Source organism: Pseudomonas sp. RIT-To-2 (genome assembly GCF_029623465.1).
GTDB lineage: Bacteria > Pseudomonadota > Gammaproteobacteria > Pseudomonadales > Pseudomonadaceae > Aquipseudomonas > Aquipseudomonas silvicola.
In genome coordinates this window covers 1-111,770 of sequence record NZ_JAPYKM010000006.1, presented here as the reverse complement: position 1 = coordinate 111,770, position 111,770 = coordinate 1, and the positions used below count along the sequence as shown (strand labels likewise).

104 protein-coding genes and 1 pseudogene (1 of these 105 running past the window's edge) are annotated in these 111,770 nt (G+C 63.9%); 39 read left to right on the top strand and 66 right to left on the bottom strand.

Translation table 11 applies throughout. From position 1 onward, the window contains the following. Positions 1-91, top strand: partial view of a PsiF family protein gene (locus QBK88_RS07780; protein WP_277961594.1) — the final stretch only. Its footprint begins 206 nt before the window's first position; only the last 91 of its 297 coding nucleotides appear in the window; its start codon lies off the left edge, out of view; it ends in the stop codon at positions 89-91. 196 nt (positions 92-287) lie between these two features. Continuing rightward, positions 288-1,298 carry an AI-2E family transporter gene (locus tag QBK88_RS07775; RefSeq protein WP_158155833.1) on the top strand — a complete coding sequence of 337 codons (1,011 nt, stop codon included), beginning with the start codon at positions 288-290 and terminating at the stop codon, positions 1,296-1,298. Positions 1,299-1,386: 88 nt separating this feature from the next. Here QBK88_RS07775 and QBK88_RS07770 read toward each other — a convergent pair whose 3' ends face one another. Further along, positions 1,387-2,652, bottom strand: coding sequence for an Hsp70 family protein (locus QBK88_RS07770; RefSeq protein ID WP_277961593.1), 1,266 nt, complete (start codon positions 2,650-2,652; stop codon positions 1,387-1,389). Positions 2,653-2,916: 264 nt separating this feature from the next. On the opposite strand from QBK88_RS07770, the gene cbpA reads away from it, so the two are divergent. Both cbpA and QBK88_RS07760 read left to right on the top strand, forming a co-directional pair. Next, positions 2,917-3,879: a curved DNA-binding protein gene (cbpA, locus tag QBK88_RS07765; protein WP_268145865.1), complete on the top strand. Its 963-nt coding sequence runs from the start codon at positions 2,917-2,919 to the stop codon at positions 3,877-3,879. A gap of 3 nt (positions 3,880-3,882) precedes the next feature. Continuing rightward, entirely contained in the window at positions 3,883-4,188 is a 306-nt protein-coding gene (locus tag QBK88_RS07760) for a chaperone modulator CbpM (RefSeq protein WP_277961592.1), read from the top strand. Positions 4,189-4,192: 4 nt separating this feature from the next. On the opposite strand, the gene QBK88_RS07755 is transcribed toward QBK88_RS07760, so the two are convergent. From QBK88_RS07755 to QBK88_RS07685, 15 genes are all read right to left on the bottom strand, one after another. Further along, positions 4,193-6,799 (bottom strand): membrane-targeted effector domain-containing toxin, encoded by a 2,607-nt coding sequence (locus QBK88_RS07755; protein WP_277961591.1) that lies wholly within the window; start codon positions 6,797-6,799, stop codon positions 4,193-4,195. A 140-nt stretch (positions 6,800-6,939) separates the two neighbouring features. Continuing rightward, complete coding sequence (gene ureC, locus QBK88_RS07750; protein WP_277961590.1) at positions 6,940-8,640, bottom strand: urease subunit alpha; 1,701 nt, start codon at positions 8,638-8,640, stop codon at positions 6,940-6,942. Positions 8,641-8,703: 63 nt separating this feature from the next. Next, a complete protein-coding gene (locus QBK88_RS07745) occupies positions 8,704-9,009 on the bottom strand; it encodes an urease subunit beta (RefSeq protein ID WP_268145859.1) in 306 nt (101 codons plus the stop codon). A 10-nt stretch (positions 9,010-9,019) separates the two neighbouring features. Further along, the gene (locus tag QBK88_RS07740; protein ID WP_158155850.1) at positions 9,020-9,541 is read right to left on the bottom strand and encodes a GNAT family N-acetyltransferase; all 522 of its coding nucleotides are present in this window, start codon (positions 9,539-9,541) and stop codon (positions 9,020-9,022) included. A gap of 6 nt (positions 9,542-9,547) precedes the next feature. Next, the gene (locus QBK88_RS07735) at positions 9,548-10,081 is read right to left on the bottom strand and encodes a GNAT family N-acetyltransferase (protein ID WP_277961589.1); all 534 of its coding nucleotides are present in this window, start codon (positions 10,079-10,081) and stop codon (positions 9,548-9,550) included. A gap of 8 nt (positions 10,082-10,089) precedes the next feature. Next, entirely contained in the window at positions 10,090-10,392 is a 303-nt protein-coding gene (ureA, locus tag QBK88_RS07730; RefSeq protein ID WP_096513642.1) for an urease subunit gamma, read from the bottom strand. Positions 10,393-10,450: 58 nt separating this feature from the next. Further along, on the bottom strand, positions 10,451-11,290 hold the full coding sequence (locus QBK88_RS07725; RefSeq protein WP_277961588.1) for an urease accessory protein UreD: 840 nt from the start codon (positions 11,288-11,290) through the stop codon (positions 10,451-10,453). A 30-nt stretch (positions 11,291-11,320) separates the two neighbouring features. Beyond that, a complete protein-coding gene (gene urtE, locus QBK88_RS07720; protein WP_268145856.1) occupies positions 11,321-12,019 on the bottom strand; it encodes an urea ABC transporter ATP-binding subunit UrtE in 699 nt (232 codons plus the stop codon). Between the two features lie 81 nt (positions 12,020-12,100). Continuing rightward, a complete protein-coding gene (gene urtD / locus QBK88_RS07715) occupies positions 12,101-12,961 on the bottom strand; it encodes an urea ABC transporter ATP-binding protein UrtD (protein WP_158155860.1) in 861 nt (286 codons plus the stop codon). Then, positions 12,958-14,037 carry an urea ABC transporter permease subunit UrtC gene (urtC, locus tag QBK88_RS07710; RefSeq protein WP_277961587.1) on the bottom strand — a complete coding sequence of 360 codons (1,080 nt, stop codon included), beginning with the start codon at positions 14,035-14,037 and terminating at the stop codon, positions 12,958-12,960. Before urtC ends, urtD begins: the two co-directional genes overlap by 4 nt. Continuing rightward, positions 14,037-15,578, bottom strand: a complete 1,542-nt coding sequence (urtB, locus tag QBK88_RS07705) for an urea ABC transporter permease subunit UrtB (protein WP_277961586.1) — start codon at positions 15,576-15,578, stop codon at positions 14,037-14,039. The genes urtC and urtB overlap by 1 nt, the downstream gene beginning before the upstream one ends. 169 nt (positions 15,579-15,747) lie before the next feature. After that, the gene (gene urtA / locus QBK88_RS07700) at positions 15,748-17,013 is read right to left on the bottom strand and encodes an urea ABC transporter substrate-binding protein (protein ID WP_158155866.1); all 1,266 of its coding nucleotides are present in this window, start codon (positions 17,011-17,013) and stop codon (positions 15,748-15,750) included. 346 nt (positions 17,014-17,359) lie between these two features. Beyond that, positions 17,360-19,417 carry a TonB-dependent copper receptor gene (locus QBK88_RS07695; protein WP_277961585.1) on the bottom strand — a complete coding sequence of 686 codons (2,058 nt, stop codon included), beginning with the start codon at positions 19,415-19,417 and terminating at the stop codon, positions 17,360-17,362. 89 nt (positions 19,418-19,506) lie between these two features. Then, positions 19,507-19,908 carry a DUF2946 domain-containing protein gene (locus QBK88_RS07690; RefSeq protein WP_277961584.1) on the bottom strand — a complete coding sequence of 134 codons (402 nt, stop codon included), beginning with the start codon at positions 19,906-19,908 and terminating at the stop codon, positions 19,507-19,509. A gap of 3 nt (positions 19,909-19,911) precedes the next feature. After that, positions 19,912-20,358 (bottom strand): copper chaperone PCu(A)C, encoded by a 447-nt coding sequence (locus QBK88_RS07685; RefSeq protein WP_277961583.1) that lies wholly within the window; start codon positions 20,356-20,358, stop codon positions 19,912-19,914. Positions 20,359-20,770: 412 nt separating this feature from the next. Here QBK88_RS07685 and QBK88_RS07680 point away from each other — a divergent pair, with 412 nt between their 5' ends. Further along, entirely contained in the window at positions 20,771-21,778 is a 1,008-nt protein-coding gene (locus QBK88_RS07680; protein WP_277961582.1) for a hypothetical protein, read from the top strand. 52 nt (positions 21,779-21,830) lie between these two features. Here the strand turns inward: QBK88_RS07680 and QBK88_RS07675 are convergent, their stop codons facing one another. Together QBK88_RS07675 and cbiE are read right to left on the bottom strand one after the other, a co-directional pair. Continuing rightward, on the bottom strand, positions 21,831-22,550 hold the full coding sequence (locus tag QBK88_RS07675; protein WP_277961581.1) for a cobalt-precorrin-6A reductase: 720 nt from the start codon (positions 22,548-22,550) through the stop codon (positions 21,831-21,833). Further along, complete coding sequence (gene cbiE / locus QBK88_RS07670) at positions 22,547-23,764, bottom strand: precorrin-6y C5,15-methyltransferase (decarboxylating) subunit CbiE (RefSeq protein ID WP_277961580.1); 1,218 nt, start codon at positions 23,762-23,764, stop codon at positions 22,547-22,549. Before cbiE ends, QBK88_RS07675 begins: the two co-directional genes overlap by 4 nt. A 118-nt stretch (positions 23,765-23,882) precedes the next feature. On the opposite strand from cbiE, the gene cobG reads away from it, so the two are divergent. The 7 genes from cobG (at position 23,883) to QBK88_RS07635 (ending at position 30,752) form a co-directional block, all read left to right on the top strand. Continuing rightward, on the top strand, positions 23,883-25,178 hold the full coding sequence (gene cobG / locus QBK88_RS07665; RefSeq protein WP_277961579.1) for a precorrin-3B synthase: 1,296 nt from the start codon (positions 23,883-23,885) through the stop codon (positions 25,176-25,178). Then, complete coding sequence (locus tag QBK88_RS07660; RefSeq protein WP_268145845.1) at positions 25,175-25,801, top strand: precorrin-8X methylmutase; 627 nt, start codon at positions 25,175-25,177, stop codon at positions 25,799-25,801. The genes cobG and QBK88_RS07660 overlap by 4 nt, the downstream gene beginning before the upstream one ends. Next, the gene (locus QBK88_RS07655) at positions 25,798-26,532 is read left to right on the top strand and encodes a precorrin-2 C(20)-methyltransferase (protein WP_445764906.1); all 735 of its coding nucleotides are present in this window, start codon (positions 25,798-25,800) and stop codon (positions 26,530-26,532) included. The genes QBK88_RS07660 and QBK88_RS07655 overlap by 4 nt, the downstream gene beginning before the upstream one ends. Further along, positions 26,529-28,232, top strand: coding sequence for a precorrin-3B C(17)-methyltransferase (gene cobJ, locus QBK88_RS07650; protein WP_277961578.1), 1,704 nt, complete (start codon positions 26,529-26,531; stop codon positions 28,230-28,232). The genes QBK88_RS07655 and cobJ overlap by 4 nt, the downstream gene beginning before the upstream one ends. A gap of 337 nt (positions 28,233-28,569) precedes the next feature. Continuing rightward, positions 28,570-29,361 (top strand): hypothetical protein, encoded by a 792-nt coding sequence (locus QBK88_RS07645; protein ID WP_277961577.1) that lies wholly within the window; start codon positions 28,570-28,572, stop codon positions 29,359-29,361. A gap of 61 nt (positions 29,362-29,422) precedes the next feature. Then, complete coding sequence (locus QBK88_RS07640) at positions 29,423-30,118, top strand: hypothetical protein (RefSeq protein WP_277961576.1); 696 nt, start codon at positions 29,423-29,425, stop codon at positions 30,116-30,118. Continuing rightward, complete coding sequence (locus tag QBK88_RS07635) at positions 30,105-30,752, top strand: hypothetical protein (protein ID WP_277961575.1); 648 nt, start codon at positions 30,105-30,107, stop codon at positions 30,750-30,752. The genes QBK88_RS07640 and QBK88_RS07635 overlap by 14 nt, the downstream gene beginning before the upstream one ends. Here the strand turns inward: QBK88_RS07635 and QBK88_RS07630 are convergent. The 12 genes from QBK88_RS07630 to QBK88_RS07575 form a co-directional block, all read right to left on the bottom strand. Then, positions 30,721-31,317, bottom strand: coding sequence for a MarC family protein (locus tag QBK88_RS07630; protein WP_277961574.1), 597 nt, complete (start codon positions 31,315-31,317; stop codon positions 30,721-30,723). The two genes, QBK88_RS07635 and QBK88_RS07630, sit on opposite strands and share 32 nt — an antisense overlap. 99 nt (positions 31,318-31,416) lie before the next feature. Then, positions 31,417-34,185, bottom strand: coding sequence for a hybrid sensor histidine kinase/response regulator (locus tag QBK88_RS07625; RefSeq protein WP_277961573.1), 2,769 nt, complete (start codon positions 34,183-34,185; stop codon positions 31,417-31,419). 122 nt (positions 34,186-34,307) lie between these two features. Further along, positions 34,308-35,594 (bottom strand): phosphoribosylamine--glycine ligase, encoded by a 1,287-nt coding sequence (gene purD, locus QBK88_RS07620; protein WP_277961572.1) that lies wholly within the window; start codon positions 35,592-35,594, stop codon positions 34,308-34,310. A 100-nt stretch (positions 35,595-35,694) separates the two neighbouring features. Next, positions 35,695-37,302, bottom strand: coding sequence for a bifunctional phosphoribosylaminoimidazolecarboxamide formyltransferase/IMP cyclohydrolase (purH, locus tag QBK88_RS07615; protein ID WP_277961571.1), 1,608 nt, complete (start codon positions 37,300-37,302; stop codon positions 35,695-35,697). 79 nt (positions 37,303-37,381) lie between these two features. Further along, positions 37,382-37,702, bottom strand: a complete 321-nt coding sequence (gene fis / locus QBK88_RS07610) for a DNA-binding transcriptional regulator Fis (protein ID WP_008368706.1) — start codon at positions 37,700-37,702, stop codon at positions 37,382-37,384. Continuing rightward, positions 37,699-38,712 (bottom strand): tRNA dihydrouridine synthase DusB, encoded by a 1,014-nt coding sequence (dusB, locus tag QBK88_RS07605; RefSeq protein ID WP_158154172.1) that lies wholly within the window; start codon positions 38,710-38,712, stop codon positions 37,699-37,701. The genes fis and dusB overlap by 4 nt, the downstream gene beginning before the upstream one ends. A 243-nt stretch (positions 38,713-38,955) precedes the next feature. After that, a complete protein-coding gene (locus tag QBK88_RS07600) occupies positions 38,956-40,188 on the bottom strand; it encodes a DUF3426 domain-containing protein (protein WP_277961570.1) in 1,233 nt (410 codons plus the stop codon). Positions 40,189-40,228: 40 nt separating this feature from the next. After that, positions 40,229-41,107: a 50S ribosomal protein L11 methyltransferase gene (gene prmA / locus QBK88_RS07595; protein ID WP_277961569.1), complete on the bottom strand. Its 879-nt coding sequence runs from the start codon at positions 41,105-41,107 to the stop codon at positions 40,229-40,231. 189 nt (positions 41,108-41,296) lie between these two features. Beyond that, positions 41,297-42,658, bottom strand: a complete 1,362-nt coding sequence (gene accC, locus QBK88_RS07590; RefSeq protein ID WP_277961568.1) for an acetyl-CoA carboxylase biotin carboxylase subunit — start codon at positions 42,656-42,658, stop codon at positions 41,297-41,299. A 17-nt stretch (positions 42,659-42,675) separates the two neighbouring features. Continuing rightward, entirely contained in the window at positions 42,676-43,131 is a 456-nt protein-coding gene (gene accB / locus QBK88_RS07585) for an acetyl-CoA carboxylase biotin carboxyl carrier protein (protein WP_277961567.1), read from the bottom strand. Positions 43,132-43,579: 448 nt separating this feature from the next. Then, the gene (locus QBK88_RS07580) at positions 43,580-45,373 is read right to left on the bottom strand and encodes a protein-disulfide reductase DsbD (protein WP_277961566.1); all 1,794 of its coding nucleotides are present in this window, start codon (positions 45,371-45,373) and stop codon (positions 43,580-43,582) included. A 139-nt stretch (positions 45,374-45,512) separates the two neighbouring features. Further along, positions 45,513-47,123 (bottom strand): diguanylate cyclase, encoded by a 1,611-nt coding sequence (locus tag QBK88_RS07575; protein ID WP_277961565.1) that lies wholly within the window; start codon positions 47,121-47,123, stop codon positions 45,513-45,515. A 274-nt stretch (positions 47,124-47,397) separates the two neighbouring features. Between QBK88_RS07575 and QBK88_RS07570 the strand changes: the two genes are divergently transcribed. From QBK88_RS07570 to QBK88_RS07550, 5 genes are all read left to right on the top strand, one after another. Beyond that, positions 47,398-48,480 carry a DUF2333 family protein gene (locus QBK88_RS07570; RefSeq protein WP_277961564.1) on the top strand — a complete coding sequence of 361 codons (1,083 nt, stop codon included), beginning with the start codon at positions 47,398-47,400 and terminating at the stop codon, positions 48,478-48,480. Between the two features lie 3 nt (positions 48,481-48,483). After that, positions 48,484-49,014, top strand: a complete 531-nt coding sequence (locus QBK88_RS07565; protein WP_277961563.1) for an NUDIX hydrolase — start codon at positions 48,484-48,486, stop codon at positions 49,012-49,014. Between the two features lie 312 nt (positions 49,015-49,326). Then, positions 49,327-49,698: a translation initiation factor Sui1 gene (locus QBK88_RS07560; RefSeq protein ID WP_277961562.1), complete on the top strand. Its 372-nt coding sequence runs from the start codon at positions 49,327-49,329 to the stop codon at positions 49,696-49,698. A 143-nt stretch (positions 49,699-49,841) separates the two neighbouring features. Next, positions 49,842-51,755: an arginine decarboxylase gene (gene speA / locus QBK88_RS07555; RefSeq protein WP_277961561.1), complete on the top strand. Its 1,914-nt coding sequence runs from the start codon at positions 49,842-49,844 to the stop codon at positions 51,753-51,755. Positions 51,756-51,760: 5 nt separating this feature from the next. Beyond that, on the top strand, positions 51,761-52,609 hold the full coding sequence (locus QBK88_RS07550) for an alpha/beta hydrolase (RefSeq protein WP_277961560.1): 849 nt from the start codon (positions 51,761-51,763) through the stop codon (positions 52,607-52,609). Here QBK88_RS07550 and QBK88_RS07545 read toward each other — a convergent pair. The 5 genes from QBK88_RS07545 to QBK88_RS07525 all read right to left on the bottom strand — a co-directional run bounded on the left by QBK88_RS07545 (position 52,599) and on the right by QBK88_RS07525 (position 55,669). Next, a complete protein-coding gene (locus tag QBK88_RS07545) occupies positions 52,599-53,108 on the bottom strand; it encodes a hypothetical protein (protein ID WP_277961559.1) in 510 nt (169 codons plus the stop codon). The two genes, QBK88_RS07550 and QBK88_RS07545, sit on opposite strands and share 11 nt — an antisense overlap. 95 nt (positions 53,109-53,203) lie before the next feature. Beyond that, positions 53,204-54,553, bottom strand: a complete 1,350-nt coding sequence (locus QBK88_RS07540; RefSeq protein ID WP_277961558.1) for an MATE family efflux transporter — start codon at positions 54,551-54,553, stop codon at positions 53,204-53,206. Positions 54,554-54,593: 40 nt separating this feature from the next. After that, complete coding sequence (locus QBK88_RS07535; protein WP_158154158.1) at positions 54,594-54,887, bottom strand: hypothetical protein; 294 nt, start codon at positions 54,885-54,887, stop codon at positions 54,594-54,596. A gap of 146 nt (positions 54,888-55,033) precedes the next feature. After that, positions 55,034-55,447, bottom strand: a complete 414-nt coding sequence (locus QBK88_RS07530) for a response regulator (protein WP_176569767.1) — start codon at positions 55,445-55,447, stop codon at positions 55,034-55,036. Positions 55,448-55,492: 45 nt separating this feature from the next. Next, on the bottom strand, positions 55,493-55,669 hold the full coding sequence (locus QBK88_RS07525; RefSeq protein WP_277961557.1) for a Flp family type IVb pilin: 177 nt from the start codon (positions 55,667-55,669) through the stop codon (positions 55,493-55,495). Positions 55,670-55,985: 316 nt separating this feature from the next. On the opposite strand from QBK88_RS07525, the gene cpaB reads away from it, so the two are divergent. Genes cpaB through QBK88_RS07485 form a run of 8 tightly spaced genes read left to right on the top strand, consistent with a single transcriptional unit; the run spans position 55,986 to position 63,399 of the window. Continuing rightward, positions 55,986-56,921, top strand: coding sequence for a Flp pilus assembly protein CpaB (gene cpaB / locus QBK88_RS07520; RefSeq protein ID WP_277961556.1), 936 nt, complete (start codon positions 55,986-55,988; stop codon positions 56,919-56,921). 21 nt (positions 56,922-56,942) lie between these two features. Next, positions 56,943-58,181, top strand: a complete 1,239-nt coding sequence (locus QBK88_RS07515; RefSeq protein WP_277961555.1) for a type II and III secretion system protein family protein — start codon at positions 56,943-56,945, stop codon at positions 58,179-58,181. After that, on the top strand, positions 58,178-59,368 hold the full coding sequence (locus tag QBK88_RS07510; RefSeq protein ID WP_277961554.1) for a pilus assembly protein: 1,191 nt from the start codon (positions 58,178-58,180) through the stop codon (positions 59,366-59,368). Before QBK88_RS07515 ends, QBK88_RS07510 begins: the two co-directional genes overlap by 4 nt. Continuing rightward, complete coding sequence (locus QBK88_RS07505) at positions 59,365-60,633, top strand: CpaF family protein (protein ID WP_268145820.1); 1,269 nt, start codon at positions 59,365-59,367, stop codon at positions 60,631-60,633. Before QBK88_RS07510 ends, QBK88_RS07505 begins: the two co-directional genes overlap by 4 nt. An 11-nt stretch (positions 60,634-60,644) precedes the next feature. Beyond that, positions 60,645-61,529: a type II secretion system F family protein gene (locus QBK88_RS07500; protein ID WP_277961553.1), complete on the top strand. Its 885-nt coding sequence runs from the start codon at positions 60,645-60,647 to the stop codon at positions 61,527-61,529. Position 61,530: 1 nt separating this feature from the next. Further along, the gene (locus tag QBK88_RS07495; RefSeq protein ID WP_277961552.1) at positions 61,531-62,415 is read left to right on the top strand and encodes a type II secretion system F family protein; all 885 of its coding nucleotides are present in this window, start codon (positions 61,531-61,533) and stop codon (positions 62,413-62,415) included. Positions 62,416-62,433: 18 nt separating this feature from the next. Next, entirely contained in the window at positions 62,434-63,126 is a 693-nt protein-coding gene (locus tag QBK88_RS07490) for a tetratricopeptide repeat protein (protein ID WP_277961551.1), read from the top strand. 12 nt (positions 63,127-63,138) lie between these two features. Beyond that, positions 63,139-63,399 (top strand): DUF3613 domain-containing protein, encoded by a 261-nt coding sequence (locus QBK88_RS07485; RefSeq protein WP_277961550.1) that lies wholly within the window; start codon positions 63,139-63,141, stop codon positions 63,397-63,399. Between the two features lie 3 nt (positions 63,400-63,402). Here QBK88_RS07485 and QBK88_RS07480 read toward each other — a convergent pair whose 3' ends face one another. After that, entirely contained in the window at positions 63,403-64,167 is a 765-nt protein-coding gene (locus QBK88_RS07480; protein WP_277961549.1) for a response regulator transcription factor, read from the bottom strand. A gap of 123 nt (positions 64,168-64,290) precedes the next feature. After that, positions 64,291-64,761, bottom strand: coding sequence for a prepilin peptidase (locus tag QBK88_RS07475; RefSeq protein ID WP_277961548.1), 471 nt, complete (start codon positions 64,759-64,761; stop codon positions 64,291-64,293). Positions 64,762-64,835: 74 nt separating this feature from the next. On the opposite strand from QBK88_RS07475, the gene QBK88_RS07470 reads away from it, so the two are divergent. Both QBK88_RS07470 and QBK88_RS07465 read left to right on the top strand, forming a co-directional pair. Further along, positions 64,836-65,288 carry a TadE/TadG family type IV pilus assembly protein gene (locus tag QBK88_RS07470; RefSeq protein WP_277961547.1) on the top strand — a complete coding sequence of 151 codons (453 nt, stop codon included), beginning with the start codon at positions 64,836-64,838 and terminating at the stop codon, positions 65,286-65,288. Next, entirely contained in the window at positions 65,285-67,963 is a 2,679-nt protein-coding gene (locus QBK88_RS07465) for an ATP-binding protein (protein ID WP_445764905.1), read from the top strand. The genes QBK88_RS07470 and QBK88_RS07465 overlap by 4 nt, the downstream gene beginning before the upstream one ends. Positions 67,964-68,064: 101 nt before the next feature. Here QBK88_RS07465 and QBK88_RS07460 read toward each other — a convergent pair whose 3' ends face one another. The 9 genes from QBK88_RS07460 to QBK88_RS07420 form a co-directional block, all read right to left on the bottom strand. Then, positions 68,065-69,960 (bottom strand): pilus assembly protein TadG-related protein, encoded by a 1,896-nt coding sequence (locus QBK88_RS07460; RefSeq protein WP_277961546.1) that lies wholly within the window; start codon positions 69,958-69,960, stop codon positions 68,065-68,067. 76 nt (positions 69,961-70,036) lie between these two features. After that, positions 70,037-70,600 (bottom strand): DUF4136 domain-containing protein, encoded by a 564-nt coding sequence (locus QBK88_RS07455; RefSeq protein ID WP_277961545.1) that lies wholly within the window; start codon positions 70,598-70,600, stop codon positions 70,037-70,039. Positions 70,601-70,710: 110 nt separating this feature from the next. Further along, on the bottom strand, positions 70,711-71,301 hold the full coding sequence (locus QBK88_RS07450; protein ID WP_277961544.1) for a DUF4136 domain-containing protein: 591 nt from the start codon (positions 71,299-71,301) through the stop codon (positions 70,711-70,713). A gap of 16 nt (positions 71,302-71,317) precedes the next feature. Further along, complete coding sequence (locus QBK88_RS07445) at positions 71,318-72,067, bottom strand: methyltransferase domain-containing protein (RefSeq protein ID WP_277961543.1); 750 nt, start codon at positions 72,065-72,067, stop codon at positions 71,318-71,320. Continuing rightward, positions 72,064-72,369, bottom strand: a complete 306-nt coding sequence (locus QBK88_RS07440) for a MazG-like family protein (RefSeq protein ID WP_277961542.1) — start codon at positions 72,367-72,369, stop codon at positions 72,064-72,066. The genes QBK88_RS07445 and QBK88_RS07440 overlap by 4 nt, the downstream gene beginning before the upstream one ends. Before the next feature lie 103 nt (positions 72,370-72,472). Continuing rightward, positions 72,473-73,078, bottom strand: coding sequence for a LysE family translocator (locus QBK88_RS07435; protein WP_277961541.1), 606 nt, complete (start codon positions 73,076-73,078; stop codon positions 72,473-72,475). 19 nt (positions 73,079-73,097) lie between these two features. Then, positions 73,098-73,937, bottom strand: coding sequence for an AraC family transcriptional regulator (locus tag QBK88_RS07430; RefSeq protein ID WP_277961540.1), 840 nt, complete (start codon positions 73,935-73,937; stop codon positions 73,098-73,100). Between the two features lie 51 nt (positions 73,938-73,988). Continuing rightward, a complete protein-coding gene (locus tag QBK88_RS07425) occupies positions 73,989-74,843 on the bottom strand; it encodes a MaoC/PaaZ C-terminal domain-containing protein (RefSeq protein ID WP_277961539.1) in 855 nt (284 codons plus the stop codon). A gap of 2 nt (positions 74,844-74,845) precedes the next feature. Continuing rightward, entirely contained in the window at positions 74,846-76,195 is a 1,350-nt protein-coding gene (locus QBK88_RS07420; protein WP_277961538.1) for a 3-oxoacyl-ACP reductase, read from the bottom strand. 121 nt (positions 76,196-76,316) lie between these two features. Here QBK88_RS07420 and QBK88_RS07415 point away from each other — a divergent pair, with 121 nt between their 5' ends. Next, positions 76,317-77,594 carry an acetyl-CoA C-acetyltransferase gene (locus QBK88_RS07415; protein ID WP_277961537.1) on the top strand — a complete coding sequence of 426 codons (1,278 nt, stop codon included), beginning with the start codon at positions 76,317-76,319 and terminating at the stop codon, positions 77,592-77,594. On the opposite strand, the gene QBK88_RS07410 is transcribed toward QBK88_RS07415, so the two are convergent. Continuing rightward, a complete protein-coding gene (locus QBK88_RS07410; protein ID WP_277961536.1) occupies positions 77,581-78,615 on the bottom strand; it encodes a bile acid:sodium symporter family protein in 1,035 nt (344 codons plus the stop codon). The genes QBK88_RS07415 and QBK88_RS07410 overlap by 14 nt on opposite strands. 88 nt (positions 78,616-78,703) lie before the next feature. On the opposite strand from QBK88_RS07410, the gene QBK88_RS07405 reads away from it, so the two are divergent. Beyond that, positions 78,704-79,492 carry an AraC family transcriptional regulator gene (locus QBK88_RS07405; RefSeq protein ID WP_277961535.1) on the top strand — a complete coding sequence of 263 codons (789 nt, stop codon included), beginning with the start codon at positions 78,704-78,706 and terminating at the stop codon, positions 79,490-79,492. Between the two features lie 170 nt (positions 79,493-79,662). Beyond that, positions 79,663-80,631, top strand: coding sequence for an autotransporter outer membrane beta-barrel domain-containing protein (locus tag QBK88_RS07400; protein WP_277961534.1), 969 nt, complete (start codon positions 79,663-79,665; stop codon positions 80,629-80,631). Between the two features lie 174 nt (positions 80,632-80,805). On the opposite strand, the gene QBK88_RS30850 is transcribed toward QBK88_RS07400, so the two are convergent. Further along, a complete protein-coding gene (locus QBK88_RS30850) occupies positions 80,806-81,534 on the bottom strand; it encodes a methyl-accepting chemotaxis protein (protein ID WP_445764908.1) in 729 nt (242 codons plus the stop codon). Positions 81,535-81,663: 129 nt separating this feature from the next. After that, positions 81,664-82,596: pseudogene (locus QBK88_RS30845) on the bottom strand (cache domain-containing protein); the annotation flags it as partial. Positions 82,597-83,049: 453 nt separating this feature from the next. Here QBK88_RS30845 and QBK88_RS07390 point away from each other — a divergent pair. Then, complete coding sequence (locus QBK88_RS07390) at positions 83,050-83,943, top strand: PA4780 family RIO1-like protein kinase (RefSeq protein ID WP_277961532.1); 894 nt, start codon at positions 83,050-83,052, stop codon at positions 83,941-83,943. A gap of 97 nt (positions 83,944-84,040) precedes the next feature. Here QBK88_RS07390 and cueR read toward each other — a convergent pair whose 3' ends face one another. The 3 genes from cueR to QBK88_RS07375 form a co-directional block, all read right to left on the bottom strand. Next, entirely contained in the window at positions 84,041-84,442 is a 402-nt protein-coding gene (gene cueR / locus QBK88_RS07385) for a Cu(I)-responsive transcriptional regulator (RefSeq protein WP_277961670.1), read from the bottom strand. 11 nt (positions 84,443-84,453) lie between these two features. Further along, positions 84,454-86,631 carry a heavy metal translocating P-type ATPase gene (locus QBK88_RS07380; RefSeq protein ID WP_277961531.1) on the bottom strand — a complete coding sequence of 726 codons (2,178 nt, stop codon included), beginning with the start codon at positions 86,629-86,631 and terminating at the stop codon, positions 84,454-84,456. Between the two features lie 65 nt (positions 86,632-86,696). Next, entirely contained in the window at positions 86,697-87,086 is a 390-nt protein-coding gene (locus QBK88_RS07375; protein ID WP_277961530.1) for a hypothetical protein, read from the bottom strand. Between the two features lie 150 nt (positions 87,087-87,236). Between QBK88_RS07375 and QBK88_RS07370 the strand changes: the two genes are divergently transcribed. Continuing rightward, positions 87,237-87,428: a cation transporter gene (locus tag QBK88_RS07370; protein ID WP_277961529.1), complete on the top strand. Its 192-nt coding sequence runs from the start codon at positions 87,237-87,239 to the stop codon at positions 87,426-87,428. An 83-nt stretch (positions 87,429-87,511) separates the two neighbouring features. Then, on the top strand, positions 87,512-88,696 hold the full coding sequence (locus QBK88_RS07365) for a multidrug effflux MFS transporter (RefSeq protein ID WP_277961528.1): 1,185 nt from the start codon (positions 87,512-87,514) through the stop codon (positions 88,694-88,696). Here the strand turns inward: QBK88_RS07365 and QBK88_RS07360 are convergent. Together QBK88_RS07360 and QBK88_RS07355 are read right to left on the bottom strand one after the other, a co-directional pair. Beyond that, positions 88,690-88,869 (bottom strand): hypothetical protein, encoded by a 180-nt coding sequence (locus QBK88_RS07360; protein WP_158157907.1) that lies wholly within the window; start codon positions 88,867-88,869, stop codon positions 88,690-88,692. The genes QBK88_RS07365 and QBK88_RS07360 overlap by 7 nt on opposite strands. A gap of 115 nt (positions 88,870-88,984) precedes the next feature. Beyond that, positions 88,985-89,998, bottom strand: a complete 1,014-nt coding sequence (locus QBK88_RS07355; protein WP_277961527.1) for a zinc-binding alcohol dehydrogenase family protein — start codon at positions 89,996-89,998, stop codon at positions 88,985-88,987. Positions 89,999-90,107: 109 nt separating this feature from the next. Here QBK88_RS07355 and QBK88_RS07350 point away from each other — a divergent pair, with 109 nt between their 5' ends. The 3 genes from QBK88_RS07350 to QBK88_RS07340 all read left to right on the top strand — a co-directional run bounded on the left by QBK88_RS07350 (position 90,108) and on the right by QBK88_RS07340 (position 93,725). Next, on the top strand, positions 90,108-91,022 hold the full coding sequence (locus QBK88_RS07350; protein ID WP_268145792.1) for a LysR family transcriptional regulator: 915 nt from the start codon (positions 90,108-90,110) through the stop codon (positions 91,020-91,022). Positions 91,023-91,504: 482 nt separating this feature from the next. After that, positions 91,505-92,221 carry an ArsR/SmtB family transcription factor gene (locus QBK88_RS07345; RefSeq protein ID WP_277961526.1) on the top strand — a complete coding sequence of 239 codons (717 nt, stop codon included), beginning with the start codon at positions 91,505-91,507 and terminating at the stop codon, positions 92,219-92,221. 133 nt (positions 92,222-92,354) lie between these two features. Then, a complete protein-coding gene (locus tag QBK88_RS07340; protein WP_277961525.1) occupies positions 92,355-93,725 on the top strand; it encodes an MFS transporter in 1,371 nt (456 codons plus the stop codon). 61 nt (positions 93,726-93,786) lie between these two features. Here QBK88_RS07340 and QBK88_RS07335 read toward each other — a convergent pair whose 3' ends face one another. The 3 genes from QBK88_RS07335 to QBK88_RS07325 form a co-directional block, all read right to left on the bottom strand. Next, positions 93,787-94,740: an adenosine deaminase gene (locus tag QBK88_RS07335; RefSeq protein WP_277961524.1), complete on the bottom strand. Its 954-nt coding sequence runs from the start codon at positions 94,738-94,740 to the stop codon at positions 93,787-93,789. A 78-nt stretch (positions 94,741-94,818) separates the two neighbouring features. Further along, a complete protein-coding gene (locus tag QBK88_RS07330; protein WP_277961669.1) occupies positions 94,819-95,727 on the bottom strand; it encodes a 2-oxoglutarate and iron-dependent oxygenase domain-containing protein in 909 nt (302 codons plus the stop codon). Between the two features lie 105 nt (positions 95,728-95,832). Next, complete coding sequence (locus QBK88_RS07325; RefSeq protein WP_277961523.1) at positions 95,833-96,915, bottom strand: BMP family ABC transporter substrate-binding protein; 1,083 nt, start codon at positions 96,913-96,915, stop codon at positions 95,833-95,835. Between the two features lie 272 nt (positions 96,916-97,187). Here QBK88_RS07325 and QBK88_RS07320 point away from each other — a divergent pair, with 272 nt between their 5' ends. After that, positions 97,188-98,276, top strand: coding sequence for a calcium:proton antiporter (locus QBK88_RS07320; protein ID WP_277961522.1), 1,089 nt, complete (start codon positions 97,188-97,190; stop codon positions 98,274-98,276). Positions 98,277-98,309: 33 nt separating this feature from the next. Here the strand turns inward: QBK88_RS07320 and QBK88_RS07315 are convergent, their stop codons facing one another. From QBK88_RS07315 to QBK88_RS07275, 9 genes are all read right to left on the bottom strand, one after another. Continuing rightward, entirely contained in the window at positions 98,310-99,668 is a 1,359-nt protein-coding gene (locus QBK88_RS07315; RefSeq protein ID WP_277961521.1) for an 8-oxoguanine deaminase, read from the bottom strand. A 91-nt stretch (positions 99,669-99,759) separates the two neighbouring features. Further along, positions 99,760-100,440: an SDR family oxidoreductase gene (locus QBK88_RS07310; protein ID WP_277961520.1), complete on the bottom strand. Its 681-nt coding sequence runs from the start codon at positions 100,438-100,440 to the stop codon at positions 99,760-99,762. An 82-nt stretch (positions 100,441-100,522) separates the two neighbouring features. Next, positions 100,523-101,449, bottom strand: coding sequence for an ABC transporter permease (locus QBK88_RS07305; RefSeq protein ID WP_277961519.1), 927 nt, complete (start codon positions 101,447-101,449; stop codon positions 100,523-100,525). Continuing rightward, complete coding sequence (locus tag QBK88_RS07300; RefSeq protein WP_277961518.1) at positions 101,449-102,552, bottom strand: ABC transporter permease; 1,104 nt, start codon at positions 102,550-102,552, stop codon at positions 101,449-101,451. The genes QBK88_RS07305 and QBK88_RS07300 overlap by 1 nt, the downstream gene beginning before the upstream one ends. Positions 102,553-102,563: 11 nt before the next feature. Continuing rightward, the gene (locus QBK88_RS07295; protein ID WP_277961517.1) at positions 102,564-104,111 is read right to left on the bottom strand and encodes an ABC transporter ATP-binding protein; all 1,548 of its coding nucleotides are present in this window, start codon (positions 104,109-104,111) and stop codon (positions 102,564-102,566) included. A gap of 486 nt (positions 104,112-104,597) precedes the next feature. Further along, on the bottom strand, positions 104,598-105,191 hold the full coding sequence (locus tag QBK88_RS07290) for an IMPACT family protein (protein ID WP_277961516.1): 594 nt from the start codon (positions 105,189-105,191) through the stop codon (positions 104,598-104,600). A 23-nt stretch (positions 105,192-105,214) separates the two neighbouring features. Then, complete coding sequence (locus tag QBK88_RS07285; protein ID WP_158158265.1) at positions 105,215-105,877, bottom strand: TetR/AcrR family transcriptional regulator; 663 nt, start codon at positions 105,875-105,877, stop codon at positions 105,215-105,217. A gap of 89 nt (positions 105,878-105,966) precedes the next feature. Then, positions 105,967-107,358 (bottom strand): nucleobase:cation symporter-2 family protein, encoded by a 1,392-nt coding sequence (locus tag QBK88_RS07280; RefSeq protein ID WP_277961515.1) that lies wholly within the window; start codon positions 107,356-107,358, stop codon positions 105,967-105,969. A gap of 177 nt (positions 107,359-107,535) precedes the next feature. Continuing rightward, on the bottom strand, positions 107,536-108,453 hold the full coding sequence (locus QBK88_RS07275; RefSeq protein WP_268145779.1) for a LysR family transcriptional regulator: 918 nt from the start codon (positions 108,451-108,453) through the stop codon (positions 107,536-107,538). A 110-nt stretch (positions 108,454-108,563) separates the two neighbouring features. On the opposite strand from QBK88_RS07275, the gene QBK88_RS07270 reads away from it, so the two are divergent. Further along, a complete protein-coding gene (locus QBK88_RS07270; RefSeq protein ID WP_277961514.1) occupies positions 108,564-109,910 on the top strand; it encodes an aspartate aminotransferase family protein in 1,347 nt (448 codons plus the stop codon). Between the two features lie 60 nt (positions 109,911-109,970). Continuing rightward, complete coding sequence (locus QBK88_RS07265; protein WP_277961513.1) at positions 109,971-111,464, top strand: CoA-acylating methylmalonate-semialdehyde dehydrogenase; 1,494 nt, start codon at positions 109,971-109,973, stop codon at positions 111,462-111,464. Positions 111,465-111,770 lie beyond the last annotated feature (306 nt).

The following is a 111,770-nucleotide window of genomic DNA, read 5'->3' as shown; positions in this document are numbered from 1 at the left end:
GAAGATGACCACCTGCAATGCCGACGCCAAGACCCAGAACCTGAGTGGCGACGCGCGCAAAACATTCATGAGTACCTGCCTGAAAAAATAACGGGCTGGCCCCTGAAATCCCTGTAGGAGCGGACGTGGCTCGCGAACCATATACCGTGGTTTTTCGGGTGGGGCGCAGCAGTGCCTTCGCGAGCGTTGCCCGCTCCTGCCGGCAGTCGCCCTTCGCCGGAACTGGCTCTGTGAGGTGAAGGCTGGCAGACTGCCCGTCCTTCCATGTGTTACATGTTCGAGGCTGTATGCCAACGTTTTCCCAGCGTCATGTGTTATGGGCCAGCCTGCTCATCGTATTCGGTGGGCTGTTGCTGGTGATGCCTCTGCGCCTGTTGCCCAGCCTGCTGGCCGGTCTGCTGGTGTACGAACTGGTCAACATGCTAACCCCGCAACTGCAACGGCTGGTGTCCGGCCCGCGGGCCCGCTGGGTGGCGGTAGCGCTGCTGGGGACCGTGGTGGTCAGCCTGCTGGCGGTGATCTTTGCCCTGGGCATCAGTTTCCTGATGCACGAGGCCGAGAATCCCGGCGCGTTCCTCGACAAGTTCATGGGCGTGCTGAACCGGGCGCGGGCGCAGTTGCCGCCGTCCATCGATGCCTACCTGCCGGCCAATGCGCTGGAATTTCGTACGGCGCTGGGCGACTGGGTGAGCAAGCATCTGGCCGACCTGCAATTGGTGGGCAAGGATGCGGTGCACACCTTCGTCACGCTGCTGATCGGCATGGTGCTGGGTGCCATCGTCGCCTTGAACCGCATTCCGCCGGGGGTTGATCACAAACCGCTGGCCGGCGAACTGCTGGTGCGCATGACGCTGTTGGTGCAGGCGTTCCGCAATATCGTTTTCGCCCAGATCAAGATCGCCGCGCTGAACACGGTGTTCACCTCGGTGTTCCTGCTGGTGATATTGCCGTTGTGCGGAATCAAGCTGCCACTGACCAAGACCATGGTGGCCCTGACCTTCATCCTTGGCCTTTTGCCGGTGATCGGCAACCTGATCTCCAACACGCTGATCACCATCATCGGCCTGTCGGTGTCGATCTGGGTAGCCGCCGCAGCACTGGGTTGGCTGATTCTTATCCACAAGCTGGAGTATTTCCTCAACGCGCGGATCGTGGGCGGGCAGATCAGGGCCAAGTCGTGGGAATTGCTGCTGGCGATGCTGGTGTTCGAGGCGGCGTTCGGCTTGCCCGGGGTAGTGGCAGGGCCCATCTACTACGCCTACCTGAAAAGCGAGCTGCGCCGCGCCGAACTGGTCTGACAGTAGCGGCGTACCTGGCCGCGTCGGCTTCACGCGGTGTATCCAGTACTGGGCCGCGCCTCGGGACGCGGCCAGGTCCGCTGCGGTTTCAGCCGTAGCGCTTGCGCGCTTCGATGGCCAGGCCGCTGCCGATGCTGCCGAAGATATTGCCTTCCACGTGCCGGGCATTGGGCAGCATCGCCGCCACGCTGTTGCGCAGTGCCGGAATGCCGCTCGAACCGCCGGTGAAGAACACGGTGTCCACCTGTTCCACCCCCACGCCGGCATCACCCAGCAACTGGGTGACGCTGCCGCGCACACGCTCCAGCAAGGTATCGATGGCACCTTCGAACAGGGCCCGGCTCATGTCCACGCTCAGGCCCGGCTCGATACGGTCCAGCGCCACCAGACGGTTGTCAGCATGGGTCAGCTGGATCTTGGTTTCTTCCACTTCCATGGCCAGCCAGTGGCCAGCGCGCTGGTCGATCAGCTTGAACAGGCGGTCGATACCGTCCGTGTCTTCGATGTCGTAGCGCATGCTGCCCAGGGCCAGCTGGGATTTCTGCGAATACACCGAGTTGATGGTATGCCAGGTGGCCAGGTTCATGTGGTGGCTGGTGGGCATGAACGCGCCGCTCTTCATGCGGCTGCCGTAGCCGAACAGCGGCATCACGCCTTGCAGGCTCAGTTGCTTGTCGAAGTCGGTACCGCCGATGTGCACGCCGCCAGTGGCCAGGATGTCGTCGTGGCGGTTGTCGATGTTGTGGCGCTCGGGCGCCAGGCGGATCAGCGAGAAGTCGGAGGTACCACCGCCGATGTCGACAATCAGTACCAGCTCTTCACGCTCAATGGTCGACTCGTAGTCGAAGGCCGCGGCGATGGGCTCGAACTGGAAGGACACTTCCTTGAAGCCGATCTTCTTCGCCACTTCTTCCAGGGTGTCCTGGGCTTCCTGATCGGCTGCCTTGTCGTCATCGACGAAATGCACCGGGCGGCCCAGCACGACTTCGTCGAAGGCACGGCCGGCGTTGGCTTCGGCGCGCTTTTTCAGCTCGCCGATGAACATGCCCAACAGGTCCTTGAACGGCAGGGCGGTGCCCAGCACGCTGGTGTCATGCTTGATCAGCTTGGAACCCAGCAGGCTTTTGAGCGAGCGCATCAGGCGGCCTTCGTAGCCTTCCAGGTACTCGTGCAGCGCCAGCCGGCCATACACCGGGCGGCGTTCCTCGATATTGAAGAACACCACCGACGGCAGGGTGATCTTGCCGTCTTCCAGCGCGATGAGGGTGTCGACGCCCGGTCGGTGCCAGCCGACGGTGGAGTTGGAGGTGCCGAAGTCGATGCCGCAGGCGCGGGCCGGGGTTTGGTTGGTCATGTCGTTGCCGGATTCTGTGCAAAAAACGGCCGCGCAGTGTATGCCAGTGGTAGCCAGAATCAAGGCCGCGCGGCGTTTAATTGCCACACGGTCACACCTTGAAACCTCGCCTCGCACCCCCAATCTTGTAACCAGCCCCCATGGCTGCACCCAAGGCCGTTCAGCAAAGCCTGCCAGCAGCCGATAAACTTCCAGCGCATCAGCGAGTCTCTACACTTGAGTGGACAGACCGCGCGATCCCGATAAACGGATGGTGATCCTTCGATGGACTTCAAAGACTACTACAAGATATTGGGCGTTGAGCCGACCGCGGACGAGAAGGCGATCAAGACTGCCTACCGTAAACTGGCGCGCAAATATCACCCCGACGTCAGCAAGGAAAAGGACGCCGAGGAAAAATTCAAGGAGGCCTCCGAGGCCTACGAAGCGTTGAGCAACGCGGACAAACGCGCCGAATACGATGAAATTCGCAAGTACGGCCAGCATGGCCGACCCTTCCAGGGCCCGCCCGGGTGGCAGGGTCGTGGCGGTGGCGGTTTCGAGGAAAGCGCTGGCGATTTCTCCGACTTTTTCAGCTCCATTTTCGGCGGTTCGGCCGGGCGTGGCGGTAATGGCAACCCCTTTGGCCGCGGCCAGCAGCGCAGCGCCGGGAGGCGAGGACAAGACGTGGAAATGGAACTGGCGATCTTCCTCGAGGAAACCCTGGCCAACGAGTCTAAGCAGATCAGCTTCCAGGTGCCACAGTACAACGGCGCCGGGCAGCAGACGGGCAATACCACCAAGACCCTCAACGTGAAGATCCCCGCCGGTGTCACCGACGGCGAGCGTATTCGCCTCAAGGGCCAGGGGGCCCCAGGCGTGGGGGGCGGCGCCAATGGCGACCTGTACCTGATCATTCGTCTGGCACCGCACCCGATGTTCGATGTCGAAGACCATGACCTGATCATCACTGTGCCGCTGGCACCGTGGGAAGCGGCGCTGGGCACCAAGGTCGCGGTGCCGACCCTCACCGGGCGCATCAACCTGACCATTCGCCCTGACAGCCAGAGCGGCCAGCGCCTGCGCGTCAAGGGCAATGGCTTGCTCGACAAGAAAGGCCAACGTGGCGACTTGTTCGCCCAACTCAAGGTGGTCATGCCGCCGCAATCCGACGAGGCCGCGCAGGCCCTGTGGAAAACCTTGTCGGAGAAGGCGGCGTTCGACCCCCGAGCCAACTGGAGTCGTTAACTCATGAGTTCGTCCCTGTATGTTCAGCTGGATATGAAGAGCTTCTGTCAGGAGGTGGGCATTTCGCCCGCCTACGTGATCGAGATCGTCGAGCACGGCATTGTCGAACCACAGGGGCGAACGGCGGACGAGTGGTTGTTCGATGACCGCGCGCCCGGTATAGCGCGCCGTGCGGCCAAGCTGCATCACGACTTGGAGTTGGAGTGGGAGGGCGTGGCGCTGGCCCTTGAGCTGCTGGAAGAAGTCCAGCAGCTGAGGGGTGAAAACGCCATGCTGCGCCAGCGCCTCGGGCGTTTCAGGCCCAGCTGAGCCGCTAGACTTCGCTGGTGCTGTGGGTGGCCGGGGCAGGCTGGGTGGCGATCTCGATCTTCAGGTCGGCCCGCACGGTGCCGGCATTGCCCGCCAAGCGCTGCCCAAGGTCGTCGCTAATGGCCAGCGGGGTGTCCAAAGGCACGTCCTTGACGCGCAGCCCCACCGTGTCGGTGAGCTCCGACAGCCCTGGTACGTCCATGAATGTGCCGACACGGGTGTGGTCCACCAACGCAATCCAGCCACTTCCCGGCCGTGCCGTCTGGTGCGCCTTGATGCGTTGCAGGGCGTAGAAATTACGCATCTTCTGGCCGATATCGGCCTCTTGCAGTGTCAGCCCATGTACCTGGTGGGCGGCCGCACAGTCCAGTGCCTTGACCTTGATGCCTTGCCGTCGCGCGCTGCGGATCAGCTCCAGGGGGGTGTATTTCGCCAGCACCGACTGCTCGGTCAGGTGGTGGAGGTACTTGTAGAGATCGGCGGGCATCAGGCCGGTTGCCAGGTAGTGATCCACCCAACCCTGATGCAACTCCTTGATCAGCAGGTCGGTGTAGAGCGTTTCCACCCCCAGTGACCTGAGGTTTGCCATGTATTTGATCAGCAATTTCTTGCTGCCGATGGCGTCCCTGGCTTCACCGATGACCATGCCGCTGCCGTTGTTGTAGACCGCTTCGAACAGCGCATCCGGTGTCGTGGCAGGCGTCAACCCGGGTATCGCTACCGAGCGCGTGGCCCTGGGCAGGTCGAAGAAAGTCCTGGCGTGGGTAGCCAGCTCGTTTCGTGCCTTGAGCAACTCCAGACGTGCGAAAGCGAAGGTGTCGTCCAGCGGCATCGTCATCAACCGTTGGCTGTCCCGGCCGATAAGGGTTGCCGTCAGTTCTACGTACTTCATCGGTGTTTCGTAAGGGCGCAGCTGGGCATTCAACTGGTGTGCCATGGCCAGTTGCGGGCTGACCCTGGCCGGGCTCAACGTGGCATCGGCTTCAAGGTCCTGCGGGTCGAACACCTGCTCGGTAAAGGGCTCCCACACCCCTCGCCAGTTGGGCTCGACGGGCCAAGCGCCGACCAGGTTGTCGGGGGCCTGGGGGTTGATGACCACCCAGCGGTCCAGTACCTCTATGAACTCCACCTCAAACGTTTTGCTGTTGAGGCGGATGTATCGCTTGTTGTCGCTGAGATAGAACAGACCCCCGTCACCGCTGATTTCCGTGGGCAGCTGGCTGACGTCAATGTCCACAGCGTATTCCAGGGGGGTGTTGGTGTCGAGAAGGGCCGGTGTCTCCTCGGCCAGGTCGACGAACTCGTCCAGCACGTGTTTGCCGGTGCCTTTGAGCATGGGCAGGCTGAACAGCAACGACAGCGCATCGAAGGCTGCGGCAACAGCGGCCTGGCTGCGCTCTTCGTGGCTGCTGCCATGCAGGGCCACTGCCGTGTGGGCGCCCAGGCTGATGGCCGACGCGCCAACCACGGCGCCCGCCACCAGTGAGTCGCCCGGTGCCAGCCCTGCGGTTACCCTCACGAAGGCACTGAGGTCTACCAGGAACAGCTTCTTGCGCAGGTCCCAGTTGGTGGTCAACATCGCTTTTGCTTCGGTTTCCAGGCGAGTGCGCAGGTTCTTGATGAGGTATGTGAACACATCTTCCTTGATGAGTCGGCTAGCGCCATTGAGCAGTTTCTGCCCCGTGGCCCAGGGTGTTGTCAGCATCGTGTCCAGGGTCGTGTTCACGTCATCGAGCACCGACGTGTCGGTTTGATGATGCACCCCGAAATGCGAGATCAATTGCTGGCGCCGGTCCGGGTCGGCCGCCTCCGTGCATACCCAGTCATACACCTCTTGCTCGCTGTGAAAAGTCCGGAACCAGGCCGGCGGCAGGAACAGCGTCTGCTGCCCTTGCGCATTCTGCACCCGGACAATGTCAGTGGCAGCGTGGGCGCCCAGGGTAAAGTCGTGCACCGAGGCCAGCGTCGCGGTGCTGAAGCGGCGCCTCAAGTCCAGGATCGTCGGCGGCATCCTGGCAGGGCCCGACACCGTGTACATGAACTGTTTGAACGCGCGGTGGGTGAGCACCTTCAGGCGCATGGCCTGGAAGGCGTGGCTTACACATAATGCCTTTGCCACCAGGCGGCCCTGTTCTTCCTGGGCACTCCAGAAGGCGTCCAGTCGGGTCTGGTAGGCCTGGGCGAAGTTCGCCTCCCACAGTGCGTTCATGATCGTCAGGGGCGATAACGCGACTTCGTTGCGCTGGTCATAAAACCCGCCGCTGCCATCCCTGGTATAAAAACCGCTCATGCTGTCCAGGTCGATGGCATTGATCTGATCACTGAGATCGAAGCGCCGCAGGGTCAACTCAGTCATGGTCAGGGTCTTGTCTGGAACCCCATAGTGTTCCCAACCGGTAAAGGTGTGGGTATTGCTGATGGCATTGGAAAACCGGTGCCAGTAGACCGCGTCCGGGTCCAGGTCCTGGCCGGTATGCGCCTTGAGCAGGCGGGCGGCTTCCTGGCGTGCGCAGTGGGTGATATCGGGAAAGGTGCTGTAGAAATCGGTGGCTGCCTGCTTGAGGCTGGCCAGCGTCATTTCTGCGGTTTGCGAGGTAGTGGTTTCGGACATGGCTGTCTCCAGTACGGCAATGGTTGGAGTCAGCGAGGTTAAGGGGCGGGCAGGGAAGAAGTGCCGTACATAAGGCTGGGTGTCGTGCAGGAGCCAGGGTGGCCGGAAAGCTCGCTGGCGGGCCAGCTCCTGCAGGGGGGTCAGAAGAGGAAGTAGCGCTGGGCCATGGGCAGGGTTTCGGCCGGCTCACACCACAGCAGCACGCCATCGGCCTTGACCTGGTAGGTCTGCGGGTCGACGTCGATGTCAGGCAGGTAGCCGTTGTGGATAAGGTCGGTTTTCTGCACGGTGCGGCAGCCCTTCACCACGCCGATCTGCTTTTTCAGCCCCAGTTGCTCGGGCACCCCGGCCTCCAGCGCGGCCTGGCTGATGAAGGTAATGCTGGTGGCGTGCCGCGAGCCGCCGTAGCTGGCGAACATGGGGCGGTAGTGCACCGGCTGGGGCGTGGGGATCGAGGCGTTGGCGTCGCCCATCAGGCTGGCCGCGATGGCGCCACCCTTGAGGATCAGGGTGGGCTTGACCCCGAAGAACGCCGGGCGCCACAACACCAGGTCGGCCCATTTGCCGATTTCGATCGAGCCTACTTCATGGCTGATGCCATGGGTGATGGCCGGGTTGATGGTGTATTTGGCGATGTAGCGCTTGGCGCGGAAGTTGTCGTTGCCGGGGGCATCTTCTGCCAGGGCGCCGCGTTGTTTCTTCATCTTGTCGGCGGTTTGCCAGGTGCGGGTGATCACCTCGCCCACCCGGCCCATGGCCTGGCTGTCGGAGCTGATCATCGAGAACGCGCCCAGGTCGTGGAGGATATCTTCGGCCGCGATGGTCTCGCGGCGGATGCGGCTCTCGGCGAAGGCCACGTCCTCGGCGATGCTGGGGTCCAGGTGGTGGCACACCATCAGCATGTCCAGGTGTTCGTCGATGGTGTTGCGGGTGAACGGCCGTGTCGGGTTGGTGGAACTGGGCAACACGTTCTTGAAGCCGCACGCCTTGATGATATCGGGGGCGTGGCCGCCGCCGGCACCTTCGGTGTGGTAGGTGTGGATGGTGCGGCCCTTGAAGGCGCCGAGCGTGGTTTCCACGAAGCCCGATTCGTTGAGGGTATCGGTGTGGATGGCCACCTGCACGTCGTACTGGTCGGCCACGTTCAGGCAGTTGTCGATGGAGGCCGGGGTGGTGCCCCAGTCTTCGTGCAGTTTCAGGCCGATGGCGCCGGCCTTCACTTGTTCGATCAGGGGTTCCGGCAGGCTGGCGTTGCCCTTGCCGGTGAAGCCGATGTTCATGGGGAACGAGTCGGCGGCCTGGAGCATGCGCGCCATGTGCCATGGGCCTGAGGTACAGGTGGTGGCGTTGGTACCGGTGGCGGGGCCCGTGCCGCCGCCGATCATGGTGGTGACGCCACTCATCAGGGCTTCTTCGATCTGCTGCGGGCAGATGAAGTGGATGTGGGTGTCGATACCGCCGGCGGTGAGGATCATGCCCTCACCGGCGATAACCTCGGTGCTGGCGCCGATGGCGATGGTCACGTCGGGCTGGATATCCGGGTTGCCGGCCTTGCCGATAGCGGCGATGCGACCATCCTTGAGGCCCACGTCGGCCTTGACGATGCCCCAGTGGTCGATGATCAGGGCGTTGGTGATCAGCGTGTCGACTACCTCGGCGGCCAGCAGTTGGCCCTGGCCCATGCCATCGCGGATCACTTTGCCGCCGCCGAACTTCACTTCTTCACCGTAGGTGGTGAAATCCTTTTCCACTTCGATCCACAGGTCGGTATCGGCCAGGCGTACCTTGTCGCCGACGGTGGGGCCGAACATGTCGGCATAGGCTTGTCTCGAGATTTTCATGCTGCGTCCTTACGAATTTGCCATGCCGTGCCTTGCACCTTGTGGGACCAGGCATGTGATGTGTCAGAGGTCGCCCATGATGCGGCCGGCGAAGCCGAATACGCGGCGGTTGCCGGCCAGGTCCACCAGCTCCACGTCGCGGCTCTGGCCCGGCTCGAAGCGCACGGCGGTACCGGCCGGAATGTTCAGGCGCATGCCGCGGCTGGCGGCGCGGTCGAAGGTGAGGGCGTCGTTGGTTTCGAAAAAATGGTAATGCGAGCCGACCTGGATAGGCCGGTCGCCGCTGTTGGCCACGGTCAGGCTGATGGTGCGGCGGCCGACGTTGAGTTCGATGTCGCCGGGTTGGATCTGGTACTGGCCAGGAATCATGCGGCCCTCCTCAAAGTGTCTTGTAGAAAAACGCCGTGGCGGTGTATTCACCATCCGGCCGGCAGGCAAACCCGGGGATCTGCCCGGCGCGCTTGTAGCCCTGGGACAGGTAGAAGGCCTCGGCGGGCGAGCCTGCTTCGGTGTCCAGGTGCAACAGGCCGCGCTTGTACTGGCGGGCGGCGACCTCCACCGCCTGCATCAATTGCTGCCCCATGCCGCGCCGCTGGGCGTCGGAACGCACCATCAGCTTCTGCACCTCGGCCCGGTTCAGGCCGTTGACGCGCTTGCAGAACACCAATTGCGCACTGGCCATGACCTGCTCGTCACGCACCACGGCCCATAGCACCAGGTCGTTGATGGCGATGCGGTTTTTCACTTCGTCGAAATAACTGTTGGCTTCATGGGCGTCCAGGTCGGCGAGAAAACCGATGGAGGCGCCCTGCTTGACCGAGTCCAACAGCAACTCGACCAGGCCCTGGCGGTAGTGAGCAAAGCTTTCAACGGTGACGCGGCGCAATTGGGCGGCATTCATGGCGGCTTACTCCACGGGAGTCGGGGAAGGTTCGGCGCCTGGGTTCAGGATCAGTTGCATGAAGGTCAGGTCCAGCCAGCGACCGAACTTGCTGCCCACCTGGGGCATCTGCCCCGTGATCGTGAAACCGAGTCGCTCGTGCAGACGAATGGACGCCGCGTTGCCACTCTCGATGGCGGCGACCATCACGTGTTTGTCACAGCCGCGTGCGCGTTCGACCAAGGCATTCATCAGCAGCGGCCCCAGGCCGTTGCCCCGTTGATCGGCGCGTACGTAGACCGAATGTTCGACGGTCTGGCGAAAGCCCTGAAAAGGACGCCAGTCACCAAATGAAGCGTAGCCCAGCACAGCGTCATTGGCGTCGACCGCCACCAGGATCGGGTAGTGCTGAGCCTGCCGGGCGGCATACCAGGCCTGGCGGTTGCCCAGGTCCACGGGTTGTTCGTTCCAGATGGCGGTGGTGTTGAGCACCGCGTCGTTGTAGATATCGCGGATGCCAGGCAGGTCGGCATGCACGGCGTCGCGTACGCGAAAAGTCATGGCGGGCCTCAGGCGATCGGTTGGTGGACAGTGACGAGCTTGGTGCCGTCGGGGAAGGTGGCCTCCACCTGGATTTCCGGGATCATTTCCGGGATGCCTTCCATCACCTGTTCACGGCTGAGCAGGGTGGTGCCGTAGTGCATCAGCTGGGCGACGGTCTGGCCGTCGCGGGCGCCTTCCAGCAACGCGGCCGAGATATAGGCCATGGCTTCCGGGTAGTTGAGCTTCACGCCACGCGCCAGGCGGCGCTCGGCGACCAGGCCGGCAGTGAAGATCAGCAGCTTGTCTTTTTCGCGGGGTGTCAGGTCCATGGTGTGTCCATTCGTGGGCAGTAACAAAACAGGTGGCTGATGGCCACAGGCGCGCGCATCAGGTGCTCCAGATTCTGGGGGGCAGGGCTTCTTTGCCCAGCACTTCGGGGCGCAACAGTTTCCACAGGCCGATCAGCCAGTCGCGGGCCTGCAGGCCTTCGTGGGCCAGGCAGCGGGCCACCAGCACGCCAGGCAACTGGCTGAGGTCGCCGCGCACCTGGCCCTTGAAGGCCCGGCATTGCTCCAGCAGTTCAGGACTGACGTCGGCGCTCACCAGCAAGGTAGCGAACACGGTGTGCCCGGCCAGGCCCATGGGCGAGTCGAGCAGGCCGTCGTTGCCGGTGACGCGCTGGCGCTCGTGCCAAAGCAATTGGCCGTCGCGGCGTACGTCCAGGCGGCTCTGGAAATGCCCGCGCTCGAAACGCTCGTCGGCGGCGGGGCGGCCCAAGGCAACCACGTCCCAATAGAACAGCCGGGCGTCGCCTTCAAGGTCGATGGTGGTGGCCAGTTCGGCCTGGGCGGCGCTGTAGACGATGGTTTCCTGGGGCAGCCACTCAAGGGTCGCCCCCGGGCCCACGCGCAGGTTCAGGGTCTGGTAGGCGGGGCCTGCGGCGCGGTACCACTTGGCCGCGCCAGGGCTGGTCAACTGCGCCCAGGCACCTGCACCGACGCTGGCGCTGATGTTCAACCGGTCACCGCCGGCGATGCCCCCTGGTGGGTGGACGATGATGTGCTGGCACACCTGAGGGCCTTCGGCGTACAGGTGCTTCTGCACTCGCAGCGGGCCCTGGTGGCGGCGCAGTGTGGGCCGGGTGGTGTCGCCGAAGCGGCCATAGCCCAGCTCGAGCTCGGCGTGCCAGCTCGGCGTGTACAGGGCGGTGGAGACGGGCAGGTTCATAGGCGCATTCATTATTGGTTTGCGTGCAGATTAAATGGTTACCAGGCCGCGTACACCCTCGGCCTCCATATTTTCACCGCGGCCCTGCTGCACGATCTCGCCGCGGGACATCACCAGGTACTGGTCGGCCAGTTCGGCGGCGAAGTCGTAGAACTGCTCCACCAGCAGAATCGCCATGTCGCCACGGGCCGCGAGCTTCTTGATCACCGCGCCGATTTCCTTGATCACCGAGGGCTGGATACCTTCGGTGGGCTCGTCGAGGATCAGCAGGCGCGGGCGGCTGGCCAGGGCACGGCCAATGGCCAATTGTTGTTGCTGGCCGCCGGACAGGTCGCCGCCGCGGCGGTGTTTCATCTGCAGCAGCACCGGGAACAGTTCATAGATGAACGCCGGTACTTGCTTAGCCTCACTGGCGCTGAAGCGCGACAGGCCCATCAGCAGGTTCTCTTCAACCGTCAGGCGGCCGAAGATCTCGCGGCCCTGGGGCACGTAGGCGATGCCGGCGTGCACGCGCTGGTGTGGTTTGAAACCGGTGATAGGCTTGCCTTCCCACTGCACGCTGCCTTCCTTGGACGGGATCAGGCCCATCAGGCACTTGAGCAGGGTGGTCTTGCCCACGCCGTTGCGGCCTAGCAGGCAGGTGACTTCGCCCACTTTCACGTCGAAGGACAAGCCGCGCAGGATGTGGCTGCCGCCGTAGTATTGGTGAAGCTTCTGGACTTCAAGCATGGTATTGCTCCAAATGTTCCTGTGGCGCCGGCCATGTCTGTGGGACCAAGCTGGCGCCCGATCCTGCAGGCTCGGTTGGCCTTAACGACCCAGATAAACCTCGATCACCCGCTCATCCGCTTGCACCTGCTGCAGCGACCCCTCGGCCAGCACACTACCTTGATGCAGCACGGTCACGTAGTCGGCGATGGTGTCGACGAAGCCCATGTCGTGCTCCACCACCATCAACGAATGCTTGCCGGCCAGGGTCTTGAACAGTTCGGCGGTGAACTCGGTCTCGGCGTCGGTCATGCCCGCCACCGGTTCGTCCAGCAGCAACAGCTGCGGGTCCTGCACCAGCAGCATGCCGATTTCCAGGAACTGCTTCTGGCCGTGGGACAGCAGCCCGGCCGGGCGGTGCACCGAGGCACTGAGCCGGATGGTCTCCAGCACCTCGTCGATGCGGTCCTTCTGTTCGCCATTGAGCCGCGCGCGAAGGCTGGCCCATACCGACTTGTCGGTTTTCTGCGCCAGTTCCAGGTTCTCGAACACGCTCAGGGCCTCGAACACCGTGGGCTTCTGAAACTTGCGGCCGATGCCGGCCTGGGCGATCTCGACTTCGCTCATGCGGGTCAGGTCCAGGGTCTCGCCGAACCAGGCCTTGCCGTGGCTGGGGCGGGTCTTGCCGGTGATCACGTCCATCAGCGTGGTCTTGCCCGCACCGTTGGGGCCGATGATGCAGCGCAGTTCACCGACGCCGATGTACAGGTTCAGGCTGTTGAGGGCCTTGAAGCCGTCGAAACTGACGCTGATGTCTTCCAGCGTCAGAATCGTGCCGTGGCGGGCGCTGAGGCTGCCGTCCACGCGCTGGCCCAGGCCAATGGCGTCGCGGCTGGTGCCGGCGTCGCGGTTGGGTTCCAGGATGGGTTCGAGCATCAGTTCCGGGGTGGGGGTGGTCTTCATTGTTCGCCCCTTTTCTTGATCAGGCCGATGACGCCCTTGGGCAGGTACAGGGTGACGATGATGAACAGCGCGCCCAGAAAGAACAGCCAGTATTCGGGGAAGGCCACGGTGAACCAGCTCTTCATGCCGTTCACCAGCCCTGCGCCCAGCAGCGGGCCGATCAGCGTGCCGCGCCCGCCCAGGGCCACCCACACGGCGGCCTCGATGGAGTTGGTGGGCGACATCTCGCTGGGGTTGATGATGCCTACCTGGGGCACGTACAAGGCGCCGGCCAGGCCGCACAGCACGGCGCTGAGCACCCAGATGAACAGCTTGAAGCCGCGCGGGTCGTAGCCGCAGAACATCAGGCGGTTCTCGGCGTCCCGCAGGGCGGTCAGCACCCGGCCGAACTTGCTTTGCGCCAGGCGCCAGCCCAGCAGCAGGCTGCCCACCAGCAAGGCCACGGTGAGCAGGAACAGCACCGCGCGGGTGCCCTGGGAGGTGATGTTGAAACCCAGGATGCTGCGGAAGTTGGTAAAGCCGTTGTTGCCGCCAAAGCCGGTCTCGTTGCGGAAGAACAGCAGCATGCCGGCGAAGGTCAGGGCCTGGGTCATGATCGAGAAATACACGCCCTTGATCCGCGAGCGGAAGGCGAAGAAGCCGAACACCAGCGCCAGCAGTCCCGGCGCCAGCACCACCAGGCACAGGGCCCAGAGGAAATGTTGAGTGCCGACCCAATACCATGGCAGCTCGGTCCAGGACAGGAAGGTCATGAAGGGCGGCAGACTGTCACCGGCTGACTCGCGCATCAGGTACATGCCCATGGCGTAGCCGCCCAGGGCGAAGAACAGGCCGTGGCCCAGCGACAACAGCCCGGCGTAGCCCCAGACCAGGTCCAGGGCCAGGGCAACAATGGCATAGCAGAGGATCTTGCCCACCAGCGTCAGCGTGTAGGCCGACACCTGCAGGCTGTTGCTTTCCGGCAGCAGGGACAGCAGTGCCAGGGCCACCAGCAGCGCCACGATCAGCGCGCCGATGGCAATGGTGGCCCTGGGGCCGGCCTTTTGTGCAGCGGTTACCATCAGGGGCTGGTTCATCAGTCGATCACCCGTCCTTTCAATGCAAAGAGGCCCTGGGGACGTTTCTGGATAAACAGAATGATCAGCGCCAGGATAAGGATCTTGCCCAGTACGGCACCGATCTGCGGTTCCAGGATCTTGTTGGCGATGCCCAGCCCGAACGCGGCCGAGACGCTGCCGGCCAGTTGGCCGACGCCGCCCAGCACTACCACCAGGAATGAGTCGATGATGTAGCCCTGGCCCAGTTCCGGGCCGACGTTGCCGATCTGGCTCAGGGCCACGCCGCCCAGGCCGGCGATGCCCGAACCCAGGCCGAAGGCGAGCATGTCGATGCGCCCGGTGGGCACGCCGCAGCAGGCAGCCATGTTGCGGTTCTGGGTGACGGCGCGCACGTTCAGGCCCAGGCGGGTCTTGTTCAGCAGCAGCCAGGTCAGCACCACCACGAACAGCGCGAAGGCAATGATGACGATGCGGTTGAATGGCAGTACCAGGTTAGGCAGCACTTGAATGCCGCCGCTCAGCCATTCGGGGTTGGCCACTTCGACGTTCTGGGCGCCGAAGATCAGCCGCACGGCCTGGATCAGGATCAGGCTGATACCCCAGGTGGCCAGCAGGGTTTCCAGCGGGCGGCCATACAGGTGGCGAATGATGGTGCGCTCCAGCGCCATGCCGATGCAGGCCGTGACGAAGAACGCCACCGGCAGGGCCACCAGCGGGTAGAACTCGATGGCGCCGGGGGCCAGGCGCTGAAACAGGATCTGCACGGCGTACGTGGAGTACGCGCCGATCATCAGCATCTCGCCGTGCGCCATGTTGATCACCCCCAGCAGGCCGAAGGTGATGGCCAGGCCCAGGGCCGCCAGCAGCAGGATCGAGCCAAGGGACATGCCGCTGAAGGCCTGGCCCAGCAGGTCGCCGATCATCAGCTTGCGCTTGACCTGTACCAGGCTGGTTTCGGCGGCGGTGCGCACGCCAGGGTCTTTTTCCACGTCCGGTTGCAGCAGGTTTTCCAGACGGGTGCGGGCCATGGGTTCGCCGGTGTCGCCCAGCAGGCGTACGGCCGCCAGGCGCACGGCTGGGTCGGGGTCTACCAGTTGCAGGTTGGCCAGCGCCAGGCTCAGGGCCGTCTTGATCGCGCTGTCCTGTTCGCCGGCCACCACGTGGTCCAGCAGTTTCAGCTGGTTGGGTTGGGCGCTCTTCTGCAGTTGCTGGGCGGCGGCGAGGCGCACGGGTTTGTCGTTGCTCAGCAGTTGCTGGCTGGCCAGGGCGTTGTCCACCAGGCCACGCAGGCGGTTGTTCAGGCGCACCTTGCGCAGGTTCGCATCCGTGGGGGCGTCGGGCTTCTCGATGACGGCGTGCTTGTCTGCGTCCATCGACACCCGGCCGTCCTGCAGGGCCAGCAGCAGTTCAAGGCGCTCGGGAATGGGCTCGGCGGCCCAGGTTTCCAGTAATTGGGCCTGCTGCGCGGAACTGCCGGCGACAAAATCGTCGGCGTCGCTGGCGTGTGCGGCCAGGGGCAGCAGTAGGAAGAGTGAAAGGATAAGGCGATAAAGGGACATGGCAGCGTCCTGGGCAAAACGTTGACGTCGAAACACCTGCGCTCCCTGTGGAACCGGGCGAAGCTCGGGAAGCAGGCGCTGCGGTATAACGGCGATACGGTGGTGAGGCCTTCCCGAGCTTCGCCCGGTCCCACAGGCGGCGAGTGGGACAAGGCGAGCATCGATGGGCTTAGTTGCTCTTCACCGCATAGTCAGGCTTCTTGTCGTTGCCTGGGATGAACGGGCTCCATGGCTCGGCGCGGATCGGTTCCTTGGTCTGCCACACCACGTTGAACTGGCCGTCGTCCTGGATCTCGCCGATCATCACCGGCTTGTGCAGGTGGTGGTTGGTCTTGTCCATGGTCAGGGTGAACCCCGATGGCGCGGCGAAGGTCTGGCCGCCCATGGCGTCGCGTACCTTGTCCACATCGGTGGACTTGGCCTTCTCGGCCGCCTGGGCCCACATGTGGATGCCCACGTAGGTGGCTTCCATCGGGTCGTTGGTCACAGCCTTGTCGGCACCCGGCAGGTTGTGGGCCTTGGCGTAGGCTTTCCAGTCGGCGACGAACTTGGTGTTGACCGGGTTATCCACCGACTCGAAGTAGTTCCAGGCGGCCAGGTTGCCTACCAGCGGCTTGGTATCGATGCCACGCAATTCTTCCTCGCCCACCGAGAAGGCCACCACTGGCACGTCGGTGGCTTTCAGGCCCTGGTTGGCCAGTTCCTTGTAGAAGGGCACGTTGGAATCGCCGTTGACGGTGGAGATAACGGCCGTCTTGCCGCCGGCGGAGAACTTCTTGATGTTGGCAACGATGGTCTGGTAGTCGGCGTGGCCGAACGGGGTGTAGACCTCTTCGATGTCGCTGTCTTTCACACCCTTGGAGTGCAGGAAGGCGCGCAGAATCTTGTTGGTGGTGCGCGGGTACACGTAGTCGGTACCCAGCAGGAAAAAGCGCTTGGCGCTGCCGCCGTCTTCGCTCATCAGGTATTCCACCGCCGGGATGGCCTGCTGGTTCGGCGCGGCGCCGGTGTAGAAAACGTTGGGCGACATTTCTTCGCCTTCATATTGGACCGGGTAGAACAGCAGGCCGTTGAGCTCCTCGAACACCGGCAGCACCGACTTGCGCGACACCGAGGTCCAGCAGCCGAACACCACCGCCACTTTGTCCTGGGTCAGCAACTGGCGGGCCTTCTCGGCGAACAGCGGCCAATTGGACGCTGGGTCCACCACCACGGGTTCCAGCTTCTTGCCATTGACCCCGCCCTTGGCGTTGATCTCGTCGATGGTCATCAAGGCCACGTCTTTCAACGAGGTCTCGGAGATTGCCATGGTGCCCGACAGCGAATGCAGAATACCGACCTTGATGGTCTCGGCGGCCTGGATAGTCCAGCTCATGCCCATGGCGGCGATGGATGCCGTGAGGGTAAACGCCTTGATCAAGCTACGACGCTTCATGGTGCAATCTCCATTGGTTATGTATTTTTAGTGGGGCAGATGGCGACTTCCGTGGGGATGTTTGCAAGGGGTGTGCCGAAGTGGTGCAAGGCCGTGGGATGGCGCTATCGGGGTGGTGGAGGTCGCTAGGCTGCACCGGGCTGGTGCGCGTTTGGCGGGGTGGTGCGGCTGGATGGGCGTTGCTGGTGCATTGCTAGCGGTGCTGCTAGGTCCGCGCTTCTGATGGGTAGAGTGTGCTTTGCCAGCAAGCGTGCGGGAAGCTCGCTGGGCGTCCTCAAGGGGCGGATCCGGTTGCTATCGTTCACATTAAAAGAGGGCGACACGCTCGTTGTGCCGCCCAATAGCGTCAGAAGCTCAGATCCACCTTCGTCCACAGGGTACGGCCGGTTTCGTTCACGGCCTGCGGGTCGCTGGCCGGGTAGCCGAAGCCGGCGTTGCCCGCCAGGTTCAGGTGCTCCGAATAGTTTTTGTCAAGCAGGTTGTCGACCCCGGCGCTCACCTTCAGGTGCTTGTTGATGCGGTAGGCGCCGTTGAGCGAGAACACACCGAAGCCCGGACTCTTTTCGTAATCCTTGCCCACCACGTTGCCCGCGCCGATGTCCACGCGGTTCTGTGCGGCCACCACGCGCCACAACGCGCCCGCACTCCAGTCTTGCTGGCTGTAGGTCAGGCCCAGGCGTGACTCCAGTGGCGGCATCTGCGCCAAGGCCTTGCCGTCGCTGGTGTTCTTGCCCCAGGCGTAGGCCAGGGTGGCGTCGGCTTTCCAATGTTCGGCGAGCGTGTAGGCCGCGCCCAGCTCGCCGCCCATGATGCGCGCGTCGACGTTGCGGGCCTGGGAGTTGCTGCCGGTGTAGTCGAACAGGATGAAGTCGCGCACCTGGCCAACGTAGCCCGAGGCCCAGGCTTCCACCTGCTCGGTCCTGTACTGGATACCGACATCCAGCTGGGTTGTTTTTTCCGGTTTCAGGTCGTGGAAGGCGTTGACGGCTCCCGGGCCTGAAGTGGGCGAGAACAGCTCCCAGTAATCGGGAAAGCGCTGCACATGGCCCAGGCCGATGTAGGTGGTGGCCGGCACTGCCGCCAGGTCATGCTCATAGCGCAGGAAACCGCTGGGCAAGGTCTGCACGCGGGTGTCGTCGGCCGTGGGATTGGCGCTGGCACTCATGCCCGAACCGGTGGTCTGGCGGTAGTCCCTGGCCTGGGCACGGTCCACGCGGGCGCCGCCGATGACCCGGTCGTTGCCCGTGGCATACCAGGTCAGTTCGCTGAACACACCGAAGTCCTGCATCTCGGCGTCCTTGCTTCGGGGCACATGCTTGTAGGCGTCCACGCCCATGGCGCTGCGCTTGCGGTGCTCGCTGGCCTGGGCGTCGAGGCCGCTGAGCAGTTGCCAGTCGGCCCATTTCCAGGTGGCCTTGATGCGTGCGCCCAGGGTGCGACGGTCGGGGTTGCTGGCCATCGGGCCCGCCATCATGCCGGTGCCGGACGGGGTGCGCAGGGTGTAGTTGTCCATCACGTGGTCGGCGTAGTTGTAGTAGACCTGGGCCTCTACCTTGTCGAGTACCTCGCCGAGGTTGCTCTTCTCGAAGCGCATGCCCAGGCTTTCGCGCTTGAACTGGGTGCCGTCCATGCCGCGCCCGGCATAGCGGGATTCGCCGTCGCCCTTGCCGGCCGTGAGTTCCAGCAGGGTGTCGGGATCGGGCGTCCAGCCCAGGGCGACATCGCCGTTCCATTTGTCCCAGCGCGACGGCACGGTGTCGCCGTTGCCATCCTTGTAATCATCGGACTGCGAGGTGTTGCCGACGAAGCGGGCGTAGCCGTCAGCGTTGCCCACGGCGGCATCCACCACCTTGTCGAAGCGGCCGTTGGAACCGGCCAGCAGGCTGGCATTGAAGCGGCTGCCCAGCTCGCCGAAGTGCTCGGGTTCACGCTCGAACAGGATGGTGCCAGCCGATGCCCCTGGCCCCCACTGCACGGTCTGCGGGCCCTTGATCACGGTGAGGCGGTCGAAGGTTTCCGGGGCGATGTAGGACGTGGGCGCGTCCATGCGGTTGGGGCAGGCGCCCAGCACGTTGCCGCCGTTGGTGAGGATATTCAGCCGCGAGCCGAACATGCCGCGCAGCACCGGGTCGCCGTTGGTGCCGCCGCTGCGGATGGCAGAGAAACCGGGAATGGTCTTCAGGTAGTCGGCGCCGTCACTGGCCGGCACGGGCTGGCGTGGGTCCTTGGGGTTGGTGACGATGGTCAGCGGTGAGCTGGGCGCCACGGCAGTGATGACGGTAGGGCTCAGTTCGGTGGCATCGACAGGTTCGGCGGCGATGACAACCGGGCTCAACAGGGTGCCGCATAGCGCGGCAGCGGTGCGCTTGCGCGACAGCGCAAAGGCAGGGGTAGACCTGGACATGAATGTTCCAACTTCAATCAGTCAAATAGGCACGGGCACGCACCCACTGCGGCGAATCGCAGCGTGGCGGGGCATGGCGTGAAGGTTGGCTAGAGGAAGTGGGTAGTCGGCGGGGCGCGGGTCATGGCGCCCGGGAAGATGGCCTGGCGGGCATGGCCCTGGCGTGTGGTTGGCACCCACCCTGCCACGGTGGCGGGCTTGGCCAGCGGCAGGGGATCGGGTGTGGTGGGTAGCGCCGGAGTGTGGAAGAACAGGCTGCAATAGCCGCATTTTTCCCACAGGGGGTGCAGCGCCGGGTCGCCGTGGTGGTTGCCCATGTCCATGCCGGGCATGTCCATGGGCATTTCCATGGCCACACCGCGCTCGTGCTCCATCGGCATCGCCTGGGACACAAGCGGGCCGATGAAGATCATCAGCATGGCGAACAGGCTCAGCCAGGTCGCCCGAGGTGGGCGGGGGGCGGAAGGCCTGTGGGCGGCGCGGCGGCTCATGGCTTAGGGGGCGGCCGTGGGTGCCTGCTTGAGGACCACCACTTGCACGTTGATGTCACCGGCCTGCTTGAAGTGCAGCGTCAGCGGGAAGTGGCCGCCGTCCTGCAGTTGGCTGCGGTCCTTGAGGTCCAGCAGCATCAGGTGGTAGCCCATGGGCTGGAAGGTAGCCTGTTCGCCGGGGCCGATGTTGACGGCTTCCACGTGGGCCATGGTCATCATGCCGTCGCTGTTCATGTGCTGGTGGATCTCGACGCTCCCGGCGATGGGGCTATCGGCGCCCAGCAGGCGGTCGGCGGCGTTGCCGTCGTTGCGCAGGGTCAGGTAGGCCGCCACGGTGGGCGCGTTGGGCGGCAGTTCCTGAGACCAGGGTTGCAGTACCTGAATATCCTGGGCGTGGGCCATGAAGGCCGGGGCGAGCAAGGTCAACGCTAACAGCACTTTCTTGAGCATGGTGTACGTCCATGAGCAGCGTGTGGGATGACGGCGGGGGAATTATCCACGATAGAGGCTTTTTTCACAGCCCCAATGTGCAGATTTGACGCCTATTGTGGTAGCTGTGCCGGACGTCGAAATAACTCCTGTTCAAGCCATATGTCGCAACCCGTTAATTGGTCAGGGTCAATATAGGCTTGTTATGCAGTTTCTGGGGCCATGCCGCTACTGTCGGTTGTTGTTGTGTTTGTGTAGTGACAGTATTAGGTTTTGTTTTTATTCGGGATCTGGAAAATAACTGACTATGCGCATGCGATTGAAAATGATCATACCTTGATTGCAGGTTGTTTTCAGTCGGCGTAGGTTGGGTATAAGTCCGGCTGCAATGTTTGAAACTAATAGCAGCTGTTGATGAAGGCAGGGGTGTGCGATGAAACCTATTTTTCACCGTTCGGTCTTGTTTCGAGTAGTGGCAATCGTTTTGCTTGTCGGGCTGCTGATGGTTGGCATTATCTATTCTCCGTTCAGGCCGTTTCAATCGCTGGCCCCACGCGTGGGGATTAGTCCTGAACAGGATGCAGTAGAAGTGTTGGCCTACTGGACGCCCGCCAGAATGAAAAACGCGGAGAAAGTCGAGGCCAGTTACAGCGGCCGGCCAGAGGAGCCGATTCTGACACCTGGAGGCGATGTCTATGGCTATACTGCACTGCCTGCGCCCTATGCAGCTGATGTTAAAAGTCGATGGGTCGGCATGTTGTTTTTCCATCGCCCGAGTGGGGCACAGCCGTTGGATGCGCATTGTTCCGCCTCCATCATTGACTCGGAGTCGAAAAGTTTGATTGTCACCGGCGCGCATTGCGTAATGAATGCCCCGAAGTTTCCGTTGACGTGGGATACACAGCTGATGTTTGTACCTGCTTATAATGGGGCGGCAGAGGGCGCGGAACAAGCGCCGTTTGGCTATTGGCCCATCCAGCGAGCGTTCTTGCCACAGGAGGTCGCTGATAACCCTTACAGTTTTTGGGGGGCTGGAAGTCTCGATCTGGCCGTGGCGCGTATTTATCCACAAAACAACAAGGCTTTGCAGGAGGTAGTAGGTGGCGGCTTTATTCCCCGCTTTCTCACCGATGACGATACATTCAACTGGGTTACTCTGTTGGGGTATCCCGGGCCCGTACAGTCCGGGCATGGAGATGGCAGGCAGTACATGTGCTATAGCCGCGGCGGAAAAAGCGGCTTGGAAGGCGACAAGTTGTCCATGCCGAGCTGCGAGCCTCTAGGCGGCAATAGCGGTGGCCCTATCTTGTTGGAAACCGCTGTTGGGAAAGACCCCGAGATCATCGGTACCTTGACAGCGCCTGATGGTCACAATCGCTTGAACAAGTCTGTCTTCACGCCGCTTTACAATGCCGCGGAAAATAGTGCCAGTGCGCGTTGACGTCATTGCGCCCGCAACTCTTGCAAAGCCCTGGTGGAAGTACTGCACACCGTTACGTGCCCTGGAGTGCAACCATGAGCCCGGCAAGGCTTGAAAACGATTGGTCGACGGCAGGAAGCGTTGGCCGCTTGAGCACCAGCACGGGTATCGCAAGCTCGCGCGCCACCTGAAGTTTCGGCTCGGTAGCCGCGCTACCGCTGTTCTTGCTGATCAGCACGTCGATACGCCGACGCTGAAACAGTGCGCGCTCATCTTCCAGCGCAAATGGCCCGCGCGCACCGATCACTTCGCAGCGTTCGTTGCCGGGGCAGCTCTCCAGCGCACGTAACGTCCAGAACTGCTCAGGCGGAATATCATCGAGGTGTTGCAATGGCTCGCGCCCCAGGGTGAACAGCGGGCGCTTGAACGGCGCCAATGCCTGGATCAGCGCGGGCCAGCCATCGAATTCGCGCCAGTCATCACCGGTCTGGGGCTGCCACGCCGGGCGGCGCAGGGCCCAGCATTCGATGCCAGCGGCACGGGCAGCGGCTACGGCGTTGGCGCTGATCTGCGCGGCATAGGGGTGAGTGGCGTCGATCAGCAGGCCGATGCCTTCGCTGCGAATGAAGCTGGCGAGACCGTCGGCGCCGCCGTAGCCGCCGACTCGTACCTGGCAGCGCAGGTCCGTGGGCACACGTCCTACCCCGGCCAGGCTATAGATGTGCGCGGGCCCCAACGTGCGGGCAATGGCCAGCGCTTCGGTCACGCCGCCCAGCAGCAGAATGCGCCTCATGGGGCCACGTCCGAAGCCTTCACCAATTCCAGCAAGGTAATGGGCAGCGCCTGGCGCCAGGTATCAAAGGCGCCCAGTGGCTGAGCCTGGGCGACATGGATGCGGGTAAGCTCGCCGCCATGCTGTTCGCGCCAGTGGGCCAGGGCCATTTCGCTCTGCAAGGTCACGGCGTTGGCCACCAGGCGGCCCCCGGGCTTGAGCTGCTGCCAGCAGGTGTCGAACACGCCGTCGCGGGTGACGCCGCCGCCGATGAATATCGCATCGGGACGTTCCAGGCTTTCCAGCGCCTGGGGCGCACGGCCGCGTATCAGCTGCAGGCCGGGAACGCCCAGGGCATCACGGTTGTGCTCGATCAATCGTTGACGGCCCTCGTCCGATTCGATGGCCAGGGTGCGGCAACTGGGATGCGCGCGCATCCATTCAATGCCGATGGAGCCGCTGCCGGCGCCTACGTCCCATAGCAGCTCGCCGGGCTGTGGCGCCAGGCGGGCGAGGGTGATGGCACGCACGTCACGCTTGGTGATCTGGCCGTCATGGCTGAAGGCGCTGTCGGGCAGGCCGGCCAGGCGTGACAGGCGTGGTGCGTGCAGGTCAGCGCGGCAGTCGATGGCCAGCACGTTGAGATCGGCCACGGGCGGTTCAGGCCAGGTGGCGGCGGTGCCGTCCCGGCGCTGTTCCTGCGGGCCACCCAGATGTTCGAGTACGGTCATGAGGCTGGCCCCATAACCGCGCTCGCGAAGCAGTTGCGCGATGGCTGCCGGGCTATGGCCATCGTTGCTCAGCACCAGCAGGCGCACGCCATTGGCCAGCTGTGCGTTGAGCGCGGCGACAGGGCGCGCTACCACCGACAGGGTCACGACATCTTGCAACGGCCAGCCCAGCCGTGCCGCCGCCAGCGACAACGAAGAGGGGGCGGGGTGAATCAGCAACTCGCCTTGTGGCACCTGGCGGGCCAGGCTGGCACCCACGCCGAACAGCATCGGGTCGCCACTGGCCAGCACGCACACGGGCTCGCCGCGCGAGGCCAGCACGGGCTCAAGGGTGAAGGGGCTGGGCCACGCGACCTGTGTGGCACGAATGCAATGGGGCAGTAACGCCAGCTGGCGTGGGCTGCCAAAAATGCGGGTGGCATTGAGCAGCGCATGGCGGGCAGTCTTGCCAAGGCCGGGATAGCCGTCCTCACCAATGCCTACGATTGTCAGCCAAGGTGACATGAATCTTCCTCATAACCAGCGATTCCGACGGGCAGGCTTTTCATGCCTTCGGACAAAGCAGGCATAATACCGCGCCTTCTACACTGACAACGCCTTTTCACGATTGCCGGACGCCCCCTTGAGCCCAACCCAACCCCCTGTTTCGATCCGCCCCTCGGCCTGCCCGGGGTTGCTGCGCATCGTCCAGGCGCTGGATGGCGGCATATGCCGCATCAAGCTGGCAGGCGGTGAGCTGACTGCCCCGCAGGCGCGGGCCGTGGCCGATGCTGCTGAACGTTTCGCCGGTGGGGTCGTGGAGGCAACCAACCGCGCCAACCTGCAGATTCGCGGCATCACGGGGTCGCATCCGGCCATGCTCGAAGGTCTGTTGGCTGCAGGCCTGGGCCCGCGCAACAGCGGTGGCGACGATGTGCGCAACCTGATGCTCAGCCCCAGCGCCGGTATCGACCCCAGGATGCGCTTCGATACCCGGCCATTGGCCGCTCGGATCCTGCACAGCCTGGAAAGCCGAGGTCGGCTGCATGAACTGTCGGCCAAGTTCGCGGTGCTGCTCGATGGCGGTGAAGCCCTGGCCATGCACGAGCATGCCCATGACCTGTGGCTGGCCCCGGTCACGGTGCAGGGGCGGATGGGGCTGGGCTTCGGCCTGGCCGGTTGCCCCGGCACGGCGCTGGCGGCGGTGGCACCGGAACAGGGCCACGCCCTGGTGATCGCCGTGCTGGAGCGCTTTCTCGATGTCGCCCGCCCGGAGCAGACGCGCATGCGCCATGTGCTTGAGGGCATGAGCCCACAGGATTTCATCGCGCCGTTGTCCCTCGACCTGTGGCCTGGGCCTTTCCCTGTTCAAGCGGCGGGCAGCGACTGCCTGGGGACTTACCCACAGCGGCAGGCGGAGCAGGTATTCGTCGGCGCGGCGCCACCGCTAGGGCGCCTCGACCCTGGCATGCTGCGAGGCCTTGCACGCCTGGCCGAACACTATGGTGACGGCACCTTGCGCCTGACGCCCTGGCAAAGCGTGCTGCTGCCCTTCGTCGATGCTGGTGATGCCGCGGCGCTGACCCTGGAGCTGTCCGCCCTGGGCCTGTTGTGCAGCAGCACCGAGCCGTTGGCCGGGCTTATCGCCTGTACCGGCAGTGCCGGCTGCAAGAAAGGCCTGGCCGACACCAAGGCCGATGCCCGCGTGCTGGCGACCCTTTTGCCTGCGCCGCAAGCCGTGCACCTGTGCGGCTGCCCCCGATCCTGTGCCGCCGCCCATGTGGCGCCGGCCACCTTGCTGGCCACCTCGGCTGGCCATTACGACCTGTATCTGCGTGACGCCGGGCAACCGGGTTTCGGTGCCCTGCGCGCGCGCAATCTAGACCTGCAAGCGGCCAGCGACCTGCTGGCCCGCCTGCCCACGGAGCAACACCGATGATTGATTACATCCGCGACGGTCAAGAGATCTATCGCAACTCCTTCGCCATCATTCGCGCGGAGGCGGACCTGAGCGGCATTCCCGCAGACCTGGAAAAACTCGCCGTGCGGGTCATCCATGCCTGCGGCCTGGTGGACGTGGTGCAGCACCTGCGGTTCTCCCCTGGCGCTGGCACGGCCGGCCGCGAAGCCCTGGCCAAAGGTGCACCGATCCTGTGCGATGCGCGCATGGTGTCCGAAGGCATCACCCGCGCGCGCCTGCCGGCCAACAACGAAGTGATCTGTACCCTGCGCGATGACAGCGTGCCGGAGTTGGCCCGCGAGTTGGGCAACACGCGTTCAGCAGTGGCCCTGGAACTGTGGCGCCCGCATCTGGAAGGCGCGGTGGTAGTGATCGGCAACGCCCCCACGGCGCTGTTTTACCTGCTGGAAATGATCGACGCTGGGGCACCGAAGCCAGCACTGATATTGGGCTTCCCGGTGGGTTTTGTCGGCGCGGCGGAATCCAAGGCGATGCTGGCAGCCGACAGCCGTGGCATTCCCTTCGTGATCGTCGAAGGCCGTCGCGGCGGTAGCGCCATGGCGTGCGCGGCGGTCAATGCCCTGGCCACGGAGGTCGAATGATGCAGGCTCGCGGACGTTTGCTCGGCCTGGGCGTGGGCCCCGGCGACCCGGAACTGATCACCGTCAAGGCCCTTCGCCTGCTGCGCGAGGCGCCGGTGGTGGCCTATTTCGTGGCCAAGGGCAAGAAGGGCAATGCCTTCGGCATCATCGAGGGCCACTTGCAGCACGCCCAGACGCTGTTGCCGCTGGTGTACCCGGTGACCACCGAGGTACTGCCCGCGCCGCTGTCTTATGAGCAGGTGATCAGCGACTTCTACGACACCGCCAGCCTGGACGTGGCCGCGCACCTGGACGCCGGCCGCGATGTAGCGGTTATCTGCGAAGGCGACCCGATGTTCTACGGTTCCTACATGTACCTGCATGACCGCCTGGCCGAGCGTTACGAAGCCCAGGTGATCCCGGGCGTCTGCTCGATGCTCGGAGGTGCCTCGGTGCTTGGCGCGCCGCTGGTGTACCGCAACCAGAGCCTGTCGGTACTGTCCGGCGTGCTGCCGCCCGAGGAGCTCAAGCGCCGCCTGGCCGATGCCGACGCAGCCGTGGTCATGAAGCTGGGGCGCAACTTCCCCAAGGTGCTCGCGGTGCTGGCTGAGCTCGGCCTGGCCGAGCGGGCGCTGTACGTGGAGCGCGCGACCATGAGCAACCAGAAGATCGTGCCGATCAATGAGGTGGACCCAACCTCATCGCCGTACTTCTCGTTGATCATCGTGCCGGGCGAACGGTGGCAGGGATGATCAACATGCATGCTCCGGCCATTGTCATTCTCGGCACTGGCAGCCTGGCCACGGCCCGGCGTATTCAGCAGGTCTACCCCGATGCCTTGATCCACGGCCTGGCCGAACGGGTCGAGGGCGCCGACCGGACTTATACGGACTTCGGCGCCAACCTGCGCCAGCTGTATCAGCAGGACGTACCGATCATTGCCCTGTGCGCAGCGGGTATCGTCATCCGCTGCCTGGCCAGCGTGTTGCTGGACAAGGGCGCCGAGCCACCGGTACTGGCGGTGGCCGAGGATGGTAGTGCGGTGGTGCCGTTGCTCGGCGGGCTGGGCGGGGTCAATGTCATGGCCCGCCAGTTGGGTGCCGGCCTGGGCGTGGCGGCAGCCATCACCACCAGCGGTGAGTTGCGCTTCGGCACCTGCCTGCTCAACCCGCCCAGCGGCTATGCCTTGGCGGACCTGGAGTTGGGCAAGCGCTTCGTCAGCGACCTGCTGGCAGGCGAAAGCGTGCGCATCGAGGGGGCAGCGCCCTGGCTCGCCGATGCCCACTTGCCGCAGGACGACCAAGCGCAGTTGGCCATTCACGTCGGTTGCACGGCGCGTGAGCCCTCGACCAACGAGTTGCTGATTTACCCGAAAAACGTGCTGGTGGCGGTCGACGCCGGGTTGCCGGATATTGCCGCCAGTGTGCGCGCAGCCCTGGATAACGCCCGGATTGCCTTGCCCTCGCTGGCGTGCCTGCTGGCCAGCGACACCCAGATGGCCAGCCCGGCGCTGCGCGAAGCTGCCCGCGAACTGGACGTGGCCCTGCGCTTCGCGCCGCCTTCGGCCAGCATCAGCCACCTGGCCGAACAGGCAGTGCCGCAACTGTTGCCGGCCCTGAGCGTCAGCGCACAGTTGGCCATTGCCGTGGCCAAGCAGCCGCTGGACGTGTCGCGTATCGGACGTGAGCGCGGCCGGTTGGCGGTGATCGGCCTGGGGCCGGGGGCTGCCGAGCTCATGGTGCCGGCGGTGAAAGCGCAACTGGCGCGGGCCAACGATATTCTGGGTTACGAGACCTATGTGCGCATGGCCGGGCCATTTCGCCCGGACCAAGTGCTGCATTGCACCGACAATCGTGAAGAAATGCAGCGCGCCCGCCATGCCTTCGAACTGGCGTGCCAGGGCCGGTCGGTGGTGGTGGTGTCATCGGGCGACCCCGGCGTGTTCGCCATGGCCGCCGCCGTGCTGGAAGCGCTGCACGAATCCAGCGACCCAGCCTGGCATAATGTGGAGCTGGAAATCCTGCCGGGGGTGTCCGCCTCCCTGGCCACCGCAGCCCAGGCCGGCGCGCCGCTGGGGCATGATTTCTGCGTGATGTCGCTGTCCGACAACCTCAAGCCCTGGGGCATCATCGAGAAGCGCCTGGACCTGGCCTGCCAGGCCGACCTGGCGCTGGCGTTCTACAACCCCATTTCCCGCTCACGCCCGTGGCAACTGGGCCGTGCGCTGGAAATCGTGCGCCAGCATAGAACCCCCGAAACCCCCGTGGTATTGGGGCGCGACATCGGCCGCCCTGGCCAGACCCTGCGCAACATCACACTGGGCGAATTGACGCCGGAGCAGGTGGATATGCGCACAATGGTATTGGTGGGTTCCTCCACGACCTGCTCTTTCCCACGCAATGGGGGAGGTAGCTGGGTCTATACGCCGCGGTGGTACGGCCAGAAACCTTGAGTATTGGCGAGGAATGGCGGTACAGGTAAAAGCCCCCATTCCTCGTCGCAAAGGACGGGGCTGAAACGCGGGACTACGGGCTGTGGACGGAAAACGCCCGGAAAGTCGTGCTGCGCCTGAAGGGCTTTCTCTATCACTTTCACCCCAGCGCTTCGCGCCGTGGCGGAGGGTAGTGGGGAAGTTCGCACGCCGCTCGCCTATGGGCATTGAAACGCCATGCCCTTTAGCTGTCTTTAACCGGGGTGGAGCGTTTCCCCGTTCCCAGTGTCGGCACGCTGCCCTAATTTGTGCGGCATCAAGTCCATGCAGGGCTTGTTTCCAACCAAAGGGAATTGCCATGAACCAGAACTACACGATGACCAAAGCCGAGCGCATCGCCAAACTGCGCGAGTTGCGTAATGACGTGATCTTTAGCGTACGTGGTGAAGAAGAGAGCACCCCGTCGGCCGCCGTGGTGAATAATAGTGTGATGTCATTCACGGAGGGCGTCTCCAAACAGAATATCAAAGACCTCAAGAACGCCTACCTGTTTGCCACGACAACGGCAGACAAGAGAAATCCTGGGGGTAAGGAATCGGGCGAGCGTTGGTATAAGGATTTCGTCACCTTAATGGCCACGGCGGGCTGGGTGGAGAGCGGCGGTTCCTACCGCGCGTTCACGTCCACCGAGAAAAACTTCAGCATGGACAAAATTGCGCTGGAAATCCTCAAAGGTGCCGCTATAACCGCAACCATGGCGGCTACTGGTGGTTCGGCTGCATTGGGCCTGATGGACACTGCGCGAAACGCCCTTGAGGCGGTGAGCAAGGATAAAGAGGCTGTCGACATGTTCGACCGCAACGCCATGAAAGACCGCGGTGCCAACTTCGGTATTGGTGCCGTGACGCAAATCAACGATGAAGTGTGCATGGCCTATGGTCTTGTTCAGTACGATACCAAGGCATCTTCCACAACCGTGCTGTTCTCCACCTGGGACAGTTCTGAGGTTGCTATTTATCAGGCCAATACGGTGTTCTGGATGAACGAGGACGCCGTCGAGGATACCAGGGATCACATCCGCGATGCGATGAGAGAAGAGCGCCTGCGCGCCCTCCATGAATTGACTGGCATCAATAAGCCCAAGGCCTGATTTCCAGAAGCGTGCGGCCGCCGTCAGGCGGCCGGCGTTTCCCAAGTGCATGGAGTACAGCATGAAACTTCAACATGATGAAGCCTGGCTTAATGGTGGGCAGTTACTGTGTCTCGATTCAGGTATGTCCCTCGAGCACAAGCAGGATGTATTGCTTTCCAGCTTGTATGGTCAGTTGCTTGCGTCGGCAAAGTCCGACAAATTGGGCGAGGTCGCGCAATGGTTTGAAAGCTATAAACGCGCGCTGCGGAAGTTGGGATGGGATATGCCCAGGGCGCTGGAATTCAGTGATCGCTTTCCCGGCAACCTGACGATCACCTGGCCAGATATTCTGAAGGTGCTATCACGTAATGGCGTGCCGTTCTCCCTGGATGCCCTGATGTCCATATTCCAGCCAGGAAACGGGCTTGTAGAGCCCGCTCGCAGCCGATTCGCCAAGCAAACCGTGAGTTGCCTGCCTGACGGTAGCACGCCGCTGTTTCAGGTTGCCCTGTTGATCGGCTTTGGGCATTCATCCCCGTCCATGGATGTGCTTCTGGTTCATTTTCGGACTCGTCAGCCGCTCGCGGGGGATATCACGCAGACCGTGTTCGAAAGCAGCCAGTTGGAGGGGCAGGTGCACGCGATATGGATGAGCGCCTGCCCCGACCCCTGGATTTATCCTGACATGCGTGAAGATGTTCTGGATACGCTGATTGGTCAAACTGATCAGTACTGGGTAAGGGTCGATAAGGGGGATGGTGATGCTCAACCCTGATGAACACTTGATCTCGTTCAGTGCCGGTATTTCCAGGGAAAACCGGTCGGACATCGGCTTTCTGATGCAGGAAGCTGATCGCTTTGCCACCAGCACCTATGACCGTGACCTGCACTGGCAGAGTTGGCTGAATTACTTTGACAGCTGTTTGAGAAAGTATGGCTGCGAACGCCTGACCACGATCACCAGCCGGCCTTTATTTGTGTCCGACACCAAGGAGCTGGACGACTTGACCCTGGAGGTCGCCACTTTTGATGATGCACAAGGTCTTCTGGACCTTGGTCAAGAGGTGTTGGCTACACTCGATATCTATGCGTTCGTCGTTGCCTGGCTGAACACCGATGGCACAGGTAATGCGCGCCTTGGGTCGTGGGTGGTGGTGCCCTGCAGCCTCAACCGCCGTGGTGAAATTACCCTTACCACCTTCGCCGTGCAGCTGCGCGGGCGACCCATGACGACCCAGCACAAGCCCGAGGCCGTACTTTATATGAGCGGCGGGGTTTATACTTTTCACCCGCAGGACTACGAGCCGTTTCGTGGAGAGATTCGCGAGAAACTCAAGGGTATCAACCTGCGCAAGATCGTTCAGGGGCTGGATCTGGTCAAGGTACCAAATAGCCCTTTATGCCGGTAAAAATGATCTGGGCGGCCAAGGCGCAGACAAACAGCCCCATCAAACGGCTGACAATCTGCAACCCTTGCTCGCCCAGCAACCGTTCTATGCGGTTGGAAAGGTAAAGCACCAGACCGACCGTGACGCTGGCCAGCGCGATACTCAGGATGGCCATCAACTTGTCGTCCCAGTGCGGCTGGCTGACGCCCATCACCAGCAAAGCGCCAATGGTTCCGGGGCCGACGGTGATGGGAATGGTCAAGGGAACGATGGTCACGTCCTGCTGCACGTTGTCGGTCTGCACCCCCGACTTGCCTTGGGCCATGCCCAGCGCCGAGATGAACAGCACGCTGCCTGCACCGATGCGGAAGGCATCGGCGGTGATGCCGAAGACACTGAAGATTACCCTGCCGAACAGGTACAGCAGCACGCTGGAGATCAGTACCCCCAAGGCCACCTTCCACGCCAGGCGTTTGCGTTCCCTCAGCGAGTAGCCCCGCGACAGACCGATGAAACAGGAGAGCACGAAGAACGGGCTGTAGAGCACCAGCATCTTCAGGTAAACGCTGAACAACGTGTGGAGCATGGGTAAGGGCTCTTGGCGGAGGGTGGGCGACGGCAGAGTCTAGCGTGGGAGATGCTCGCCTGTCTTACTGTGGAAGCCGGCCAGGGTGGCGTGTGGCGTTCAGGAATTGCTGGCCTGGCTTTGTGCCTGGTTGCGTTGCGCCACCCAGTGCTCGATCAGCTCGCGCAATTGCGACAGTTCTATCGGCTTGGCCATGTGCCCGTCCATTCCGGCCTCACGCGCGCGCTCCTTGTGTTCGGTGAGGATGTGCGCCGTCAGTGCCACCACCGGCGTGCGCTCACGGTTGGTGCCCAGTTCCCAGTCACGCAACTGCTGGGTAGCGGAGAAGCCATCGAGTATGGGCATTTCGCAGTCCATCAGCACCAGGTCGTAACGTTGGGCTTTCATGGCCCGCAGGGCCTCCTCGCCGTTGCTGGCGGTGTCGGGCTGCACGTTGAGCTTGCCCAGCATGCCACGGATAACCTTGGTGGAGATGCTGTTGTCCTCCGCGACCAGAATGCGGAAGTCACCGGGCACGGCGACAGGGGCGCTGGCCGGTGGCGTGCTGGCCTGCGCATTCGCCTGCCCGCGTTGCGCCAGTTCGTCGGCCAGGGTGGTTCTGAGGGTATAGCCGGCCACGGGCTTGGCCAGGATGCGCTTGATACCGGCATTGCGGGCGATGATCTTGGTCGGTGCGTTGCTGATGCCGGTCAGCATGATGATCAGGATATCGTGGTTGAGGCTCGGGTCTTCCTTGATCTTGGCGGCCAGTTGCATGCCCGTCATGCCGGGCATGTTCTGGTCCAGCAGCACCGCGTCGAAATAGTCGCGCAGGTGGGCCTTGGTACGCAGCAGGGCCAGTGCTTCCTTGCCCGAGGGCACCGAACTCACGTTCAGGCCCCAGGCGCTGCACTGCTGCACCAGCACTTTGCGGCAGGTGTCGTTGTCATCCACCACCAGCACCCGGGCGCCGCGCAGGGGGCTGTCCAGGTCCAGGGTCGGGTGTTCCAGGCGCTCGGGGTCCAGGGGCAAGGTCAGCCACAGGGTGCTGCCCTGCTGGCTGCCGCTCTTGATACCGAATTCGCCTTTCATCAGCAGGATCAGCTGGCGGGCAATGACCAGGCCCAGGTGGCCACCCACTTCGTTGCCCGACAGCAGGTTCTTGCTGTGCAGTTCACTGTGCAGCAGCGCGTCGCGCTCATCGCGCGGGATGGGCACGCCGCTGTCCTGCACGGCGATACGCAGGCGTGGTTCGCCGCTGCGCTGGTCCAGCGCCACCACCAGCAGTACTTCGCCTTCGTCGGTTTTCTTCAAGGCGTGGTCGAGCAGGGCCAGCAGGGTCTGGCGCAGGCGTGTGGGGTCACCGCTGATGACCTGGGGTACCTGGGGCTGGGTGAAGCTGATCAGCTCGACGTTTTGCTGTTCGGCTTTGGCGCGGAAGATATTCAGGCATTCTTCGATCAGGGCACTGAGGTCGAACTGCACGTCATCGAGCTCGATCTGCCCGGACTCGATCTTGGAAATGTCGAGAATCTCGTTGATCAGTGTCAGCAATTCGTTGCCGGCGCTGTGGATCGTTTGCACGTAATCGCGCTGCTTGACCGACAGGGGGGTGCCCAGCAGCAGCTCGGTCATGCCCAGCACGCCGTTCATCGGGGTGCGAATCTCGTGGCTGATGCGTGCCAGGAATTCTGCCTTGGCGTTTATTTCCGCGGTGCTGGCCGCCAGTTCGCGGCTGGCGCTGAAGCGGTCTTCGCTGATGGTGCGCAAGCGTTCGCTCAGGGCGGTGTTGAGCATCAGCCCGGTCAGCGCGCCAACGGCCATCAGGCCCAGCACCAGCCACTGGGGCGGGGTACGGGTCAGTACCAGCAAGGCGGGCAGCACGATCAGCACGCCCAGGTTGAGCACCAGCATGGCCCAGGTGAACAGCCGCGCTGGGCGGTAGCCCTGCTGCCAGTGCCAGGCCGCCGTGAGCAGCATGCCCAGGCCGCCCACCACCATCATGGCGTAGGTGATGGAGTTGATGGGCAGGCCATCGACCAGCAGTACCAACAGGCCGCTGAGGCCGATCAACACCTTGGCGCACGCCAGCAGGCGGTCGATCAGCGGGCTGTTGCGCGGCGCGAAGAACCGCTGGGTGAACATCAGGCAGCAGATGGCGGCCACCATCAGGGACAGGTAGCTACCCGTGGTGCGCAGCGAGTGCCAGGTGTCGAACCAGGGGCCGCTGAGGTTCAGCAGGATCGCCGCGCTCAGGGTCAGCAGTGTCTCTGCCGCGGCCAGCCACAGGCTGCTGCTGGAGCGGCTATAGGCGTAGCGGGCCAGGTTGTGCACCACCAGCATGCCCAGGCAACCGAACAGCAGGCCCATCAGGAGGGTCTGGCGCTGGTCGGCCGCGGCGGTTATGGCGGGTAGCAAGGCCACGCTGGGGCGCAATTGATGGGCCGAGGCCAGGCGCAGGTACAGGTCCAGGGGGCGGGAGCTGATGGGCACCGGTAGCAGGATGTCGGTGTTGGCCAGGGCAGGTTCCACGCCCAGGCTGTCGCGGCCGCTACGCTGCTGGCGGATCAGCGTGTCGCCGTCCAGTACATAGAATTCGAGTTCGGACAGGTCAGGCGCGAAAATGCGCAATACCTGCTCGTGGGGGCCTGGTGGCAGGCGATAGTGCAACCATTGCGCGGTATGGGGAGCGGTGGGCGCCAGCTGGCTCAGTTCAAGGGGGCCGAACTGGTTCTGGAAGCGCTCCGAGCGTACGTCGCTCAGTTGCAGGTGCGCGTGTTCATCGAGCAATACTGACCAGCCGCTGCCGGACTCGGCCAGGGCCGGGTACGCGCACAGCAGTGTCAGTGCACAGACAATCGATGAAATGGCGATCCTGAGCCAACGCACAGCGAAATCCCTTCGAAGGTTTAATGACTGAGTATAACTATGCGCGGAGGATAAAGCGTAGGGCCAGTGGCCGAACGGCCCTGGGTAACGGGAAAAACCGCTACCCAAGGCGTAAGGAGATGTTACTTGGCGTTTTCCCGGGCAATGGCGCGGTAGCCGATGTCGGTACGGTAGAAGCAGCCGTTCCAGTCGATCTTGCTCGCCAGGGCGTAGGCTTGCTGTTGCGCTTCACCCACGGTATTGCCCAGAGCGGTGGCGCATAGCACGCGGCCGCCGGAGGTCACGACCTGGTCGCCGTTCAAGGCGGTGCCGGCATGGAAGACCTTGCCAGGCAGCTGAGCCGCGGCGTCCAGGCCCTGGATAGCGTCGCCCTTGGCGTAGTCGGCGGGGTAGCCACCGGCTGCCAGCACCACGCCCATGCTCGGGCGTGGGTCCCACTGGGCCTCTACCTTGTCCAGGGCCTGGGCCAGGGCGGCCTCGACCAGCAGCACCAGGCTCGACTGCAGGCGCAGCATCACCGGCTGGGTTTCCGGGTCACCGAAACGGCAGTTGAACTCGATGACTTTCGGGTTACCGGCCTTGTCGATCATCAGGCCCGCGTACAGGAAACCGGTGTAGACGTTGCCTTCCTCGGCCATGCCGCGCACGGTCGGCCAGATCACCTGGTCCATGACCTTCTGGTGCACGTCGGCGGTAACCACCGGGGCGGGGGAGTAGGCACCCATGCCGCCAGTGTTCGGGCCGCTGTCGCCGTTGCCGACGCGCTTGTGGTCCTGGCTGGTGGCCATGGGCAGCACATTCTTGCCGTCGACCATGACGATGAAGCTGGCTTCTTCGCCGTCCAGGAACTCCTCGATCACCACGCGCGAACCTGCCTCGCCGAAGGCGTTGCCGGCCAGCATGTCACGCACCGCATCCTCGGCTTCGGCCAGGGTCATGGCGACGATCACGCCTTTGCCGGCGGCCAGGCCGTCGGCCTTGATGACGATGGGCGCACCTTTTTCACGCAGGTAGGCCAGGGCTGGCTCGATCTCGGTGAAGTTCTGGTATTCGGCGGTCGGGATCTTGTGGCGGGCCAGGAAGTCCTTGGCGAATGCCTTGGAACCTTCCAGCTGCGCCGCGCCCTTGGTAGGGCCGAAGCAGTCCAGGCCACGGCTGCGGAACAGGTCGACCACGCCAGCCACCAATGGCACTTCCGGGCCGACGATGGTCAGGGAAACGTTCTTCTCGGCGAAATCGGCCAACTGCTCGATGGCCTGCACGTCAATGGCGACGTTCTCGCACTTGGCTTCGGTAGCGGTACCGGCGTTGCCGGGGGCGACGAAAACTTTCTCGACGCGTGGGTCCTGGGCTACCTTCCAGGCCAGGGCGTGTTCACGGCCGCCGCTGCCAATGATCAATACGTTCATAGCTAAAACCTCGAATTCTGTGTGGGGATTGCGCTGCAGTTGCAGAAACAGCGATTTCCCCGTGGGGAGAACCGCGATTCGCGGCTCCCCCTGCTATCGATCAGTGGCGGAAATGACGCATGCCGGTGAAGACCATGGCGATGCCGGCTTCGTCGGCGGCAGCGATGACTTCGGCGTCACGCATGGAGCCGCCAGGCTGGATGACCGCGGTGATACCCACTTTGGCGGCGTTGTCGATGCCGTCACGGAACGGGAAGAACGCGTCCGAGGCCATGACCGCGCCCTGTACCTGCAGGCCTGCGTGCTCGGCCTTGATGGCGGCGATGCGCGCGGAGTTCACGCGGCTCATCTGGCCGGCGCCGACACCGATGGTCTGGCGGTTCTTGGCGTAGACAATGGCGTTGGACTTGACGTACTTGGCCACTTTCCAGGCGAAGATCAGGTCGTGGATTTCCTGTTCGGTCGGGGCGCGCTGGGTCACCACTTTCAGGTCATCGGCGCCGATCATGCCAATGTCGCGGCTCTGTACCAGCAGGCCGCCGTTGACGCGCTTGTAGTCCCACGCAGCGGCGCGGTCGGCCGACCACTGGCCGCAGGCCAGCAGGCGCACGTTGGCCTTGGCGGCCACAATGGCGCGGGCTTCTTCGCTGACGCTTGGGGCGATGATCACTTCCACGAACTGACGGTCGACGATGGCCTTGGCGGTCTCGGCGTCCAGTTCGCGGTTGAAGGCGATGATGCCGCCGAAAGCCGACTCGGTATCAGTGGCGTAGGCCAGCTCGTAGGCCTGGCGGATGCCGCCTTCGGCGTCAGGGCTGACGGCCACGCCGCACGGGTTGGCGTGCTTGACGATCACGCAGGCGGGCTTGACGAAGCTCTTCACGCACTCGAGGGCTGCATCGGTATCGGCCACGTTGTTGTAGGACAGTTCCTTGCCCTGCAACTGCGTGGCGGTGGCGATGCCCACTTCGGCCGGCTTGGCTTCCACGTAGAACGCCGCGCTCTGGTGCGGGTTCTCGCCGTAGCGCATTTCCTGGGCCTTGATGAACTGGCTGTTGAAGGTGCGCGGGAATTCGCTGCGGCCTTCGGTGCTCAGGGTCTCGGCGGCCTGGTTCACGGTGCCCATGTAGTTGGCGATCATGCCGTCGTAGGCGGCGGTGTGCTCGAAGGCCTTGAGCATCAGGTCGAAACGCTGGGCGTAGGTCAGGCCGCCGGTTTTCAGGCTTTCCAGCACCTGGCCATAGTCGCTGGCGTTGACCACGATGGCCACGTCCTTGTGGTTCTTGGCCGCGGAACGGACCATGGTCGGGCCGCCGATGTCGATGTTCTCGATGGCGGTCGGCAGGTCGCAGCCTGGCTTGCTGATGGTGGCTTCGAACGGATAGAGGTTGACCGCGACCAGATCGATCGGCTTGATGCCGTGCTCGTTCATGATGGCGTCGTCGATACCGCGACGGCCCAGGATGCCGCCGTGGATTTTCGGGTGCAGGGTTTTCACCCGGCCGTCCATCATTTCGGCGAAGCCGGTGTAGTCCGCCACTTCCACTGCGGCAACGCCGTTGTCCGTCAGCAGCTTGAAGGTACCGCCGGTGGACAGGATCTCGACGCCCAGGGCTTCGAGTTCACGGGCGAATTCAAGGATACCGGTCTTGTCGGAAACGCTGATCAAAGCGCGGCGGATCGGCAGGCGGGTAGTCTGGTCGGTCATTTCAATTTCCGTCTAAAGCAGAGGAGTCAGCAAAAAAGGCGACCCTGGACAGGTCGCCTTTTCTGGTTTGAATGCATGCTTACAGCAGATCGTATTGCTTGAGCTTCTTGCGCAAGGTACCGCGATTCAGGCCCAGCATTTCGCTGGCCTTGGTCTGGTTGCCCTTGACGTAGTTCATCACGCTTTCGAGCAAGGGGGCCTCGACTTCGGAAAGCACCAGGTTGTACACGTCAGTGACGGCAGCGCCCTCAAGATGGGCGAAATAATTGTGCAGCGCCTTTTCAACACTGCCGCGAAGGGTCTGACCCTCTTCGCTGGGCGTGTTGAGGTGCTGTTTCAAGTTGACGTTGTCGCTCACGGGCGTTGTTCCACTCACTAAAGTCTCGGTCATCATCGTCATGCGGCCACCCCCTGTCCGTCCCCTGTCACAGGGCTCTCATTACATTCACCGAGGAACTGGCGAACGTTGGCGCACTGCGCTTGCGTATCTTCCAAGCGGTTGAACTGGGCGCGGAATTCCTTGGCGCCCGGCAAGGTGGCCAGGTACCACCCGACATGCTTGCGGGCGATACGCACGCCCATCACATCGCCATAGAAGGCGTGCAGTGCCGTCAGGTGCTCCAGCAGAATCTGTTCCACTTCACTCAATTGCGGTGCCGGCAACAGTTCGCCGGTGCGCAGGTAATGCTCGGTCTCGCGAAAGATCCACGGCCGCCCCTGGGCGGCGCGGCCGATCAGCAGGCCGTCGGCACCGGTGGCGTCGAGGACGCGCCGGGCCTTTTGCGGTGAATCGATGTCGCCATTGGCAAAGACCGGGATCGACACCGCCTGCTTGATGGCAGCGATGGTGTCGTATTCGGCTTCACCCGTGTAAAGATCGGCGCGTGTGCGGCCATGTACCGCCAGGGCGCTGATGCCCGCCTGCTCGGCAATCTTTGCAACGGTGATGCCATTCTTGTTGGAACGGTCCCAGCCGGTGCGAATCTTCAGGGTAACGGGCACCTGGACGGCGCCGACCACGGCATGCAGGATCTCCTGCACCAGGGCCTCGTCTTTCAGTAAAGCGGAACCTGCCGCCTTGTTGCAGACTTTCTTCGCCGGGCAGCCCATGTTGATGTCGATGATCTGGGCGCCCATTTCGACGTTGGCCCGCGCGGCCGCGGCCAGCATCTGCGCGTCTCCACCGGCGATCTGTACCGAGCGGGGCTCGGGATCGCCTTCGTGGATCATGCGCATGCGCGACTTGCGGCTGTTCCACAGGCTCATGTCACTGGTGACCATTTCTGATACAACCAGGCCTGCGCCCATCCGTCGGCAAAGCTGCCGGAAGGGCTGGTCCGTGACCCCTGCCATAGGGGCAAGGATCAGGGCGTTGTTCAATGTATATGGGCCGATGCGTACCGCCGACATAGGTGTTCCCTGTTGTGGGGCCGGATCATTAGAGTTCGAAAAAGGGTGGGCATAATACCCGCTCTCGGTGACCGGATAAAGGTCGTTTTGGATAAAATCTGAACAACTATTTGCTTATGCCGAGTGGTTTGGTTGCCTGGCAGCGCCATTTTTGTGGGCACTGGCGTGCCAGCCAGCTCGCGGGGCAATGAAAAGCGCGCTGGCAGGCCGGCTCCTCAAGGAGCCAGTGTTTACAGGGGCGGGCTACTCGGGGGAGCGGAAGCTGAGGCTGTAATTCACCGCTTTCGGGCCGGGGTCGAGGATGTCCAGCGAGATGTGGATCGGGGTCTGGGGTGGCATTTCGGCCTGGCTACCGGCCAGCTCGCCCGACAGGTATTCGCCTGGCTTGAACCGACGACTGGCTATCAATTGGCCATTGAGGTCGGCGAAACGCAGCTCCAGCAGCGGGAAGGGCTGGGAGAACGGCGCGCGGTTGTAGATGATCGCGTCCACCACCAGCGCGCCATTGAAGTCGGGGTGGCTGCGCACCACCAGGTTGCTGCTCTTGATGCGGTCGATGTCGACCTTCGACGGCACGCTGCAGCCCAGGCTCGGGCATACCTGCTGGAACCACGGCCGGTACTGGTCCTGGCGGGCCAGTTCGTCGAAGTGGTACCACAGGTACTGGCCGCCCAGGGCCAGGGCGGCCACCAGGGTCGCCAGGGTCCACAGCAGCCGTTTACCCCACGGCGTGCGGCGTTTCTGCCAATCCAGTTGCAGCGGGTCGTCCATCAGGTCCAGCAGCGGCGCCTCGCGCAGGTTCGGCTCGCTGCGTTCGTGCCGGCCAGGGCGGGGCGCCGGTTCGTCAGGCTCGTCGTCATCGGCATCCAGTGCCGACAAGCGCTCGCCACGCGGCGGCAGGTCGTCATCAGCGTGCAGGCGGCCAAGGGCGGGCGCGTGCGCTTCGACGGGCGTCAGGGTCAGCGAAGGCTCGGTGCGCTCGTTGTCGGTGTCCTCGTCAAGGGCCGGCTGGCGCTCGATGATGGGGGGCGACGGTTCGTCATCGTCGTGCAGTTCGAGGTCCTCGGCGTGGGTGCCGAAGGGCCGCTCGTGCCACGCTTCATCCTGATGCTCGTCCCGGCTGGCGCTGAACGACTCATCGCGTGGAGGGTGGTCCTTGAACGCCTTGACCGGCTGGATCTCCCGTTGCTCCAGGCGTGCCAGTTCGCCGTCGAGGTCGAGCTGGTCGAGGTCCAGCTCGTTGGCCGTCCACTCGCGCAGGCTGATGGGCGCGGCGCGCTGCCCGGCGACCGGTGGCGCGGGTTCCTGGGCAGGTTCCTGGCGGCCGGTGCTTTGCTCCAGCAGCTGGCGCGCAGCGTTGAACACCTGCAGGCAGGCGCCACAACGCACCACTCCGCGGGCCACGCTCAGTTGAGTGTGGCTGACGCGAAAGCTGGTCTGGCAATGGGGGCACTGGGTGACGAAACTGTCGGTCATGCGCGGGTCCGGGTTATGCAGACAAGCATTCTAGGCGCTCTCAGCGGCGGCGACCACTGATGCGTACCCAGCCATCGCGGTCGGCGATAGGGTCCAGGTCGAACGCGGCGGCATAGGCGGCGGCCACTTCCTCGCCTTGCTCGGCAAGGATGCCCGACAGGGCCAGCAGGCCGCCGGGCTTCACCAGGCCGGTCAGCTGTGGCGCCAGGGAAACCAGTGGGCCGGCGAGGATGTTGGCCACCAGCACATCGCTCTGTACCTGCGGCAGGTCTTGCGGAAGGTACAGCGGGAACTGCGCGTCGGCCACGCCATTGCGCCGGGCATTGTCGCGCGATGCTTCCAGCGCCTGCACGTCGATGTCGGTACCTACCGCGTGCTCAGCGCCGAGCAGCAGGGCGGCGATGGCCAGAATGCCCGAGCCGCAGCCGAAATCCAGCACGTTCTGGCCCTTCAGGTCCTGGCCATCGAGCCATTCCAGGCACAGCGCGGTGGTGGGGTGGGTGCCTGTGCCGAAGGCCAGGCCCGGGTCCAGCAGCAGGTTCACCGCGCCAGGTTCCGGGGCGGCGTGCCAGCTGGGCACGATCCACAGGCGCTGGCCGAAGCGCATGGGGTGGAAGTTGTCCATCCAGCTGCGCTCCCAGTCCTGGTCTTCGATCACCTCGGCGTGGTGCTCGGGCAGTGCCGCGCCGGTCAGCAGCTCCAGGTGGGCGAATACGCTGGCAGGCTCGGCGTCGGCTTCGAACAGGGCCAGCAAGTGGGTGTGGGCCCACAGCGGCGTGGTGTTGAGCTCCGGTTCGAAGATCGGCTGGTCTTCGGCGTCCATGAAGGTGACCGAAACGGCGCCGACTTCCAGCAGGGCGTCTTCATAGGTTTCGGCTTGTTCTGGGCTGATGGCCAGACGAACTTGCAGCCACGGCATGGCGGGTACCTTTGGAATCGGGATCTAAAGGGCGGCAGTTTACTCGACTTTGCGGGAGCTGGCTTGCCAGCGAGCTTGTTGATGCAGCAAAAAGCGCGCTGGCAAGCCAGCTCCCGCAATGCCTGTCCCCAGGCATGAAAAAACCGGCCTCGAGGGCCGGTTTTCTGTACCGCTATCTACAACCGTGAATCACTTCTGGGCAGCCAGCTTGTGTTCCAGGTAGTGGATGTTCACGCCGCCTTTGCAGAAGCCTTCGTCGCGGGTCAGGTCGCGGTGCAGCGGGATGTTGGTCTTGATCCCGTCCACCACGATCTCGTCCAGGGCGTTGCGCATGCGCGCCATGGCTTCGTCGCGGTCCTTGCCGTAGGTGATCAGTTTGCCGATCAGCGAATCGTAGTTCGGCGGAACGGCATAGCCACTGTACAGGTGCGAATCGACGCGAACGCCGTTGCCGCCTGGTGCGTGGAAGTGCTTGACCGTGCCTGGGCTCGGAATGAAGTTCTTCGGGTCTTCGGCGTTGATACGGCATTCCAGCGAGTGGCCGCGAATGACTACGTCATCCTGGGTGTACGACAGCGGGTTGCCTGCAGCGATGCTCAACATCTCTTTGAGAATGTCGATGCCGGTGACCATTTCCGATACCGGGTGCTCTACCTGTACACGGGTGTTCATTTCAATGAAATAGAACGCGCCGTTTTCATACAGGAATTCGAAGGTGCCGGCGCCGCGGTAGCCGATGTCGATGCACGCTTTGACGCAGCGAGCGAAGACCATCTGCCGGGCTTCTTCGTCGATACCCGGTGCCGGGGCTTCTTCCAGTACCTTCTGGTGGCGGCGCTGCAGGGAGCAGTCACGGTCGCCCAGGTGGATGGCGTGGCCCTGGCCGTCGGACAGTACCTGCACTTCCACGTGGCGTGGGTTGGTCAGGAACTTCTCCAGGTAGACCATCGGGTTGCCGAACGCAGCACCGGCTTCGGTACGGGTCAGCTTCGCCGAAGCGATCAGGTCTTCTTCCTTGTGCACCACGCGCATGCCGCGACCACCACCGCCACCGGCGGCCTTGATGATCACCGGGTAGCCGACTTCACGGCCGATGCGCAGGGCTTCTTCCTCGTCTTCGGGCAGCGGGCCGTCGGAACCGGGAACGGTCGGCACGCCGGCTTCGATCATGGCGTGCTTGGCCGATACCTTGTCGCCCATCAGGCGAATGGTGTCGGCTTTCGGGCCGATGAAGGCGAAGCCGGATTTCTCGACCTGTTCGGCGAAGTCGGCGTTTTCAGCCAGGAAGCCGTAGCCAGGGTGAATGGCGGTAGCGCCAGTCACTTCGGCAGCCGCGATGATCGCCGGAATGTGCAGGTAGGATTGCGCAGCCGGTGCCGGACCGATGCAAACGGACTCGTCTGCCAGGCCCAGGTGCATCAGCTCCTTGTCGGCCTTGGAGTAGACGGCGACAGTCTTGATACCCAGTTCCTTGCAGGCACGCAGGATCCGCAGGGCGATTTCGCCGCGGTTGGCAATCAGGACTTTTTCCAATTTCGCAGGTTGGGACATCGTTGGCTCTCCGCGATTCAAACGATGGTGAACAGCGGCTGGTCGAATTCAACCGGCTGGCCGTCTTCCACGAGGATCGATTCGATCACACCGCTGGTTTCAGCTTCGATGTGGTTCATCATCTTCATCGCTTCGACGATGCACAGGGTGTCGCCTTTCTTCACGGTCTGGCCGACTTCAACGAAGGCTGGCGAGGCAGGCGAAGCCTTGCGGTAGAACGTACCGACCATTGGCGAGCGGGCCACGGTACCGTTCAGTTTCGGTGCAGCGGCCGGTGCGTCGGCAGCGGCGGCGGGCGCGGCAGCCGGGGCAGCGACAGGGGCGGCAACCGGGGCTGGCGCGTAGTACTGCTGGGCCGGGGTCTTGCTGTGACGGCTGATCCGTACGGACTCTTCGCCTTCACGAATTTCCAGCTCGTCGATACCGGACTCTTCCAGCAGCTCGATCAGTTTCTTTACTTTGCGAATATCCATTAATCATCAACTCCCAAGGGTCGGTCAGGGGCGTTCAGGTAGTGTGTACAAATTGTTCCAGGGCGACCTCCCAAGCCAGTCGGCAAGCGCTGGCGCCAAGGTCGCGGATCGCCATGACGGCCGGTTGAGGCCTGCCATGGCAATGGCGGAAATTGCGGCGGTAGCCCCATGGGACACCCACTGTTCGAGAAGTGGGATGCTCACTCTTGGCGGCGCGTCACGTTTTGCGTTGATACCAGGGGCAACTTGGGCGAAAACCTGAGGATCATCTGCATTCACGGCTCCTTGAAACTACCCGGTTTGTTCAGGCGGCACGACTATGCCGCAATGGGGCGACGACTGTCCAGTCAAGCACAATAGCCTGCACGTTGCCCGATGTTCGCCTGAAATTTGTGACTTGTTTGCTGAAATGGGTCACTCAGGCCAGCGCAAGCACCGGCCTGGCGGCTCAACGGACCATTTGGCGGTCTGCCAGGGTGATCTTGCCGAGGAAGCCGGCAGCATCGGTTTCACCGATGACCTTGGCATCGGCGATTTCGCTGCCATCGGGTGCGAAGAACACCAGGGCAGGGGGGCCGAACAGTTTGTAGCGGTCCAGCAGGGCGCGCTGTTCGGCATTGCTGTCGGTGACGTCGAACCGCACCTGCTGGTAGCCCGCCAGGCGCGACACCACCTGCGGGTCGGTGAGCACGTCGTGCTCGATGACCTTGCAACTGATGCACCAGTCAGCGTACCAGTCCAGTACCAGTGGTTTGCCGGCCTGCTTCGCCTGGGCCAGGGCCTGGTCCAGTTCCCCGGCGGTGGTGATCGTCTGCCAGCGGTTGCTGGCCGGGGCTGCCGATGCGCTGTTGGCCACGGGGCCAGGCAGTGGCCGCAGCGGGTCACCCTGGCCGCTCATTGCGCCATACCAGCATGCCAGGCCATACACCACCAGCAGCAGCCCGAGCAGTTGGGCCAGCCGTTGGCGGGGTAGCTTGGCGGTAAACTCCAGGGCGCCCAGGAACAGGCCGACGCCTGCGGCCAGCAGGCCCACCAGCAACAAGGTGACCGGCCCCGGCAGCACGCGGCTGAGCAAGCCGATGGCCAGGGCCAGCAGCAGTACGCCAATGGCATTCTTGACCAGTTCCAGCCACGGGCCGCTTTTTGGCAGCCAGGTCACCCCGCCAATGGCCACGGCCATCAGCGGCAGGCCCATGCCCAGGCCCAGTGCGAACAGCTTCAGCGCCCCGCCCAAGGCATCGCCGGTGGTGCTGATGTACAGCAAGGCACCGGCCAGGGGCGCTGAAACGCACGGTGATACCAGCAGGCTGGATAGCACACCCATCACGGCGGCGCCCCACAGCGAGCCGCCCTGGGTATTGCCGGCGATGCGGTCCAGGCGGTGGCTGATGGCGGCCGGCAGCTTGAGTTCGAACAGGCCGAACATCGACAGGGCAAACACCACGAAGAACAGCGAGAACGGCCCCAGCACCCAGGCCGATTGCAGCCGAGCCTGCAGGTTCAGGCCGGCACCGAACAGCCCCATCAGGGCCCCCAGCACCGCGAAGCACAGCGCCATGGGCAGCACATAGGCCAGCGACAGGCTGTAACGGCGCAGTTTGCTGCTCTGGCCACGCATGACCACGGCCGACAGAATAGGCAGCATCGGCAGCACGCATGGGGTAAAGGTCAGGCCTATGCCGCCGAGCAGGTACAGCAACAATTCATACCAGGACCAGCCGCGCACGGGGGCACCACCGGCCGGGCCAGTGAGCGTGGCGTTGGCGTCGGCGGGGGCGCCGCCATCGATGGCCAGTTTCTCGGTTTCCGGCGGGTAGCACAGGCCCTTGTCGGCACAGCCCTGGTACGTGACCGCCAGGGTGAAGGGCCGGTGGTCGGCCGGGTCGCGGGGCAGGGTGACCTCGACGATGCCGTGGTACACCTCGACATCACCAAAGTATTCGTCGTGTTTTTTCTCGCCGTCGGGCAGTTGCGGGGTGCCCAGCTTGATGTCCGCCGGTGTCGCCTTGAACTGGAAGCGGTGGCGGTACAGGTAGTAGCCGTCGGTGGCGACGAACTGCAGGGTGATGGCGTCAGGCGTGGTTTTGCCGAGGTTGAGCTGGAACGCCTGGTGCACCGGCAGGAAGTCGCTGTTGCTGTTCAGGGCACCGCCCAGCGTAGCGCTGGGGCGTGAGTCCAGCAGCCCGGCGCCGACAGCGGGCAGGGTCAGTACCAGTAACAGAAGGCAAAGCAGGCGGCGCATGGCAATCTCGCAAAGCAAAAGTGTGCGCATCATAGCCCAGTGGGCTTTGCCGTGCAGGGGGCGGGGTTGTTACTTCATCTGTCGGGTTGGCGTTGCCCGGTCCTGCAGTGGGCGGCGCCTGCAGGGCCGGGCAACACCATCAGACGACCAGAACCCGGTTGCGCCCCAGCCGCTTGGCGCGGTACAGCGCCTCATCGGCCTGGGTTGCCATGGTAAGGCTGTCGCTGGCCTCGACCATTTGCACCACGCCGGCGCTGAAGGTGCATTGCAGGTCGTGCGGCTGCGCCGGGTAGTGGATCTCCGCGAAGCGCTCGCGAATCTCGTCCAGCACGGCATGGGCCGCCTCGATATCCGTGTCGGGCATGACAATGGCGAACTCCTCGCCACCATAGCGGCCGATGAAGTCAGTCTTGCGCAGCCGCTGCTTGAGGAACAGCGCCAGGCTTTTGATGACGCGGTCACCCATGGGGTGGCCGTGGCTGTCGTTGACCTTCTTGAAGTGGTCAATGTCGAGCATGGCGAAGGTCAGCGGCTTGCCCTCGCGGCAGGCCCGGAACGCGCAGTCTTCCAGCAGTTGCAGGATGTGGGTGTGGTTGTACAGCCCGGTGAGGCTGTCACGCACCATCCGCGACTTGAGGTTGCGTGCCCGGGCAGCGCGGTTGCGCACCGTGGTGATCAGGTGCCGCGAGCGGATGGGCTTGGTCAGGAAGTCGTCGCCGCCTTCGCTCATGGCGTCGAGCTGCTTGTCCAGGTCGTCCTCGGCCGACAGGTAAATGATCGGTACGCTGACATAACGGTCGTTATGGCGGATGACCTTCGCAAGCTCCGGGCCCGTGCAGGCGGGCATGTACATGTCGAGGATGATCAAGTCGGGCTGGAAGTCGGCCAGTTCGGCCATCGCGCCGATGGGGTCGATCAAGGTGCGGGTGACGATACCTGCGTTGTTGAGCAGGCGTTCGGTATGCATGGCCTGGGCGCGGGAGTCATCGATGATCAGTACCTTGAACGGCTCGTACTGGGCCACGCACGTCAACGCCTCGATCTTCTCCAGCAGGCTGGAAGCCTCCAGCGCACCGGTGAGAAATTCCTGGCCACCGGCGCGCACGGCGGCCAGGCGCGTGGGGGTGTCGGTTTCATGCAGGCTGAAGAACAGCAGTGGCAGTTTCGGGTCCTGGCCCTCCTGGGCCTGGGCCGCCAGTTGCAGGCCAATGCCGCACCCGCCGAAGTCCACGTCCATGACGATGGCCGCTGGCAGGCATTCACGCAACGAGGCCTGGAATGCCGCGGGGTTGGCCAGTGCCTGCACATACAGGCCAAAGAACTCCAGCTGCACGGCCAGGCGTTCGCTGCGCTCCACGTCCTGCAGCAGCAGGTACACGGGCTTGCGCAGGGGCGGAAGCGGTGCCTGGTCGAGGCTGTCGCCATGGCGCAGGCCTGTGCGCGACAAGCGTTGCATCAGGCGGTTGAGTTCGCCGATGACCTCGCTGCTCAGGCGTCCATGGTTGGTTTCCACCGCCAGCAGCACCTGCCGAAGCTGGCGGGCGATCAGCGTGTGCTCCGGCTGCTCGAAACGTTCGGCGAAGCGCAGCAGGCGCAGACTGGCCTCATTCAGTTCACGCAGGTTGTCCCCCGACCATTCGCTGCGTTGCAGGCGCTGCCAGGTCTCCAGGATGTGCCGGGCCTGGTGGATGACCCGCTGGGCAAAATGATGCTTTAGCCGCTCTCGGCTGGGGTCTTGGGGTTCGGTCATGGGCTGACTGCTTATTGGCGGTATGGCGCTGCGTGATGGCTCTATGCTAGCACAGGGTTTTTTCCCCGTGCTGGCCGCTGGGCATTTAAGGCGGCGGTTTGTGCATTCATTTAATGACTGGCCAGTCGCTTATGCCTGGGCGGCTGCTTGATTTATAGTGCAGGCCAGGATCGTCGGCCCCGCAGTGTCTCGAGGCGTTACATCGAGTTTCACTGGCACGATGCGCGGGGCTCGCGGTCGAACTTTTGAATTCAGTGATCGAAAGGATATAGCCATGCTGGACTGGAAGAACCGCACAGGCAAAGGCGAGGCGCGCGCCAGCGCCGACAGCAAGGGAGCGGCCCCGACCGCACCGCGCAGTTACCTGCGCGGCCTGCTGGTCAGCCGCGCGCTGTTGAGCGTGATAGGCATCTACCTGCTGGTCACCGGTGCATTGGGCTGGTACTGGAGTGAAGAGCCCGCGCTGTTTCCGGTGCAGCAGCACGCCCAGGAAGCGGCCGCCCGCGAGGGTCACAAGATGGTGGTGGGCTACACCACCGTGGAAACCCTCAAGACCGTGGCCGGCACGCTGCTGAACAAACCGGGTGGCTATATCTCCAACGACCGTTTCCCACCGGGCCTGTGGATGGACAACATGCCCAGCTGGGAATACGGCGTGCTGGTGCAGGTGCGTGACTTCAGCCGTGCGCTGCGCAAGGACTTTGCCCGCTCCCAGTCGCAGTCGGCTGAAGATGGCGACCTGGTGCGTGCCGAACCGCGCTTCAACTTCGATAACAAGAGCTGGATCTGGCCGTCCAGCGAGTCCGAGTTCCAGGAAGGCATCAACTCCCTGGGCCGCTACCAGGCGCGGCTGTCGGACCCGAACCAGACGGGCGCGCTGTTCTACCCGCGTGCCGACAACCTGAACAACTGGCTGGGGGACGTGGCAACGCGCCTGGGGTCGCTGTCCCAGCGCCTGTCCGCCAGTGTCGGCCGGGTCAAGCTCAACAGCAGCCTGAAGACCGAAACCGTCGTGCCGGGACAGGCGCCGCAGCTTGACGAGGAAATCGTCGAGACCCCATGGATGCAGATCGACAACGTCTTCTATGAAGCCCGTGGCCAGGCCTGGGCACTGTCGCACATGCTGCGCGCGGTGGAAGTGGACTTCGCCGATGTGCTGGCCAAGAAGAACGCCACGGTCAGCGTGCGCCAGATCATTCGTGAACTGGAGGCTTCCCAGGAGCCTGTCTGGAGCCCGATGATCCTCAACGGCAGTGGCTTCGGTATCCTGGCCAACCATTCGCTGGTGATGGCCAACTACATTTCCCGGGCCAATGCCGCAGTGATCGACCTGCGTCAACTGCTGTCCCAGGGGTGACGGATGAGTTACTCCGATAAAGAGGCGGCGCACCGCGCCGCTTCCGACGCCGAGCAGATCACCTGGGTCGACGAGCAGGACACCGTGCTCGGCGCCCTGGCGCGCCATCAACTGCGCGAGCGCGGCTTGATCGGCCGTGCCACTTTCATCCTGCTGTTCAACACCGCAGGCGAGCTGTGTGTGCACCGCCGCACCCTGAGCAAGGCGGTGTACCCCGGGTATTGGGACGTGGCGGCTGGCGGCATGGTCAGCGCGGGGGAGAGTTACGAAGACTCGGCTGCCCGTGAGTTGCAGGAAGAGCTGGGCGTGACGGGTGTAGCGCTGACCGCCCATGGCCATTTCTTTTTCGACGAACCCTGCAACCGCGCCTGGTGCGCCGTGTATTCCGCGGTGTGGGACGGCCCGTTGAGCGTTCAACCGGAAGAGGTGATGGAGGCGGGGTTCATGCCCGTGGCCCAGGCCCTGGCCGAAAGCGAAACCCGGCCCTACTGCCCGGACTCGCTGATGGCCCTGCGGTTGTGCATGACCCCCTGACGCTGGGCTTTATCAGGAACGGGCGCACGCTAGGGAAGCAGGCGGCGCGGTCTGCCCGGCGGCCCTGTTCCCCAGCTTCGCCCGGTCCTGGAGGGGCGGCGGTGCTCCAGGGCGCGCCACGTCGCGAAACTTGTGGAAAATGGCGCGTTTTGGCACTTAGCATTCCTTGCATTTGCCGTTACACTGCGCGACCTTTTCAAGCTGCAGGCTTTCAACCGCCTTCAGTAGCGCTGCCCCTGCCTGAGTGGGGCTTCGCGGTCGGTCACGCCCCGTGCGCCGGCCAGTTTTTTCGTCCTCACAAGAGGATTGCCAGTGGCCAAAAAAGCCGCATCCTTCGCCGCACTCGGCGGCCTGGTGTTTTCCACCGATGCAGGTCGGCATTGCCCGGACTGTCGTCAACCCCTGGATGCCTGCATCTGCAAGCAGGCCGTCATCCCCGAAGGTGACGGGATTGCCCGCGTGCGTCGTGAAAGCAAGGGCCGGGGCGGCAAGACGGTGACCACCATCACCGGCGTCCCGCTGGCGCCCGACGACCTCAAGGAACTGGCGACCACCCTCAAGCGCCGCTGCGGTACTGGCGGCGCTCTCAAGGATGGCGTCATTGAAATCCAGGGCGACCATGTCGAGCTGCTGCTCGCCGAACTGGTCAAGCAGGGTTTCAAGGCCAAGAAGTCCGGCGGCTGAACCGCACCGGCGCTTTCTCCATTTTTGCAAACTTGGCGCGCCCTGCAGGGTCTACCCTGCACAGGCGGGTAATCGTCATCTTCACTTATTACACTGCACCGGCCTGATGGCCGGTGGCATTTGACTTTTTATAGGGGACTTCGATGTCCGTACGACGCACACGCAAAGACGATGGCAGCCAATGGACAGTTGCGGACAGCCGCAGTGTTTACGGGATCCGCCATTGGGGGGCCGGTTATTTCGCGATCAACGAGGCCGGGCGCGTGGAAGTGCGTCCCAATGGGCCGCAGAGTGCGCCCATCGACCTGTTCGAACAGGTGGACGAACTGCGCAAGAGCGGCCTGTCGCTGCCACTGCTGGTACGCTTCCCCGATATCCTGCAAGACCGCGTGCGCCAGCTGACCGGCGCCTTCGACGCCAACATCGCGCGCCTGGACTACCAGAGCCAGTACACCGCCCTGTACCCGATCAAGGTCAACCAGCAGGAAGCGGTGGTGGAAAACATCATCGCCACCCAGAACGTTTCCATCGGCCTTGAAGCCGGCTCCAAGCCCGAGCTGCTGGCCGTGCTGGCCCTGGCGCCCAAGGGCGGCACCATCGTCTGCAACGGCTACAAGGACCGCGAATTCATTCGCCTGGCGCTGATGGGCCAGAAGCTGGGCCACAACGTCTTCATCGTCATCGAAAAAGAGTCGGAAGTGGCGCTGGTGATCGAAGAAGCGGCCGACCTCAAGGTCAAGCCGCAGGTGGGCCTGCGCGTGCGCCTGTCGTCGCTGGCCTCCAGCAAGTGGGCCGACACCGGTGGCGAGAAGTCCAAATTCGGCCTGTCTGCCGCCCAGTTGCTGTCGGTAGTGGAGCGCTTCCGCGCCGCCGGCCTGGACGACGGCATTCGCCTGCTGCATTTCCACATGGGGTCGCAGATCGCCAACCTGGCTGACTACCAGCACGGCTTCAAGGAAGCCATTCGCTACTACGGCGAACTGCGCTCCCTGGGCTTGCCGGTGGACCACATCGACGTGGGCGGCGGCCTGGGCGTCGACTACGACGGTACTCACTCGCGCAATGCCAGCTCCATCAACTACGACATGGACGATTACGCCGGTGTCGTGGTGGGCATGCTCAAGGAATTCTGCGACGCCCAGGGCCTGCCGCACCCACACATTTTCTCGGAAAGCGGCCGTTCCCTGACCGCTCACCACGCCATGCTGGTGGTGCAGGTGACCGACGTCGAGAAGCACAACGACGACGTGCCGGAAATCGAAGACAAGGAAAGCCTGCCCGAGACCGTGCAGTGGCTGGTGGACCTGCTGGGCCCGACCGACATCGAAATGGTCACCGAGACCTACTGGCGCGCCACCCACTACATGAGTGACGTGGCCACCCAGTACGCCGATGGCAAGATCACCCTCGCCCAGAAAGCCCTGGCCGAGCAATGCTACTTCGCCGTGTGCCGCCGCCTGCACAACTCGCTGAAGGCTCGCCAGCGCTCGCACCGCATGGTGCTGGATGAGCTCAACGACAAGCTGGCCGACAAGTACATCTGCAACTTCTCGGTGTTCCAGAGCCTGCCCGACACCTGGGCCATCGGCCAGGTACTGCCGATCCTGCCGCTGCACCGCCTGGACGAAGAGCCCATGCGCCGCGCCGTGCTGCAGGACCTGACCTGCGACAGCGACGGCAAGATCAAGCAATACGTCGACGAGCAGAGCATCGAGACCAGCCTGCCGGTGCACTCGGTGAACGAGGGCGAAGACTACTTGCTGGGTATCTTCCTGGTGGGCGCCTACCAGGAAATCCTGGGTGACATGCACAACCTGTTCGGTGATACCGACTCGGTGAACATCTACCAGAACGCCGATGGCAGCGTGTACCACGCCGGCATCGAGACCCACGACACCATCGAGGACATGCTGCGCTACGTGCACCTGTCGCCCGAGGAACTGATGACCCACTACCGTGACAAGGTCGCCAGTGCCAAGATCAGCGCCCGTGAACGCACTCAGTACCTGGACGCATTGCGCCTGGGCCTGACCCGTTCCTCGTACCTGTCGTCGTGAGCTGAATGAGAGGCCTGCTGGCCGTGCTGGGCGGGGCGATCATTGCCCTGCTGGCGGCCTGCTCGCCGCTGAAACTGGTCGACGGCCTGACGCCGTCGGACAGTTACCGGCTGACAGCGGGCGTTGCCTACGGCAGCGACCCGCGCCAGCAACTGGACATCTACCAGCCTTTGAAACCACTGCCGGAACACCCGGTGGTGGTTTTTTTCTATGGGGGCACCTGGAACAGCGGCTCGCGGCAGCAGTACCGCTTTGTCGGCGAAGCGCTCGCGTCCCGGGGGATACTGACCGTGGTCGCCGATTACCGGCTTTATCCACAGGTGCGCTACCCGGACTTTCTCAAGGACAATGCGGCGGCGCTGGCCTGGACCTGGCGGCACATCGCAGGGTATGGCGGCAACCTCCAGCGACTGTTCGTGATGGGGCACAGCTCCGGCGCCTACAACGCTTCAATGCTGGCGCTGGACCCACGCTGGCTGGCCGCCGAAGGCCTGACGCCGGCCATATTGCATGGTTGGATCGGCCTGGCCGGGCCCTACGATTTCCTGCCCATCGAAAACCCGCAAGCCAAGCCCGTGTTCTTCTCCCCCCACGAGCCACCCGACTCCCAGCCCGTCAACCACCTGAGCCGCCAGGCGCCCCCGGCGCTGCTGATAGCCGCCAACAGCGACAACCTGGTGAACCCGCGGCGCAACACCTGGCAGATGGCGACACGCCTGCGTGAGCAAGGCGTGCCGGTGCAGGACTTCTACTACAACCGCATCAACCACATCACTCTGGTGGGTAGTTTCGCCCGACCGCTGCGCTGGTTGGCGCCGGTGCTGCCGGATGTAGTGGGTTTCGTCAGTCGTTGATCCTGATCAGCGACACGTTTTTCAGCCACGAGGACATCATGTGCTCGGTCTCCTCCCACATGCGCGCGTAGGCGCCGAACTCCAGTTCAATCACCCCATCGGCAGGGACGTTGAACGTTACATTAAGGCGCTCCAATTTTTTGCTGGGGGCGGTCAGTACCCAGGCAATGGTGCGGTTCCCGGACCAGGCACCGAAGCCGCCGAAGATAAAGGTTGGCGAGTCGACCTTCATTTCGCCAATCAACAGGTAGGATCCAGCCGTGACCGAAACGCTCCTGAATGAATGGCAGTAGGCGTAATCGTCCTTGGCGTCACGTGTTGTCAGTAGAAATCGGTCACGTACGCTGAGGGCGACGTCAATCCACATGGGCGCCCAGTCATCTATGTCCCGAGAGAAGTCGGAGTGGTAAATAACGGCCTCGGGATCATCGAAGGGAGCTACCAGGCGTTGCCGGACAAGGTTTTTAAAGTCGGCGCGGGCTTGCGATTCAGGGTTCATGGTGGTGTCCTCGGGGCATTCAATGAAGACTTGAGTGAACCACCCCTGCGCGCCCCTGGTAACTGTAGGATCTGACAGTTGGCCGGTATCGCTGGTTAGCCGTGGCCTTGCGTAAACCACCCATCACGCAGATGCAGCCGCCACCCGGCGGCCCCCAGAGTTACCGCCCGCAACGCCATGAACAGCAGAAAGCTCAACCACAGGCCGTGGTTGCCCAAACCGGTGGTCAATACTGCTACCGGTAGCATCAGGGCCACGCTCAGCAACATCGCATTACGCATTTCCCGCGCCCGCGTTGCGCCAATGAACAGGCCGTCGAGCAGGTAGCTACCCACGGCAATCAGCGGCAGCACCGCGAGGTAAGGCAAGTAGATGTCCGCGGTATCACGTACGCTGGGTATATCGGTCTGCAGCGCGATGAACAGGTGCCCGCCGAACAGGAACAACACGGCGAACGCCACGCTGGCCAGCAATGACCAGCCACAGGCCACGGTCATGGAGCGGCGCAGTTCATCGCGGTTGCCGGCGCCGATGGCATGCCCGCACAGGGCTTCCACCGCATGGGCCAGCCCGTCCAGGGCGTAGGCGGTCACCATCAGGCCGTTGAGCAACAGTGCGTTGGCGGCGACGGTGGCATCGCCCAGCCGGGCGCCCTGCACGGTGATCAGGAAGAACACCAATTGCAACGCCAGGCTGCGCAGGAAGATGTCGCGGTTGACCACCAGCATCGGCTTCCAGCTTTGCCACACCCGCAGCGCCGCCCAGGCCACTTCGCCGGGGTAGGCCCGCAAAGACGGGCGAGTGAGCGCCAGGCCGATGGCCACCGACAGCCATTCCGCCAGGACCGAGGCCCAGGCCGAACCGATCACGCCCCACCCCAGGCCGATCACGAACCACAGGTTGAGCGCAATGTTGGTCAGGTTGGTGACCAGCAGGATCGCCAGCGGTGCCCGGGCGTTCTGGGTACCCAGGAACCAGCCGACCAGGGCGTAGGTGCCCAGCGCGGCGGGCAGGCCCAGCAAGCGCACCTGGAAGAAATCGCGGGTGCTTTGCGCCAGGGCCGCCGAAGGTTGCATCAGGCTCAGGGCCAGGTGGCTGAAGGGTAGGGCAAGTGCCCACAGCAGCAGGGAAAACAGCAGGGCCAGCGACAAGCCCTGCAACAGTACCTGGCGCAGTGTGGTGCCGTCATTGCGCCCGGCCGCCTGGGCGGCAAAGCCGGTAGCGCCCATGCGCAGGAAACCCATCATCGAGGCCAGAAAACCGTAAAGGCTGGCGCCCACGGCGACGGCGCCCAACTGGTGGGCGTGGGGCAGGTGGCCGATGACGGTGCTGTCGACCAGCGCCACCAGCGGCACGGAAATATTGGACAGGATCATTGGCGCGGCAAGGCCCCAGACCCGACGGTGGGTAGGGCGGTCGCGCCAATCGTTCAGCAGTGTACTCATGCGGGCTCCTTCGCGGGCCCGCCATGCTACCTCATTGTGCTCAGTGGATAATCCAACTGAGCAGCCACAAACCCAGGATCAGCCAGATCACCCCGAGGAAAATCGAGGCGCGCATGAACGCGCGCAAGGCTGAATATAGAAACATCAGGCCGATGACCAGGGCGATGATGCTGATCAGCGAAGTGTCCATGCCCAGGGTGCGCGACAGCCCCTCGACGAAATTGCCCCCTGCATGGGCCAGCAGGTTGAACAGCCAGCTCAGGCTGTCGACCACAAACCGAATGATCGCGCCCAGCGCCTGGCCCAGCCATTCGAAAAAACCATCTGCGTGCATGTGTGCTTCCCGATCGATTACCGGCTGATGCCGGCCAGAGGCTTGGGCAGGGGCTTTGCCGCTGAGTTCCCCTGCTGCCTATATCTTAGCCAGCCTGACAGTGACCTGGGTGGCTCCGAGTGACCGGGCCCATGACGCTTTTAGGCTCAATGGCCAACCAGGTGCACCTTGGGCTGCGGGAAGAGGTTGTTCAGGGTTTCCAGCAAGCGCACGTGATAGATGGGCTTGCGGAACAGGTCCAGCACCTGCAGGCGCAGCATGTCGCTGACGTCCTCCATGTCGGCGTGGCCCGAGGTGACGATCACCGGCAAATGCTGGCGCGAGGTGTGCTCGCGCAAGCGCTTGATCAGCGACATGCCGCTTTCCTCAGGCATGCGCAGGTCGGTGATGACCAGGGCAATGTCGGGGTGGCGGGTGAGGTGGTGCAGGGCGAGTTTCACCGAGGTGGCGGTGAAACAGCAGAAACCCTCGCCTTCCAGCAGCTCGGCGAGCTCAAGCAGGGCGTCCTCTTCGTCGTCCACCAGAAGCAGCTGTTGGCGTGGGGGTGGAGAGGGGCTCATAGGGGATACCTGATGCCGGGTAAAGTCATGAATGGACTGCCGTGCCTACAGCGCGTTTTTGATGTTGGTGAATACGGTGGTGAGGCCGGCCTGGATCGATGTGCTGAACGTGAAGATGAATACAGCAATCATAGCCGCGATGATGGCATATTCAATGCCGGATGCGCCGTCTTTGTCGCGCAGAAACTTGACGACCTTGTGCTTCATTTTGATGAGGGACATACAACACACTCCTTGCGTCGAGGACGCTAATGCTGCGGTTTTTGCGACGTGGTTCCCTTCAAATGCAGCATCGACAACAACCCGACACCCGGCAACTGTAAGAAAGCATTATCACTAAAGTGATAGTCCCCGGTGCGGCGCCAACAAGTCGTTGTTTTTCAGCGGCGCCATCGTTTGCGCTGAATTTGTTCCGCCAGGTAATGGCGTTTCGTCCTAGCTCAACTACCTTGAAATAGCGAAACGGTTTCACCCACTTAACACCTGTACAGGGCCACTGTTGGCAAGGATGACGGTTGAGGCATAGGGAGGCGCCCAGATGAGCAGTCGTTTCACCATGATCCTGGCAGGCCTTTTTCTGGTGGGTGCACTGATCGCAGGGTACTGGGGCATTGTCCTCAGCCGCCCTGCGGCACCCGCGCCCGCACCTGAGGCTGCCGCGTCCACCAGCGCAGCGCAGCCACAAACCGCGGCGCCCACGCCCCCCGACCTGCTTCAGCCCGTGGTGGTGCTGGCCCATGACGTGGCGCCTAACGTGCCGCTGGTGGCCACGGATTTGGCGCTGGAAAAGGTGCGCATTGCCCCGCCGGGCAGCCTCGCCTCCGTGGACAAGGCGGTGGGCCGCAGTACCTGGCGCCCGCTGGCGGGGGGTACCTGGCTCAGTGACGATTCGTTCAGCCCTGGCGGCCCGCTGGCGCGCATGATCCGCCCGGACGAGCGTGCCCTTGCGGTGGCGGTTGACGAGGTGATCAGCGCCGCCGGTCAATTGACCCCCGGCGATTATGTGGATGTGATGCTGTACTTGCGTCAGGACCAGAGCAACCCGCTGGCTTCCGCCCAGGTGGTGGTACCCGCGGTACGGGTGCTCAGCGTCGGCGACCAGTTGGGCCCGGCCAATAACGGCCAGCCTGCGGCGCCCGACGCCGTGCCTGACGACAAGAACCGCCGGGCCGCGCGCACCGTGGTGCTGGCCGTGCCCCAGGCGCTGGTCAGCCGGTTGATGCTCGGGGCGCAGGCCGGAACCCTGCGCCTGGCCGTGCGCAGTGCCGATGAACAGCGCCTGGCCCATTACTGGGCTGGCGACCCGGGCGCGATAGAGGCCGTGGAAAGCACCAACCGCCAATTGCTGCAGTTCAGCCAACTGGCGATGACCAACGCAACGCCAGCGCCTGCGGGGCCAGCCCCGGCGCGGCGCAAGATGGAAGTGATTCGTGGAGCCGTGGTAGACAAACAGGCCAACGCGCAAACGCCCTGAATTACAGCAAGGATGCCTTCAATGAGCTGTCGTACCGTGCCAGTTTTCCAGCGAGTGATTTACAGCGTGCTGCTGGCGGGATGTTGTGTGCCCGCGGTTCAGGCCGCCGTGGCAGGTTGCGGGCAGTTGCCTGCGTTGCCCGGCGTGTTCGAGGTAGAGCAAGGCGGCCAGACCGAGGTGCACAGCCCGGTAGCCATTACCCGGGTAGCGGTGGGCGAACCGAAAATCGCTGACGTGCGCGAAGCGGGTGACAACGGCGTGCTGCTGACCGGCGTGGCCCCAGGCACCACCAGCCTGATGCTCTGGACCGGGTGTTCCACGGCGCCACGCCAAGCCATGGTCTTCGTCCGTGGGGCGGCCACCGCTGGCATGGACCCGCGCGGCGGGCCGCCTTCGGTCGACCCCGGTTTGCCCAGCCAGGTGCAGACCGATATCCGCTTCGTCGAGATCAGCCGCACCAAACTCAAAGAGGCCAGCACGTCGATCTTCGGCAAGGGCTCCAACTTTCTGTTTGGCTCACCCAGTACCGTCAGCGGCACGGTGGCGCCGGGTGCCATCGGCGACGTGGCCGGGGCCGCGACGCTGGCCAGTGGCACGTTCAACATCGCCTTCGGCGGCGGCAAGGTGCTGGGGGTAATCAACGCGCTCGAGAGCAGCGGCTTCGCCTATACCCTGGCGCGGCCTAGCCTGGTGGCGCTGACGGGCCAGAGCGCCAGCTTCCTGGCGGGCGGTGAAGTGCCGATCCCGGTACCGAGTGCGGGCAGCAACAACATCTCCATCGAGTACAAGGAATTCGGCATTCGCCTGACGCTGACCCCCACGGTGGTCAGCGGCGACCGCATTTCCCTGAAGGTCGCCCCCGAAGTCAGTGAGCTGGATTACAGCGGCGGCATCACCATCGCCGGTACCACGGTGCCGGCGCTCAATGTGCGGCGTACCGATACCAGCGTGTCGCTGGCCGACGGCGAGAGTTTCGTGATCAGCGGCCTGATCAGCAACAAGACGGTGTCGGCGGTGGACAAGTTCCCCGGGTTGGGTGACATCCCTATCCTGGGGGCGTTCTTCCGCAATTCGGCGCTTACCCGCGAAGAGAAAGAGCTGCTGATGGTGGTCACGCCGCACCTGGTCAGGCCCCTGGCGGCCGATGCGAAGCTGCCGAGTTTGCCCGGGGAGAAGATGCGCAACTACGACCCCAACTTCTACCGCATGTATTTCCTCGAAAACGGTAACTACGACCGAATGAGCGGGTTGTCCCAATGAGCCAGAGCCTGAGCCAGACGTTCCTCGCCATCACCCGCAACGACGGCGACCTGGAGTGGCTGCAAGGCGCCCTGGCGCCGCTGGGCCAGGTGGTCGGCGCCGCCGGCGACAGCCTGGACGAACTGCTGGCGTTGGTGGACGTGACTTTCGCCAGCCTGGTGTTCATCGGCCTGGACCGCGACCAGGTAGGCAATCAGTGCGCGCTGATCGAAGGTGCCCTGGAAGCCAAGCCGATGCTGGCCGTGGTAGCGCTGGGCGACGGCATGGACAACCAGCTGGTGCTCAACGCCATGCGGGCCGGCGCCCGCGACTTTGTTGCCTATGGCTCGCGCTCCAGCGAGGTAGCGGGGCTGGTCAGGCGGCTGAGCAAGCGCCTGCCGCCCGTGGCCACCAACCCCAACCTGGGCGCGCTGACCGTACTGTATGGCGCCCAGTGCGACGGTGATGGCGCCTTGCTCTCGGCGCACCTGGGCCTGGTGGTGCACCGCAGCAAACAGCACACCTTGCTGCTGGACCTGGGGCTGCCCCACGGCGCCAGCCTGGGCATGCTCAACCTGGAGGCGACCTTTCATTTCGGCGATGCGCTGCGCAACCTGCGCCGCCTCGACGGCACCATGATCGACAGCGCCTTCCCGCGCTCCCCCTCAGGCATGAGCATCCTGGCCTACAGCGAAAAGGACGAAGCGCTGGAAACCACCAGCGCCGCCGAGCTGTACATGCTGCTCAGCGCCCTGCGCCAGCACTTCCAGCACATCATCGTGAACCTCATGGGCCAGCCTGACAGCGAGGCGCTGCGCACCTTCGTAAGCCACTGCGACAAGCTGCTCTGGTACACCGACCAGAGCGTGGTGGAATGCCGCCGCAACCTGGCGGTGCTCAACCTGTGGCGCGAGAAAGGCATGAAGCTGCAGCACGCGCGGCTGCTGGTGGACCGTTACCTGCGCTCGGTGGTGCCCGACTCCGATGCATTGGGCAAGAGTTACGGGCTACCGGTGCTGTCAGTGCTGCCTTTCAGCCCGGAAATACGCATGAACGCCAAGAACCAGGGCGCCAGCCTGTTCGAACTGGCCCCCCGGGAAACCCTGACCAACGGCCTCAAGGCCCTGGGCGAACGCCTGGCCAAGCGCTCTGAAAGCGTCAAGCCGCAAAGCGCGGGCTGGTTCAACCGGCTGTGGAGCAAGGAATGAGCGAAAAACTGTTCGGCGGCGGCCGTACCCAGGGTGGCAGTGGCGACCCTCAGGGCCTGAAACTGGTACTGCACCGCTTCATCATCGATGCCATCGAGGAGTCCGGCAAGAACCTGCTGGAAGGCTCGCGGCCGGTATTGGCCCAGTTCGTGGTGGACAAGGTCGGTGACTACATCGCCCGTCGCCACCTGGCGGTGTCACGCTATGAGATGGAGCGCCTGGCCGAGGAACTGGTGGACGAGCTGACCGGGTTCGGCCCCCTGGAGGTACTGCTGCGCGACCCCACCGTGACCGAGATTCTGGTCAACGGCCCGCACCGGGTGTTCGTCGAACGCCAAGGGGTGTTGCACCACACCGACCTGCGTTTCATCGACTCGCACCATGTGGAACGGGTGATGCAGCGCATCCTTGCGCCACTGGGCCGGCGCCTGGACGAGTCATCGCCCATGGTCGACGCGCGCCTGCCTGATGGCAGCCGGGTCAACGCCATTATCCCGCCCATTGCCCTGGACGGCCCGTGCCTGTCGATTCGAAAGTTTCGCAAGGACATGCTCAAGAGCGCTGACCTGATGGCCACCCAGACCATCGACCAAGCCATCTACGACTTCATTCAGGAGGCCGTGGGCAAGCGCTGCAACATTCTGGTCAGTGGCGGTACCGGCACCGGCAAGACCACCCTGCTGAACATTCTCAGCCAGTTGATCAACCCCCATGAGCGGCTGGTCACCATCGAAGACGTGGCCGAGCTGCAACTGGATCACCCCCATGTGGTTCGCCTGGAGACCCGGCCTCCGAACGCGGAAGGGCACGGCGAAGTCAAGTCTTCGGACCTGATCCGCAACGCCCTGCGGATGCGCCCCGACCGCATCATCCTGGGCGAGATACGCGGCGTGGAAGTGGTGGACGTGCTGACGGCCATGAACACCGGCCACGACGGCTCCATGAGCACTGTGCACGCCAACAACGCCCAGGATGCCCTGCTGCGCCTGGAAACCCTGGTGGGCCTGACCGGGCGCGCCGTGGCCGAGAAAACCCTGCGGCAGATGATCGTCGCGGCACTGGACGTGGTGATTCAACTGACGCGGCGCCCCGATGGCCGTCGTTGCGTCAGCGAAGTGGTCGAGGTGGTCGGTGTGCGTGACGATGTCTACGTCACCAATACGCTGTTCCGCCTGGACCGCCAGACGGGGTACGGCTTTGTGCGCGAGGCCATCAACCCGGCCGGCGACAAGCTGCGCCGCGACTCCTTCAGCCACGTGCACTGAGGGGCACACCCATGCTCGGACCGATCGTGCTGGGGCTGCTGAGCATGGGGTTGCTGGGCCTGTCGGCGCGGCTGTTCTTCCTGGGCATGCGCCACAGCGGTGACAAGCGGGTGCTGGAGCGTTTGGGTCAAGGGCAGGTGGCCGCGGCCAGCGATCGTCCGATGATGCGCTGGCTGGAGCGTATGTTCCTGCGTGCCGGGCTGGGCCGGCCCCACGACCGAATCTGGTTGTTCATCGCCATCTGGGCCGGCCTGACGCTACTGGGCGCGCTGGCCGGGGAATGGTTCGGCATGCTGCTGATGTTGGTGACGCCACCGCTGGTACTGCGTGGCTACGTCAGCTGGCGCTACCGCCGCCGGGTGCAGCGCATGATCGAGCAGCTGCCTTCGTTGCTTGATTACACGGTGCGCAGCCTGAAGTCCGGCCGTACCTTGGCCGATGCCGTGCTGGGCGCGATGGAGGCCAGCTACGACCCGCTGCGCGAGGCGCTGGCGCGGGTGGAGCGTAACGTGCGCCTGGGCGTCAGCCTCGACCAGGCGGTGGAAGACTTCGCCGAACTGTACGAGCGTGACGAGTTTCGCCTGTTTGCGCTGGGGTTGCGGATCAACCAGCGCTTCGGTGGTAACGCCAGCGAGCTGCTGGAAAACCTGATCAAGCTGATACGCGAACGCGAGCAGGGTGCGCGGCAACTGTCGGCCATGACCGGTGAAACCCGCCTGACCGCCTACGTGCTGGCGGGCTTGCCGGCGGCGGTGGCCGCTTACTTCCTGGTCACCAACCCCACCTATCTGTCCAGGGTATGGCAGGACCCCAGTGGGCAGCACATGCTGATTGCCGCCATCGTGCTGCAGGTCTGCGGCTGCGTGGCGTTGTGGCGCATGCTGAGGAGTATCTGAGATGCTCTTGTTGCTCAGTGCAGTGTTGCTGTTGGCGGTAGCCGGGTTGCTGGTCCACCAGTTGCTGGAACATCAGCGGCGCCAGCGCCTGGTCAACCGACGGCTGCGTGGCGAAGCCGATGAGGTCAAGAGCACCCGTGGCTGGCTGCAACGCCTGGGTGACAGCCCGCTGGGCCAACGGGCCATCAGCCTGGACAGCGAAACGCAACTGCTGCTCGATCGAATTGGCTGGCGCAGGGCCGGCCAACGCTCGCGGTTTGCCGCCTGGCAGGTGGGCACGCCCCTGGTGGTGTTTGTGCTGGTGTGGGCCGTGCAGGCGCTGTTTTTCCTGCCGGTGAACCATGAAATAGTGGCGCCGCTGCTCGGCCTGGGTGTGGGCTACATCGCGCCCAAGCGGGTCCTGGCCTGGGCGGCGGAACGGCGCAAGCAGCAGATCAGCCGTGAAGTGTCGACCTTCATTCCGTTGCTGCGCATTCTGTTCGAATCCGGCCTTGCGGTGGAGCAGGCACTGCGGGTGCTGACCACTGAATCACAGAACCTGCTGCCGGCACTCAGTGCGGAGCTGAAACTGGTGCTCAACCGCGTGGATTCCGGCCTGGAACTGGGTGAGCAGTTGGACCACGCGGCCCATGCCGTGGCGGTCGATGAGTTCACCGACACCTGCGTCATCCTCCGCCAACTGATCAACCAGGGGGGCGGGGCGATGAAGTCCCTGTTGTCGCTCAAGCAACTGCTGGACGACCGCCGCCTGACCAACCTGCAGGAATACATTTCCAAACTCTCGGGCAAGATGTCGGTGGTGATGATGGTGTTCCTGTTTCCTGCCTTGCTCATTGTGTTGGCCGGGCCCGGCATGCTCGCCATTTCCCGCGCCTTTGCCCATTGACCCCCTGGAGCTTCACGGATGAAAGCACTGCTGTTGGCAACCTTGCTATTGGCCCTGACCGGTTGCGCCGCCGATGGCCGTATCGACTGGCAGGCCCTGAACGGCAAGCCGGGCGAATGCCCCAAGCCCACGCCTGAACAGGAACTGTCGCTGAGCCTGGCCGATGACATGGCCAACGAAGGCCGCCTCCACGCCAGCCTGGCCAACCTGGAGGGGCTGTCGGACAGCCTGGTCCAGGTGCGCCTGCGCAAGGCCCGGGTGCTGCGCCAGTTGGGGCGCAGCGACGCTGAACCTCTTTACCGGGGCTTGCTGGGTACCTGCATGGCCGCCGAAGGCGAGCATGGGCTGGGGCAACTGGCGGCGGCCCGTGGCGACAACGGCCTGGCCATGAGCCACTTGCAGCGGGCGGCGCGGCTGTCGCCTACCGATGACAAGATCCGCAACGACCTGGGTGTGGTCTACCTCAACCAACTGCGCCTGGACGACGCACGCTTCGAGTTCCTGACGGCCATGGAGCTCAAGCAGGAAGACCCTCTGGCGGCGTCCAACCTGGTCACGCTGCTGATCTACCAGGACAACTGGAAGCAGGCTGCCGAACTGGTCAGCCGGGCCCACCTCACCCCCGATCAGGTCAACGCAGCCCAGGCACGGGCGGAAAAACTCAAGAGCGGCGTCAAGGTCGTGGCGACCCTGGAAGCCCCGGCCAAATAAGCAGGAGGCAGTATGCGCATCAACCTCGGGTTACTGGTACTGACGCTGGCCTCGGCCCCGGCCTGGGCTATTCAGCCCGGGCCGTCATCGGCGCCCCAACAAGGCACCGAACAATGGCTGCAACTGCAGAGCAGCGGCCAGGTTGCTTCGCGCAACCCACAAGCGACCACGGCCATGGAGCATGAGGCGGCGATGCGCCGGTGGCTGGAAAGCTACACGCTGAAAATCCCGCAATGGTACCGGGACGATGACTCGGGCAAGATCGGCAAGTAGCCGTCAGTGGTTGCCCGCGCGGCGCCGGTCGGGGGGCTGCGCCGGGCCCAGTGCCAACGCCAGTTGCGTGCGATTGTGCATGTGGGTCAGGCGCAGTACCTGGCTGACGTAGAGTTTGACGGTGTTTTCGGTGATGCCTAGCTCGCAGGCGATCTGGTAGTTGGTCTGGCCCTTGCCCACCAGTTGCGCCACAGCCAACTGGCGCGGGGACAAGCGGTCGAAGGCGGCTGGCACTGCGGCGGGCTCGGGGAAGGCGCTGGCGGGTGCCGGCCGCCGTGCCCGGTCAAGTTCGTGGTACAGCTCATCGATGGACTCGGCCAGGTACTGCAGTTTTTCGTTGAGGTGCCCCAGTTCCCGGTAGTGGGCCTGCTGCTCGGCGAGGTTGCGCTCATGGCGGTGCAGGCCTTCGAGCAGCTCGGCCAGGTCCAGGGGTTTCTGGTAATAGTCCACGAAGCCCTCGCGCAGGGCCTTGATCACGTCCTGCTTGTCGGCGCGGCCGGTCATCATGATCGGTTCGAACGGGCGCTGCCGGCCGCCCCGGCGCTTGAGTTCGCGGACCAGTTCGATACCGTCCATGTGCGGCATGTGCAGGTCGCACAGCACCAGGCCAATGCCCCCATGCTGCTCGAAGCACTCCAGCGCCTGCCAGCTGGTGAGCGCCGGTACACATTCGTAGCCGTTGCCCTGGAGGAATTCGCAGAGTTCTTCGACGGTGGCTGGCTGGTCGTCAACCACCAGCACCTTCATGGATGAAACGGGCATGTTCACGCGCAACTCCCTGTTGACAACCTGCTGAAGGTTGTGTCCCTGGCGGTCGCTGATGGCCCCGCGCCTGTATCTGAAAGTAGCCCTACTTTGTGACTATGTACATAGAGGGAGTGACGGCCCCGATCAGTGGATCCAGACTAGCGAAGCCAGGAAGCCGACCAGCAGGAAGGGCACGAACGGCGGCTTGGTGGACGGATCCGGCTCAAGGTTGTGCAGGCGTTTGCGCAGCTTGATGCTGAGGCGTTTCCACAGCCTGGGCCCCAGCCACGCCCAGGCGATCATGACCACCCCGGCGCCGATGAACGTTGCCAGCACATGGGCACGGTCACTGGCCAGGGCCAGGGCCCACAACAGCTTCACGTCACCGGCGCCCAGGCGCCCGGTCATGTAGCCCGGCAGCGTCAGCACCATGGCCACGGCCAGCGCCAGGCCGGCTTCCTCGACGGTGCCGCCCAGCCAGCTATGGCCGCTCAGGAACAGGAAGAAAAGCGCAAACAGGGCTCCGCCCAAGGTCAGTCCATTGGCAACCTGCCGCTGGCGGATGTCCTGTTCGGCGCAGAGGGTGAACCAGATCAGGAGTACTAGGCTTGGCATCCGGTAAAAAACGTCCCTTTTCGTCGAATGATTCTATGCTCTAACACAGGCGTACTGTCAGGGTAGACGCGATCATGCAAGCAGGCCTCCCCCATAAGCAAAAAGGTGCAGCGGCGATCGAATTCGCCATCGTGTTCATGATCTTTTTCGCCGCGTTCTACGCGGTGGTGGCCTACAGCTTGCCGTTGCTGATGATGCAGAGCTTCAACGAAGCCAGCGCCGAAGCCATCCGCCAGACCGTGGCTATCGACCCGACCACGGCAGGTACCGGTTACACCGCGCAGGTGAAGTCCACCGCTGTCACGGCGGTGACCACCGTGGTGAACAAGTGGCTGCCCACGGCCCTCAACTTCTCCTCCAGCAACGTCAGCGTCACCTACGCTGGCGCTGGCAACCTGCTGACGGTGACCATCAGCTACCCCAGCAGCAACCTCAACACCATCATGCCCTTCCTGACCTTGCCCGGCATCGGCCAAGTGCCTAACTTGCCCACCAACCTGACGGCCACGTCGAGCATGATGCTTTGAGCGCCGGCGACAAGTTGTTCGGCCGCTGGCGCGCCCAACCCGCGGTGGCGTTGCCGGTGCCCCTGGAGGTCGCCGCGCAAGTCACCAGCGGCCTCCAGGTGCTGCTCGACGGCCAAGGCCAGGTGCTGCGCCTGAGCGGCCCGCTGCGCCACCAACTGGCAGCCGCGGCGGACCGGCGCCTGGCCAGTTACCTGCAGCCCGATAGCCGCCTGGTGATCGAAGGCGAGCCGGCCGACTGGCAGGGCCAGACCCTGGACCTGCAATTCAAAGGTACCCAGGGCACCGTGCATACCCGCGGCTGGGTTCAGCATCAGGCCGATGGCTGGGTGCTGCAGGTGTTCGATGTGGGCGACCTGCTGGCCGAGCGCGGCCAGCAACAGGACCACGGGCAATCCCGGCGGCTGCTGGCCGAGATAGGCGAGCGCCTGCGCCTCAGCAGCCTGGAACGCCTGGACGAAGTCATCGCCGAGCAACTGCACAGCGTGGCCACCTACCTGCAATTGCCCGGCGCTGCCCTGCTGTTGCATGACCACGAGCGCGCGCAATGGCGGCTGCATGCCGATTGGCTGCGCCCGGGCGAACTGACCCTGTGGCCGGCCGAGGCGCGGCTCAGCCGTGGCCTGCACGGGCTGGACAGCCACACGGTGTTGGACACTGAACTGCTGGCACCCGCCCCTGCCTGCCTGGTGCCCTACCGCGAGAACCATGGCGTCGCGGCCTGGCTATTATGTGCACTGCCGCCCGGTGGCCTGTCGCCGCTGGTTCGCGAGCAAGGCCCGAGCCTGTTCGCGGCGTTGGCCGGCCCGGTGCTGGCACGCCTGGCCGAGCGCGGCCATCGCCACGAACTTGAGCGCCTGGAAACCTTGCAAGGCTTGATGGGCACCGGTTGGTGGGAGTTCTTCCCGGAGCGTGACGCCCTGCAACTGGCCCCTGGCCTGGCCGAGGCCTTGAAGGCGCCGCAGCAGCTGGCGCTACAGGACTGGCTGGCGCTGATCCACCCCGCCGACCGCGCCGAATTGCAGAGCCGCCTGCGCGACGTGCAACGCGGCCATGAGCTGATGCTCAGCGTGCGCCTGCACAACGTCGAGCCCCCGGCATGGTTTCGTATTCAAGGCCGGGTGCTGGAGGGCGACCGCATTCGCCGGGTAGTAGGCATGATGCTGGACATCAGCGACATCAAGAACCAGCAACAGCAGGCGGCCGCCGCCCACAAACGCCTGGACAACGTGATCGCCAGTTCGCCCGCGGTGATCTACGTGCAGCGCTATGCCGAGGGCGCCTTGCAACCGTCGTTCTTCAGCGACAGCCTGCGGCCGCTGTTGGGCTGGACCCTGGAAGACTGTCAGGATGGCGAACTGGCCCAGTGGGTACACCCCGATGACCGCGACGGTTATTTCCAGCGCACCCGCCAGTTGCTGCGTGAAGGCGCGGTGCGCAGCCGCTACCGCATGCGTGACCGCCAGGGCAATTACCACTGGCTGCTGGACGAAGCCCGCCTGTTGCGCGATGACCTGGGCATGCCGGTGGAAGCCGTGGGCCTGTGGCTGGATATCACCGAAGCCACTGTAGCCTCCGAACTGGTGCGCCAAAGCGAAGAGCGCTACCGCATTCTGGTCGAAGACTCGCCGGCCATGATCTGCCGCTACCGCCCGGACCTGACCCTGACCTTCGGCAACCAGCCGTTGGCGCGCTATCTGGAGTGCACCACCGAGCAACTGCCCGGCATCAACCTGGGCAACTGGCTGTCCAGCGAACAGCGCGAGGCTTTTCTCCAGCGCCTGGCAGGCCTGACGCCGCAGGCGCCGGTCAGCTCGGCCGAGATCAGCCTGCAACTGCCGGGCCGCGAGCATGCCTGGTGGGTGTGGTCGGACCGTGGCGTGTTCGATGAGCGCGGCCAGTTGATCGAGGTGCAGGCCGTGGGCCGCGACAACACAGAAGTACGGCGCACCCAGCAGCAGCTGACCCAGAGCGCGAAAATGGCGACCCTCGGCGAGATGGCCACCGGCCTGGCCCACGAGATCAACCAGCCGCTCAACGTGATGCGCATGGCCATCGTCAACGTGCTCAAGCGCTTGAGCAATGGCGACGTGCAGATCGACTACCTGCAAGACAAACTCAACCGCATCGATGCCCAGGTACAGCGGGCTGCCCGGGTGGTGGACCACATGCGGGTGTTCGGCAGACGCTCGGAAATCGAAATGCAGTTGTTCAACCCGAAACAGGCGGTGGAAGGTACCTTGTCGTTGCTCAGTGAGGGCATGAAGGGCAAGGGCGTGCAGCTGCGGGTACCGGAGATCGCCCTGGAAGTTGACGTGCGCGGGCACGTGGACCAGTTGGAGCAGGTGCTGATCAACCTCATGGTCAATGCCCGTGATGCGCTGCTGTCCAAGCGTGAAGGCAACCGCGACTTCGAGCCCTGGATCGAGACTACCGCCGAGGCGGACGACGAGCGCGTGCGCTTGTACGTGCAGGACAACGGCGGGGGTATTCCACCGCGCTTGCTGGAGAAAATCTTCGAGCCGTTTTTCACCACCAAGCCGGTGGGGGTAGGGACCGGGCTGGGGCTGTCGGTGAGCTATGGCATCATTGAAAACATGGGGGGGCGGTTGAGTGTCAGCAACACCGAGGAGGGGGCGCGGTTTTGTATCGAACTGCCCATCGCCAGGGCTGATTAAGGCGTGGTCTGCTTCCCGAGCTTCGCCCGGTCCCACATGGTAGTGCGACTGGCCATGTGGGACCGGGCGAAGCTCGCGAAGCGGGCCACGCAAACCTCAGATCAAAGCACCAGCTGCGCCCTGCCGCTTTGACACGTCAGGTTCGCCCCCACGGTGACGTTGGCCAGATCAATTCCCAGCAACGACAACAGGCTGTTGAGCAACGGGTCCACCAGTGAGCTGAGCAGGGAAACGATCGGCGCCAGTACCAACCCGACGACCGTGTTCACCAGGCCGCTGACCAGTGAAGTCAGCGCACTGAGCAGGTTGGGCGTGGTCGCCGCGTAGGAAATCAGGCTGATCCCGCTCAAAGTGCTGTTGAGGCTGTTGACCACATTGGTGGATGAAAAGGTGTAGTTCTGCGAGGCCAACCCAACGTTCGGCGGGTTGCTGTAGGTGTGGGTCTGAGAGCTGCCCGCCACGCTGCTGTTGACGGCCAGCCCCAGGCCTCCACCGCCATATGCGGTGCGGGTGCCGCAATTGAGCCCCAGTGCGCCGCACTGGGTGGTACCCACATCGAGCACGTTGAAGGGCGAGCTGGCGGTGGGGGTGGCGGACGAGAAAAAGCTGCTTGAATTGATATTGCCGATCACCACTGTGGCGGCCGAGGTGTTGGCTGCCACGGTCAGGCTTTTCTGCGAAGCGGCGCAGTTATAGCCCGTTACCCAACTGCTCGCGCCACCTGCATCGATGCCCACCCCCAGGTTTGCCCCGTCGGGCAGCAGTTTGACGTCCGTCAGTGTACAACCCAGCAGGCACAGCACTGGTTTGAGCAGTGTATTCAATGCCGACCCGAGCCCGTTGACCGTGTTGGTCAACGCGGTCACGGCGCTCAACTGCACCGACAACAGGATGCGCACCTGCGCCGTGCGCACATAAATGCGCCCGGTGCTGGTCGCATCCTTGGCGTACTGCGGGTTACCCACGGCGGAAAACTGCGGTGGCTCGATGATGCGGATCTGCGTACTCAACCCGGCCAGCCCCGGCACGCTCAGGTTGGTGCCCAGGTTGATGGCGTTGCTGCCCCCTGCGGCCTCGATGATGCTCTGCACCAGGGTCAGCAGTTGCAACGTGCCGTTCAACCCGGCGGTGGCAGACCCCGTGGTGGTCTGCAGCAGCGTGCCCAACTGCAGGGTGGTGGCATTGCCCAGTGCCGAAATCTGCCCCAGCGCAGTGGTCACGTCCACCCCCGCGCCACTTTGCGAGGCCAGGGTGGCCGCTGCCTGCACCAGGGTAGTCACGCTCAGGTTGGCATTGAGCAGCGTGTCATAGTCGCCCACGGTGAGCCCGGCAGTGATCGCCGCCTGGTTCAGGTAACTGAGCAGGTTGACGTCAGTGTTGAGTAGCCCGTTGTACTGGGCCACGCTGAGGTTCAGGCTGCCGCCCAGCAACCCCCCCAGCAGGCTGTTGAGCAGGGCTGATTGCGAACTGTCGACGGTTGCCAGTGCACTGCGGATGTTCAGTTGTGCCAGCGGGTTGCCCACATAGCCGGCGGTGGCCGTGGCATGCAGCGTCGTGGTGCTGCTGAAGGTGCCACCGGAGAACAGTGACCACAGGGCATTGGCGAAACTGCTGCTCACGCTCTCGCTGGCCACCACCTGAATGGCCTGGGTGGCGCTGGCGTTGGCAGTGAAGGCGCGCAGGTTGTTGCTGCCGGTGGCCAGGGTGCCACAGGTGACCGTCAGGGTGTTGCCATTGCCTGCCACGTAACCGTTGCGCGCTGCGCTGGCCGTGGCTTGGGTAAGGGCGCTGACGCCGGTGCCACTGCACACGGCATTCAGGTTGGAGGCTTCCAGGGCGGCGGTGTCGACCACGCGTTGCAACTGGCGCTTGTTCAGGTACAGCCGCCCGCTATCGATCACCAGTAGCATGAACAATAGCGCCATGCCCAGAGTGATGGCCGCCATCAGGCCGATGGCCCCCTGTTGCCGGTGCGGAAAAGCAAAGCGCGGGGCCATCTGGCACTCCTTGCCGACACTGTCACGTCCAGTGAATAGCATTGAGCGTAGCAGTTCGAAACGGCGACGCCCGGCGCTATTTAGGCGGGTAGTTGGCTAACACCTTGGTCACGGTTTTCTGGATCGCGGCGCTACGCTCGGCAGGGCTGGGCGGGTAGTTGTTCATGATCTGCTCGGAGCTGCCGCGCCATACCAGCTTGCCATCGTGGCCATCGAGCAGGTCTACCTGAATGGTCGCGACCTTGTAGTCGACGCTGCGGGTCTCGTTGTACATTGGCCCACCCCAGTAGCCGCCCCAGTAGCCACCCCAACCGCCACCATAATTGGTGGTGATCTGTTGCTGTCTGTTTTCCACGATCAGGTAGGTTTGCACGCTCAGGTCACCCCGGGCCCCGGCCGGCGCGGGGCGCAGGCCGCGCTGGTCCAGCTCGCTGGCCACGGCTTCGCGGATGCGCTGCTCGGTCAGGTCGCTCTTGATGCGCGGGTCATCGGGGCGGTACTGCAGCGCTGGGTCTTTCCAGCTCCAGCTACGGTAAGCGCCAAAATCGCGACTGGCGTCGTAGTCGCGGTTCACCTGGTTGCTTTCACAGGCGCTGAGCAGCAGCGCGGCCACAGACAGTAGTGCAAGGCGGCGGAACATGATGAGGTACTCCAGTTACCTAGGCTCTTTATGAAATACGTTCCAGGTCGGCCGTGCTGCGTTGAAAACAGGTGCGCCTTGCCTTCGCTGGAGTGCGTTTCATACAGACCCTAGCTCGGTGGGTAGGCCGTCAGGGCCTTGTTCACGGCGCTGCGCAGTGCATCGCCGCGTTGACTGCTGCTTCCCTGGCCGTCGGTTTCCGCGCTGGTGGTCCAGATGGGCTGGCCGGTGTTGCCATCGAACAGGGTAATCCTTACCACCATGACCTGCACTTCATAGGTGCGTACTACTGGAGGATAGCCTCCGTAAGGGCCATAGGGGCCGTAGCCATAACCCGGGTCGTAGTCCTCCTGGACCTGGCGCAGGCGTTTTTCCATGCGCACGTCGGTGCTTACCAGCAGGTCCGCCGGGCCGTTGCGGGCAGGGCGCAAGCCGCGTTGGTCGAGGCCTTCGCTCACGGCTTCGGCGATCTGGTCGGATTCGGCCACGGGGCTGCCGGGGGGCAGCTGGTGGTTGAACCAGGTCCAGCTGCGGTAACTGGCGAAGTCCCGCGGCGTGGCCGGGTACGCACTGCGGTCGAAGGTCTGCGCCGCCTGGGCCGGGGCCGGCGGCAGCGGGTTCGAGCTGGCGGTGTAGGGGTTGGGCGACTCGCAAGCCGCCAGGGCCAGGCACATCAGGCTTAAAGCTGTTCGGCGGTACATGGTGATCTCCACTGCGTCAGAGGGGACGGCAGATCCAGTGCAGGTAGCGGCCCAAGCCCGCGTAGGCCGGGTGGCGGCGGTGGGCCAGCTCCATTTCCAGCAGGTCCTCCAGCGCGGCCTTCTTCTGAAAGTCGACTGGCATGTAGTCGTGAAATACCCGTACACCGCTTCTGCTTTCGACCTGCCAGTGGCCGTCGAGTTGCGCTTGCAGTTCGCGCGGGTCCAGGGGTTTCTGCGGCGTCAGGCTCTGTTTTTCACCGGCCAGCTCGTTGCTGCGCAATTTGCGGAAATGCCCCTTGAGCAGGTTGCGGTACACCAGCGCGTCGCGGTTGTAGAACGCCAGCGACAGCCACCCGCCGGGTGCGACCAGGCGCTGCAGCACGGGCAGGAGTGTGAAGGGCTCGGCCAGCCATTCCAGCACGGCATGGCAGACCACCAGGTCGTAGGTCTCGGTCAACAGGCCCGGCAAGTCTTGCCAGGGTGCCTGGATGAACGTGGCGTCCAGGCCTGCCTCGGCAAAGCGCTGGCGAGCACCTTCGAGCATCGGCGCAGCGGGTTCGGTCACAGTCACCTGGTGGCCCTGCTGCGCCAGCCATAGCGACATGTGGCCCAGGCCGGCACCGATGTCCAGCACGCGCAGGGGCCGATGCGGCAGGGTTTCGGTCAGGTCGGCCTGCAGCACGGCCAGACGGATGGCGCCCTTGGCCCCGCCGTAGATCTTCTCGGCGAAGCGGGTCGCCAGCTCATCGAAGTGGCGGTCGCTCATTTGGCGAACCGCCGTTCGCTGTGGGCCAGCTTGGCGCGCACCACGGTTTCCATGTCCAGCCCCAGTTCGCTGCACAAAAGCAGCAGATAAAGGACGATGTCACCCACTTCCTGGCCGGCATGTTCCAGCTGGTCAGCGGGGAGCTGGCGCGACTGGTCTTCGCTCAGCCATTGAAAAATTTCCACCAGCTCGGCCATTTCGACGCTGGCGGCCATGGCCAGGTTCTTGGGGCTGTGGAAACCACGCCAGTCATTGTTATCGCGGATGCGATGCAGGCGTTCGGTCAGTTCTTCGAGGTTCATGGGGCTCTCCTGTGCCTGAAGCTTGGGGCGCAGGGGCGCGGGGCGCAAGAGCCACGATGATGAAAAACTGTATGGCGGCTGAAGCACAATCCAATCAAGTTAATCAGTGGGTCAACACGGCGGCCCAGCTGGAAGCCAACAACAGCACCGCCAACACCCGGTTCATGCGCTGCATCGCCTGCGGCGAACGCAACCAGCGCGCTGCACCTGTGCCCAGCACCGCCCAGCAGCCCATGCACGGCAACGACACCAGGAAAAACGCCAGCGCCAGCCAATGCACCGCCAGCCCCTGGGCACTGAACACGCTGACTACCGCCAACGCCATCATCCAGGTCTTGGGGTTGACCAGTTGCAGCCCGGCCGCACCGCCCAGCCCCAGGCGCCGGCCTTGATCGGCCTCGATGGCATGCCCCGGCGCGGCCCAGATCTTCCACGCCAGCCAGGTCAGCCAGGCCAGGCCCGCGACGGTCATGGCCAGTTGCACACCCGGCAGGGTCATCAGGGTGCGACCCAGCCCGGTACCGACGGCCAGCACGATCAGCGCCGCAGCGGCGCAGGCGCCGAAAATAACCGGCAGCACCGCGCGCAGGCCGAAACGCGCACTGTTGCTCAACACCAGCAGGTTGGTGGGGCCGGGGGTAATGGAGGCGACGAAGGCGAACAGCATGAAGGCGAGCATGGCAGGCTCCAGGAAGGGCAGGGCTGCCATGATCGACCTTGCGGCGTGTTCAGTCTGGAAGGTTTGAGCAGCGCTTGCGGTAGGCTGCCGGGGTCAGGCCATAGGCGCGCATGAACCAGCGGCCCAGGTGGCTCTGGTCGGCGAAGCCCAGGTCGGTGGCAACGTCCGCCACCCTTGCGCCACCGGCCAGCAGGCGACGGGCGCGGGCCAGGCGCAGTTGCACCAGATAGGCATGGGGCGGCAGGCCGAACGCGGCCTTGAAGGCACGGGTCAGGCGGAAACGATCGATGTTGCAGGCCAGCGCCAGCTCGTCCATGCCCAGGTCCCGGTGGCAGTGGGCATGCAGGTAATCGCGGGCACGCAGGGCCACCAATGGCAGGCGGGGGTCGGCATCCTGACGCTTGCGCCATTGCAGGTGGCTGGTCAGCCGTTCGACCAGACCGTCCAGGGCGCTCTGGCGCACGATGCGCAGCTCTTGGCCGTGCAACGCGCCGAAGGCGAACAACGCCGCATGGGCCAGGCGCGGGTCCTGGTTCAGGGTGTGGGCGAAGCTCAGTGCATGAGCCGCGGGTGCGTCCTCGAACAGGCCGGCCATCTCGCGTTCCAGCCAGTGCGGGTCCAGGTACAGCATGCGGTAGGTAAAGCCCGCCTCGTCGGGGGCCTCGCCATCGTGGATCTCGCCGGGTTCGAGCAGGAATATCTTTCCGGGCGTGCTGTCATGCCGGGTGCGCCGGCAGTTGAAGCGTTGCACGCCCTGCTCGGTGACGCCCACCAGGTAGCTGTCATGCCAGTGCGGGTCATAGGCATGGCCCTGGTAGAAATGGGCGCGCAGGGTTTCGATACCGGTCTCGCGGTCCTGGGCCAGGTCGATCCAATTGGAAGGGTTCATGGCCCAAGCTTATCGCGCGCGCGCCGGGGGCTGTCTAGAAGCTTTGTGCAGTCAGGCGACCGGTGACCACTGGCCCGCCATGTGCGACAGCTCCCCTTTGCCTTTGAGCTCGAATTGGCCGCTGGAGCCACCAGCGCTGGCCCACAGCACCACCTCACTGGGCAGGCGCACGGGTTTGCGAAACTGCACTTGAACCTCGATGTTGGCGGCCGGGAGTTGCTCGCGCAGCGCCGCCAGGGCTCGGGCCAGGCTGAACATGCCGTGGGCGATGGCGGCAGGGAAGCCGAACAGCCTGGCGCTGACGGCGCTGAGGTGAATGGGGTTGTAGTCGCCGGACACCTTGGCGTATTTGCGCCCGCAATCGCTACCGGCGTACCAGCGGGCCTGTTCGATCATCGGTGCCGCGCCGGCCTGTACCTCGGTGGCGACCGCGCCGTCCAGGTGCACGCCTTTGCACAGCATCACGCTGTCCTCTTCCCACAGCGGGCCCAGCGTGTCTTCGATGCGGGTCACCAGGCTGAACGTGGCGCCTTTCTCATGGGGTTGCAGGTTTTCCACATGCACGCTGGCATGGATCCGGCTCAAGCCACCCAAGGGCCGCAGCACGCGGATGCGGTTGCTCAGGTGCACCAGGCCCAACAACGGAAAGGGGAAGTCGTGGTCAGTGAGCAATTGCATCTGCAGGGCGAAGGCCATTACATGGGGATACGTCAGGGGCAACAGACTGCCACCGCCCAGGCCGCATACCTCGCGGTAATCGGCCAGGCGCTGGTTGTCCACCGCCAGCCAGGCACGCAGGCCCCTATCGGGCAACTGCTTGCCGCTGACCTTGCGCCGCAGCGCCGCCTTTGTGTACAGCCCCGACAGCGGGGCGACGCGGTCCAGGTCATGCCATTGAATGGTCATCGTCAGGCCCCCACCACGCTTTGCCCGCACACGCGCAGCACTTGGCCATTGACTGCGCCGCTGCCGGGCTGGGCCAGCCATGCCACTGCCTCGGCAACATCCTGGGGCTGGCCGCCCTGGCCCAGGGCGTTCATGCGCCGCCCGGCCTCGCGCAGGGCGAAGGGCATCTGCGCGGTCATGTGGGTTTCAATGAAACCGGGGGCCACGGCGTTGATGCTTGCGCCGCGCTCGGCCAGTTTCGGCCCGAATGCCTGGGCCAGGCCGATCAGGCCGGCCTTGCTGGCGGCATAGTTGGTTTGCCCGCGGTTACCGGCGATACCGCTGGTGGACGACAGCAACACCACCCGCCCGTTGTCGCGCAGCGTGCCGCTGTCGAACAGCGCCTGGGTCAGGCGGTGCGGGGCGTTGAGGTTGACTGCCAGTACCGAGTCCCAGTATTCCGGGGTCATGTTGACCAAGGTCTTGTCGCGGGTGATGCCGGCGTTGTGCACCACCACGTCGATGCCTTCCGGCAGGGCCTCAATCAGTTGCTGCGCAGCATCGGTGGCGCAGATGTCCAGGTCGATGGTGCGGCCACCCAGGCGTGCCGCCAGGGCATCGAGGTCTGCCTTGGCTTGGGGCACGTCCAGCAGGAACACCTCGGCGCCGTCACGGGCCAGGGTTTCAGCGATGGCGGCGCCGATACCGCGGGCGGCACCCGTGACCAGGGCTTTCTTGCCGGCCAGGGGCCGGGTCCAGTCGTTGACCTGCACGGCACAAAGCCCCAGGCGCACGACCTGGCCGTCCACATAGGCGCTTTTTGGCGACAGGAAGAAGCGCAGGGCGCCTTCCAGTTCGGCCTCCGCACCTTGTTCCAGTTGCAACAGTTGCAGGACACCGCCGCCGCGCAGTTCCTTGGCCAGCGAACGGCTGAACCCTTCAATCGCCTTCTGCGCGATGTGCGCGTCAGGCGCCAGGCCGTCGGGCACGCGGCCCAGAATCAGCAGGTGGGCGCTGGTGTCGAGGCTTTTGATCAGTGGCTGAAAAAATTCGCGCAGTTGCTTGAGCTGTTCGGTGTCGCTGATATGGCTGGCGTCGTACACCACTGCCTTGATCTTCGGGCCCAGCCCCGGTGTCCAGGCACTCAGGGTCGAGCCTTCGGTGGCGAAGGCGAAGGCGCTGTCGGTCAGGCGCGGGGCCAGTTCGGCCACCTGCTGGGCCAGCGGCCCGCCGCCCACCAGCAGCGCACCCTCTACCGGGCGCAGGCGTCCGGCCTGCCAGCGTTCCAGCCGGGCCGGGGTCGGCAGGCCCACGGCGCCCGCCAGGCGGCGGCCGATGTCGGAATTGGCGAAGTCGATATAACGGTCGGACATGGAACGCTCTCCGGCAGGTTGAGTTCAAAGTGTGGACCACGTTTGCGCCTCAGTCGTTCGTTTGGCGAATTTACGCCTAGGCTGTAAGCGCCTCTTCGCTCAGCCGCACAGGGAGTTTCACATGAATGCAGTGCGTCGGGTCGCCATCATTGGCGGCAACCGTATCCCCTTTTCCCGCGCCAATGGCCCTTATGCCCGGGCCAGTAACCAGGCCATGCTCACGGCCGCCCTGGAAGGCCTGATCGAGCGCTTCGGCCTGCACGGGTTGCGCATGGGCGAGGTAGCGGCCGGGGCGGTGCTGAAATTGTCCCGCGACTTCAACCTGACCCGTGAGTGCGTGCTGGGCTCGCGGCTTTCACCGCAGACACCGGCCTACGATGTCAGCCAGGCCTGTGGCACGGGGCTGGAAGCAGCATTGCTGGTGGCCAACAAGATCGCCCTGGGGCAGATCGAATGCGGTATTGCCGGTGGCGTGGACACCGCCTCCGATGCGCCCATCGCCGTCAGCGAAGGCATGCGCCAGATCCTGCTGCAGGCCAACCGCGCCAAGGGTACCGGGGACAAGGTCAAGGCCCTGCTGCAACTGCGCCCGCACCACTTCAAACCGGAACTGCCACGCAACGGCGAGCCGCGCACGGGGCTGTCCATGGGCGAGCATTGCGAGCTGATGGCGCAGACCTGGCAGATCAACCGGGACGACCAGGACCTGCTGGCCCTGCACAGCCACCAGAACATGGCCCGTGCCTATACCGACGGTTGGCACGATGACCTGGTGACGCCTTTCCTGGGCCTGACCCGCGACAACAACCTGCGCCCCGACCTGACCCTGGAAAAGCTCGCCAGCCTCAAACCGGTATTCGAACGCAGCGCCAAAGGCACACTGACAGCCGGCAACTCCACGCCGTTGACCGATGGCGCTTCGGTGGTGCTATTGGCCAGCGAGGAATGGGCCCAGGCCCGCGGCCTGCCGGTATTGGCCTACCTGCGCGATGGCGAGGCAGCGGCGGTAGACTTCGTCAAGGGCGACGAGGGCCTGCTGATGGCCCCGGCCTACGCGGTACCGCGCCTGCTGGCGCGCAACGGCCTGACCTTGCAGGACTTCGATTACTACGAGATTCACGAAGCGTTCGCGGCGCAGGTGCTGTGCACGTTGAAGGCCTGGGAAGACCCGGACTACTGCCGCACCCGCCTGGGCCTGGACGCGCCGCTAGGCGCTATCGACCGCAGCAAGTTGAACGTCAAGGGCAGTTCATTGGCGGCCGGCCATCCCTTTGCCGCCACCGGCGGGCGCATCCTGGCCAACCTGGCCAAATTGCTGGCCCAGACGGGTAGCGGCCGTGGGCTGATTTCCATCTGCGCCGCCGGTGGCCAGGGCGTGACCGCGATTATCGAGCGCTGACGGTTTCCTGCGCTTCGATCTCGGCCAGGGTCTGGGTCTTCTTGCGGTGCGAATAGCTTTCGGCGATCACCGAACAGACGATCAACTGCAGCGGATGGTAGATCATGATCGGCAGCAGGATCAGGCCCAGGCCGGGGTTGGCGCCGAAAATCAGCGCTGCCATGGGCGCCCCGGCCGCCAGGGATTTCTTGGTGGCGCAGAACACCGCCGCCACTTCATCGGCGTGGTTGAAACGCAGGGCCTTCGCGGTGCGGGTGGTCAGCACCAGGATCACCGCCAGCAGGATCGCGGTGCCGACGAAAGCCGTGACCAGCACACTGTCACCCTGCTGCTGCCACATGCCCGACACCATCGAGTTGCAGAACGCTGCGTACACCAGCAACAGAATCACCACTTTGTCGATGATGTTGGTGTAGCGCTTGTAGCGGGCGAAGAACTTGCCCAGCAGCGGGCGCAGCAGTTGGCCCAGCACCAGGGGCAGCAACAGCATGGCGCACAGGTCGAGCAGGGTCTTGCCCAGGTCGATGCCGCCGCTACCGGTGCCGACTACCAGGCTCACCAGCCAGGGCGTGATGAAAATGCCCAGGACGCTGGACAGGCTGGCGTTTAGAATCGCCGCCGGCACATTGCCGAAGGCGCTGCCCGTGAGGGCGACCGAGGAGGAAATGGTCGACGGCAGGGCGCACAGGTAGAAGAACCCCAGCATTAGCGTCGGCGACACGAAATGGCCGAACAGCTTGTCGCAAGCCAGCCAGATCAGCGGGAACACCACGAAGGTGAACACCTGCACCATGACGTGCAGGCGGGTGTTCTTCAGGCCGTGGCGAATCTGCTCGCCCGACAGGTTGATGCCGTGCATGAAGAACACCACGAACACCCCGGCATTGATCACCACTTCGGCGTGCATCGAGCCACCGCTGGCGCCGAAGCGGGGGAAGAAATAGGCCAGCAAGGTGGCCAGGAACATGCCCAGCAGGAACCAGTCGGTGACCACGCGTTTAAGGTGTTTGAGAGCTTGCATAACAGGATCCTGCGAACGGATTTGTAATCATTGGTCACAGAGATTACCGTGAGCAATCCTCTGCCGTCTTGCGACATAAGGCCAACCGATGCCGACTAACGGACAAACCGGCCTGCCACGCCGAATTCCCGAACTCACGCGCCTGCCACGCCCCCTGTATGCCCGGGCCGAAAGCCTGAGCGCCGGCTCCTGGACCCCACCCCACGCCCATGACTGGGTGCAGTTTTCCTACGCGATCAGCGGTGTGCTGGGCGTGCACAGCGCCGAGGGCAGCTTCTTCGCACCGCCCCAATGGGGCGTGTGGATACCTGCCGGCCTGGAACACGAAGTGGTGACCTCCATGCGCGCTGAAATGCGCAGCCTTTATGTGCGCCGCGAGGATTGCCCGTGGGCCTCGTCACGCTGCCGGGTACTGGAAGTGACGCCGCTGGCGCGGGAGCTCATCAAGGGTTTTTGCCAATTGCCGGTGGAGTACCCCGAAGGCGACACCGCCGAGGCGCGGCTGGTGCAGGTGCTGCTGGACCAGCTGGCCAGCTTGCCGGAAGTAGGCTTCTCGTTGCCGTTGCCTCGGCACCCGCGGTTGCTGGCCTTGTGCAATGAACTGATCGAGAACCCCGAGCTGGCCGTGACCCTCAGCGACTGGGCCAGCCGCATGGGCACCTCCGAGAAAACCCTGATGCGCCTGTTCCAGCGTGAAACCGGTTTGAGTTTTCGTGGCTGGCGCCAGCGTATGCGCTTGTTGTCTTCGCTGGACACGCTGGAGCAGGGGCACAGCGTGACCACGGCGGCGTTGTCCAGCGGCTATGACTCGACCTCGGCGTTCATCGCTGCGTTCAAAGGCTTGTTCGGTACTACCCCGGGTGAGTTGTTCCGCTAGCCAGCCCATGTGGATCGGGGTGTTTTCTATTTTCCTACGGCGTGGTAACGCACTTTCCTTCGTGCAGCACAGCCCTATCAGGCAGCCACTGCTGTCTGCGTCCTAATTCCATGCCCCTTCTTCCCTAGTAGCGTGTTCAAGCCAACAGCACCAACTAAGGAAGGTTGAACATGAACAAGCATTTTTCCCTCGCCATTCTGGCGACTACCGCGGTCATCGCCAGCCAGGCTGCACTGGCTGAATACCCGGGCGAGCGCGCCAGCCTGGCAGCCGCCAGTGCCGGTACCCAGGCCTGGTACGGCGAGCTTTCGGGCATCCGCGGGCGGTTTGACGAACTGCGCAACCAGGGTGGTCCGGAAGGCGTCTGGGTGCGAACCCTGAACAGCAAGTCGCGGGTGTCGCCCGGCAGCGGTGCTGATTACACCCAGCGTCAGGGTGGCTTCACCCTGGGCGTGGACGCCAGCCTGAGCGAAGAAGCACGGGTAGGCCTGATGGGCGGTTACAGCCGGTCGAACCTCAGCATGAAGGGGCCCGACAGCGCTTACCTGTCCAGCTATTTTCTGGGCGCCTACGGCACCTGGATGAACCGGGAAGGCTACTACGTGGATGGCCTGGTCAAGGCCAATCAACTGCGCAATGACCTGTCGTCCCACTACGCCGGTCATCGAATCAAGGGGCAGTACCGCAACCTGGCGCTGGGCGCTTCGGTGGAAGGTGGCAAGGTCATTGGCCTGGATGACGGCTGGTACGTGAAACCGTTCGGGCAGATGTCAGCCGTGGCCCTGCAGGGCAAGGAGCATGAGCTGAACTACGGGTTGGGTGCCCATGCCGAAAACAGCCATTCCATGCTGGGCAAGGCTGGGCTGCAAGTGGGCCGTAACCTCATGACGGCAGACGGCGGCCTGATGCAGCCTTACGCCCGGTTGGCTTACGCGCGCGAGTTCGCCGACACCAATGAAGTTCAGGTTCACGACCGGCTCTACCGCAATGACATGGCCGGTGGCCGTACCGAATACGGCATTGGCCTGGTGGCCCAGGTGGCCGAGCGCGTGCAGTTGAACGCCGACATGGAGTACGCCAAGGGCAAGCGTGTCGAACAGCCGTACGGGCTGAACTTCGGCATGCGTTACGCCTTCTGAGCCCGAGGCCTTGTAGCAGCGGACCCGGCCGCGTCGGCGGCCCATGCGATACCCCAGACACTGCGCGTTGCCCCTGACGCGGTCAGGTCCGCTGCTACGCAGCCTTGTAGCAGCGGACCTGGCCGCGTCGGCGGTACGTGCGGTGCACCTGATACGGCGCGCCACCAGGGCGCCTCAGGTCCTGAACCGCCGCACCAATGCATCCAGCTCGTTGGACAGCCCCGCCAGGCTGTGGGAATCGTTGCGCGCGGTATTGGCCAGTTCGGCCACCAGTTGCGCATCGCCATGGATCTGACTGATATGCCGGTTGATATCCTCGGCCACCTGATGCTGTTCCTCCGCCGCAGTAGCGATCTGCGTGTTCATGTCGCGAATCACGTCCACCGACTCGCGAATCTGCCCGAAGCTCGACCGCGCCTGGCCGATGCGTTCCACCGACTGCTGCGACACCTCAAGGCTGGCATGCATCTGCTGCGCCACCTGGCTGGTGCGCTGCGCCAGGGTGCCCAGCAGCCCGTCGATTTCCGCCGTTGAGTCGGCGGTGCGCTTGGCCAGTGCCCGCACCTCATCGGCCACCACGGCAAAACCTCGGCCCTGCTCGCCAGCCCGAGCCGCCTCGATGGCCGCGTTGAGCGCCAGCAGGTTGGTCTGCTCGGCGATGGAGCGAATGGTGCCCAGGATCGACTGGATATCGTTGCTGTCACGCTCCAGTTGCGCGATGGACAGGGCCGACTGCTCGATCTCCTGGCTCAGGCGGTCGACGCTGTTCACCGCCGCATCAATCTGTTGCTGGCCTTCGCGTGCCTGGCGCTGACCGCTGTCGGCGGAGTCGGCGGCCTGGCTGCAAGACCGCGCCACCTCGTTGGCGGTGGCGACCATTTCATGGAACGCGGTGGAGACCATGTCCACCGCCTCGCGCTGGCGCCCCGCGGCGTCAGCCATGTTGGCCGAGACCTGCGTGGAGTTGGCAGAACTGGCGAGGATCTTCGCCGCCGCGCCGCCGATATGCTGTATGAGGCTGCGGATGGCTCCCAGGAACTGGTTGAACCAGTTGGCCAGTTGCGCGGTTTCGTCGTTCCCGCGAATGGTCAGGCTCTGTGTCAGGTCGCCTTCGCCCTGGGCAATGCCTTCCAGGCCACTGGCCACGCTGCGAATCGGCCGCACGATCAGGGTGGCGAAGCTGGCGCCCACCACGGCGAAGATGATTGCCAGCACCGCGGCGATGCCGCCAATCAGCCAGGTCAACTGGGTAGCCGAGCTCATCACTTCGCTCTGCTTGATCAGGCCGATGAAGGTCCAGCCCAGTTGCTCCGAGGGCCAGACGTTGGCCATGTAGCGTTCGCCATTGATCTGCACCTCCACCAGCCCCTTGCCGGCCTTGGCCAGTTGGGCATACCCCTCGCCAAGGTCACCCAGCGGTTTGAAGTTGTGTTCTGGCTGCTTGGGGTCCACCAGTACCGTCCCGTCGCGCTCCATCAGCATCAGGTAGCCGCTTTCACCCAGCTTGATCTGCTTGACGATTTCGGTCAGGCCCTTGAGCGACACGTCGATGTTGACCACCCCACCCTGGCTGCCCAATTGGTTGGCCACGGCGCGCACGGTGCTCACCAGCACGGCGTCGTCGCCTGCCCAGTAATAGGCCGAGGTGCGCAGGGTTTTCCCGGGGTTGGCCATGGCGGTCTTGTACCAGGGGCGCTGGCGCGGGTCGTAGTTGGCCATTTTCGGGTCGCCAGGCCAGAAGGCATAGCCGCCGGCGCTGGTGCCGTACGACACGTAGGAATAGTTGGGGTGGCTGGCCGCCAGGCTGGCGAAGAAGTCGAACAGTTGCTTGTCCTTCTCGCCCATGGGGACGTCAGGGGCGTTGGCACCCATGTAGTTCTTGATGCTGGCATCGGCGTCCTTGACCAACCGGTGCGAGGCCAGGAAATCGACGTTCTGGCTGATACCGTCGAAGAACAGCTGCATGGCGTTGGCCACCTGGCGGATCTCGCGGCTGCTGCCGTCGACGAACCCCGTGCGCGCATCGCTGCGCAGGTTGACGATGACCAGTGTGGCGACCACTACGATGGGCAGGCACGCGATCACCGCGAACGCCCAGGTCAGTTTCTGTTTGATGTTCATCCGCGCTCCACAAGCTTTTTTATTTATAAAAGGGGCAGTTCATCGAAAACAAAAAGGTGCAGCTCAGGCGTTATGGGTATCAGGGGCCTGTGGTGTCATTGTCGGCTGGTATACCAGAAAATTGAGCTGAATTTTCGAGGCGCCGCGGGTCAAACGCTTCAGCGGTCAAAACTGCTTACAGTGCCTGGCATTGCCTTTGCTCGGGAAAAGTCGGCATTGTGGCGTCACTGTGAGAGGATGGCCGCAGAACGAGTGCATTCCGCGTGTTTGGTAACAAAGGACCCACAATAAAAGCTGATGAAGACTCCAAAACGCATTGAACCCCTGATCGAAGACGGTCTGGTCGACGAGGTGCTGCGCCCACTCATGAGTGGTAAAGAGGCAGCGGTCTATGTGGTGCGCTGTGGCAAAGAGCTGCGCTGTGCCAAGGTCTACAAGGAGGCGAACAAACGAAGTTTTCGTCAGGCGGCCGAGTACCAGGAAGGCCGCAAGGTGCGTAACAGCCGCCAGGCCCGGGCCATGGCCAAGGGCTCCAAGTTTGGCCGCAAGGAAGCCGAAGAAGCCTGGCAGAACGCCGAAGTGGCGGCATTGTTCCGCCTGGCCAGTGCGGGCGTGAGGGTGCCCAAGCCGTTCGACTTCCTCGAAGGCGTGCTGCTGATGGAGCTGGTGGCCGACGAATACGGCGATGCAGCGCCACGGCTCAATGACGTGGAACTGGACCCGGAACAGGCGCGCGAGTACCACGAATTTTTGATACGCCAGATCGTGCTGATGTTGTGCACTGGCCTGGTGCACGGTGACCTGTCGGAGTTCAACGTGTTGCTGGGCCCGGACGGGCCGGTGATCATCGACCTGCCCCAGGCGGTGGATGCGGCGGGCAACAACCACGCGTTCAGCATGCTGGAGCGTGACGTGGGCAACATGGCCAGCTATTTCGGCCGTTTCGCCCCTGAGTTGCGCGACACCCGTTACGCCCGGGAAATGTGGGCGTTGTACGAGGAAGGCAAACTGCACCCTGCCAGCGTGTTGACCGGGCAGTTCGCCGATGACGACACCGAGGCTGACGTCAACAGCGTCATCCGCGAGATCGAAGCAGCCCGCCTTGACGAAGTCCGCCGCCAGGCGGCGCGCAAGGCCGACGACGCCCCCCCGGCCAAGGCCGAGGAACCACCGCCGCCCTGGTTGCAATAACCAGGCAGAGCGCCTGAGCCCCTGCGGGCCCGGGCGACGCTCGCTTTCCGAGCTTCGCCCGGGCCCGCAGGGGAGGGGCGTGAACAGCTGCGGTTCATCAGTGACAACAGCCACCCGAAGCCAGGTCCGCGAGGATCGGGCAGTCGGGCCGGTCATTGCCCTGGCAGTGCGACGCCAGGTTCTGCAAGGTATCGCGCAACCCCGTGAGTTCGGCGATGCGCCGGTTCAAGTCGTCGATATGCCGGTGGGCCAGCGCCTTGACGTCGGCGCTCGCGCGCCCTCGGTCTTGCCACAGGGTCAGCAACTGCGCCACTTCTTCCAGGGAAAAGCCCAGGTCCCGCGAACGCTTGATGAACGCCAGGGTATGCAGGTCGTCATCCTGGTACAGGCGGTAGCCGCTGTCGGTGCGCAGGGCGGGTTTGAGCAGCCCGATGGACTCGTAGTAGCGGATCATCTTCGCGCTGAGGCCACTGTGCCGGGCCGCCTGGCCGATATTCATGTTCATGGGGGTCATTCCTTCTCAGGCTTCCAGGTCTTGACCAGCAAGGCGTTGCTGACCACACTGACACTGGACAGGGCCATGGCCGCGCCAGCCAGCACCGGGTTGAGCAGCCCGAAGGCGGCCAGCGGAATGCCGATCAGGTTGTACACGAAAGCCCAGAACAGGTTCTGGCGAATTTTCGCATAGGTGCGCCGGCTGATGTCCAGTGCCGCCGGCACCAGGCGCGGGTCGCCACGCATCAGGGTAATGCCTGCGGCCTGCATGGCCACGTCGGTGCCGCCGCCCATGGCAATGCCGATGTCAGCGGCGGCCAGCGCCGGGGCATCGTTGATGCCGTCACCGACCATGGCCACCACGCCGTCGGTCTTCAGGCGCATCACCGTGGCGGCCTTGTCGGCTGGCAGTACCTGGGCATGCACGTCGGCGATGCCCAGGGCGTCGGCCACCACCCGGGCGCTGCCCTGGTTGTCGCCGGTGAGCAGGTGGCTACTGATGTGGCGTGCCGCCAATTGCGCCACCGCATCACCCGCACCGGGCTTGAGGCTGTCACCAAAAGCCAGCAGGCCCAGCACACGCGGCTGCGCGCCTTGCTCCAGCAGCCATGACAGGGTACGCCCTTCGGCTTCCCAGGCCTGGGCGTCGGCCAGCAGCACGCCGCCGTCCAGGCCCAGGTCGTGCAGCAGGCGTTGGTTGCCGAGGGCCAGCGAGTGGCCCTCTACGGTTCCGGTGATGCCACGGCCGCCCAAGGCCTGTACGTCCTGGGCGCTTTGCACGCTGATACCGCGTTGCTCGCAGGCCTGCAGCACGGCATGGGCCAGCGGGTGCTCGCTGCCGCGTTGCAGGCTGCCCGCCCTTTCCAGCACGCGGGTGTCGTCGCCGGCCATGGCCTTGAGGTGCACCAGTGTCGGGCTGCCGGAGGTCAGGGTGCCGGTCTTGTCGAACACCACGCGGGTCACGGCATGGGCGCGCTCCAGGGCGTCGGCGTCCTTGATCAGAATACCGTGGCGCGCCGCGGCGCCGGTACCCGCCATGATCGCCGCGGGGGTGGCCAGGCCCAAGGCGCAAGGGCAGGCGATCACCAGCACGGCCACGGCGTTGATGATGGCCGCTTCCAGCGGCGCACCCTGTAGCCACCACCCGACCAATGTTGCCAGCGCCACGACCAGTACCACGGGGACAAACACCTGGCTCACCCGGTCCACCAGTTTCTGAATTGGCGCCTTGGCGGCCTGAGCGTCTTCCACCAGGCGAATGATTTTGGCCAGCACGCTTTCGCCGCCCAGCGCCGTGGCCTCTACCACCAGGCGCCCCTCGCCGTTGATGGCACCGCCGATCACCCGGTCGCCTGCCTGTTTGGGCACTGGCAGGCTTTCGCCGCTGATCAGCGACTCATCGGCGTGGCTACGGCCTTCCAGCACATGGCCGTCGACGGCAAAGCGTTCGCCAGGGCGCACCACCACCTGGTCACCCAGGCGCAATTGACCGATGGCCACCTCGTGCTCAACGCCATCGCGCAAACGCATCGCGCGTTCCGGGCGCAGTTGCTCCAGTGCGCGGATGGCTGTGGCCGTCTGGCGCTTGGCCCGGCTTTCCAGGTGTTTGCCCAGCAGCACCAGGGCGATCACAACTGCCGAGGCCTCGAAATACAGGTGCGGCATGCTCCCGCTGGGGGCACGTGCCCATTCGTACAGGCTCAAGCCGTAACCCGCGCTGGTACCCAAGGCTACCAGCAGGTCCATGTTGCCCGCCTTGGCGCGTACGGCCTTGAAAGCAGCCACGTAAAAACGGGCGCCCAGAATGAATTGCACGGGGGTGGCCAGCGCCCATTGCAGCCAGGCTGGCAACATCCAGTCCAGCCCCAGGGGCTGCACCAGCATCGGCGCCACCAGCGGAAGGGCCAGCAGCAGGGCGGCGGCCAGGGCCAGGCGCTCGCGGTGCAGCGCCGGTGCGGGGTCGGCAGGCGGGGTGTCGGGAAGGCTGGCGTTGTAGCCGGCCTTTTCCACGGCGGCGATCAGGCGCGCCGGGTCCAGGGCTGCCGACAACTCAACGTGGGCACGCTCGCTGGCCAGGTTCACGCTGGCCTGCTTCACCCCGTCCACTTTGTTCAGGGCACGCTCGACGCGGCCTGCGCAACTGGCGCAGGTCATGCCACTGATGGGCAATTCGAGGGTAAGGGCATTGGGCATGGAAGGTCCTCCTTGGCAGAGGACCTTAGAATCAACCTTGCCACCTTGGCAAGGTCAAGCGCCGTTCAGTACTGGTCTGGCGGCGCGAGCTTGAGGTACATGCCATTGGGGCCATTGGCAATGCGGTATTTCTGCACCTGCCCGGCACGCAAGTCGATGGCCGTGGCATTGGGGGCCGGCAGGCCGGGCGCGCAGCCAGGCGCCTGTCCCGGCTCCTGCATCAGACGCACCACCACCTTGCCGGGCGGCAGGTTGAAGGACACTTCCTGCTCCTGAAACAGGCGGCCGACCTTGTTGTCACCGATATAGATGCCCAGCTCGCAAGGGGTGCCGACTTCCAGGCGTTCACGGGAAACGATCAGCACGCTGTAATCTTGAACGCTCTCGGCCTGGGCCCAGAGTGACAGGGTGGTCAACCCCAGGATGCCCATCAGGCGGAAAAGGGACCTGCGCATGGCGCGTTGCTCCTGCTGTATGAATCATCGATGCCCCAGCTTGGCGGAGCCAGCCGCTAATTTCCAGCCCGGCAGGTAACGGCAGAACTTGACCTTGTCATGATGGCAAGGTTGAAGCTATACCTTCATCTCGTCTCAGGAGGCATCAGCATGCAAGAGTTCAACGTTCAAGGCATGACCTGCGGGCACTGCGTCAAGGCCGTCACCCATGCCGTGCAGGCTCTCGACCCGGCGGCGGTAATAGAAGTCGACCTGGCAGGCGCCAAGGTGCGCGTGGAAAGCCAGCAACCGGCTGCCGTGATTGCCGAGGCAATCAAGGAAGAAGGCTATAGCGTGAGCTGAGCGGCATAGGGTCGCGCTTTTCGCGCTGAGGGGCCAGAACAGGTAAACTGCAACGTTGCCCTCAAGGCTGTACTGGACCCTCAATGAACTTCAGAACCATCCTCATTCTCGGCGCGCTCAGCGCATTCGGGCCGCTGGCCATCGACTTCTACCTGCCGGGCTTCCCGGCCATGGCCAAGGCATTCGGTACCGATGAGCAGCACGTTCAACTGACCCTGGCGGCCTATTTCCTCGGCCTGTCCATCGGCCAGTTGGCCTACGGTCCCATCGCCGACCGTTTCGGCCGCAGGGTACCGCTGCTGTCGGGTGTGGCGCTGTTTACCCTGGCGTCCCTGGCCTGCGCCTTTGCCCCCAACCTGGACGCGCTGATCGCGGCACGTTTCATTCAGGCCCTGGGTGGCTGCGCCGGCATGGTGCTGTCGCGCGCCATTGTCAGCGACAAGTGCGACGCGGTGGGGTCGGCCAAAGTGTTTTCCCAGTTGATGCTGGTGATGGGCCTGGCGCCAATTCTGGCGCCAATGCTCGGTGGCCTGCTGGTGAACACCTGGGGCTGGCAATGGATCTTCGGCCTGCTGACGCTGTTCAGCGCCCTGTGTGGGGTGGCGGTATTCCGAGGCCTGCCGGAAAGCATGCCGGCACATCACCCGCGCCAACCATTGAGTGGGGCACTGGGGCAATACGTGCGTCTGCTCAAGGAGCCGATGTTCCTGGGCAATGCCCTGACCGGTGGCATCGCCATGGCCGGCATGTTTGCCTACGTGGCGGGTTCGCCATTCGTCTTCATCAAACTGTATGGGGTGCCCGCCGAGCATTACGGTTGGCTGTTCGGGAGCAACGCCGCGGGCTTCATCCTGGTGGCCCAGGTGAATGCGCGCATGCTGGCCAAGCGCGGCCCGGTTTACCTGCTGACGCGGGCGGTGTGGGTCTACCTGGCGGCGGCCTTGTGCCTGCTGGCGGTCAGCGCGATGCACCCCGCTGCGCTATGGCCATTGCTGGTTCCACTGTTCATCTGTATCGCCAGCCTCGGCTGCATCATTCCCAACGCTTCGGCCTGCGCCATGAATGGCCAGGGCGCGCGCGCCGGCAGCGCTTCGGCGCTGCTGGGTTGCCTGCAGTTCAGCGTGGCGGCCGGCTCCGCATCCCTGGTCGGCGCGCTCTACGACGGCAGCGCCATTCCGATGGCACTGGTGATCAGCGGCTGTGGCCTGCTGGCCGTGGTGTTGTCACAGGTGACGCAGTGGGTACGACGTTCGCGCCAGGCTCACTGAGCCACGCGCTGTTGGCGGTAGGGTAGCCGGTGCGGCGCGGCGAGGCGCGATTCCAGGGTCTGGATGAACGCCCGGGCTTCGGCCTCGCTGCGAAAGGTCACCACATGCTGGTCCAGGCGTACTTGCCAGTGGCTGCCATGTTCCCTGGCGAGTTCCGTAAGCACTATCTTCATGGCTGATTCCTCCGGGGGTCAGAGGCCTCAAGTGTAGCGCTGCCCACCGACCCCGGGTTGACCCATGGCAACCTTTGGTCTGACGGTCATGCTGGCGCATCACCGTCGGTCAGGTTCAGAACCCTTCCAGCACGATCTTGCCACGGGCCTTGCCGCTTTCCAGCAGGGCGTGGGCGCGCTTCAGGTTGGCCGCCTCGATACGGCCGAAGTGCTCGCCTACGGTGGTGCGCAAGGTACCGGCGTCGACCAGGTCGGCCACGCGGTCAAGCAAGTGGTGCTGTTCGATCATGTCGGGCGTCTCGAACAGCGAACGGGTGTACATGAACTCCCAGTGCAACGACAGGCTTTTGCGCTTGAGCAAGCTCACGTCGAGGCTCTTGGGGTCGTCGATCAGCGCCAGGCGGCCCTGGGGTGCCAACGCTTCCACCAGCTCAGCCAGGTGCTGGTCGGTCTGGGTCAGGCTTGCAACGTGGGTGACCGGCCCCAGGCCCAGGCGCTTGAGCTCGGCACTCAACGGTTGGCTGTGGTCGATGACGTGGTGGGCGCCGAGGTCGCGCACCCATTGCTGGGTTTGCGGCCGCGAGGCGGTGCCGATCACGGTCAGGCCAGTGAGCTGGCGCGCCAGTTGCGTCAGGATAGACCCCACGCCGCCAGCGGCACCCACGATCAGCAGGCTCTGGCCTTCGCTGGCGCTGCCCTCGGCTACCTGCAGGCGTTCGAACAGCAATTCCCAGGCGGTGATGGCGGTGAGTGGCAACGCGGCCGCGTCGGCGAAGCCGAGGCTGGCTGGCATGTGCCCAACGATGCGCTCGTCCACCACATGCAGTTCGCTGTTGCCCCCGGCGCGGGCGATGGAGCCGGCGTAATACACGCGGTCACCGGGTTTGAACAGGCTGACCTGGGCCCCCACGGCTTGCACGATACCGGCCACGTCCCAGCCCAGCACCTTGGCCGCGCCCTGCTCTGGCGCAGCGTTCTGCCGCACTTTGGTGTCCACGGGGTTCACCGAGATGGCCTTGACCTCCACGAGCAGGTCACGGGGGCCGGGTTGCGGGGCGGGCAGGTCAACGTCCTGCAACGCGGCGGGGTCGTTGATAGGCAGGCAGGCGTAGTAGGCAATGGCTTTCATGTGTAGCTCCGGACGGGCGTGAAAACAGTGCGCCCATGATTGGCTATTTCCAGGCAAGGTAAAACCCGCTAAAACCCCAATCTCTTTCAACATTTTTTTGATAATGACCATGCTCCGATTTGATGACCTGCAACTCTTCGTGCGTGCCGCCGACCTCGGAAGCCTCTCGGCCGCGGCTCGGGGCATGGACCTGTCGCCCGCGGTCGCCAGCGCGGCGCTCAAGCGTATCGAGGCGCAGTTGGGCGCCCGCCTGCTGGCGCGTTCCACGCGCAGCCTGCGCCTGACCGCCGAAGGCGAGGGCTTTCTGGAGTACGCACGCACCGCCTTGGCCAGCCTGGAAGAAGGCCGCCAGGTGCTGGCGCGCGGCCAGGAACAGCCGGGCGGCCTCATTCAACTGTCGGCACCCTCGGATTTTGGCCGCAACGTGCTGCTGCCTTGGCTGGATGATCTGCAGCAGCGATACCCGGACTTGTCGGTGCGCCTGCTGCTGGGGGACCGAATCGCCGATCTGTTCCGCCAGCCCGTGGACCTTGCCTTGCGTTACGGCGAGCCCGAGGACTCCAGCCTGGTGGCACTGCCGGTCAGCCCCGACAACCGCCGGGTGCTGTGCGCATCACCGGGCTACCTGGCGGCCCATGGCCGGCCGCGCCAGGTGGAACAGTTGGCGCAGCACAATTGCCTGCTGTTCATGCTGGGTGGGCGTGTGCATGAGCATTGGCGTTTCGGCGATGGCCGCCGCGAAGTGGGTCTGACGGTTCGTGGCGATCGGTTCAGCGACGACGCCGATGTGGTGCGGCGCTGGGCATTGGCGGGCATGGGCATCGCCTACAAGTCCTGGCTGGACGTGGCCAATGACGTCATGGCGGGCCGCCTCGAAGTGGTCATGCCGCACTTGGCCGGCGAAAGAACCCCCCTGAACCTGTTGTGTGCCCACCGGGCTCAACTGAGCAAATCAGTCAAGGTATTACACGAAAGAGTCAGAAAAGGGTGTACCGAACTGTCCAAAGATTATCCTGGCGCGTAGTTCACTACAGACTTGTTCTGCCAGTTTTTTTAACGTTGGTTGTAGGTATTTACTCCCAGTGAACAAAGAGCGAGTAAATTCATTGGCTGTCAGGGCATTGATTCTTCTCGCTTGTGATCCGATCAAAGCAACTTTGAAAGTATTTATGACACCCTGTGCAGTTGCTCTCCTTGGGAAACCTTGCCGCCAGGCTGCCATCCTTTTGCCGCTCATGCGAACTTGAGCAAATTCGTACGCTTATAATCCCTAGGGCAGCCATTGCCACCGAGAGAGGACAGCCCTCGGCCGACCAAGCAGGTGGCCGGAACAAGCGCCCATAGGCGGGCTGTCTTGATCGGTCGATAGTGTTTGCTAACAATTGGTAAACATACCACGCTGAAGTTACCCGTTCCTGGCGTTTGTAACCTCTTTCGTTGGAGCTGTTTTAGTGGTCGCTGACCTCAGCGGCCGAATAGACGAATGTTTCGACAGGGAGTTATTACATGGAATATGCACCGAGCATCAGCCGTATCGCTTTGTTGCTTGCCGACCCCAAGCGCAGTGCGATGATCTGGGCGCTGATCGATGGCTCCGCGCGTGCGTCGGAAGAGTTGGCGACCTTGACCGGGTTGACGCCTTCTTCGGCCAGTGCCCATTTGGCACGTCTGGCGGCGGGCGGCTTGTTGAAACTGGAACCACGGGGGCGCAAGCGCTTTTTCAAGTTGGCCACGCCGCAGGTCGGCACGGCGGTGGAGGCATTGGCCAGTGTTTGTTCTGGCTGCGTCGACGGGCCGGGCGATCAAGTGCCAGTGGGCCTGCCCGTGGCTTCCCATGCCATGCGCAAGGCGCGTTTATGCCATGACCATCTGGGGGGCGAACTGGCGGTGGAGCTGTTCCAGCGCTTTCTGGATGCCGGCTGGGTGGAGCAGCACGACCAACGCGTAGAGGTCACTCAAAAGGGCGTGCAGCAGTTGGCGCGCCACGGTATCTACATTCAAGCGCTGGCAAGCCCCCTGGAGCGTGCCGCGTGCCCCTGCAGTGACTGGAGCAACGCCAGGCCCCATATAGGGGGGCCCTTGGGCGCCAGCCTGCTGACGTTGTTCCTGCAGTCTGGCTGGCTGCGCACCAGTGATGAGTCACGCCTGTTGCACCTGAGCCAGGCCGGCTTGCGGGAAATCGGCAGAATCGCCCAGGAGAGCGAGCGGCCCGAAGTAGTCTAGCCCGCAGGGGGACGCCTTCGGCCCAGCGCTGTCGGCGTCGTTTACAGGGGGAGCGGCGTCGCTGTCAGACATAGGCAGCCCGGTCATTCCCGCACACTCGTGGCACGGCTCACTGCTAGCGAGGAACACGCCTATGCCCATCCACGGTTTCACCGCGGCGGAGCGCCTGGAGCGGCTGCCCGTCAGTGGTTACCACCGCCTGATCTTCGTCGTCATCGCGCTCGCGTTTCTGTTCGATTCCATGGACCTGGCCATGATGACGTTCCTGTTGGGTTCGATCAAAGCCGAGTTCGGCCTGACCAGCGCCCAGGCAGGCGTGCTGGCCAGTTCCAGCTTTTTCGGCATGGTACTGGGGGCTTCGCTGTCCGGCATGCTGGCCGACCGTTTCGGGCGCAAGCCGGTGTTCCAATGGAGCATCGTGCTCTGGGGGGTGGCCAGCTACCTGTGCTCCACGGCGCAGGAACTGGAAACGCTGACATTGTTTCGGGTGCTGTTGGGTATTGGCATGGGCATGGAATTCCCGATTGCCCAGTCGATGCTGTCTGAACTGATTCCGGCCCGCGAACGGGGCCGCTATATCGCGCTGATGGATGGCTTCTGGCCGTTGGGGTTCGTGGCCGCCGGGGTGCTTTCCTATTGCCTGTTGCCGTTGATTGGCTGGCGCGCCATTTTCCTGGTGCTGGCGATACCGGCAGTGTTCGTGCTGGCGGTTCGCTTCTTCATTCCCGAGTCGCCACGCTGGCTGGAGCACTCGGGCCAGCATGCGGAGGCGGACAAGGTGCTGACGGGTATCGAGGCTCGGGTGCAGCGTTCGCTGGGCGGTGCGCCGTTGCCTGAACCTGTGGCCATGGCACGGCAGGCCGCGGCACCGACGGGTTTTTTCGCAGCCTTCGGGGCGCTGTGGTCACCGGTTTATCGCCAGCGCACGTTGATGATCTGGAGCCTGTGGTTCTTTGCGTTGCTGGGGTTCTATGGCCTGACGTCCTGGCTGGGGGCCCTGTTGCAGCAATCGGGGTTCGCGGTAACCCAGTCGGTGTATTACACCGTGCTGATTTCCCTGGGCGGGATACCGGGTTTTCTGATGGCGGCCTGGCTGGTAGAGCGCTGGGGGCGCAAGCCGACCTGCGTGCTGACCTTGCTGGGCGGGGGTGCCATGGCGTTCGTGTATGGGCAGAGCGCAGTATTTGGCGGCAACGTGGGCTTGCTGATTGCGTCGGGGCTGCTGATGCAGTTCTTTCTGTTCGGGATGTGGGCGGTGCTGTACACCTACACGCCTGAGCTGTACCCCACGTCATCGCGGGCTACCGGTTCGGGGTTTGCGTCGGCGATCGGCCGCGTGGGCTCGCTGTTGGGGCCGATGGTGACGGGGCTGGTATTTCCGTTGACGGGGCAAGGCGGGGTGTTTGCCCTGGGGGCATTGTGCTTCGCCGTGGCGGCGCTGGTGGTGTGGTTGTTCGGGGTGGAAACCCGGGGGCGCACGCTGGAAGAACTGACCCAGCCTTGAATCGCTATTCCCGAGCTTCGCCCGGTCCTGCCTGAATCTGCAGGACCGGGCGCCGCACTGCTTACGGCTTGACCAGCCGCGCATCCAGGCTGTTCTGCGCCAGGCGTCTGGCCTGGTCCTGGGTCATGCCCAAGTCGGTGTACAGCGCGTGGAAGTTCTCGGTCACGTAGCCGCCGAAGTAGGCCGGGTCATCGGAGTTGACCGTCACCTTCACGCCGCGCTCCAGCATGTCGAGGATGTTGTGCTGGCTCATGTGGTCGAACACGCACAGCTTGGTGTTGGACAGCGGGCACACGGTGAGCGGGATCTGCTCGTCGATGATGCGCTGCATCAGGCGTTCGTCCTCGATGGCGCGCACGCCGTGGTCGATCCGCTGGATCTTGAGCAGGTCCAGGGCTTCCCAGATGTACTCGGGCGGGCCTTCTTCGCCGGCGTGGGCCACGGTCAGGAAGCCTTCGCCACGGGCGCGGTCGAACACGCGCTTGAACTTGCTGGGCGGGTGGCCCATTTCCGAGCTGTCCAGGCCCACGGCCACGAACGCGTCACGGAATGGCAGCGCCTGGTCCAGGGTTTTCTCGGCTTCTTCCTCGCTCAGGTGGCGCAGGAAGCTGAGGATCAGACCGCTGCTGACGCCCAGTTGCTGGTGGCCATCTTTCAGGGCCTGGGTGATGCCGTTCAGTACCACTTCGAACGCGATGCCGCGGTCGGTGTGGGTCTGCGGGTCGAAGAACGGCTCGGTGTGAATCACGTTCTGCGCCTTGCAGCGCTGCAGGTACGCCCAGGTCAAGTCGTAGAAGTCCTGCTCGGTGCGCAGTACATCGGCGCCCTGGTAGTACAGGTCGAGGAATTCCTGCAGGTTGTTGAACGCGTAGGCGCCGCGCAGGGCTTCCACGTCATTCCAGGGCAGGGCGATCTTGTTGCGTTCGGCCAGGGCGAACAGCAGCTCGGGCTCCAGGGAACCTTCCAGGTGAAGGTGCAGTTCTGCCTTGGGCAGGGCGTTGAGCCAATCGTACATAAAGGTGTCTCTTGAAGTGCAATGGGCCGCATTCTACAGAGGTTATCGCCCGCATGAGCGATAACCTGACCAGCCGGTTCAGATCACCTCGGCCTGTTCGCGCCGGTAGGCATAGGTATCGGCGAAGCGTGACAGCAGAAATTCTGCGCAGGTGGTGGGCGGGTATTTCGCCGGGCGGCTGATGTCCTGGCAGCCTGGCAGGCATTCGATGCGGGTGTCGGGGTGCGGTTCGGCGAAGAACGGCATGGAGTAGCGGTCCACGCCCAGGGGGCTGATCACCCGGTGGGGGGTGGACACGTACTGGTCGTTGCTCCAGCGCGCCATCATGTCGCCGAGGTTGACCACGAAGGTGCCCTCGATGGGCGGCGCGTCGATCCACTGGCCGTCCACATTGCGCACCTGCAGGCCACCGGCGCTGTCCTGGTACAGCAAGGTGATGCAGCCATAGTCGGTATGAGCGCCGGCGCCTTGCTGATCAGCGGAACTGGCGGTCTGGCGTGGCGGGTAGTGGATCATGCGCAGCACGCTCACCGGGTCCTTGAAGCGCTGGTCGAAGAAATCTTCCTCGATATCCAGCGCCAGGGCGATGGCACGCAGCAGGGTTTGCGCCAGCGCTTGCATGTCGCGGTAATGCCCCTCCATCAGGGCCTGCCAGCCCGGCAGTTCAGGGTGGCGGTTGGGGCCGCGCAGCGGCTTGCCGGCGAGCACGTCCGGGTGCTCGGCGGCCAGGTGCAGTCCCATGTCGAAGGTTTCCTTGAGGTCGCTGGGCCGCTCGGGGTCCAGCTGCTCAGTGGCGATGGCGCCATAACCGCGGTGGTGGCGGGTCTGGGTGATGTCGATGCTCAGCTTGTCTGCCAGGGGCAGGGCGAAGAACGCCTGGGCGGCGCTTTGCAACTGGCCGATGCGTTCGGCGCTGATCGGGTGGCCCTTAATGTAGAAAAAGCCCCAGTGCCGGCAGGCATGGTCGATGGCGTTGGCCACCGTCAGCCAGCCCTGGCGATCAGCCTAGTACAGGGGCGCGATGTCGATGATCGGAAGTGATTCCATCAGCAGTGTCCTGTGGGGCCGCCATGGGGGCGGCCCGTTGCATTGTTATTGTGGCAACTTGGCGCTCAGGCCTTCGACGTAGTAGTTCATGCCCGCCAGGTCGGCGATGCTGGCCGAACTGCCCGCCGGGATCTTCACGGTGCCGGCCTGGTCCTTGATGGGCCCGGTAAATGGCTGGAACTCGCCGCTCTTGATGCTGGCGATGAGTTTTTCCGCTTCGGCCTTCACGTCGGCCGGGACAATGTCGCTGATCGGCAACTCGACGGTGCCGTCCTTCAGGCCGCCCCAGTAGTCCTCGGATTTCCAGGTGTGGTCAAGCACATGCTGGGTGGTCTGGGTGTAATAAGGTGTCCAGTTGTTGACGATGGAGGTCAGCACCGCCTTCGGCCCGAAGTGAGCCATGTCCGAAGCGTAGCCAACGGCATAAACCCCACGGCGCTCGGCGGTCTGGATCGGTGCCGGGCTATCGGTGTGCTGGAAGATCACGTCGGCGCCCTGGTCGATCAGGGCGTTGGCGGCGTCGGACTCCTTGCCTGGGTCGAACCAGGAGTTGACCCACACCACTTTCAGTTCGGTCCCAGGGTTGTACTTGTTCAAGGCCAGTTGAATGGCGTCGATGTCGCGGATCACTTCAGGGATAGGGAAGGAGGCGACGTAGCCGATCTTCCTGGTCTTGGTCATCTTCGCCGCCAGGAAGCCGCCCACGTAGCGCCCTTCATAGGTGCGCGCCAGGTAGGTGCCCAGGTTCTTGCCCTGCTTGTAGCCAGTGGCGTGCTCGAAGACCACGTTTGGAAATTGCTGGGCGACCTTGGCGGTGGGGTTCATGTAGCCGAATGAGGTGCTGAAGATCAGGTCGTACTTGTCCTTGGCCATGTTGCGGATCACCCGCTCGGCGTCGGCGCCTTCCGGTACGTTTTCCACATAGCTGGTGCTGATCTTGTCGCCCATCTGCGCCACCAGTTGCTGGCGCGCCAGTTCGTGCTGGTAGGTCCAGCCGTGGTCGCCAATGGGGCCCACGTAGACAAATCCGATTTTCAGCGGGTCGGCGGCGCTGGCGGTCAGGCTGGTCGCCAGGCCAACGGCGGCGGCGAGGGTGGCCAACAGCGTCTTCAACGGGCGTTTTTGCATGTGTGTTCGAGCTCCATGTTGTTGTGGTGTGGAACGGCTCGAAGGGCAATGCAAATAATTGACCAACAGGACAACATTGTTGGCATTTGCAGGGGGCGGGCTTGCCGTAACGCTTCTGGCCTCGACAGTGCGCTGGCAAGCCAGCTGCCGCGGGTTGCGCGGCGCTCCCACTTCGGTGCAGGGGCCTGGGAACTGCTTTGTGCTGGTGCGGGGGAAACCATCTGCCCCGGTCTACAGTCACTAGCTCAACGGTTGAAACGCTGAGCGCCCTGATGCTGACTTTATTCAAGCAAGAGAAATACCTGCTGCTGGCGTTGATCGTCACGTGCGCGGCCTACCCGCTGGAGCCGCAATTGGTTGGCCATGGCCACGGTATCGCCTTGCTGGCGGGCGTGGTGCTGGTGGCGGCGATCGTCTGCGCCTCGGTGCAAGTGGCCCAGCACGCGGAACTGCTGGCCGAGAAGGTCGGCGACCCCTACGGCACCATGATCCTGACCCTGTCGGCCGTGTTGGTGGAAGTGGTGATCCTGGCGATCATGATGAGCAACGAAGCCTCGCCGACGCTTGTGCGCGACACCATTTATTCGGCCGTGATGCTGGACATCAACGGCATTCTCGGACTGTCGGCGCTGATGGGCGGCATCAAGCATGGCGAACAGGTCTACAACGATGATTCGGCGCGTTCCTATGGGGTCATGATCATGACCGCCATGGGCGTGTCCATGGTGGTGCCCGAGTTCATCCCCCACGGTGACTGGAAGCTGTATTCGGGTTTCACCATTTTCGCCACCGTGATGCTCTACACCTTGTTCCTGCGCATGCAGGTGGGGCCGCACAGTTATTTTTTCAGCTACAGCTACCCGAAAAAGAAGCGCCGGCAAAACGACGGGACACAGGCGCCTGCGGTTAACCTGCCGCTGTCAGTCGGCACGCTGGTGTTCGGGGTGCTGGTAATCGGCGCCTTGGCCGAGGTGATGTCCAAGACCCTGGACTACGGCCTGGAAGGCAGCGGCGCACCGCCGGTGTTGATGGCCATCATCGTCGCGGCCATCTCGGCGGCCCCGGAAATTCTGACCGCCCTGCGCGCGGCCCTGGCCAACCGCATGCAGTCCACGGTGAACGTGGCGCTGGGGGCCTCGTTGTCGACCGTGATTCTGACGGTGCCGGTGATGGAGGCCATGGCCTTGTACACCGGCCAGCCGTTCCAGATGGCCATGACCCCGGTGCAGACGGTGATGGTGGCGCTGACCTTGATCGTCAGCGCCATCAACCTCAACGACGGCGAAACCAACGCCATCGAAGGCATGACCCACTTCGTGCTGTTCGCTACCTTCATCATGCTGGCGTGCCTGGGGCTGTAAATCTTGTTCGCCAGCCACCTGGACTCCATGGGGTCACAGGGGGGTGACAAGAGCCCTGGCCGCCTGGCGGTGGTCAGCGATCAGGCCCTGCATGTCCAGCCCTTCCACCTGGCCGTCGACCACCCGCCACTGGCCGCCCACCATCACCCGGTCGGCCTTGTCGGCACCGCACAGCAACAAGGCGCTCAACGGTTCATGGCTGCCGGAGAAGCGCAGCTCATCCAGCTTGAACAGTGCCAGGTCGGCCTGCTTGCCCACCGCCAGTTCGCCGATGTCATCGCGGCCCAGCAGCCGCGCCGAGCCACGTGTTGCCCAGCCCAGTACCTTTTCCGGGGTAATGGCCTTGGCGCCATAGCGCAACCGTTGCAGGTACAAGGCCTGGCGGGCTTCCAGGATCATGTTCGACGCATCATTGGACGCCGAGCCATCCACGCCCAGCCCGACAGGCGCGCCGGCGGCCAGCAGGTCTTCGGTGGGGCAGATGCCCGAGGCCAGGCGCATGTTGGAAGTGGGGCAGTGGCAGATGCCGGTACCGGCGGCGCCCAGGCGGGCGATTTCATCGGGGTTGAAGTGAATGCCGTGGGCCAGCCAGGTGCGTGGGCCCAGCCAGCCGACGCTGTCCAGGTAGTCCACCGTGCGCAGGCCGAAGCGTTGCAGGCAGAAGTCTTCTTCGTCCAGGGTTTCGGCCAGGTGCGTGTGCAGGCGCACATCCAGCTGTTCGGCCATGGTAGCGCTGGCGCGCATGATCTGGGGCGTGACCGAAAACGGTGAGCAAGGCGCCAGGGCTATCTGAATACGGGCACCGGGGCCGCGCTGATGGTAGCGCTCAACCAGCCGCTGGCTGTCGGCCAGAATCACTTCGCCCTGCTGCACGGTCTGTTGCGGCGGCAGGCCGCCGTCGGCCTCGCCCAGGCTCATGGAACCGCGGGTCAGCATGGCGCGCATGCCCAGCTCGCGTACCACTTCCACCTGCACGTCGATGGCCTGTTCCAGCCCGTCGGGGAACAGGTAGTGGTGGTCGGCCGCCGTGGTGCAGCCTGACAGGAGCAGTTCGGCCAGGGCCACTTTGCTGGCCAGGGCCAGTTTTTCCGGGGTCAACCGCGCCCATACCGGGTACAGGGTTTTCAGCCAGGGGAACAACGGTTCGTTGACCACCGGCGCCCAGGCGCGGGTAAGGGTCTGGTAGAAATGATGGTGGGTGTTGATAAGTCCCGGCAGCACCACGTGTTCGCGGGCATCGAAGACCTGCTCGCACGGTTGCGCGGGTTGTTGCCCGGCGGCGAGCACTTCGCTGATCAGGCCGCCGTGCAGCACCAGGCCGCCGCGACCGTCGAGGTCATTGCCGGTGAACAGGGCCAGGGGGTTCTTGATCCAGATACGGGGTGCGGGCATGAGCCGGCTCCTCTGAAAGTACGTTGAGGTTAGCCAGCTCAGTGATTGCCCTGTCTGCTGATCCAGGGGCGCCGTCAGGCGCGTGGGCATACTACCAAGGGATGGTGTCGCCGCGATAGTTCACGAAGTGGTGGCCGCCCTTGCCGGCGTACGCGTTGACCTGGTCGATCAGGCCGCGGGTGCTGGTTTCCACATCCAGGTCGGCGCCTTCGCCGCCCATGTCGGTCTTCACCCAGCCCGGGTGCAGGCTGAGCACGGTCAGCGTGGTGTCGCCCAGGGTGCTGACGAAGGTGCTGGTCATGGAGTTCAGCGCTGCCTTGCTGGCTTTGTACAGTGCCAGGTCCGCGGCGTCGGGGATGGTCACGCTGCCCAGCACCGAACTCATGAAGGCGATCACGCCACCCTTGGGGTTTACCTGGCCGCTGAGGTGTCGCGCCAGGCGAATCGGCGCCACGGCGTTGGTGTAGAACAGCGCGCCGATGTCTTCCGGGCTGACCTTGTCCGCGCTCTGGTCGGCGGGGCCCTTGACCCCGGCGTTGACGAACAGCAGGTCGAAGGTCTCGCCCTTCAGCGTCTGGCTCAAGGCCGCCAGTTGCCCGGCATCATCCATGTCCAGTTTCTCGATGCGTACCCCGGGCACCGCGCGCAGGGCGTCGGCGGCGTGCAGGTTGCGCACCGTGGCGGTGACGTTCCAGCCGTCTTCCTGCAGGCGCTGCACCAGCCCCAGGCCCAGGCCGCGGGAAGCGCCGATGATCAATGCGTTCTTGCTCATGATTGAGGTTCCTTGGCAGGCAAAGAGCACCAGCATACCCCTACTGCTGGCGCTCTGTGGACCCTTGCAGGCGCGGCTAAACTCAATGCCCGGGCTGCCACGGCTGGCCCAGCGACACCGGGGCATACAGCCGGGTGCGTACCGCATCGCGTGACAGCAGCACCAGCACCACGATCGTCGCCACATACGGCAGCATCGCCAGCAGGTTGGAGGGAATCGACAGACCGATGCCTTGCGCCACCAGGTGCAGGATGCTGGCCAGGCCAAACAGATAAGCCCCCAGCAGCACCCGCCATACCCGCCAACTGGCGAACACCACCAGCGCCAGGGCGATCCAGCCACGGCCGGCGCTCATGTTCTCCGCCCACATGGGCGTGTAGGCCAGCGACAGGTAAGCCCCCGCCAGCCCCGCCATGGCCCCGCCGAACAACACCGCCAGGGTACGTACCCGCAGCACCGGCAGGCCCATGGCGCTGGCGGCGTCAGGGTTTTCGCCCACCGCCTGGACGATCAGCCCCACCCGGCTTTTGAGTACGACCCAGGCCACCAGCGCGAACAGGGCGAACGACAGGTACACCAGCACATCCTGGGTAAACAGCATGCGGCCCAGCAGCGGAATACTGCTGAGCACGGGGATGGCCACCGGTTCGAAACCGGTCAGCGGCTTGCCCACCCAGGGCGCGCCCACGAACGTCGACAGGCCCACGCCGAAGATGGTCAACGCCAGCCCCGTGGCCACCTGGTTGGCATTGAACACCAGCGCCACCAGGGCGAACAGTGAAGACAGCAGCATGCCGGCGACCATCGCCAGCACCACGCCCAGCCACAGGTTGCCGCTGCTGAAGGCGACGATGAAACCTACCACCGCGCCGAACAGCATCATGCCTTCCTGGCCCAGGTTGAGTACGCCGCTCTTCTCGCACACCAGTTCACCCAACGCCACCAACAGCAGCGGCGTGCCGCAGCGCACCATGGCGAAGAGAATATTGCTCAGCAGGTCGATATCCATCACAGCGCTCCAGCGGTTGCGACCGCAGCGGTACGGCGGGCCCAGCGCAGCTTCAGGCGGGGGCGATAAAGGATCAGCACGTCACAGGCCAGCAGAAAGAACAGCATCATGCCCTGGAACAACTGGGTAATGGCCTGGGGCAGGTTCATGGCCATCTGGGCGTTTTCGCCACCCAGGTATAGCAGGGCCATCAACAGGCTGGAGAACACAATGCCAATGGGGTTCAGGCGGCCCAGAAAGGCCACGGTGATGGCGGCGTAGCCGTAACCGGGTGAGACCTGGGGCACCAGCTGGCCAATGGGGCCGGTGACTTCGCACACACCGGCGAGCCCCGCCAGCGCACCGCTGATCAACAAGGCGAGCCACACCAGACGCTTTTCCCGAAAGCCGACGAAACCGGCGGCACGCTGGTCCAGGCCCAGGACCTTGATCTGAAAACCGACGAAGCTTTTTTGCAACAGTACCCACACCGCCACCAGTGCCAGCAGGGCGAAGTACAGCCCGGCGTGCAGGCGCCCGCCTTCGAATACCAGCGGCAGACGGCTGGCATCGCCGAACATGGCTGACTGCGGGAAGTTGAAGCCGGCCGGGTCGCGCAACGGACCGTGCACGAAATACAGCAACAGGTTCAGGGCGATGTAGTTGAGCATGATGCTGGTAAGGATTTCATTGGCGTTGAAATGGGTGCGCAACCAGGCCGTCAGCCCGGCCCACGCGGCCCCGGCCAGGGTGCCCGCCACTAGCACCATCACCAGGGCCCACCGGCTGTCCATGCCGATGATATTCACCGCCAGCGCGCTGCCGCCCAAGGCGCCGATCAGCAACTGGCCTTCGGCACCGATGTTCCAGATACGTGCCTGGTACGCCACGGCCAGGCCCAGGGCACACATCAGGATTGGCAAGGCCTTGACCAACAGTTCGCCGACGCCGTACAGGTCACTGACCGGTTCGATCAGCAAGGTGTGCAAGGTAGGCAGCGGCTCATGCCCCAAGGCAATGAACAGCAGCGAGCCGCACGCCAGGGTCAGCAGCGCGGCCAGCAGCGGTGAGCACCAGAGCATCAGGCGCGACTGCTGGCCGCGGGGTTCGAGGGAAAGCAACATGAAAGGCTCCGTTAACCGGCCAGGGCAGGCGTGGGGGTAGAGGTATCGGCAAAGCGCCCGGCCATCCAGCCGCCCAACTCCACCTGGGTAGTGGCGGCGGTGGCTTGCAAGGGGCTGAGGCGGCCGCCGCTGAGGGCGCCCAGGCGGTCGCTGATCTGGAACAGTTCGTCCAGGTCTTCGGAGATCACCAGGATCGCCGCGCCGGCATCACGCAGGGCAATCAGTGCGCGGTGAATGGTGGCGGCGGCGCCCACGTCCACGCCCCAGGTCGGGTGGGCGGCCACCAGCAATTTTGGCTGCTGGAGAATCTCGCGGCCCAGGATGAATTTCTGCAGGTTGCCGCCTGACAGGCTGCGGGCAGGGGCCTGGGCGTCAGGCGTTTTCACCGCGAAGCGGCGAATGATCTCGTCGGCCAGGGCCAGCACCTTGCGGGTGCGCACCATGCCCTTGGCTACCAGCCCTTGCTGGAAAGCAGTGAGAAGGGCGTTGTCGGCCAGGCTCATCTCCGGCACGGCACCATGGCCCAGGCGCTCGGCCGGCACGAAGGCCAACCCCTGGGCGCGGCGCTGGTCGGGGCGCAGGTGCCCCACGGGCTGGCCGGCGAACCGGATGCTGGCAGGCGCTGGCGCCCGCTGTTCACCGCTGAGCAGGGCCAGCAATTCATCCTGGCCGTTGCCAGCCACGCCGGCGATACCGACGATCTCGCCACTGTTCACCTGCAAGTCCAACTGGCGCAATGAACACCCGAACGGGTCGGGGTTGGTCCAGTCCAGTCCGGCCACCTGCAGGAACGGCGCACCGCCTTGCGCCTTCGGGTAATGCGCTACAAGGCCTTCGGCATCGCCCACCATCAGCCGCGCCAGTTCCAGGTCAGTGCAATCAGCGGGTACGCAATGGCCCGACACGCGCCCACCGCGCAGTACCGTGGCGCTGTGACACAAGGCGCGTACCTCGCCCAGTTTGTGGCTGATGAACAGAATGCTGCAGCCTTCGCTGGCCAGGCGGCGCAGGGTCACGAACAGATCGTCGGCTTCCTGGGGTGTCAGCACCGAGGTCGGTTCGTCGAGAATCAGCAAGCGAATGTCCTGCATCAAGCAACGCACGATCTCCACCCGCTGGCGCTCGCCGATGGACAGGCTGTGCACCAGCCGGTCCGGCTCAAGCGGCATGCCGTAACGCGCCGAGACTTCGCGAATGCGTGGCTCAAGTTGCGCCGGCGTCTGCCCCGGGCCCATGGCCAGGGCGATGTTCTGCGCCACGGTCAGGGTTTCGAACAGGGAAAAATGCTGGAACACCATGCCGATGCCCAATTGCCGGGCCTGGCCGGGGTTGCGCAGGTGCACGGGCTGGCCTTGCCACAGCACACTGCCGCTGTCGGCCTGGGTGACGCCGTAGATGATCTTCATCAGGGTGCTTTTGCCGGCACCGTTCTCGCCGAGCAGCGCACGAATCTCGCCCGGTTGCAGGCTCAGGTCGACCTGGTCGTTGGCCAGGCAGCCAGGGTAGCGCTTGGTGATGCCGCGCAGTTGCAGGCGCGGGGTGTTCGCAGGGTTGGGCATGACAGCCTCGGTTGCAAAGGGACGTGGCTGCATAAGCAATTTCCTGGCCAGGGGGTCAGGAAATGCTGGGCAGGGCCTCTGCGGCGTCTAGCGGGGTATTGCAGGGCACCAACGCTGGGCGGCACGGGGCAGGGTCGCCTCAGAAGGGTGCTGGTCAAAAAACGATCAATTGCCTGAAATGACGGCACAGCCAGCGGCTAGCGCAGGCTTGCACGGGTTATCCACAGATTGCTCCACCGTTTTTGTGCGAAACGTGGAAGGCGGGGTATAAGGCGGGAAGCAGTATCTTCGAATGGTGCTAACTGTGTATAAGTGGTTGATCCGGCGTTCATTTCGGCTGTGGACAAGCGGCATGATCAAAAAATGATCAATTCCCTGCAGGCCTTGTTCTGCAAGGGCTGGCGGGGCTTGCGCAGAGCTTATCCACAGCCGGGTGCACAGTAGATGTGGGCAACTCCGGTCCCAGCACTGCCAGTTCTGTGGGAGTCAGGGTGATTCGGTCGTTTCCAGCAAGATCCGCCCGCGGCTCAGGTCCGCTAGCTGCTGTTGCAACTGGGGCACACGCTCGCGCCCCAAGGCCAACTGCACATCCACCCCGTTGGCGGTGAAGTCTTCGCTCACCACCAACCCGTCCAGTTCCGCCACCCGCAACTTCACCAGCGCCAGCTCACTGAAAGCGCACGAACAATGCAATGGGATGCGGCTGACCAGCACGCGTTTCTCGGCCTGTTGCAGGCACTTGTTGGCACCGCCGCCATACGCCCTGGCCAAGCCGCCGGTGCCCAGCTGAATGCCGCCATACCAGCGAATCACCAGCACCACGACCTGGTCGCAGTCCTGCGCTTCAATGGCCGCCAATATCGGCCGCCCCGCGGTGCCGCCGGGTTCGCCGTCATCATTGCTGCGGTACTGTTCGCCCAGTTTCCATGCCCAGCAATTGTGGGTAGCGTCGGGCACGCTGTGCTGGTCGATGAACGCCTGGGCGTCGGCGACGCTGCCGATGGGGGCGGCGAGGGTGATGAAGCGGCTCTTGCGGATTTCTTCACGAAATTCGCAAGGGCCCAGCAGGGTAGAAGGCATTCAGGGCAGGTCCGCGCAGACAGTCATTGAACAGGGGTAAGGCCACAGCCTTTGAGGATTATACGGCTCAGTTGCTCGCCGGCTTCCTCGAAATCCTGTTTGGTCAGGCGCGTGCGCCCGGTGACACGGCAGATCTGCGTGGCGAAGTCGGCGTAGTGCTGGGTGCTGCCCCACAGCAGGAAGATCAGGTGCACGGGGTCCACGGGGTCCATCTTGCCAGCATCTATCCAGGCCTGGAACACCCCGGCACGACCCTGGAACCAGGCGCGGTAGTCCTGGTTGAAGTATTCGTTCAGGCAATGGCCGCCACTGATGATCTCCATGGCGAAAATGCGTGAGGCCTGGGGCTGGCGCCGGGAGAATTCCATCTTGGCGCGGATGTAGCGGGTCAGCGCCTGGGCCGGGTCATCGTCCACGGTGAGGGTGTTGAAGGTGCTGTCCCACAATTCCAGGATGTTGCTCAGCACCGCGATGTACAGGCCGAGCTTGTTGGTGAAGTAGTAATGCAGGTTGGCCTTGGGCAGCCCGGCGTTGAGGGCGATGGTGTTCATGCTGGTGCCCTTGAAGCCGTGTCGAGCGAACTCGTCCTCAGCGGCCTTGATGATGGTTTCTTCGTTTTTCTGACGGATACGGCTGGCGGGTTTGCCGGAGGCATGGGCGCTGTGTGCGGGGACATCAAGGGTCATGGGGCGGTTCCGAACAGATCGTGTGGGTGCATCATGGTGCGTTGATAACGCACCCACACGAATCAGACAAGGCCCGCGGGGGAAAACCTTCAAACGTGAGTTTCAACCGGCTCGCTTTCCATCCGCGGCGTGCTGGCCTCAGGCTTTCCCTCCGGCAGCAGCAGGCACATCACCAAGGCCGTGATGCCGCCACTGGTGATGGCCGAGTCGAACAGGTTCTGTACCAGCTTGGGCAGCAGGTGCAGCAGGGTCGGTTGCGCGGCCACGCCCAGGCCCACGCCGAACGAGGTAGCGATGATCAGCATGTTGCGCCGGTCCAGCGGGCCCTGGGCCAGAATGCGCACGCCAGCGGCCGCGACACTGCCGAACATCACCAGGGTAGCGCCGCCCAGTACCGGTTTGGGGATCTGCTGCAGCACCGCGCCGATCACCGGCACCAGGCCCAGCAGGAACAGGATCGCGCCGATGTACAGGCCAACGTAGCGGCTGGCCACGCCGGTAAGCTGGATCACGCCATTGTTCTGGGCAAAGGTGGTGTTGGGAAAGGCGCTGAAGGTCGCGGCCAGCATGCAGCTGATGCCGTCACCCAGCACACCGCCCTTGAGCCGGTTGATATAGCCGGGCCCGCTGATGGGCTGGCGTGAGAGCATGCAATTGGCGGTCAGGTCGCCCACGGTCTCGATGGTGCTGATCAGGTAGATCAGTGCCACCGGAAAGAAGGCTGCCCAGTCGAAATTGAAACCGAATTTGAAGGGTACCGGCAGGCTCACCAGCGGCAGGGCGGGCAGGGCCTGGGGCACCAGCTTGCCGCTGAACCAGGCGGCGATGCAGCCCACCGCCAGGCCGATGATGATCGCCGACAGCCGTACCCACGGCGTGCTGGAGCGGTTGAGCAAAATGATCACCAGCAACACGAACGCACCCAGCGCCAGGTTGCCGGGGGCGCCATAGTCCGGCGCGTTGAAGCCCCCGCCCAGGTCGGTCATGCCCACCTTGATCAGGCTGATGCCGATCAGGGTAATGACGATGCCGGTCACCAGCGGTGTGATCACCCGGCGCAACTGGCCGATGAAGCGGCTGAGCACGATCTGCACCGCCGCGCCGAAGAAGCACACACCGAAAATCATCGCCATGATGTCTTCCGGGCTGCCGCCACGTTGCTTGACCATGAACCCGGCGGACAACACAGCCCCGAGGAAGGCGAAGCTGGTGCCCTGCAGGCAGATCATCCCGGCACCGATACCGAAGGGCCGGCGGGCCTGAATGAAGGTACCGATGCCCGAGACCATCAACGCCATGCTGATCAGGTAGGGCAGGTGCTCGGTCAGGCCCAGGGCCGACCCGATGATCAACGGTGGGGTGATGATGCCCACGAAGCTGGCCAGCACATGCTGCAGCGCGGCGAGCACGGCGGCCATGGGGTTGGGGCGGTCGTTGAGGCCGTAGATCAGTTCGTTGGGCGACGATGATTCTGGTGACATGGGAGGCTCTCGGCACAGGGTCGTGTATCAGGTGACATTCCCTGTTGCAAAAAGCTGTCCAACTGCTCAGGTTTGAAATGTATGTTTGACCTGCAGCCCTTGCAGATCAATGGATTGACGGATTTTTATCATGCTGTGCCTTGAGGCCCGGCGGGTGCCCAATGCCCCCTGGGTGCACTAGCGTGTAGCCGCCAGACTCTCCAGAAAGCTTTCCAGCACCAAATGTGGGCGCCTGCCTTTGCGGGTGACCCAGGACAGGCTCAGGTCATAGAAACGCTCGGCGGGTTTCAAGGCGCGCAACCGGCCCTGTTGCACCCAGAAGCTGGCGTAGTGGTCGGGCAGGTAGCCAATGAAGCGTCCCGTCAGGATCAGAAACGCCATGCCTTCGCGGTCCGATGCACTGGCGGTGCAATGGAGCGCCTGGTAATGGGCCTGGATCTGCGCAGGCAAGCGGAAGGTCGGGGCGATGGCGTCCTGCTGGTTCAGGCGCTCATCGTCCAGTTCGGCATCGGCGGCATAGAACAGCGGGTGGCCGACAGCGCAGTACAGCAGCGAACGCTCGCTGTACAGCGGGGCGTACTCCAACCCCGACAGCGGACTGGCCTGGGGTACCACGCCCACGTGCAGGCTGCCGTCCAACACCCCTTGTTCCACCTGGCTGGGGGCGATCATGCGGATCTGGATGCGCACGTCGGGGCCGCGGTCCTTGAGCTGGGCCAGCGCGTGGGTAATGCGCATGTGCGGCAGCGTGACCAGGTTATCGGTCAGGCCGATGTTCAACTCACCGCGCAGGTGCTGGTGCAGGCCATTCACTTCGGTGCGGAAACTCTCGATGGCGCTCAACAGTTGCAGCGCCGAGTGGTACACCTCGCGGCCTTCCTCGGTCAGGGAAAAACCGGCACGGCCACGTTGGCACAAGCGCAGGCCAAGGCGCTGCTCCAGGTCGCTCATCTGCTGGCTGATCGCCGAGCGGCCAATGCCCAGCACGTTCTCGGCGGCAGAGAAACCACCGCATTCCACCACGCTGCGGTAAATCTTCAGCAGGCGAATATCGAAATCGCTGACCTGCGCCAGGGGATCGGGACGTCGGCTCATAGTTTAGTCATCGCCTAACCAAAGATTAGAAGAGTTGGGTTTTTCAGACTTTAGCGCCGTGACAACGTAGCTGCAACAACGCCCCTCAACACTCGATCGAGGTTTGCACGATGAACATGCCGGAAACCGCGCCTAACGGAATCGCCAGTCAGTTGAAGCTGGACGCCCACTGGATGCCCTACACCGCGAACAGAAGCTTCCAGCGCGACCCGCGAATCATCGTGGCAGCCGAGGGCAGTTACCTCACCGACGACAAGGGCCGCAAGATCTACGACAGCCTGTCGGGCCTGTGGACCTGTGGCGCTGGCCACACCCGCAAGGAAATTCAGGAAGCCGTGGCCCGCCAGTTGGGTGTGCTCGACTACTCGCCAGCCTTCCAATACGGCCATCCGTTGTCGTTCCAGCTGGCCGAGAAAATCACCGAGTTGACCCCGGGTGAACTGAACCACGTGTTCTACACCAACTCCGGCTCCGAGTGCTGCGACACTGCGGTCAAGATCGTGCGCGCCTACTGGCGCCTGAAAGGCCAGGCCACCAAGACCAAGCTGATCGGCCGCGCCCGCGGCTACCACGGCGTGAACATCGCCGGCACCAGCCTGGGCGGCGTCAATGGCAACCGCAAAATGTTCGGCCAATTGATGGACGTCGACCACCTGCCGCACACTGTGCTGGCCGCCAACGCCTTCTCCAAGGGCGCCCCCGAGCAAGGCGGTATCGCCCTGGCCGATGAGCTGCTGAAACTGATCGAACTGCACGACGCCTCGAACATCGGCGCTGTCATCGTCGAGCCCATGGCCGGTTCCGCCGGTGTACTGCCACCACCGGTTGGCTACCTCAAGCGCCTGCGCGAAATCTGCACCCAGCACAACATTCTGCTGATCTTCGATGAAGTCATCACCGGCTTCGGGCGTACCGGCAACATGTTCGGTGCCGATACCTTCGGCGTCACCCCGGACCTGATGTGCATCGCCAAGCAAGTCACCAACGGCGCCATCCCCATGGGTGCGGTGATCGCCAGCACCGAGATCTACCAGACCTTCATGAACCAGCCCACCCCTGAGTACGCCGTGGAATTCCCCCACGGTTACACCTACTCGGCGCACCCGGTGGCCTGCGCCGCTGGCCTGGCCGCGCTGGACCTGCTGCAAAAGGAAAACCTGGTGCAACAGGCCGCCGAACTGGCACCGCACTTCGAGCAGGTTTTGCACGGCATCAAGGGCAGCAAGCACGTGGTCGACATCCGCAACTTCGGCCTGGCCGGCGCCATTCAACTGGCCCCGCGTGACGGCGACGCCATCGTGCGCCCCTACGAGGCCTCGATGAAGCTGTGGCAAGCCGGCTTCTACGTACGCTTCGGCGGTGACACCTTGCAGTTCGGGCCTACCTTCAACGCCAAGGCCCAGGACCTGGATCGCCTGTTCGACGCGGTTGGCCAGGCCGTCAACGCCATCGACTGATCCTTCTATATAAGAAGAGCGGGCCTACCCGCTCTTCAGCGCATTCCTCAGGAGTCCTACATGAGCAGCATTCAGCACCTGATCAATGGTGACCTGGTTTCCGGCGGCGACCGCACCGCCGACGTCTACAACCCGTCCACCGGCCAGGTTATCCACAAGCTCCAGCTCGCCGACCTGCAAACCGTGCAGCAGGCCATCGATTCGGCCAAGGCTGCCTTCCCGGCGTGGCGCAATACCCCACCGGCCAAGCGTGCCCAGGTGATGTTCCGCTTCAAGCAGTTGCTGGAGCAGAACGAAGGGAAAATCTCGCAGTTGATCAGTGAAGAACACGGTAAGACCCTGGAAGACGCCGCCGGCGAACTGAAACGCGGCATCGAGAACGTCGAATACGCCAGCGCGGCCCCGGAAATCCTCAAGGGCGAGTACAGCCGCAACGTAGGGCCGAACATCGACGCCTGGTCCGACTTCCAGCCCCTGGGCGTGGTCGCCGGCATCACTCCGTTCAACTTCCCGGCCATGGTGCCGTTGTGGATGTACCCACTGGCCATCGCCTGCGGTAACTGCTTCATCCTCAAACCGTCGGAGCGCGACCCAAGCTCCACGCTGTTCATTGCCCAACTGCTGCTGGAAGCAGGCCTGCCCGCGGGCGTGCTGAACGTGGTGCACGGCGACAAGGTAGCGGTAGACGCGCTGATCCAGGCACCGGAAGTCAAAGCCCTGAGCTTCGTGGGCTCCACGCCGATTGCCGAGTACATCTACAGCGAAGGCACCAAGCGCGGCAAACGCGTGCAGGCACTGGGCGGTGCGAAGAACCACGCCGTGCTGATGCCCGACGCCGACCTGGACAATGCCGTCAGCGCGCTGATGGGCGCAGCTTATGGTTCGTGCGGCGAACGCTGCATGGCCATCTCGGTGGCCGTGTGCGTGGGTGACCAGGTGGCTGACGCCCTGGTGGCCAAGCTGGTACCGCAGATCAAGGCGCTGAAGATTGGCGCTGGCACGTCATGTGGCCTGGACATGGGCCCCCTTGTCACCGGCCAGGCCCGTGACAAGGTCGCCGGTTACGTCGAAGACGGCGTCCAGGCAGGCGCCAAACTGGTGGTCGATGGCCGTAGCCTGGTGGTACCGGGTAATGAAGACGGGTTCTTCCTGGGCGGCTGCCTGTTCGATAACGTCACCCCGGAGATGCGCATCTATAAGGAAGAGATCTTCGGCCCGGTGTTGTGCATCGTCCGGGTGAACAGCCTGGAAGCGGCGATGACGCTGATCAATGACCACGAATACGGCAACGGCACCTGCATCTTTACCCGTGACGGTGAAGCGGCGCGGTTGTTCTGTGACGAGATCGAGGTAGGCATGGTGGGCGTGAACGTGCCACTGCCGGTACCGGTGGCTTACCACAGCTTTGGCGGGTGGAAGCGGTCGTTGTTTGGTGACTTGCATGCGTATGGCCCGGACGGGGTGCGGTTCTACACCCGGCGCAAAGCGATCACCCAGCGCTGGCCGCAGCGGGCCAGCCATGAGGCTTCGCAGTTTGCGTTTCCTAGCCTGTAGCGTGGGGTGACGGGAAAGGAGGGGCGGGCCGGTAGGCCTGCCCTTTTTGGTTTTTGGAGGGATGGAGGCTGCATGTCTGGAGATTGCATGAAGGCCACCAGGCGCATGTCTCGGGCTTTCTGGCGCCCTTGAGATCGAGCGCCGCCCGCGCGGCGCTTCCCGGGCAAGCCCGGTCCCACATTTGTTTCGGGCCAATTATGTCTGTGGCATTACCTGTTCCGCCTTGTTTGTACACTGGAGATTTGTAGCGAACAAACAAGGCGGCCCAGGTAATGCCACAGACATAACTGGCCCGAAACAGATGTA

What these genes read in the sequence shown, in the direction of transcription:
- urtD (WP_158155860.1), bottom strand. Translation starts at nt 12,961, where the DNA reads ATGAAGACCACCCCCACCCCGGAACTGATGCTCGAACCCATCCTGGAA.
- urtE (WP_268145856.1), bottom strand. Translation starts at nt 12,019, where the DNA reads ATGCTTGAAGTCCAGAAGCTTCACCAATACTACGGCGGCAGCCACATC.
- QBK88_RS07695 (WP_277961585.1), bottom strand. Translation starts at nt 19,417, where the DNA reads ATGTCCAGGTCTACCCCTGCCTTTGCGCTGTCGCGCAAGCGCACCGCT.
- QBK88_RS07325 (WP_277961523.1), bottom strand. Translation starts at nt 96,915, where the DNA reads ATGCAAAAACGCCCGTTGAAGACGCTGTTGGCCACCCTCGCCGCCGCC.
- QBK88_RS07280 (WP_277961515.1), bottom strand. Translation starts at nt 107,358, where the DNA reads ATGTCACCAGAATCATCGTCGCCCAACGAACTGATCTACGGCCTCAAC.
- QBK88_RS07270 (WP_277961514.1), top strand. Translation starts at nt 108,564, where the DNA reads ATGAACATGCCGGAAACCGCGCCTAACGGAATCGCCAGTCAGTTGAAG.
- QBK88_RS07305 (WP_277961519.1), bottom strand. Translation starts at nt 101,449, where the DNA reads ATGGATATCGACCTGCTGAGCAATATTCTCTTCGCCATGGTGCGCTGC.
- QBK88_RS07500 (WP_277961553.1), top strand. Translation starts at nt 60,645, where the DNA reads ATGCTCGGACCGATCGTGCTGGGGCTGCTGAGCATGGGGTTGCTGGGC.
- QBK88_RS07410 (WP_277961536.1), bottom strand. Translation starts at nt 78,615, where the DNA reads ATGCAAGCTCTCAAACACCTTAAACGCGTGGTCACCGACTGGTTCCTG.
- QBK88_RS07375 (WP_277961530.1), bottom strand. Translation starts at nt 87,086, where the DNA reads ATGCGCAGGTCCCTTTTCCGCCTGATGGGCATCCTGGGGTTGACCACC.
- QBK88_RS07725 (WP_277961588.1), bottom strand. Translation starts at nt 11,290, where the DNA reads ATGAACCTGCCCGTCTCCACCGCCCTGTACACGCCGAGCTGGCACGCC.
- QBK88_RS07550 (WP_277961560.1), top strand. Translation starts at nt 51,761, where the DNA reads ATGAGAGGCCTGCTGGCCGTGCTGGGCGGGGCGATCATTGCCCTGCTG.
- QBK88_RS07635 (WP_277961575.1), top strand. Translation starts at nt 30,105, where the DNA reads ATGCTCAACCCTGATGAACACTTGATCTCGTTCAGTGCCGGTATTTCC.
- QBK88_RS07540 (WP_277961558.1), bottom strand. Translation starts at nt 54,553, where the DNA reads ATGAGTACACTGCTGAACGATTGGCGCGACCGCCCTACCCACCGTCGG.
- QBK88_RS07775 (WP_158155833.1), top strand. Translation starts at nt 288, where the DNA reads ATGCCAACGTTTTCCCAGCGTCATGTGTTATGGGCCAGCCTGCTCATC.
- QBK88_RS07640 (WP_277961576.1), top strand. Translation starts at nt 29,423, where the DNA reads ATGAAACTTCAACATGATGAAGCCTGGCTTAATGGTGGGCAGTTACTG.
- QBK88_RS07505 (WP_268145820.1), top strand. Translation starts at nt 59,365, where the DNA reads ATGAGCGAAAAACTGTTCGGCGGCGGCCGTACCCAGGGTGGCAGTGGC.
- QBK88_RS07580 (WP_277961566.1), bottom strand. Translation starts at nt 45,373, where the DNA reads ATGCGCCGCCTGCTTTGCCTTCTGTTACTGGTACTGACCCTGCCCGCT.
- ureA (WP_096513642.1), bottom strand. Translation starts at nt 10,392, where the DNA reads ATGGACCTGACACCCCGCGAAAAAGACAAGCTGCTGATCTTCACTGCC.
- purH (WP_277961571.1), bottom strand. Translation starts at nt 37,302, where the DNA reads ATGACCGACCAGACTACCCGCCTGCCGATCCGCCGCGCTTTGATCAGC.
- QBK88_RS07435 (WP_277961541.1), bottom strand. Translation starts at nt 73,078, where the DNA reads ATGGCAGCCCTGCCCTTCCTGGAGCCTGCCATGCTCGCCTTCATGCTG.
- prmA (WP_277961569.1), bottom strand. Translation starts at nt 41,107, where the DNA reads ATGCCGTGGCTGCAAGTTCGTCTGGCCATCAGCCCAGAACAAGCCGAA.
- QBK88_RS07680 (WP_277961582.1), top strand. Translation starts at nt 20,771, where the DNA reads ATGAAACCTATTTTTCACCGTTCGGTCTTGTTTCGAGTAGTGGCAATC.
- QBK88_RS07300 (WP_277961518.1), bottom strand. Translation starts at nt 102,552, where the DNA reads ATGTTGCTTTCCCTCGAACCCCGCGGCCAGCAGTCGCGCCTGATGCTC.
- QBK88_RS07675 (WP_277961581.1), bottom strand. Translation starts at nt 22,550, where the DNA reads ATGAGGCGCATTCTGCTGCTGGGCGGCGTGACCGAAGCGCTGGCCATT.
- QBK88_RS07495 (WP_277961552.1), top strand. Translation starts at nt 61,531, where the DNA reads ATGCTCTTGTTGCTCAGTGCAGTGTTGCTGTTGGCGGTAGCCGGGTTG.
- QBK88_RS07315 (WP_277961521.1), bottom strand. Translation starts at nt 99,668, where the DNA reads ATGCCCGCACCCCGTATCTGGATCAAGAACCCCCTGGCCCTGTTCACC.
- QBK88_RS07265 (WP_277961513.1), top strand. Translation starts at nt 109,971, where the DNA reads ATGAGCAGCATTCAGCACCTGATCAATGGTGACCTGGTTTCCGGCGGC.
- QBK88_RS07290 (WP_277961516.1), bottom strand. Translation starts at nt 105,191, where the DNA reads ATGCCTTCTACCCTGCTGGGCCCTTGCGAATTTCGTGAAGAAATCCGC.
- cbpA (WP_268145865.1), top strand. Translation starts at nt 2,917, where the DNA reads ATGGACTTCAAAGACTACTACAAGATATTGGGCGTTGAGCCGACCGCG.
- QBK88_RS30850 (WP_445764908.1), bottom strand. Translation starts at nt 81,534, where the DNA reads ATGGTCTCCACCGCGTTCCATGAAATGGTCGCCACCGCCAACGAGGTG.
- QBK88_RS07380 (WP_277961531.1), bottom strand. Translation starts at nt 86,631, where the DNA reads ATGCCCAATGCCCTTACCCTCGAATTGCCCATCAGTGGCATGACCTGC.
- QBK88_RS07470 (WP_277961547.1), top strand. Translation starts at nt 64,836, where the DNA reads ATGCAAGCAGGCCTCCCCCATAAGCAAAAAGGTGCAGCGGCGATCGAA.
- ureC (WP_277961590.1), bottom strand. Translation starts at nt 8,640, where the DNA reads ATGAAAATCTCGAGACAAGCCTATGCCGACATGTTCGGCCCCACCGTC.
- QBK88_RS07360 (WP_158157907.1), bottom strand. Translation starts at nt 88,869, where the DNA reads ATGAAGATAGTGCTTACGGAACTCGCCAGGGAACATGGCAGCCACTGG.
- QBK88_RS07545 (WP_277961559.1), bottom strand. Translation starts at nt 53,108, where the DNA reads ATGAACCCTGAATCGCAAGCCCGCGCCGACTTTAAAAACCTTGTCCGG.
- urtA (WP_158155866.1), bottom strand. Translation starts at nt 17,013, where the DNA reads ATGAAGCGTCGTAGCTTGATCAAGGCGTTTACCCTCACGGCATCCATC.
- QBK88_RS07535 (WP_158154158.1), bottom strand. Translation starts at nt 54,887, where the DNA reads ATGCACGCAGATGGTTTTTTCGAATGGCTGGGCCAGGCGCTGGGCGCG.
- QBK88_RS07275 (WP_268145779.1), bottom strand. Translation starts at nt 108,453, where the DNA reads ATGAGCCGACGTCCCGATCCCCTGGCGCAGGTCAGCGATTTCGATATT.
- QBK88_RS07350 (WP_268145792.1), top strand. Translation starts at nt 90,108, where the DNA reads ATGCTCCGATTTGATGACCTGCAACTCTTCGTGCGTGCCGCCGACCTC.
- QBK88_RS07405 (WP_277961535.1), top strand. Translation starts at nt 78,704, where the DNA reads ATGCCGACTAACGGACAAACCGGCCTGCCACGCCGAATTCCCGAACTC.
- cbiE (WP_277961580.1), bottom strand. Translation starts at nt 23,764, where the DNA reads ATGTCACCTTGGCTGACAATCGTAGGCATTGGTGAGGACGGCTATCCC.
- QBK88_RS07445 (WP_277961543.1), bottom strand. Translation starts at nt 72,067, where the DNA reads ATGAGCGACCGCCACTTCGATGAGCTGGCGACCCGCTTCGCCGAGAAG.
- QBK88_RS07630 (WP_277961574.1), bottom strand. Translation starts at nt 31,317, where the DNA reads ATGCTCCACACGTTGTTCAGCGTTTACCTGAAGATGCTGGTGCTCTAC.
- QBK88_RS07335 (WP_277961524.1), bottom strand. Translation starts at nt 94,740, where the DNA reads ATGTACGATTGGCTCAACGCCCTGCCCAAGGCAGAACTGCACCTTCAC.
- QBK88_RS07565 (WP_277961563.1), top strand. Translation starts at nt 48,484, where the DNA reads ATGAGTTACTCCGATAAAGAGGCGGCGCACCGCGCCGCTTCCGACGCC.
- QBK88_RS07415 (WP_277961537.1), top strand. Translation starts at nt 76,317, where the DNA reads ATGAATGCAGTGCGTCGGGTCGCCATCATTGGCGGCAACCGTATCCCC.
- urtC (WP_277961587.1), bottom strand. Translation starts at nt 14,037, where the DNA reads ATGAACCAGCCCCTGATGGTAACCGCTGCACAAAAGGCCGGCCCCAGG.
- QBK88_RS07645 (WP_277961577.1), top strand. Translation starts at nt 28,570, where the DNA reads ATGAACCAGAACTACACGATGACCAAAGCCGAGCGCATCGCCAAACTG.
- QBK88_RS07530 (WP_176569767.1), bottom strand. Translation starts at nt 55,447, where the DNA reads ATGAGCCCCTCTCCACCCCCACGCCAACAGCTGCTTCTGGTGGACGAC.
- accB (WP_277961567.1), bottom strand. Translation starts at nt 43,131, where the DNA reads ATGGATATTCGCAAAGTAAAGAAACTGATCGAGCTGCTGGAAGAGTCC.
- QBK88_RS07430 (WP_277961540.1), bottom strand. Translation starts at nt 73,937, where the DNA reads ATGAACCCTTCCAATTGGATCGACCTGGCCCAGGACCGCGAGACCGGT.
- accC (WP_277961568.1), bottom strand. Translation starts at nt 42,658, where the DNA reads ATGTCCCAACCTGCGAAATTGGAAAAAGTCCTGATTGCCAACCGCGGC.
- QBK88_RS07770 (WP_277961593.1), bottom strand. Translation starts at nt 2,652, where the DNA reads ATGACCAACCAAACCCCGGCCCGCGCCTGCGGCATCGACTTCGGCACC.
- cobJ (WP_277961578.1), top strand. Translation starts at nt 26,529, where the DNA reads ATGATCAACATGCATGCTCCGGCCATTGTCATTCTCGGCACTGGCAGC.
- QBK88_RS07745 (WP_268145859.1), bottom strand. Translation starts at nt 9,009, where the DNA reads ATGATTCCTGGCCAGTACCAGATCCAACCCGGCGACATCGAACTCAAC.
- QBK88_RS07685 (WP_277961583.1), bottom strand. Translation starts at nt 20,358, where the DNA reads ATGCTCAAGAAAGTGCTGTTAGCGTTGACCTTGCTCGCCCCGGCCTTC.
- QBK88_RS07285 (WP_158158265.1), bottom strand. Translation starts at nt 105,877, where the DNA reads ATGACCCTTGATGTCCCCGCACACAGCGCCCATGCCTCCGGCAAACCC.
- QBK88_RS07440 (WP_277961542.1), bottom strand. Translation starts at nt 72,369, where the DNA reads ATGAACCTCGAAGAACTGACCGAACGCCTGCATCGCATCCGCGATAAC.
- dusB (WP_158154172.1), bottom strand. Translation starts at nt 38,712, where the DNA reads ATGTCGGCGGTACGCATCGGCCCATATACATTGAACAACGCCCTGATC.
- purD (WP_277961572.1), bottom strand. Translation starts at nt 35,594, where the DNA reads ATGAACGTATTGATCATTGGCAGCGGCGGCCGTGAACACGCCCTGGCC.
- QBK88_RS07485 (WP_277961550.1), top strand. Translation starts at nt 63,139, where the DNA reads ATGCGCATCAACCTCGGGTTACTGGTACTGACGCTGGCCTCGGCCCCG.
- QBK88_RS07345 (WP_277961526.1), top strand. Translation starts at nt 91,505, where the DNA reads ATGGAATATGCACCGAGCATCAGCCGTATCGCTTTGTTGCTTGCCGAC.
- QBK88_RS07355 (WP_277961527.1), bottom strand. Translation starts at nt 89,998, where the DNA reads ATGAAAGCCATTGCCTACTACGCCTGCCTGCCTATCAACGACCCCGCC.
- QBK88_RS07655 (WP_445764906.1), top strand. Translation starts at nt 25,798, where the DNA reads ATGATGCAGGCTCGCGGACGTTTGCTCGGCCTGGGCGTGGGCCCCGGC.
- QBK88_RS07660 (WP_268145845.1), top strand. Translation starts at nt 25,175, where the DNA reads ATGATTGATTACATCCGCGACGGTCAAGAGATCTATCGCAACTCCTTC.
- QBK88_RS07525 (WP_277961557.1), bottom strand. Translation starts at nt 55,669, where the DNA reads ATGTCCCTCATCAAAATGAAGCACAAGGTCGTCAAGTTTCTGCGCGAC.
- QBK88_RS07295 (WP_277961517.1), bottom strand. Translation starts at nt 104,111, where the DNA reads ATGCCCAACCCTGCGAACACCCCGCGCCTGCAACTGCGCGGCATCACC.
- QBK88_RS07450 (WP_277961544.1), bottom strand. Translation starts at nt 71,301, where the DNA reads ATGTACCGCCGAACAGCTTTAAGCCTGATGTGCCTGGCCCTGGCGGCT.
- QBK88_RS07390 (WP_277961532.1), top strand. Translation starts at nt 83,050, where the DNA reads ATGAAGACTCCAAAACGCATTGAACCCCTGATCGAAGACGGTCTGGTC.
- QBK88_RS07740 (WP_158155850.1), bottom strand. Translation starts at nt 9,541, where the DNA reads ATGAATGCCGCCCAATTGCGCCGCGTCACCGTTGAAAGCTTTGCTCAC.
- QBK88_RS07755 (WP_277961591.1), bottom strand. Translation starts at nt 6,799, where the DNA reads ATGTCCGAAACCACTACCTCGCAAACCGCAGAAATGACGCTGGCCAGC.
- QBK88_RS07425 (WP_277961539.1), bottom strand. Translation starts at nt 74,843, where the DNA reads ATGACCATTCAATGGCATGACCTGGACCGCGTCGCCCCGCTGTCGGGG.
- QBK88_RS07460 (WP_277961546.1), bottom strand. Translation starts at nt 69,960, where the DNA reads ATGGCCCCGCGCTTTGCTTTTCCGCACCGGCAACAGGGGGCCATCGGC.
- QBK88_RS07600 (WP_277961570.1), bottom strand. Translation starts at nt 40,188, where the DNA reads ATGACCGACAGTTTCGTCACCCAGTGCCCCCATTGCCAGACCAGCTTT.
- QBK88_RS07735 (WP_277961589.1), bottom strand. Translation starts at nt 10,081, where the DNA reads ATGACTTTTCGCGTACGCGACGCCGTGCATGCCGACCTGCCTGGCATC.
- QBK88_RS07515 (WP_277961555.1), top strand. Translation starts at nt 56,943, where the DNA reads ATGAGCTGTCGTACCGTGCCAGTTTTCCAGCGAGTGATTTACAGCGTG.
- QBK88_RS07320 (WP_277961522.1), top strand. Translation starts at nt 97,188, where the DNA reads ATGCTGACTTTATTCAAGCAAGAGAAATACCTGCTGCTGGCGTTGATC.
- QBK88_RS07760 (WP_277961592.1), top strand. Translation starts at nt 3,883, where the DNA reads ATGAGTTCGTCCCTGTATGTTCAGCTGGATATGAAGAGCTTCTGTCAG.
- QBK88_RS07455 (WP_277961545.1), bottom strand. Translation starts at nt 70,600, where the DNA reads ATGTTCCGCCGCCTTGCACTACTGTCTGTGGCCGCGCTGCTGCTCAGC.
- speA (WP_277961561.1), top strand. Translation starts at nt 49,842, where the DNA reads ATGTCCGTACGACGCACACGCAAAGACGATGGCAGCCAATGGACAGTT.
- QBK88_RS07490 (WP_277961551.1), top strand. Translation starts at nt 62,434, where the DNA reads ATGAAAGCACTGCTGTTGGCAACCTTGCTATTGGCCCTGACCGGTTGC.
- QBK88_RS07690 (WP_277961584.1), bottom strand. Translation starts at nt 19,908, where the DNA reads ATGAGCCGCCGCGCCGCCCACAGGCCTTCCGCCCCCCGCCCACCTCGG.
- cpaB (WP_277961556.1), top strand. Translation starts at nt 55,986, where the DNA reads ATGAGCAGTCGTTTCACCATGATCCTGGCAGGCCTTTTTCTGGTGGGT.
- QBK88_RS07370 (WP_277961529.1), top strand. Translation starts at nt 87,237, where the DNA reads ATGCAAGAGTTCAACGTTCAAGGCATGACCTGCGGGCACTGCGTCAAG.
- QBK88_RS07340 (WP_277961525.1), top strand. Translation starts at nt 92,355, where the DNA reads ATGCCCATCCACGGTTTCACCGCGGCGGAGCGCCTGGAGCGGCTGCCC.
- QBK88_RS07570 (WP_277961564.1), top strand. Translation starts at nt 47,398, where the DNA reads ATGCTGGACTGGAAGAACCGCACAGGCAAAGGCGAGGCGCGCGCCAGC.
- QBK88_RS07510 (WP_277961554.1), top strand. Translation starts at nt 58,178, where the DNA reads ATGAGCCAGAGCCTGAGCCAGACGTTCCTCGCCATCACCCGCAACGAC.
- QBK88_RS07310 (WP_277961520.1), bottom strand. Translation starts at nt 100,440, where the DNA reads ATGAGCAAGAACGCATTGATCATCGGCGCTTCCCGCGGCCTGGGCCTG.
- cueR (WP_277961670.1), bottom strand. Translation starts at nt 84,442, where the DNA reads ATGAATATCGGCCAGGCGGCCCGGCACAGTGGCCTCAGCGCGAAGATG.
- urtB (WP_277961586.1), bottom strand. Translation starts at nt 15,578, where the DNA reads ATGTCCCTTTATCGCCTTATCCTTTCACTCTTCCTACTGCTGCCCCTG.
- QBK88_RS07475 (WP_277961548.1), bottom strand. Translation starts at nt 64,761, where the DNA reads ATGCCAAGCCTAGTACTCCTGATCTGGTTCACCCTCTGCGCCGAACAG.
- QBK88_RS07420 (WP_277961538.1), bottom strand. Translation starts at nt 76,195, where the DNA reads ATGTCCGACCGTTATATCGACTTCGCCAATTCCGACATCGGCCGCCGC.
- QBK88_RS07365 (WP_277961528.1), top strand. Translation starts at nt 87,512, where the DNA reads ATGAACTTCAGAACCATCCTCATTCTCGGCGCGCTCAGCGCATTCGGG.
- QBK88_RS07400 (WP_277961534.1), top strand. Translation starts at nt 79,663, where the DNA reads ATGAACAAGCATTTTTCCCTCGCCATTCTGGCGACTACCGCGGTCATC.
- fis (WP_008368706.1), bottom strand. Translation starts at nt 37,702, where the DNA reads ATGACGATGATGACCGAGACTTTAGTGAGTGGAACAACGCCCGTGAGC.
- QBK88_RS07575 (WP_277961565.1), bottom strand. Translation starts at nt 47,123, where the DNA reads ATGACCGAACCCCAAGACCCCAGCCGAGAGCGGCTAAAGCATCATTTT.